The sequence below is a fragment of the Acinetobacter sp. 742879 genome, assembly GCF_000588535.1.
GTDB lineage: Bacteria > Pseudomonadota > Gammaproteobacteria > Pseudomonadales > Moraxellaceae > Acinetobacter > Acinetobacter pittii.
The window spans coordinates 1-115343 of record NZ_JFYC01000011.1 but is presented as its reverse complement, the minus strand read 5'-3'; the positions used below and the strand labels follow the sequence as shown (position 1 = coordinate 115343).

106 protein-coding genes, 1 tRNA gene, 1 other RNA gene and 1 pseudogene (1 of these 109 running past the window's edge) are annotated in these 115343 nt (G+C 38.9%); 50 read left to right on the top strand and 59 right to left on the bottom strand.

Going from position 1 to position 115343, the window contains the following annotated elements:
• On the top strand, positions 1-117 hold the final stretch of the coding sequence (gene argG, locus J690_RS17795) for an argininosuccinate synthase (RefSeq protein ID WP_014206117.1). It extends 1242 nt beyond the left edge of the window; 117 of the gene's 1359 nt are visible here — the last part of the coding sequence; the start codon falls outside the window, past its left edge; it ends in the stop codon at positions 115-117.
• A 61-nt stretch (positions 118-178) separates the two neighbouring features.
• Here the strand turns inward: argG and J690_RS17790 are convergent, their stop codons facing one another.
• Positions 179-1441 (bottom strand): GGDEF domain-containing protein, encoded by a 1263-nt coding sequence (locus J690_RS17790; protein WP_032037293.1) that lies wholly within the window; start codon positions 1439-1441, stop codon positions 179-181.
• A gap of 149 nt (positions 1442-1590) precedes the next feature.
• Between J690_RS17790 and pyrC the strand changes: the two genes are divergently transcribed.
• The 4 genes from pyrC (at position 1591) to J690_RS17770 (ending at position 5655) form a co-directional block, all read left to right on the top strand.
• Entirely contained in the window at positions 1591-2625 is a 1035-nt protein-coding gene (pyrC, locus tag J690_RS17785; protein WP_032037292.1) for a dihydroorotase, read from the top strand.
• Complete coding sequence (rnt, locus tag J690_RS17780; RefSeq protein WP_002117536.1) at positions 2610-3272, top strand: ribonuclease T; 663 nt, start codon at positions 2610-2612, stop codon at positions 3270-3272. Before pyrC ends, rnt begins: the two co-directional genes overlap by 16 nt.
• An 18-nt stretch (positions 3273-3290) precedes the next feature.
• Positions 3291-3366 (top strand) — tRNA-Glu (locus J690_RS17775).
• A 174-nt stretch (positions 3367-3540) separates the two neighbouring features.
• On the top strand, positions 3541-5655 hold the full coding sequence (locus tag J690_RS17770; protein WP_032037291.1) for a TonB-dependent siderophore receptor: 2115 nt from the start codon (positions 3541-3543) through the stop codon (positions 5653-5655).
• Between the two features lie 41 nt (positions 5656-5696).
• Here the strand turns inward: J690_RS17770 and J690_RS17765 are convergent, their stop codons facing one another.
• The 6 genes and pseudogenes from J690_RS17765 to J690_RS17740 all read right to left on the bottom strand — a co-directional run bounded on the left by J690_RS17765 (position 5697) and on the right by J690_RS17740 (position 15862).
• A complete protein-coding gene (locus J690_RS17765) occupies positions 5697-6941 on the bottom strand; it encodes an NADH:flavin oxidoreductase/NADH oxidase family protein (RefSeq protein ID WP_032037290.1) in 1245 nt (414 codons plus the stop codon).
• 190 nt (positions 6942-7131) lie between these two features.
• Entirely contained in the window at positions 7132-8727 is a 1596-nt protein-coding gene (locus J690_RS17760) for an ABC transporter ATP-binding protein (RefSeq protein ID WP_155762599.1), read from the bottom strand.
• Positions 8702-9712 carry an ABC transporter permease gene (locus tag J690_RS17755; protein WP_032037286.1) on the bottom strand — a complete coding sequence of 337 codons (1011 nt, stop codon included), beginning with the start codon at positions 9710-9712 and terminating at the stop codon, positions 8702-8704. Before J690_RS17755 ends, J690_RS17760 begins: the two co-directional genes overlap by 26 nt.
• On the bottom strand, positions 9712-10764 hold the full coding sequence (locus tag J690_RS17750; RefSeq protein ID WP_032037285.1) for a microcin C ABC transporter permease YejB: 1053 nt from the start codon (positions 10762-10764) through the stop codon (positions 9712-9714). The genes J690_RS17755 and J690_RS17750 overlap by 1 nt, the downstream gene beginning before the upstream one ends.
• 34 nt (positions 10765-10798) lie before the next feature.
• A pseudogene (locus J690_RS17745) lies at positions 10799-12631 on the bottom strand (extracellular solute-binding protein); the annotation flags it as partial.
• Positions 12632-12646: 15 nt separating this feature from the next.
• Positions 12647-15862: a lytic transglycosylase gene (locus tag J690_RS17740; RefSeq protein ID WP_032037282.1), complete on the bottom strand. Its 3216-nt coding sequence runs from the start codon at positions 15860-15862 to the stop codon at positions 12647-12649.
• Positions 15863-16095: 233 nt separating this feature from the next.
• Between J690_RS17740 and dnaQ the strand changes: the two genes are divergently transcribed.
• The 3 genes from dnaQ to nudC all read left to right on the top strand — a co-directional run bounded on the left by dnaQ (position 16096) and on the right by nudC (position 19993).
• The gene (dnaQ, locus tag J690_RS17735; protein ID WP_032037279.1) at positions 16096-17475 is read left to right on the top strand and encodes a DNA polymerase III subunit epsilon; all 1380 of its coding nucleotides are present in this window, start codon (positions 16096-16098) and stop codon (positions 17473-17475) included.
• Positions 17476-17606: 131 nt separating this feature from the next.
• The gene (locus J690_RS17730; protein ID WP_032037277.1) at positions 17607-19250 is read left to right on the top strand and encodes a hypothetical protein; all 1644 of its coding nucleotides are present in this window, start codon (positions 17607-17609) and stop codon (positions 19248-19250) included.
• A complete protein-coding gene (gene nudC, locus J690_RS17725; RefSeq protein WP_005070517.1) occupies positions 19250-19993 on the top strand; it encodes an NAD(+) diphosphatase in 744 nt (247 codons plus the stop codon). Before J690_RS17730 ends, nudC begins: the two co-directional genes overlap by 1 nt.
• Before the next feature lie 28 nt (positions 19994-20021).
• Here the strand turns inward: nudC and J690_RS17720 are convergent, their stop codons facing one another.
• From J690_RS17720 to J690_RS17710, 3 genes are all read right to left on the bottom strand, one after another.
• Positions 20022-20885 carry an alpha/beta hydrolase gene (locus J690_RS17720; RefSeq protein ID WP_014206106.1) on the bottom strand — a complete coding sequence of 288 codons (864 nt, stop codon included), beginning with the start codon at positions 20883-20885 and terminating at the stop codon, positions 20022-20024.
• A 3-nt stretch (positions 20886-20888) separates the two neighbouring features.
• Positions 20889-21596, bottom strand: coding sequence for a BON domain-containing protein (locus J690_RS17715; protein ID WP_002117601.1), 708 nt, complete (start codon positions 21594-21596; stop codon positions 20889-20891).
• Positions 21597-21675: 79 nt separating this feature from the next.
• Positions 21676-22077, bottom strand: coding sequence for a YraN family protein (locus J690_RS17710; protein ID WP_032037276.1), 402 nt, complete (start codon positions 22075-22077; stop codon positions 21676-21678).
• Positions 22078-22287: 210 nt separating this feature from the next.
• Here J690_RS17710 and rsmI point away from each other — a divergent pair, with 210 nt between their 5' ends.
• Positions 22288-23124, top strand: a complete 837-nt coding sequence (gene rsmI, locus J690_RS17705) for a 16S rRNA (cytidine(1402)-2'-O)-methyltransferase (RefSeq protein ID WP_005075551.1) — start codon at positions 22288-22290, stop codon at positions 23122-23124.
• Positions 23125-23223: 99 nt separating this feature from the next.
• Entirely contained in the window at positions 23224-23610 is a 387-nt protein-coding gene (locus tag J690_RS17700) for a hemin receptor (RefSeq protein ID WP_032037274.1), read from the top strand.
• A 2-nt stretch (positions 23611-23612) separates the two neighbouring features.
• Here the strand turns inward: J690_RS17700 and J690_RS17695 are convergent, their stop codons facing one another.
• A complete protein-coding gene (locus J690_RS17695) occupies positions 23613-24503 on the bottom strand; it encodes a LysR family transcriptional regulator ArgP (RefSeq protein ID WP_032037271.1) in 891 nt (296 codons plus the stop codon).
• A gap of 105 nt (positions 24504-24608) precedes the next feature.
• Between J690_RS17695 and J690_RS17690 the strand changes: the two genes are divergently transcribed.
• Positions 24609-25211 carry a LysE/ArgO family amino acid transporter gene (locus J690_RS17690; RefSeq protein ID WP_002117603.1) on the top strand — a complete coding sequence of 201 codons (603 nt, stop codon included), beginning with the start codon at positions 24609-24611 and terminating at the stop codon, positions 25209-25211.
• A gap of 55 nt (positions 25212-25266) precedes the next feature.
• On the opposite strand, the gene J690_RS17685 is transcribed toward J690_RS17690, so the two are convergent.
• Positions 25267-25908 carry a cation efflux transmembrane domain-containing protein gene (locus tag J690_RS17685; RefSeq protein ID WP_005075543.1) on the bottom strand — a complete coding sequence of 214 codons (642 nt, stop codon included), beginning with the start codon at positions 25906-25908 and terminating at the stop codon, positions 25267-25269.
• A 65-nt stretch (positions 25909-25973) separates the two neighbouring features.
• Here J690_RS17685 and J690_RS17680 point away from each other — a divergent pair, with 65 nt between their 5' ends.
• The gene (locus tag J690_RS17680; protein WP_032037269.1) at positions 25974-26375 is read left to right on the top strand and encodes a Cd(II)/Pb(II)-responsive transcriptional regulator; all 402 of its coding nucleotides are present in this window, start codon (positions 25974-25976) and stop codon (positions 26373-26375) included.
• A gap of 38 nt (positions 26376-26413) precedes the next feature.
• Here J690_RS17680 and J690_RS17675 read toward each other — a convergent pair whose 3' ends face one another.
• The 5 genes from J690_RS17675 to J690_RS17655 form a co-directional block, all read right to left on the bottom strand.
• Positions 26414-26665 carry a hypothetical protein gene (locus J690_RS17675; protein WP_002117665.1) on the bottom strand — a complete coding sequence of 84 codons (252 nt, stop codon included), beginning with the start codon at positions 26663-26665 and terminating at the stop codon, positions 26414-26416.
• 207 nt (positions 26666-26872) lie between these two features.
• On the bottom strand, positions 26873-28105 hold the full coding sequence (locus J690_RS17670; protein WP_032037267.1) for an FAD-dependent monooxygenase: 1233 nt from the start codon (positions 28103-28105) through the stop codon (positions 26873-26875).
• Positions 28102-29310, bottom strand: a complete 1209-nt coding sequence (ubiH, locus tag J690_RS17665; protein ID WP_032037266.1) for a 2-octaprenyl-6-methoxyphenyl hydroxylase — start codon at positions 29308-29310, stop codon at positions 28102-28104. The genes J690_RS17670 and ubiH overlap by 4 nt, the downstream gene beginning before the upstream one ends.
• Before the next feature lie 31 nt (positions 29311-29341).
• Positions 29342-30664: a Xaa-Pro aminopeptidase gene (gene pepP, locus J690_RS17660; protein WP_032037264.1), complete on the bottom strand. Its 1323-nt coding sequence runs from the start codon at positions 30662-30664 to the stop codon at positions 29342-29344.
• Between the two features lie 67 nt (positions 30665-30731).
• Positions 30732-31361, bottom strand: a complete 630-nt coding sequence (locus J690_RS17655; RefSeq protein ID WP_032037262.1) for a UPF0149 family protein — start codon at positions 31359-31361, stop codon at positions 30732-30734.
• A 64-nt stretch (positions 31362-31425) separates the two neighbouring features.
• Here J690_RS17655 and J690_RS17650 point away from each other — a divergent pair, with 64 nt between their 5' ends.
• The 3 genes from J690_RS17650 (at position 31426) to ssrS (ending at position 32644) form a co-directional block, all read left to right on the top strand.
• Positions 31426-31986 carry a hypothetical protein gene (locus tag J690_RS17650; RefSeq protein ID WP_002117619.1) on the top strand — a complete coding sequence of 187 codons (561 nt, stop codon included), beginning with the start codon at positions 31426-31428 and terminating at the stop codon, positions 31984-31986.
• Positions 31983-32267, top strand: coding sequence for a cell division protein ZapA (locus tag J690_RS17645; RefSeq protein WP_002117766.1), 285 nt, complete (start codon positions 31983-31985; stop codon positions 32265-32267). The genes J690_RS17650 and J690_RS17645 overlap by 4 nt, the downstream gene beginning before the upstream one ends.
• A 193-nt stretch (positions 32268-32460) precedes the next feature.
• A non-coding RNA gene (gene ssrS / locus J690_RS23555) (6S RNA) lies at positions 32461-32644 on the top strand.
• A 140-nt stretch (positions 32645-32784) separates the two neighbouring features.
• Here ssrS and J690_RS17640 read toward each other — a convergent pair.
• The 3 genes from J690_RS17640 to J690_RS17635 all read right to left on the bottom strand — a co-directional run bounded on the left by J690_RS17640 (position 32785) and on the right by J690_RS17635 (position 33769).
• Positions 32785-33105, bottom strand: coding sequence for a hypothetical protein (locus J690_RS17640; protein WP_032037260.1), 321 nt, complete (start codon positions 33103-33105; stop codon positions 32785-32787).
• A gap of 93 nt (positions 33106-33198) precedes the next feature.
• The gene (locus J690_RS23980) at positions 33199-33312 is read right to left on the bottom strand and encodes a hypothetical protein (protein WP_002117788.1); all 114 of its coding nucleotides are present in this window, start codon (positions 33310-33312) and stop codon (positions 33199-33201) included.
• Positions 33313-33424: 112 nt separating this feature from the next.
• Complete coding sequence (locus tag J690_RS17635) at positions 33425-33769, bottom strand: hypothetical protein (RefSeq protein WP_032037259.1); 345 nt, start codon at positions 33767-33769, stop codon at positions 33425-33427.
• Between the two features lie 223 nt (positions 33770-33992).
• On the opposite strand from J690_RS17635, the gene J690_RS17630 reads away from it, so the two are divergent.
• The 5 genes from J690_RS17630 to J690_RS17610 all read left to right on the top strand — a co-directional run bounded on the left by J690_RS17630 (position 33993) and on the right by J690_RS17610 (position 40419).
• Complete coding sequence (locus J690_RS17630; protein WP_032037258.1) at positions 33993-34577, top strand: 5-formyltetrahydrofolate cyclo-ligase; 585 nt, start codon at positions 33993-33995, stop codon at positions 34575-34577.
• 461 nt (positions 34578-35038) lie between these two features.
• A complete protein-coding gene (gene lon / locus J690_RS17625) occupies positions 35039-37468 on the top strand; it encodes an endopeptidase La (RefSeq protein ID WP_032037256.1) in 2430 nt (809 codons plus the stop codon).
• A gap of 304 nt (positions 37469-37772) precedes the next feature.
• Complete coding sequence (gene rlmH / locus J690_RS17620; protein ID WP_002054393.1) at positions 37773-38252, top strand: 23S rRNA (pseudouridine(1915)-N(3))-methyltransferase RlmH; 480 nt, start codon at positions 37773-37775, stop codon at positions 38250-38252.
• Positions 38253-38364: 112 nt separating this feature from the next.
• Positions 38365-39141, top strand: coding sequence for a DODA-type extradiol aromatic ring-opening family dioxygenase (locus J690_RS17615; protein ID WP_032005893.1), 777 nt, complete (start codon positions 38365-38367; stop codon positions 39139-39141).
• A gap of 168 nt (positions 39142-39309) precedes the next feature.
• Complete coding sequence (locus J690_RS17610) at positions 39310-40419, top strand: META and DUF4377 domain-containing protein (protein WP_005802909.1); 1110 nt, start codon at positions 39310-39312, stop codon at positions 40417-40419.
• Positions 40420-40472: 53 nt separating this feature from the next.
• Here the strand turns inward: J690_RS17610 and gdhA are convergent, their stop codons facing one another.
• Positions 40473-41876, bottom strand: coding sequence for an NADP-specific glutamate dehydrogenase (gene gdhA, locus J690_RS17605; protein ID WP_081405223.1), 1404 nt, complete (start codon positions 41874-41876; stop codon positions 40473-40475).
• A gap of 272 nt (positions 41877-42148) precedes the next feature.
• Here gdhA and J690_RS17600 point away from each other — a divergent pair, with 272 nt between their 5' ends.
• The gene (locus tag J690_RS17600) at positions 42149-42940 is read left to right on the top strand and encodes an RnfABCDGE type electron transport complex subunit B (protein WP_032037251.1); all 792 of its coding nucleotides are present in this window, start codon (positions 42149-42151) and stop codon (positions 42938-42940) included.
• A complete protein-coding gene (nth, locus tag J690_RS17595; protein WP_002117539.1) occupies positions 42941-43630 on the top strand; it encodes an endonuclease III in 690 nt (229 codons plus the stop codon).
• A gap of 37 nt (positions 43631-43667) precedes the next feature.
• Here nth and J690_RS23975 read toward each other — a convergent pair whose 3' ends face one another.
• From J690_RS23975 to J690_RS17580, 4 genes are all read right to left on the bottom strand, one after another.
• A complete protein-coding gene (locus tag J690_RS23975; protein ID WP_002117672.1) occupies positions 43668-43805 on the bottom strand; it encodes a hypothetical protein in 138 nt (45 codons plus the stop codon).
• Positions 43806-43876: 71 nt separating this feature from the next.
• A complete protein-coding gene (gene adk, locus J690_RS17590; protein ID WP_002117671.1) occupies positions 43877-44530 on the bottom strand; it encodes an adenylate kinase in 654 nt (217 codons plus the stop codon).
• Between the two features lie 86 nt (positions 44531-44616).
• Positions 44617-45930, bottom strand: a complete 1314-nt coding sequence (locus tag J690_RS17585; protein WP_032037250.1) for a DUF445 domain-containing protein — start codon at positions 45928-45930, stop codon at positions 44617-44619.
• Between the two features lie 61 nt (positions 45931-45991).
• Positions 45992-46510: a hypothetical protein gene (locus J690_RS17580; RefSeq protein WP_032037248.1), complete on the bottom strand. Its 519-nt coding sequence runs from the start codon at positions 46508-46510 to the stop codon at positions 45992-45994.
• A 235-nt stretch (positions 46511-46745) separates the two neighbouring features.
• Here J690_RS17580 and mrdA point away from each other — a divergent pair, with 235 nt between their 5' ends.
• Entirely contained in the window at positions 46746-48764 is a 2019-nt protein-coding gene (gene mrdA / locus J690_RS17575; RefSeq protein ID WP_032037247.1) for a penicillin-binding protein 2, read from the top strand.
• Positions 48764-49315: a 16S rRNA (guanine(966)-N(2))-methyltransferase RsmD gene (gene rsmD / locus J690_RS17570; protein WP_017387153.1), complete on the top strand. Its 552-nt coding sequence runs from the start codon at positions 48764-48766 to the stop codon at positions 49313-49315. Before mrdA ends, rsmD begins: the two co-directional genes overlap by 1 nt.
• 42 nt (positions 49316-49357) lie before the next feature.
• Here rsmD and J690_RS17565 read toward each other — a convergent pair whose 3' ends face one another.
• The 8 genes from J690_RS17565 to J690_RS17530 all read right to left on the bottom strand — a co-directional run bounded on the left by J690_RS17565 (position 49358) and on the right by J690_RS17530 (position 55119).
• Positions 49358-49927: a HupE/UreJ family protein gene (locus J690_RS17565; RefSeq protein ID WP_032037246.1), complete on the bottom strand. Its 570-nt coding sequence runs from the start codon at positions 49925-49927 to the stop codon at positions 49358-49360.
• 9 nt (positions 49928-49936) lie between these two features.
• Positions 49937-50551 carry an urease accessory protein UreG gene (gene ureG, locus J690_RS17560; RefSeq protein WP_032037243.1) on the bottom strand — a complete coding sequence of 205 codons (615 nt, stop codon included), beginning with the start codon at positions 50549-50551 and terminating at the stop codon, positions 49937-49939.
• Between the two features lie 26 nt (positions 50552-50577).
• A complete protein-coding gene (locus J690_RS17555) occupies positions 50578-51243 on the bottom strand; it encodes an urease accessory protein UreF (protein WP_032037241.1) in 666 nt (221 codons plus the stop codon).
• Positions 51230-51712 carry an urease accessory protein UreE gene (ureE, locus tag J690_RS17550; RefSeq protein WP_002117757.1) on the bottom strand — a complete coding sequence of 161 codons (483 nt, stop codon included), beginning with the start codon at positions 51710-51712 and terminating at the stop codon, positions 51230-51232. Before ureE ends, J690_RS17555 begins: the two co-directional genes overlap by 14 nt.
• Before the next feature lie 70 nt (positions 51713-51782).
• Positions 51783-53483, bottom strand: a complete 1701-nt coding sequence (gene ureC / locus J690_RS17545; RefSeq protein WP_002117509.1) for an urease subunit alpha — start codon at positions 53481-53483, stop codon at positions 51783-51785.
• A gap of 37 nt (positions 53484-53520) precedes the next feature.
• A complete protein-coding gene (locus tag J690_RS17540; RefSeq protein WP_032037239.1) occupies positions 53521-53829 on the bottom strand; it encodes an urease subunit beta in 309 nt (102 codons plus the stop codon).
• Between the two features lie 11 nt (positions 53830-53840).
• Positions 53841-54143, bottom strand: coding sequence for an urease subunit gamma (gene ureA, locus J690_RS17535; RefSeq protein ID WP_002117495.1), 303 nt, complete (start codon positions 54141-54143; stop codon positions 53841-53843).
• Between the two features lie 100 nt (positions 54144-54243).
• A complete protein-coding gene (locus J690_RS17530; protein ID WP_212771364.1) occupies positions 54244-55119 on the bottom strand; it encodes an urease accessory protein UreD in 876 nt (291 codons plus the stop codon).
• A gap of 201 nt (positions 55120-55320) precedes the next feature.
• On the opposite strand from J690_RS17530, the gene J690_RS17525 reads away from it, so the two are divergent.
• Together J690_RS17525 and J690_RS17520 are read left to right on the top strand one after the other, a co-directional pair.
• Positions 55321-55644: a hypothetical protein gene (locus J690_RS17525; RefSeq protein WP_032037237.1), complete on the top strand. Its 324-nt coding sequence runs from the start codon at positions 55321-55323 to the stop codon at positions 55642-55644.
• 186 nt (positions 55645-55830) lie between these two features.
• Positions 55831-56301 carry a copper resistance protein NlpE gene (locus J690_RS17520; RefSeq protein WP_032037235.1) on the top strand — a complete coding sequence of 157 codons (471 nt, stop codon included), beginning with the start codon at positions 55831-55833 and terminating at the stop codon, positions 56299-56301.
• 54 nt (positions 56302-56355) lie between these two features.
• On the opposite strand, the gene J690_RS17515 is transcribed toward J690_RS17520, so the two are convergent.
• Entirely contained in the window at positions 56356-57960 is a 1605-nt protein-coding gene (locus tag J690_RS17515) for an isocitrate lyase (RefSeq protein ID WP_002117581.1), read from the bottom strand.
• A 587-nt stretch (positions 57961-58547) separates the two neighbouring features.
• Between J690_RS17515 and J690_RS17510 the strand changes: the two genes are divergently transcribed.
• From J690_RS17510 to J690_RS17500, 3 genes are all read left to right on the top strand, one after another.
• Positions 58548-59537: a LysR family transcriptional regulator gene (locus tag J690_RS17510; protein WP_004703082.1), complete on the top strand. Its 990-nt coding sequence runs from the start codon at positions 58548-58550 to the stop codon at positions 59535-59537.
• A gap of 123 nt (positions 59538-59660) precedes the next feature.
• Positions 59661-60986: a polyamine export protein PaeA gene (gene paeA / locus J690_RS17505; protein ID WP_002117726.1), complete on the top strand. Its 1326-nt coding sequence runs from the start codon at positions 59661-59663 to the stop codon at positions 60984-60986.
• Between the two features lie 570 nt (positions 60987-61556).
• On the top strand, positions 61557-62894 hold the full coding sequence (locus J690_RS17500) for a CitMHS family transporter (RefSeq protein ID WP_002117607.1): 1338 nt from the start codon (positions 61557-61559) through the stop codon (positions 62892-62894).
• A 42-nt stretch (positions 62895-62936) separates the two neighbouring features.
• Here J690_RS17500 and J690_RS17495 read toward each other — a convergent pair whose 3' ends face one another.
• The gene (locus tag J690_RS17495) at positions 62937-63449 is read right to left on the bottom strand and encodes a hypothetical protein (RefSeq protein WP_002117749.1); all 513 of its coding nucleotides are present in this window, start codon (positions 63447-63449) and stop codon (positions 62937-62939) included.
• A gap of 213 nt (positions 63450-63662) precedes the next feature.
• Here J690_RS17495 and J690_RS17490 point away from each other — a divergent pair, with 213 nt between their 5' ends.
• A complete protein-coding gene (locus J690_RS17490) occupies positions 63663-64220 on the top strand; it encodes a DUF2239 family protein (protein ID WP_081405222.1) in 558 nt (185 codons plus the stop codon).
• A 51-nt stretch (positions 64221-64271) separates the two neighbouring features.
• Here the strand turns inward: J690_RS17490 and cysN are convergent, their stop codons facing one another.
• The 5 genes from cysN to lysS all read right to left on the bottom strand — a co-directional run bounded on the left by cysN (position 64272) and on the right by lysS (position 70359).
• Positions 64272-65885, bottom strand: coding sequence for a sulfate adenylyltransferase subunit CysN (gene cysN, locus J690_RS17485; RefSeq protein WP_032037232.1), 1614 nt, complete (start codon positions 65883-65885; stop codon positions 64272-64274).
• Positions 65886-65915: 30 nt separating this feature from the next.
• Positions 65916-66824, bottom strand: coding sequence for a sulfate adenylyltransferase subunit CysD (gene cysD, locus J690_RS17480; RefSeq protein ID WP_000140408.1), 909 nt, complete (start codon positions 66822-66824; stop codon positions 65916-65918).
• Positions 66817-66948 (bottom strand): hypothetical protein, encoded by a 132-nt coding sequence (locus J690_RS23970; RefSeq protein ID WP_002117520.1) that lies wholly within the window; start codon positions 66946-66948, stop codon positions 66817-66819. The genes cysD and J690_RS23970 overlap by 8 nt, the downstream gene beginning before the upstream one ends.
• Positions 66949-67201: 253 nt before the next feature.
• Positions 67202-68644, bottom strand: coding sequence for a capsule assembly Wzi family protein (locus J690_RS17475; RefSeq protein WP_032037230.1), 1443 nt, complete (start codon positions 68642-68644; stop codon positions 67202-67204).
• A 185-nt stretch (positions 68645-68829) separates the two neighbouring features.
• Positions 68830-70359 (bottom strand): lysine--tRNA ligase, encoded by a 1530-nt coding sequence (lysS, locus tag J690_RS17470; protein WP_002117806.1) that lies wholly within the window; start codon positions 70357-70359, stop codon positions 68830-68832.
• 256 nt (positions 70360-70615) lie between these two features.
• On the opposite strand from lysS, the gene J690_RS17465 reads away from it, so the two are divergent.
• Entirely contained in the window at positions 70616-71104 is a 489-nt protein-coding gene (locus J690_RS17465; RefSeq protein ID WP_014206073.1) for a YqiA/YcfP family alpha/beta fold hydrolase, read from the top strand.
• A gap of 15 nt (positions 71105-71119) precedes the next feature.
• On the opposite strand, the gene J690_RS17460 is transcribed toward J690_RS17465, so the two are convergent.
• Positions 71120-71560 (bottom strand): SRPBCC family protein, encoded by a 441-nt coding sequence (locus tag J690_RS17460; protein ID WP_016144634.1) that lies wholly within the window; start codon positions 71558-71560, stop codon positions 71120-71122.
• Between the two features lie 446 nt (positions 71561-72006).
• Between J690_RS17460 and rubA the strand changes: the two genes are divergently transcribed.
• The 4 genes from rubA to oxyR all read left to right on the top strand — a co-directional run bounded on the left by rubA (position 72007) and on the right by oxyR (position 75359).
• A complete protein-coding gene (gene rubA / locus J690_RS17455) occupies positions 72007-72171 on the top strand; it encodes a rubredoxin RubA (protein ID WP_000760495.1) in 165 nt (54 codons plus the stop codon).
• 94 nt (positions 72172-72265) lie between these two features.
• Entirely contained in the window at positions 72266-73447 is a 1182-nt protein-coding gene (gene rubB / locus J690_RS17450) for a rubredoxin reductase RubB (RefSeq protein ID WP_032037227.1), read from the top strand.
• Positions 73448-73499: 52 nt separating this feature from the next.
• A complete protein-coding gene (gene estB, locus J690_RS17445; protein WP_002117541.1) occupies positions 73500-74444 on the top strand; it encodes an esterase EstB in 945 nt (314 codons plus the stop codon).
• Between the two features lie 6 nt (positions 74445-74450).
• A complete protein-coding gene (oxyR, locus tag J690_RS17440; RefSeq protein ID WP_002117503.1) occupies positions 74451-75359 on the top strand; it encodes a LysR family transcriptional regulator OxyR in 909 nt (302 codons plus the stop codon).
• Positions 75360-75388: 29 nt separating this feature from the next.
• Here the strand turns inward: oxyR and J690_RS17435 are convergent, their stop codons facing one another.
• Entirely contained in the window at positions 75389-75979 is a 591-nt protein-coding gene (locus tag J690_RS17435) for an SPOR domain-containing protein (RefSeq protein ID WP_032037225.1), read from the bottom strand.
• 57 nt (positions 75980-76036) lie between these two features.
• On the opposite strand from J690_RS17435, the gene J690_RS23965 reads away from it, so the two are divergent.
• Positions 76037-76165 (top strand): hypothetical protein, encoded by a 129-nt coding sequence (locus J690_RS23965; RefSeq protein ID WP_081405220.1) that lies wholly within the window; start codon positions 76037-76039, stop codon positions 76163-76165.
• Between the two features lie 60 nt (positions 76166-76225).
• Here the strand turns inward: J690_RS23965 and ppk1 are convergent, their stop codons facing one another.
• Positions 76226-78304: a polyphosphate kinase 1 gene (gene ppk1, locus J690_RS17430; protein ID WP_032037223.1), complete on the bottom strand. Its 2079-nt coding sequence runs from the start codon at positions 78302-78304 to the stop codon at positions 76226-76228.
• A 105-nt stretch (positions 78305-78409) separates the two neighbouring features.
• On the bottom strand, positions 78410-79087 hold the full coding sequence (gene mtgA / locus J690_RS17425) for a monofunctional biosynthetic peptidoglycan transglycosylase (RefSeq protein WP_002117784.1): 678 nt from the start codon (positions 79085-79087) through the stop codon (positions 78410-78412).
• A gap of 76 nt (positions 79088-79163) precedes the next feature.
• Between mtgA and J690_RS17420 the strand changes: the two genes are divergently transcribed.
• Positions 79164-79973, top strand: coding sequence for a rhomboid family intramembrane serine protease (locus tag J690_RS17420; protein ID WP_032037221.1), 810 nt, complete (start codon positions 79164-79166; stop codon positions 79971-79973).
• A 1-nt stretch (position 79974) separates the two neighbouring features.
• Here the strand turns inward: J690_RS17420 and J690_RS17415 are convergent, their stop codons facing one another.
• Both J690_RS17415 and J690_RS17410 read right to left on the bottom strand, forming a co-directional pair.
• Positions 79975-82434 carry an ABC transporter permease gene (locus tag J690_RS17415; RefSeq protein WP_032037218.1) on the bottom strand — a complete coding sequence of 820 codons (2460 nt, stop codon included), beginning with the start codon at positions 82432-82434 and terminating at the stop codon, positions 79975-79977.
• A gap of 3 nt (positions 82435-82437) precedes the next feature.
• Positions 82438-83130 (bottom strand): ABC transporter ATP-binding protein, encoded by a 693-nt coding sequence (locus tag J690_RS17410; protein ID WP_005070633.1) that lies wholly within the window; start codon positions 83128-83130, stop codon positions 82438-82440.
• A 44-nt stretch (positions 83131-83174) separates the two neighbouring features.
• Between J690_RS17410 and J690_RS17405 the strand changes: the two genes are divergently transcribed.
• A complete protein-coding gene (locus tag J690_RS17405; protein WP_032037216.1) occupies positions 83175-83798 on the top strand; it encodes an arylesterase in 624 nt (207 codons plus the stop codon).
• Positions 83799-83833: 35 nt separating this feature from the next.
• Here J690_RS17405 and J690_RS17400 read toward each other — a convergent pair whose 3' ends face one another.
• Positions 83834-84448, bottom strand: coding sequence for a carbonic anhydrase (locus J690_RS17400; RefSeq protein ID WP_032032996.1), 615 nt, complete (start codon positions 84446-84448; stop codon positions 83834-83836).
• Between the two features lie 284 nt (positions 84449-84732).
• Between J690_RS17400 and J690_RS17395 the strand changes: the two genes are divergently transcribed.
• The gene (locus J690_RS17395; protein WP_032037214.1) at positions 84733-85758 is read left to right on the top strand and encodes an alpha/beta fold hydrolase; all 1026 of its coding nucleotides are present in this window, start codon (positions 84733-84735) and stop codon (positions 85756-85758) included.
• A gap of 25 nt (positions 85759-85783) precedes the next feature.
• A complete protein-coding gene (locus tag J690_RS17390) occupies positions 85784-86791 on the top strand; it encodes a hypothetical protein (RefSeq protein WP_032037212.1) in 1008 nt (335 codons plus the stop codon).
• A gap of 22 nt (positions 86792-86813) precedes the next feature.
• Here J690_RS17390 and J690_RS17385 read toward each other — a convergent pair whose 3' ends face one another.
• Both J690_RS17385 and nfuA read right to left on the bottom strand, forming a co-directional pair.
• Positions 86814-88853: a ligand-gated channel protein gene (locus J690_RS17385; RefSeq protein WP_032037211.1), complete on the bottom strand. Its 2040-nt coding sequence runs from the start codon at positions 88851-88853 to the stop codon at positions 86814-86816.
• 165 nt (positions 88854-89018) lie between these two features.
• Positions 89019-89657, bottom strand: coding sequence for a Fe-S biogenesis protein NfuA (nfuA, locus tag J690_RS17380; RefSeq protein ID WP_002117617.1), 639 nt, complete (start codon positions 89655-89657; stop codon positions 89019-89021).
• 158 nt (positions 89658-89815) lie between these two features.
• Here nfuA and J690_RS17375 point away from each other — a divergent pair, with 158 nt between their 5' ends.
• The 5 genes from J690_RS17375 to J690_RS17355 all read left to right on the top strand — a co-directional run bounded on the left by J690_RS17375 (position 89816) and on the right by J690_RS17355 (position 95657).
• Complete coding sequence (locus J690_RS17375; RefSeq protein ID WP_002117778.1) at positions 89816-90433, top strand: rhomboid family intramembrane serine protease; 618 nt, start codon at positions 89816-89818, stop codon at positions 90431-90433.
• A 170-nt stretch (positions 90434-90603) separates the two neighbouring features.
• Positions 90604-92280, top strand: coding sequence for an arylsulfatase (locus tag J690_RS17370; RefSeq protein ID WP_032037209.1), 1677 nt, complete (start codon positions 90604-90606; stop codon positions 92278-92280).
• Positions 92277-93281: a formylglycine-generating enzyme family protein gene (locus J690_RS17365; RefSeq protein ID WP_032037208.1), complete on the top strand. Its 1005-nt coding sequence runs from the start codon at positions 92277-92279 to the stop codon at positions 93279-93281. The genes J690_RS17370 and J690_RS17365 overlap by 4 nt, the downstream gene beginning before the upstream one ends.
• Positions 93282-93390: 109 nt before the next feature.
• Positions 93391-93555 carry a hypothetical protein gene (locus J690_RS23960; protein WP_000854552.1) on the top strand — a complete coding sequence of 55 codons (165 nt, stop codon included), beginning with the start codon at positions 93391-93393 and terminating at the stop codon, positions 93553-93555.
• A gap of 554 nt (positions 93556-94109) precedes the next feature.
• A complete protein-coding gene (locus J690_RS17355) occupies positions 94110-95657 on the top strand; it encodes a hypothetical protein (protein WP_032037206.1) in 1548 nt (515 codons plus the stop codon).
• A gap of 47 nt (positions 95658-95704) precedes the next feature.
• Here J690_RS17355 and J690_RS17350 read toward each other — a convergent pair whose 3' ends face one another.
• Both J690_RS17350 and J690_RS17345 read right to left on the bottom strand, forming a co-directional pair.
• On the bottom strand, positions 95705-97039 hold the full coding sequence (locus J690_RS17350; protein ID WP_032037205.1) for a D-serine ammonia-lyase: 1335 nt from the start codon (positions 97037-97039) through the stop codon (positions 95705-95707).
• Positions 97040-97204: 165 nt separating this feature from the next.
• A complete protein-coding gene (locus tag J690_RS17345) occupies positions 97205-98836 on the bottom strand; it encodes an inorganic phosphate transporter (RefSeq protein ID WP_005070664.1) in 1632 nt (543 codons plus the stop codon).
• Between the two features lie 464 nt (positions 98837-99300).
• On the opposite strand from J690_RS17345, the gene metH reads away from it, so the two are divergent.
• Positions 99301-102987, top strand: a complete 3687-nt coding sequence (gene metH, locus J690_RS17340) for a methionine synthase (protein WP_032037204.1) — start codon at positions 99301-99303, stop codon at positions 102985-102987.
• A gap of 79 nt (positions 102988-103066) precedes the next feature.
• Here the strand turns inward: metH and J690_RS17335 are convergent, their stop codons facing one another.
• The 4 genes from J690_RS17335 to J690_RS17320 form a co-directional block, all read right to left on the bottom strand.
• A complete protein-coding gene (locus J690_RS17335; protein ID WP_032037202.1) occupies positions 103067-104071 on the bottom strand; it encodes a transketolase family protein in 1005 nt (334 codons plus the stop codon).
• A gap of 10 nt (positions 104072-104081) precedes the next feature.
• Positions 104082-104927, bottom strand: coding sequence for a transketolase (locus J690_RS17330; RefSeq protein ID WP_081405225.1), 846 nt, complete (start codon positions 104925-104927; stop codon positions 104082-104084).
• Between the two features lie 19 nt (positions 104928-104946).
• Complete coding sequence (locus tag J690_RS17325; protein WP_032037199.1) at positions 104947-106248, bottom strand: MFS transporter; 1302 nt, start codon at positions 106246-106248, stop codon at positions 104947-104949.
• 78 nt (positions 106249-106326) lie between these two features.
• Positions 106327-107076, bottom strand: a complete 750-nt coding sequence (locus J690_RS17320) for an SDR family NAD(P)-dependent oxidoreductase (protein WP_000926501.1) — start codon at positions 107074-107076, stop codon at positions 106327-106329.
• Positions 107077-107260: 184 nt separating this feature from the next.
• Here J690_RS17320 and J690_RS17315 point away from each other — a divergent pair, with 184 nt between their 5' ends.
• Entirely contained in the window at positions 107261-108136 is an 876-nt protein-coding gene (locus J690_RS17315) for a LysR substrate-binding domain-containing protein (RefSeq protein ID WP_081309280.1), read from the top strand.
• 11 nt (positions 108137-108147) lie between these two features.
• Here J690_RS17315 and J690_RS17310 read toward each other — a convergent pair whose 3' ends face one another.
• Positions 108148-108594: a hypothetical protein gene (locus J690_RS17310; RefSeq protein WP_032037197.1), complete on the bottom strand. Its 447-nt coding sequence runs from the start codon at positions 108592-108594 to the stop codon at positions 108148-108150.
• Positions 108595-108787: 193 nt separating this feature from the next.
• Here J690_RS17310 and J690_RS17305 point away from each other — a divergent pair, with 193 nt between their 5' ends.
• On the top strand, positions 108788-109933 hold the full coding sequence (locus tag J690_RS17305; protein WP_032037195.1) for an aldose epimerase family protein: 1146 nt from the start codon (positions 108788-108790) through the stop codon (positions 109931-109933).
• 67 nt (positions 109934-110000) lie between these two features.
• Here J690_RS17305 and J690_RS17300 read toward each other — a convergent pair whose 3' ends face one another.
• Positions 110001-111221: an MFS transporter gene (locus J690_RS17300; RefSeq protein WP_032037194.1), complete on the bottom strand. Its 1221-nt coding sequence runs from the start codon at positions 111219-111221 to the stop codon at positions 110001-110003.
• A gap of 106 nt (positions 111222-111327) precedes the next feature.
• On the opposite strand from J690_RS17300, the gene J690_RS17295 reads away from it, so the two are divergent.
• Positions 111328-112116 carry an AraC family transcriptional regulator gene (locus tag J690_RS17295; protein WP_032037193.1) on the top strand — a complete coding sequence of 263 codons (789 nt, stop codon included), beginning with the start codon at positions 111328-111330 and terminating at the stop codon, positions 112114-112116.
• Here the strand turns inward: J690_RS17295 and J690_RS17290 are convergent.
• The gene (locus J690_RS17290) at positions 112083-113405 is read right to left on the bottom strand and encodes a glutaminase (RefSeq protein WP_032037192.1); all 1323 of its coding nucleotides are present in this window, start codon (positions 113403-113405) and stop codon (positions 112083-112085) included. The genes J690_RS17295 and J690_RS17290 overlap by 34 nt on opposite strands.
• A 178-nt stretch (positions 113406-113583) precedes the next feature.
• Positions 113584-114066, bottom strand: a complete 483-nt coding sequence (def, locus tag J690_RS17285) for a peptide deformylase (protein ID WP_016802807.1) — start codon at positions 114064-114066, stop codon at positions 113584-113586.
• Between the two features lie 234 nt (positions 114067-114300).
• Between def and J690_RS0104580 the strand changes: the two genes are divergently transcribed.
• A partial coding sequence (locus tag J690_RS0104580) for an MFS transporter (protein ID WP_050688059.1) occupies positions 114301-115343 on the top strand: 1043 nt, incomplete at its 3' end.

The window sequence follows — 115343 nt, the reverse complement described above, 5'->3', positions numbered from 1 at the left end:
ATGCGTAACCTCGACATTACCGATACACGTGCAAAACTTGGTATCTATACAGATGCTGGTTTGCTTTCAATCGGCCAAGGTTCTGCTGTACCACAACTTGATAGCAAGAAAAAATAATTTTCTTACTTAATAAAAAAGCCACCGACAAAGGTGGCTTTTTTATTTCAAATATTTGTGCTCAAACAAGTTCTGCCACTTCCAAGGGTTGATAATAAATCTGGTTACGTCCAAGCTGCTTAGCTCGGTACAAAGCTTGATCCGCAGCGTGAATTAATTTTTCCTGATTTACTTTAAAACCTTCTGTATAAACAGTAAAACCTAAACTAATCGTGACATGCTTAGAGACTAAAGATGCTGCATGAGGAATCGCTTGGCGTTCAATCGCTTTATAAATATTTGCAGCAACGGCATAGGCGCCTTGAGCTGGTGTTTTCGGCAACAGTACCACAAACTCTTCTCCACCATAACGGGCAACAAAATCAACATGCCGAATCGAATTTTTAATTGCAGCGGCAATAGATGAGATGACTTTATCCCCCATTTGGTGTCCATAAAAATCGTTATAATTTTTAAAAAAATCGATATCAATAAACAAAACAGCCAATGGGCGCTTTTCTTGCTTTGCACGATAGTAAAAAAAGTCGAACATCTCATTAAAAGTACGTCGATTTGAGATATTCGTCAGTGCATCCTGCTGGCTTAAATGAAGCAATTCAGATGCCTCAATACGTAAAATCTGTTCGTTAAGCTCAGCAAGCTGATTATTTAAAAAAAGGCTTCTTTCTCTTGAGGTAAGCATCGTACTAATTGAAAAACCTAAAATACAACTTCCAAACAGCGCTCTTCCCAAAGCAATAAAATCACAATTCGCTTGCCATAAAATCAGTAGGGAAAAAACACAAAAGGCTGCTGTTAAACCTACATAAAGCATATGTAGAGGCTTTATTCCGCTTAAAATAAAACCCAGCATATATAAGAAGGAAAGTAATAACATCGACTGGTTTTTAAGAGCGACATTTTCTACGCTAAGGAGCAACATTGCATTGATAATGATGGTCAAAAATACAATGCCACATGCAGCGATATAAAAATATTCAGTGAGTTTTTTAAACTTTGCAAAAACCCAAAATAACAGCAGTGCACAAGCAATATTAATTGCGCTAAGTAAACAGTAAATAAAATCCCAAGTAATATAAGGCACGCCTATGACCAAATAATCTGTAGGTAGAGCCAGCAATATGAAAATGAGATAGGTTAAAATGCCACTTGCTAAAAACTTTGAGATATTCTGTTTAGTTCGCTCAAGATTTAGACACCAGAATTTTTTTTCTAATTGATGTGGCAGAGGTATATTGGCATAACGATGGGTATGTAGAGTTACTAAATATTCTATTTCTTCTTTTGCTTTGAGTAATTCATGTACATTTCCCCTATTTGCCACTACTTGATTCCTGCCTCTCACACATTAACAAAATATAACATTATTTTTTAAGGCCTCTGGCGCTTTATTTTGCCATTTGTCCGTAATTCTCGTTACCATTTTCACACTTTATCGATTATCATTTGTTTTATTTCGAAGTTTGAACTGCCTTGGACTCTATTACCCTGCTCCAGCCAGATGACTGGCATGCACATTTACGTGATGGTTTAGCATTAAAACGTACTGTACCTGATTTGGCCAATCAATTTGCTCGTGCGATCTGTATGCCAAACCTTGTTCCACCTGTAAAAACTGTGGAAGAAGCACTGGCTTACCGTGAACGTATTCTTGCTCATGTTCCAGAGGGTCTTAACTTTGACCCACGTATGGTGCTTTATTTTACTGATTTCACCTCACCAGATGAAGTTCGTAAAATTAAAGAATCTGGACATGTAAATGCTATTAAACTTTACCCAGCAGGTGCGACCACCAATTCTGATAACGGTGTAAGTGACATTCGTAAAGTTTATGCAGTCATTGAGCAACTAGAAGAGCATCAAGTTCCGTTATTACTTCATGGTGAAGTGACTCATAATCACGTTGATATTTTTGACCGTGAAAAACGCTTCTTAGATGAAGTTTTATCACCGTTATTAAAACAGTTTCCAAAGCTTAAAGTGGTACTTGAACACATCACAACAAGCGATGCTGCACACTTTGTTTTAGAACAAGATCGCAATGTGGCTGCAACGATTACACCTCAGCATTTATTATTTAACCGTAATGATATGTTGGTTGGTGGTATTAAACCGCATTTCTATTGCTTACCAATTTTAAAACGTCAAACTCACCAGACTACTTTGCTTGAAGTTGCAACGAGCGGTAACCCTAAATTTTTCTTGGGTACAGATAGTGCTCCTCACTCGCAAAATGCAAAAGAAAATGCGTGTGGCTGTGCGGGCTGTTATAGTGCGCCTAATGCAATTGAACTTTATGCTCAAGCATTTGATCAAGTAGGTAAACTAGAACGTTTAGAAGGTTTTGCTAGCCACTTTGGTGCAGACTTCTACGGCCTACCACGTAATACTTCTACCATTACTTTGGTAAAAGAAGATAACCTCGTTCCAGAATCTTTTGATTATTTAGATGATCAAAAAATTATCCCGCTGCATGCCGGGAAAACGCTGCAATGGAGAAAAGTGTGACACAAGAAACCTCTGTCCCGGTCATTGGCCAACGTTTTCGTGGCTTCTTACCTGTTGTTGTTGACGTTGAAACGGCAGGGTTTAATGCCCAGACAGATGCATTGCTAGAAATTGCGTGCATTCCAATTGTGTATGATGCTCAGGGACAATTTGTCCCTGGTCCAGCATTTCATGCACATATTAACCCGTTTGAAGGGGCTAATCTCGATCGTCGTTCGCTAGACTTTATTGGTATTGATCCATTCAATCCAATGCGTATTGCAATGGCTGAAGATGAGCGTACTGCATTACGCCGTATTTTTAAATCGGTGAATGAAGTCCGCAAACAGCAACATTGTACACATGCAGTCTTAGTGGGCCACAATGCGCATTTTGACCTTGGTTTTGTACAAGCAGCAATTGCGCGTACAAGTACAAAAAACCAAAACCCATTTCATAGTTTTTCAGTGATGGATACGGTTACTTTAAGTGCTGTTATGTTTGGACAAACTGTGCTTGCGAAAGCGTGTATTCAAGCTGGAATTGAGTTCGATGGCAAAGAAGCACACTCTGCTTTGTACGATACTCAGAAGACTGCTGAACTGTTTTGCTATATTTTGAACAAACTGTCACCTTACCTCCTTGACAGTTTGGTGGCGGCTTCTTAAGATACCGCCATCCTCAACGTCCCTATCGTCTAGAGGCCTAGGACATCGCCCTTTCACGGCGGTAACCGGGGTTCGAATCCCCGTAGGGACGCCATATTCTCTTCTTATAAAATTCCTTTCTATTTTATTTTTATATTTCTAATTTTCTGTATTTCCAAATAAAATACACTTGTACATATATATCACTGATTCAGTATTTCCTTTACATAGATTTACAATATAATAATTCTTATTTTTATACTGATATTTATTATCAACAAGGTTTTAAATGGATCTTAAGCTTCGCCTCCTCTCCCTGAGCATCGCTCAACTCTACTGTATCTCAAGTGCTTTCGCAGAAACCAATAATTCCTCAACAACGCTCGCTACCATTAAGATTAAAGCCCAACAAGCTGCCGACCAAGCTTATAAAGTCGATAGTTCAAATAGCGCAACACGTAGTGAAGTCGCATTAAAAGATACACCTCAATCCGTCAGTGTAGTAACTCAAAAAGTAATTGAAGATATTGGCGCAACACGTTTGATTGAAGCGCTTGATTTAGCTGGCGGTGTGAGTCGTGCTAATAACTTTGGTGGTCAAGGGTTAACAGGCTTTAACCTTCGTGGTTTCACTAGCGGTGAATTTTATCGTAATGGATTCCCAATTAACCGTGGTTATCCAAATGCTCCAGATAGCAACACTATTGAACGTGTAGACGTTTTACGTGGACCCTCTTCTAGCTTATATGGTCGTGGTGACCCGGGTGGTACGTTTAACTTAATTTCTAAAACACCAAAGTCTGAACAACAAACCACTTTAGGTGCTCAGCTTAACAGTGAAGGTTTATATCGAACCACGGTAGACACAACAGGTACTATCCCGAATGCAGAAAATATCGGTTATCGCCTAAATGTGATTGCAGAAGGTGGTGATAGTTATCGTGATCATGTCGAGTCCAAACGATATGGAATTGCACCAGTCATCCTATGGCAAGCTTCTGATGCAACCAAAGTTACTTTTGAAGCAGATATTTTACGAAATCAGCATCCACTTGATCGTGGCCAAACACGCTATGCAGGCCAGAAGTCTTTTAATAGTTCACCCGAAACCTATTTGTGGGAAACAGGTAAATACAACAACCGACTCTACAATGATAACAATATGACTCAATTACGAGTCGAGCACGACCTTGGTAATGACTGGAAGCTGAATGCTGGTGTGCAATATTTAAACGGCAAATTGTATGGCTATGCGGTAGAAGCAAATGGTATTCAAAATGACGGTGAAACTTTAGGCCGGAATTACAACTATCGTGAATTGAAATGGCAAGATACAGATGCCCAAATTAACTTAACAGGTAATTTCCAGCTTTTAGGATTAGCACATACCTTAGTAACTGGACTTGAATATGAAAATTATGATTATAAGTCATACATTATTCGTTCAAGTGGTGATGTCGGTAGTTACCCTATTAATATTTATAATCCTGTTTTAGGCCAACCACTGCCTGAGCTTAATCGGGTTACGACACATGATCGTGAAAACTTGAAAACAACTGCCCTTTTTGTACAAGACCAAATCGATTTAAATGAACGTTTAAGTGCACTATTGGGCTTACGTTTTGAGCACTACGAACATGATTACAAAAACCTATTACCGAATACTGCAAACTGGAATACCAGTCATGACGCATTTATTCCGCGTTTGGGTTTAGTTTTTAAAGCCCGTAATGACCTTTCAATCTATAGCAATGCTGCAAAATCTTTTAAACCTAACACGGGGGCTAGCCGTAATGGAGAGGCATTTGACCCAGAGGAAGGCATGGCTTACGAGTTAGGCTTTAAATGGCAAGCACTCGACAATATGCTATCGGTTGACTCTGCGATTTTTTATGCAAAAAAAGAAAATGTCTTAACTCTCGATCCTGTAGATTCAGCCTATAAAGTTGCTGCTGGTAAAGTTCGTAGCCAAGGTATTGAGCTAAATGTTGCAGGGCAAATCACTCCAGCTTGGAAAATTATTGGTGGATATGCCTATACAGATGCAGAAGTCAGCAAAGACAATACTTTGAAAAAAGGAACCGCTTTAGCCAATATTCCAAAGAATAGTTTTAATCTTTTAAATATCTATGAATTTCAAGATGGCCCTTTACAAGGCTTAGGTCTAGGCATTAATCAAAAATATATTGATAAGCGTGCAGGTCAAACAGCTAATAGTACTTATACAATGAAAGGTTATGCAGTTACAGATTTGGTTTCTTATTATCAGGCAACACCAAAACTTCGTATTAACTTAGATCTGAAAAATCTTTTTGACAAAGTTTATGATGAAAGCGCTTTCAATCTATATGCATATCCGGGTGAATCACGTACTGTTCAATTAGGTATGAGCTATACGTTCTAAAACAAATACGCCATTTCAGTTATTGAAATGGCGCATCAGATTTATGCAGACTTACGTGAATTAACTTGTCCTTGAATCACCGCTTTAATATTGCCTTTGGCGTAATTTAAAAACACTACCAGTGGTGAAAGTTTTGGATTTGGCTTTTTACCTTTGCCAATCGTTTTAAATTGAGCTGCATACCAAATAATTTCCATAATTGCCATCTTATCAACAAATGGTAAGCCTGTTTTAATTGGTTTTACTGCATAGCGAACATCTTGCCCTGCAATTAAACGCTCAGTTAAATCAGTTTCTACTGCAAATGGACGAGCAATACCAATAAAGTCACATGCACCACTTTCAAGTGCGGCATTCATGCCTTCTACAGTACGGAAACCGCCTGTCACCATGAGTTTACACTTAACATGCTGGCGGATTTTCTCTGCAAAATCTAAAAAGTATGCTTCGCGTGCAATCGTACTTGCTTTACGTTTGTCGGCCTTAGCTCCAGCCATTGCTGGTGCTTCGTAAGTACCGCCTGAAATTTCAATTAAATCGATACCAGCTTCATCCACTGCTTTAAATACTGAAATTACATCTTCTTCGCTAATACCGCCACGCTGGAAGTCAGCCGAGTTAAGCTTCACTGAAATGATAAAATTATCTGAAGTCGCTTCACGTACCGCTTTATAAACCTCTAGTAAAAAACGAGTACGATTCTCAACTGAACCGCCCCACTGATCTGTACGCTTATTGGTTAATGGCGATAAAAACTGGCTAATTAAATAACCATGTGCGCCGTGTAATTGCACCCCTTCAAAACCTGCTTTTTCACAGATTTGAGTTGCTGTCGCAAAACGTTTAATAATATCTAGAATTTCTTCATGAGTAAGTTCACGTGGCGTTCCAAACATGATGGCTAAAGCTGGACTAAAAGGTACCGCTGATGGCGCCACGGTTTCTTTATTTAAACCTTTTGGACACTGACGACCTGGATGCGATAATTGAATCAACTGAACCATGCCATATTTTTTACCTAATTCCGCCCACTCTTTTAAGCGCTCTAGGTCACGTTCATTTTCGATAACAATAACACCTGGTTCATTTTTTGCGCCGGCATTTACCATGACATTACCAGTAATTGCACAGCCAAGCTCACCTTTTGCCCATGCACCATATAAACCCAAATGTAAGTCATTCGGTTGGCCTTCATAATTTGCAAGTGCTTCACTCATTGCACCTTTAATAATTCGGTTTTTAAAGGTGGTATTGCGTATCGTAATGGGTTGAGCAATCTGGTTCATGGTTAACCTCTGTTCTTTGAGTTTTAGAGCAATTACTCTAATTTAAACGAGTTATTGGGCATGTCAAGTGGTAATCGATAACTGACAATAGCACATGTCAATTTTAAAGAATATAAAAATATGCAACTTTTTGCATAAAATAAAAATTTTAATTATTTTATTAAAAAACAATTGATTAAGGATCTTTATTTTAAAAAGATGCTCCAATTAACTGTCTGGTATATTCAGTCTGAGGCTTAGAAAATAGAAGTTCAGTTTCCTGATATTCAACAACTTTTGCATGACGTAATACCATCACTTTGTGGCAAAGTGCTTTTACTATATTGAGATCATGACTAATGAAAATATAACTTAACTGCTCAGTTTGTTGTAATTGTCTCAACAACTTGATCATGGCTTTTTGCGTGGTCCGATCTAAGGCAGAGGTAGGTTCATCCAAAATTAAAAGTTTAGGCTGAACCACTAAAGCTCTAGCTAAGGCGACACGTTGACGTTGGCCACCTGAAAGCTCATGTGGGTAACGATATTGAAAATCTTCAGCCAATTCAACTTTTATCAATACAGATTCAATTTGCTGTTTGATCTCGTCATTATCCACTGCTTTTAACTTTAAACCTTCCGCAATAATCTGCCCTACTGTCATACGCGGGTTTAAACTACCAAAAGGGTCTTGGAATACAAGTTGAAAATCTGATCTCATCAAGCGTAGGGCTTTGGACTGTAGCTGATTTAAATCTTGACCTAAGAAAACAATCTGTCCTTTGCTCTGAATAAGCTGAACCAAAGCGAGGGCTAACGATGACTTACCCGCACCACTTTCACCAACCAGCCCAAGTGATTCACCTTGAGCAAGATCAAAACTCAAATCTTCTATTGCAGTGAAATACCCTTGAATGCGATTTAAAATTCCTTTTCTTATAGGAAACTGCACGCTGAGCTGTCGAACTGATAAAACATTCTGTTGAGAGGGTCTAGACTCTACACTTCCAAAATCATGATCTAATAATTGTGCTGTATAACTAGTTTTAGGATTTGCAAAGATTTGGCTCAGTTCACCTTGCTCTACGACACGCCCACTTTGCAATACAATAAGTTTATCAGCATAGCGATGTACTAAATTGAGGTCATGGCTAATTAAAATAAGTGCCATCCCATATTTGCTTTGCAAAGATTTTAATAGCTCTAAAATCTGTATCTGTAAAACCACATCCAACGCAGTAGTAGGTTCATCAGCAATCAAAATTTTAGGCCGAAGCGCCAATGTCATCGCGATCATGACACGTTGTCTTTGCCCACCAGAAAGCTCATGAGGATAACTTTTTAAAATTTGTTCTGGTTCAACAATTCCCACATCTTTTAACAGTTCAAATATTTGCTGCCGGACTTCAAGTTTTGAAAACCCAGATAAAAGAAGATTTTCCCCTATAATTTTTTCAACCCGATGGAGCGGATTTAAAGCACTAGCAGGTTCTTGAAAAATCATTGCGATTTGTCGACCACGTAAATTTGATTGAGCTCTTTCATCTAGCTCAAGCATATTTTGTGAACCAATCCAGACCTGACCCGTTATTTCTAATTTTTCTTGTAGCAAGCCCATTATTGCTAAGCAGCTCATCGATTTACCTGAACCACTTTCGCCCACAATAGCCAATGTTTCACCTTCACTTAAGTAAAAACTTAGATCTTCTAATAAAACGTTTTTGTCTTTAGTTTGAACCGAAAGTTGCTCTACTTTTAATAATGCTAAAGCGGAATTTAAATTATTTTCTTGGGTCAAAAGCATCACGAGCCGCCTCCCCAATATAGATTAAAAGTGAAAGAACAATCGCCAGACTAAGAAAGCCTGAAATTGCTAGCCATGGCGCATCTAAATTATTTTTACCTTGTAGTAATAATTCACCTAAAGAGGCCGCATCTGGCGGTAGACCATATCCTAAAAAATCAAGAGCAGTTAAAGCGCTAATGTTAGTTGTTAAAATAAAAGGTAACTGAGACAAACTCGAACTGATCGCATTTGGCAAAATATGCCTAAAAATAATCGCGTGTTCAGTCACTCCCAAAACTTGGGCTGCACGAACGTAATCAAGCTGGCGAGCTTTTAAAAACTCTGCCCTAACAACGCCCACCAAAACAGTCCAGCCGAAAAACAACATAATGAAAAATAGCCAATATACATTTGGAACAAACATACTGACTAAAATCATGACCATAAAAAGCATGGGCAAGCCATTCCAGACTTCAACTAAACGTTGCCCCAATAAATCGACCCAGCCACCATAGTAACCTTGAATAGCGCCTACCGTAATTCCAAATAAAGCAGAACAAAATGTTAAGGCCAAGCCAAAAAGCAACGATACTCTTAAGCCATAAAGAATACGCGCAAGAACATCCCTTCCTTGATCATCTGTTCCCAACCAGTTTTGCTTGGAAGGTGGTGATGGCACAGGAACTGCCAAATCTAAATTGGGAGTTTGATATGAAAATTGAATGAGTGGCCAAACTGCCCATCCTTTAGCTTCAATAAGCGCTTGTACGGCGGGGGCTTTATAGTCAGCTTCTGTTTCAAACACCCCACCAAACGCAGTTTCAGGATAAGTTTTTAACACTGGTAAATAGTAAGAATCTTCATAGTTCACTAAAAGCGGTTTATCGTTAGCAATTAACTCCGCGGCTAATGACAAAACTAAAACCAGACTAAATAAAATAAAGCTTGCCCAGCCCAATTTATGCTGTCTAAAACGCTGTAATCGTGTCCGCACAATTAAAGACATTATTTGCCTCCTTGTGCGTCAAAGTGAATTCGTGGATCAATCCATTGGTACAACACATCACAAATGAGACGTAAAATTAGGCTAAATAAAGTAAAGAAAAATAAAACACCAAAAATAACAGGATAATCACGCTGAACAATGGCTTCAAAGCCCAACAAACCCACCCCATCTAGGTGAAAGATAATTTCTACAAATAGGTTACCTACAAAGAAAATACCTGCTAACGCTTCTGGCAATCCTGCGAGCACAACTAAAATGGCATTACGAAAGACATGCTTATATAAGACCTGTTGGCTGTTCAACCCTTTTGCATAGGCTGCTAAAACGTAGGGTTTATTGAGTTCTTCTAAAAATGAGTATTTAGTTAAATAGGTTAAACTGGCAAAACCGCCTAATACCATGGTAATGAGTGGCAGAGTCATATGCCATAAATAATCGGTAACTTTGCCCCAGAGACTGAGTTGATGAAAGTTATCTGAGACTAAGTTTTGTAGTGGAAACCATTGGAAATAAGACCCACCCGCAAAAAAAACAACTAACAAAATGGCAAATACAAAACTTGGTACAGCGTACCCCACCACAAGCACTAAAGAAGTTGATCGATCAAACCAAGAGCCCTGCTGTTTTGCCTTTTTAATTCCCAGCGGAATAGAAATGAGATAAATGAGCAAAGTACTCACCAACCCAAGCGAAATCGAAACAGGCATTTTTTCCCACAACAATTGCACAACAGGTTTATCTTTAAAGAAACTTTGTCCAAAATCTAAAGTTAAATAGCCTTTTAACATTAGAAAAAATCGTTCAGGAGCAGAACGATCAAAGCCGTACTGAGCCTTAATTTGCTCAACCATTTCAGGGCTTAAACCTTGAGCACCTTGATAATAAGTTTCTGCACTCAATGCACGGCCAATTCCCAAATCGCTTTGTGCCTGATGTATTGCTTGCTCAACTGGTCCACCCGGTGCAATTTGCACAACCACAAAATTAATCAATAAAATGACGAATAATGTGGGAATCATTAAAAGAAGTCGCTTGAGAATATATGAACCCATATAACAGGATTTCCTTTATGGCAGGGGCTTTTTTTTGTTGATGTAAATATTTGGCAACTTTTTTGGCTTTGTTTTCATCACTCCACCAATATTCTATCCCAGAAGAAAATGCTGGTTTAATTTTAGGTTGTTGATACATATTCCAATAAGCATACCAGTTTTCACCTTTACCATAAGTCGGGATTTGATAATACCCAGCTCTAAGCAATCGATCGAGAATGCGAGTATAAATAACCTGCTGTTCACGATTTTTACTCGCAACGAGTTTTGAAATCACTTGATCAATTACTGGATTGCGAATTCCAGCATAATTGTAATTTCCATCCTGAGCTGCGGCGATACTCCCCCAAAATTGAGTCTGTTCATTTCCCGGATTGAGAGATTGAGGCAAACTCATTGTGGTCATATCAAAATCGTAACGACGAGTCCGTTCTAAATATTGCGGAGCATCAACCTGACGCAAATTAACTGCAATACCTAACTTTTTTAAGTTACGAATAAAAGGTAAAAGTGTTCGTTGTTTACCATCTTGCTGAATTAAAAACTCAAGCTGAACTTTCTTGCCCTCAGGGGTAAAGAGCTGCCCTTCTTTAACTTTATAGCCAGCTTGTATAAGCAATTGGCGCGCAGTTAATAAATTCTGACGATTGAAACCACTCGCATCAGACACGGGGTATTTCCAATTTGCTAAAACACCTTGCTGCATGATTGGAGATAACTTAGGCAATAACGGCTTTAACAACTCTAATTCAGTTTTTGAAGGTCGGCCTGTTGCTGCTAATTCACTATTTTCAAAATAACTTTGTAGGCGCTGATATTGTCCATAAAACAAAGCTTTATTCTGCCATTCAAAGTCATAAGCATAGGTTAAAGCTTGTCTAAAACGAATATCATTTAAAGGTTTTCGTCGCGTATTAAAAACATAGCTTTCAGTGGCGATAGGATTATGATGACGAAACTTATATTGAGTAACCAACCCTGCTTTTACGGCTGGAAACCGGTAATCAGTTACCCATTTTTTAGGATTAGTTTCTTCATGCAAAGTGTATTGCCCAGATTTAAATCCTTCAAAAGCAATATCCCAATTTCGATAATAAACATATCTCAAGCGGTCAAAGTTATAACGCCCCTTATTAATAGGTAAATCTTTTGCCCAATAATTTGGATTTCTTTTATAACTGATGCTTCTACCCGGATCAACTCGTTCAACTACATATGGCCCCGAACCAATAATCGGTTGTAAGGTAATTCGGCTAAAATCTCTTTTTTGCCAATCTACTTTTGAATAAATGGGTAGGGTTGCCAAAATGAATGGCATTTTAGGGTTATGTGTAGACTTAAAACTAAACTTTACTTGATGAGCATTTATTACTTCTGTTTTTGCTAAATCAGCAAGGTACATTTGCAAACCTAAATTAGATTTAGTCTGATAGGCATCAAAACTAAATTTAACATCTGCCGCAGTGACTGCCTGCCCATTACTAAAACGCGCCTTAGGGTTTAAATAGAAAGTCACTGATTGCGTTTTTTCTGGGTCAAAACTCACTTTCTGTGCCAAAAGCGGATATAAAACCCCGACCTCATCAAGTGATTGAGTCATTAAGGTATCAAAAAGATAATTCACGCCTTCTGTAGCATTCCCTTTCCCATTCATACTATTGAGGTTATCAAAAGTTCCTTGAGCTGCCTGACTTAATAGGCCACCCTTAGGTGCATTAGGATTTGCATATGGCATAGCCATCATTTCTAAATACTTAGGCTTAGAATGAATCGCTATATATGAAGTGGTTTGCTGTGCAGAAAAAACACTATGGGAAATGACACTGAGCCCGACTAGCAGGCTCAGTTGAAAATTTAATTTATGCATAAGTGGCTAATTATTTTACAAATTAGGCACTTTAATCACATCACCAATGCGAAGCTGAGTAGAAGGTGTCAAATTATTCAGCTCAGCCAAGAAATTGGTTTCTAAACCATATTTGCTAGCGAGGCCAATTAATGTATCACCACGCTTCACTTTGTATTCCACAACAGTTTTTGGAATCACAATGTTTTGGCCGCGCTGTAAGTTAGCATTTGCTTTTAATGCATTCATTTCAGCCAGTTCACGCACTGAAATACCAGCACGGCTCGCAATACTATTTAAAGACTCACCAGATTTAACCGTATATCTTTCAGTGTTTTTACCAGCAGCAACTGTTTTAGTTGAAGACTTAGTATCTACTTTAGCTGTTTCAACTGTAGGCACATCACCCGTTAGCTTTAAACGCTGCCCCACACGAACGCTACTGTTGCGTGAAAGACCATTTAATGAAGCAAGGTAGTCCAACTGTAAGTGGTAGCGATTAGCGATATTACCTAAGCTATCACCAGATTTAACTGTATAAGTTTCCGGTGTTTCTTCTTTGGCGTTTTTAGAAGATTTAGTTGGCGCTTCTTCAACCGTACCTGTTAGTTTTAAGCGTTGACCAGCACGCAAACCAGCAGTACGAGACAAACCGTTTAGGTCAGCCAAATAGCTTGTTTGCAAATTATATTTACTCGCAATCGCATTTAAGCTATCGCCAGACTGTACAACGTATTGTTCTGGAACACTTAAGCCTGCCGGTACTTTTAAAGTTTGACCAAGCTGTACATGGCTATTTGCTTTTAAGTTATTTAACTCGGCTAACTCAGCCAAGCTAATTTTTGATTTAGTTGCAATACTCGATAAAGTATCACCACGTTGTACTTTATAGCCTTCTGTTTTATAAGAAACACTTGCTGATGCTTTCTCTGATTTACTAGAAGCCTTAGTTTCAGCAACTTCATCTACAGAAATATCTTGTGTAGGCACATTAATTTTTTGGCCTACCATCAAGTTGCTACCGGCAGTTAACCCTGGAGTTAATTCAGCAAGTTCCTGATTAGAGAGCGCATAACGATCTGCAATCAATTTAAGATATTCACCGCGCTTCACAGTATAGCTTTTAGTTGCTATACGTTTTGCACTTGCCTGAATAGCTTTCGGTTCTACTTTAGCACTTGAGCGACTATTTTTTGGTTCTTTTAACTGTAGTTTTTGCCCAACAAATAAGCCATCAGTCACTGATAAATCGTTATATTCAGCCAATTGTCTTACTGACAAATTAAACTGGTTAGCCACACCGCTTAAGCTATCGTTAGCCTGAACGACATATACATCTGGTTTAGCTGTGCTTTTTGAAGTCGTTTGAGTTTCTTGTGGCTTAGCATCATAAAGGTAAAGCGTTGAACCAACATATAACGTCTTTTCAGGATCAATCTGGTTCCACTTAGCAACATCGCGCCAGTTTACGCCGTTTTTCATCGCAATAACGGCTAAAGTATCACCCGGTAAAACTGTATAGGTACTACGTTTGCCTTTTGGCTGTACAACCACTACATCTGTATCAGTTTTAATGTAAGGCTTGTCTTTATTGCGCTGCCCATCTTCAGAGTTAGCTACAGTCACATCTTCAGCTAAAGTTTTTGGATATGCAAAACCTTTACTTACTTCTTTACCTTGTTGCTCTGCAACTGATTGGCTTGTTTGAATCGCAGTTAACTTAATTTTGCCATCATAAGGATCAACAATTTCTGTTCCTTGTGGTGCAATAGCTTTTAACTCAGCAACTACTTGATCTTTTTCAGCCTGCGTTGGTTGTGGCTCTAAAGCTTGTTGAACTGTTTCTTTCTCACCTTCAGCTCGAACTGCCGCTAAAATCTTTTCACGTTCTGCAGCCGAGATTGGTGGCTCTGTCTTCACTTGCTTAATATTTGCCGCAGGTGTCACAGCAACAGGAATACGTGGAGCACTTGGTACATCAGCCGAAGCTGCAAACGCGGCTAAAGCATCAGACCCACGAGGAGTTGAAGTTTTTACCGTGGTAGAGCTACTCGTTGTTTTAGTAGGTGTAGACGGTTTAACCGGTTGAACCTGATTTGCAGGCGTGGTTTTAATTGTCACAGATGTTGAAGCACTTACATCTGGCTTAGATGGTGAGGTCACATTTGCCCACCAACCTGAACCACCGCCTGACTTCATACCTTTTAATTTATTATCAATTGAAGGACTTAAATCGGCTGGAATCAAGATACGCATTGGACTCGCTGGGTCTACCATTTCACCACGATATCCCGGGTTTAATGCATAGAGTTCCGAACGACTTAATCCAGCTACAGAAGCAATTTCATTTAAAGATAAAGGTGCAGATAAAGTCACTTCACGGAAATGGGGTCTATTTGCAATTGGTGGTAAAGAAATACCGTAAGCTTTTGGATTTTTAATAATTTGGGCAACAGCCAAGAAACGAGGAACATAGTTCATGGTTTCTTGAGGTAATTTTAAAGACCAATAATCAGTTGGTAAACCTGCTGCCTGATTTCGGTTAATTGCTTGTTGAATACGTCCCGGTCCAGCGTTATAGGCTGCTAAAGCAAGCTCCCAAGAACCGAATTGGTTATATAAGCTTCCTAAAAACTCATAGGCAGCACGAGTCGACTCAACAACATCTCGACGGCCATCATACATGCCTGTTTGCTTTAAGCCATAAATACGGCCAGTACTCGGAATAAACTGCCATAAACCTGCTGCTGCAGCACTACTTGTTGCAGCTGGGTCATATGAACTTTCAATTACAGGTAAGAGTGCAAGTTCTGTCGGCAAACCACGGCGTTCAGCTTCTTTAACTGTATGGTACAAATAACGACTTGCGCGGGCACTTAAACGATCAAGATAAGGCTGACGAGAAATAAACCAACTACGCTGAGCTTCAATACGTGAATCCCAATGGTTCAAATCCATTTTGAAACCAACAGACATACGTTTCCAGACATCACCGTGCTTTAAAATAAGCAGGCGGTCACCCTCTACAGCACGCATATCAGTTGCTGAAAGTAAGTCTTCCAATGAATCAAGACTACTCGCATCTAAATAACCTGCACCACTGACCTGTTTCGATTTTGAGGTTTTTGCAGATTGCGGAGTCGATGAACAGCCTGTTGTAATACCCAACGCAGCTAACGCAGAGCTAAGTACGGTAATTTTAAACAATGATGCTGCAGATGGCTGCCACACAAATGTGGTTGGTTTATACATAAAAACTTCCAAACAACTCGCGTAATATTTTTTTGGGGTCTGCCCACAAACCCTAGGTCTTCGATGCCATTGTAGTAAAGCATGCAAGATAGACAAGGCAATAATTTAATGTCATTTGCATGGAAATGTTACAAGAAATTAAAAAAACCTTGCTTTGATACGATGGAACCGAACTTTTTGCGTATACAATACACCATATTCAGTTCTTTTTCTTTTAGTTTAGGTTTCGATTTATGTCTCAAACAATCACACTGTATGTTGATGGTGCATGTCGTGGCAATCCGGGTTTAGGTGGTTGGGGCGCATATGTCATTACTGAGCAGGGTGAACATAAATTATTTGGCGGTGAGCCTGATACGACCAATAACCGTATGGAACTCACTGCTGCCATTGAAGGTGTTTCATTTTGCCCAGCCGATGCACATTTGATTATCTGGACAGATTCAAATTATGTGAAGCAAGGTATTACTGAGTGGATTCATGGTTGGAAAAAGAAAAACTGGAAAGATGTAAAAAATCCTGACCTTTGGCAGAAATTAGATGCTGTCTGTACAGGTAGAAATATTGAGTGGAACTGGATTAAAGGCCACGCAGGACACCCTGGCAATGAAATGGCAGACCAGCTTGCTAATTTAGGTGCAGACAAAACTGCGAAAGAACTCAAGCAACCACAGTCTGCCACTGTATCGCAAGATATAAAAAAGCCTGAACAGGACTGGCTGCTAGATGACCCTTTCGGGTTTGATCTGGCTGACGCAACTGAAGAAGAAAATATTCATCTTGAAGCATCTGAAGAAGTTGAGATGATTGAAGTAACCGAAGAAATTATCGAAGTTGAAACTGTCGAACAAGAAAGTAAGCAGCCAACCAATAACATTCATCCTCAAATCGTTGTGACCGAAGCCAAATTAAAATTACAAGGCCCTCGACAACTGATTCTCGATACGGAAACTACTGGTTTTTATTTCCAAGATGGCGACCGCATTATTGAGGTGGGCGCGATTGAGATGATTAACCGTAAGCTTACGGGTAGCTCGATTCATATTTATATTAACCCACAAAAACCAGTGGGAGACTCAGAAAACATCCACGGTATCAGTGATGATTTCTTAAAAGATAAACCGCTCTATGCGGACATTGCTGACACCTTATTTGACTATCTCAAAGGTGCAGAGATTATTGCCCATAACGCGACCTTCGATATGAACTTCCTTGATATGGAGTTTAAGCGCGTAGGACTTCCTGCACTTTCTGAAGTATGTGAGGTAACGGATACTTTAGCTTTAGCGAAAAACAAACATCCTGGACAAAAAAACTCCCTTGATGCGCTTGTAAGACGTTATGAAATTCCAGCACGTGACCGTACTTTCCACGGCGCATTACTCGATGCTGAAATTCTTGCTGATGTTTACTTGGCAATGACTGGTGGTCAGGTTTCTTTTGATATAGATGCCTTATCTCAGAGTGAAAATAGCCAGCAAACAACCAATAGAAGCAGAGTTCAAATTGACCTCCCTGTAATTTACCCTTCAGATGAAGAGTTAAATACACATGAGACTTGGGTCAAAGAATATGAGGAAAAACACGGAGAACCTTGCCTTTTTGCAAAATAAATTTTTGATTCTTTAGTGTTTTTAGCTTTTCCCCTTTGTAAGTTAAGTTATATTAGTCGCATAGATTTTTAGCTCAAATTATTGAGCACTACGAATATAACAATTGATTTTTTTTGCAAAGGGGAACGTTTATGTCTGAGCATACGTCGATTCATTTCGATCCAACAGCTTTACTCATCATTAAACATGAAATTGATCGTTCAATAAAACTGGTTGAAGGTGCAGTAAGTACCTTAATTGAAGAACAGGCTCTCCCTTTTGGTATTGATGATGCATTAGAACAATTTAAACAATGCACTCAAGTTCTACGCTTAATTGATGTTCCTTATCTTGCAAAAATCACTCAATATTCGACTGAGTTGATGCAAAAAATTATTGCGAATCCAGCCCAAATTAATACTGATGATGTCGTTGCCCTAAGTGAAGGCACAACCATGGTAAAGCGCTATATTGAATTTATCTGTTTGCGTGAAATACAAGTTCCACAATTTCTTCTTACGACCTTAAATAATTTAGAATTGGCTTTAAATAAGCCACTGACTACCTCCGGACAAGCTATTGTTCCTTTACTTGCAAATACTTCGCTTGAACTGCCCTTGCCTGAAATATTAATTAGTGAAAAAACTCAGTTCATCCATCAACTATACAAACTATCTCTACACCAATTTTTAAAAAAGACAGCTTCAGCTCAGAATTTTCAAGCCTTTAAACTTATTGCAACCTATTTGGTCAGCATGGCGAACACTCAGCCAAGCCAAAAGTATTGGCAGCTCGTCAATTATGCTTTTAACCATATTGATAACCTACTTTTAAATGATTCACGTCTACGTGTACTGATTAATATTGAAAGTCATATTGCTCTATTTTTAGCAGCGCCCGAAAGTTTTGAGCCCAATTTAGCTGCCTTCGCAGATATTTTAAGTATTGTTATTGCTCAAGAAGATGAGATTGCTCACCATATTCGTAACCAGCTTCATATTGGTGATGAAACACCAACTGATACTCAATTACTCATTTTAAGTCGCCATCTCTTTGGTCCGGACTTTGACACGATGCACACAGTCAGCCAATTAATCTTAGATGAAATGAATAAGGTGCGGAACGATATTGAATACAACTATCAAAATATGTCGCCTGAAAAAGCACAGCAACTACAAGTGAGCCTTTTACAATTGGCTCATACCTTTAAACTTCTAAACCTTGATGAAGCCGCATCTGCTCTTTCTCAACAAGCCAGCAGTTTAAGTCAACTTAACATTTTAAGTGATGAAAACTATGCTCAGCAGCTGATGAACAGCATTTTATCTGCTATGAACTCAATTGGTATTTTGGTACGCAATTACACGTCAAATCGTCTACAACTTAGCGTAAATAATACGGCGATTTCTTTAGACCGTCTTGATGAAGCTCATCAAGCTTTGCTTACCGAGACAAAAAATTTAATTGATTTTATCTGTCAGAGTCTTACTTTGTATGCCAATGATCAGACACAAAATATTGAAGCCATTGCAGGTTCATTAAAAGAGTTAGCGGGTGCAGCTGAATTTTTAGGAAGTACGACGCAACAACATGCTTTACTCCAAACTGCCCAATTTGTTCAAGAGCAACTTGAACAAAACCAGCCTTTTAATACAGACCAAATTCACTGTATTTTTAACGTATTAGCAGGCATTGACATGTTAGTTGACAATTTAAAAAATAAACAACCTGTTCTACAATCCATGTTTAATGTAGCATTGTCGAGTAGTCAACAACTTCAAAAAAAGGCAGCTTAATGTCTGAATTATCACTTGCTTATATTTTCCATCATCAACAATTACTGGTTGACCAGAATCTCCAACTACCCAAAGTCGAAAAGTTAGCAAGTGATTTACTTTTCACTCATGATGAGCAAGTCATTGCACGTGACTTGCTTGCTGAGGAACCTATCCCCGAAGGCTTACAACTTGTCCCAATTCGCCAGCTTATTACCAGCTGGTCGAAAGAACAGTTTTTGCAAGCGAGCCGTGCTGTTCAATTACTTGAATGGCGACGTAACCATAAGTTTTGTAGCCACTGTGGACATCCGACAGAAGTTCATCCAACCGAATATGCAATGGTATGCCCTTCTTGTCGCTACCACCAATATCCTCGTGTAAACCCTTGCATTATTACCGTCATTACTCGTGGTGATGATGAAATCTTGCTGGCTAAGTCAGTTCATAACAAAACCAATATGTATGGTTTGATTGCAGGTTTTGTTGAGGTAGGCGAAACACTTGAAGAGGCAGTACAACGTGAAGCCTTTGAAGAAGTAGGTTTAAAACTTAAAAATATTCAGTATATGTCCAGCCAGCCTTGGCCATTCCCAAGTAACCTTATGGTGGCATTTCGGGCAGAATATGAGTCGGGGGAAATTAAGCTTCAAGAAGAAGAAATTGCAGATGCCCAATTCTTCAAAATTGATCAATTACCTGAGATTCCGTTTAAAGGAAGTATTGCGCATTCAATGATTATGCAGATTACCCAAGCTGGGTAATCTGCCGTGTTTTAAACGAGAGTCTCGTTTAAAACACTTCTTCGAGAAAATGTAAGATCGTTCTTTTTGTTCTGAAATAGTGGCTAATAAAGCTAGAAAGACTGGCCAAAATTGTAATATGTCCAGTTTTAGGAATCACAGCGATATGGCTGTGATTTCCACTCTGTCTTAAAGCCCGATCCAAATCCAACGTATTTTCTTTGCCGACAAGCTGATCATTTTCAGCCATGAGCAAGTAATGTTTAATACTATTTTGATTGACGAAATAGTATGGCATCACTTCTTGATAAGAAATGCTTTGATCAAAAGCATCTTCAGCTAGTGGATCACCCTTATAATCAAAATGATAAGGTCCAGCTAAACCGAAAATCGCCTTAATATTTCCTAAACATTGAATAGGATTTGGCGTTGGGTGATAAACAGCAGACATTACATTAAATGCCCCTGCCGAATGTCCCATAAGCACAACATTTTCTGTAGAAATTTCTAGTTTGTCTTGGTTTTGATGTAAATAATTCAATGCCTGAGTCAGGTCATCAACAAAACTCGGAAAAATATTTTTAGGCGCTAATTGATAGTTGATAACTGCAACGTCATAACCTTCTTTAGCAAACGTCTCACCAATAAAAAGATAATCTCGCTTATTACCATGTTGCCAAGCACCACCATGTACAAAAACAATAAGAGGCTGATGTGCTAGTTTTTTAACAGATCGGTAAATATCCAAACGGTGACGCGGCTTTAGACCATAACGTACATTTGCGACCTGTTCAAAACCATCTTTTGGCGTAAAACGGTTTAAAGCAAAACTCCCCAAATCATAAAGGCGGAACTCTTTATAAAGAGTTCGCGCCTGTTCAATTTTACTTTGTAGTTGTTCAATCAGATTCATATATTACTGTGCATTCGAAGCTGGATCTGTTTGGTCAGGATCAATTGCAACAGGAGTTTGAACTGTTGGTTGAGCAATGACGTTATTAATAATTGGTGTAGTCGTTGCACTAGCAGTACTCGCCGCTGGCGCAGGTGCTAAATCAACGTTATCAATGAGTGTCACAATTTTGGTCACGTTACCAACATTTTGAAGCACATTATTTAAATCATTAATTTCAGCTGTATTTAAACGGCCCATTACATAAAGTACGCCGTCTTCGGTATGGACAAGTACTTTACTGTCCGATACAACTGGTGCTTTCATTAATAGAGCACGTGTATTTGCAGTTACACCAGCATCTTGCATGATCGTGTTATAGCTGACCTTATTACCCACGGTAATGTAGTTATGTACAGCTTTTACATCACTCATGGCTTTAAGATTGTCTTCTGCCAATTGTTTCAAGTATGGGTCTGGCACTTGTCCTGTTAATAAAACAGTACTGTGGAAACTTTCGATATTAATACGTGATTGTTTAAAACGCTGATCAAGCTTATAGAGGTTAATATTCGCTGTACGTTTAATTGAAGAATCAATGAATACCTGACCTAAGCTACGTACACCACTATCTGTTCCGACTGGAGCTGTACCTGTTCCACCAGAAATAAAACTTGCGCAACCTGACAAACTTGCGACACAAAGCGCTGTTACAGCAATACGTTTCAACACTCCACCAGACTCCTATCAATCTCTTCTTGGCTTGATCATAAAACATCGGTTTTAATTTGCTCAAAAGAGTAATGAACTCTTAATCCAAAGTAAATGCATTTTCGATCCATTGCAGATCATAATGGAAATTTGAAAAGTCTTGCTGTACTGTTTTTGCAATTTTCTGTGGAAAATCAAAACAAATCACATCAAAACGACAATAAAAATCCTGATAAGATGGGTAGCGCTGTAAAAAACGCATCGCGGTTTTAATAATTTTCTTCTGCTTTGTTCTTGTCCCCATTTCGCAAGCCTGTCCATAATTTCCTATAGTACGTGCCTTTACCTCAACAAAAACCAGCTCTTGCCCTCTTTTAACAATCAAATCCACTTCACCACCGCGTGAATGGTAATTACTGGTTACCCATACATAGTTTTGCTTTTGTAACAGGTTTAAAGCCGTTTGCTCTGCCCATTTACCCAACTGCTGCGCTAATAGCATTCTTATCTTCCCCAAATTAAAAGTAGCAATACATATTTTGATGCTTAAATTATTTCGTTAAATCCACCCGTACTTTCTGATCTAAATTGAACAAATGAAGATCAGATCATTTTGGAAAAGCAAAGCTTGGCAGACATTGTTCACGCCCAAATCATAATTTCGGGTAAACTACCCCCATTAAAATTGTTTATCTGTACGGAGTAAAACCAAATGAGTGCTCAGTTATTCGTTGTAGCCACCCCAATCGGGCACTTAGATGATATGACTTTCCGTGCAATTGATATTTTAAAATCAGTTTCTATCGTAGCTGCCGAAGATACACGTCAATCAGCACAATTATTTAAGCACTATAATATATCGACTCAACTTACTGCATGTCATGACCACAATGAAAGTAATAAAATTGAGCAGTTAGTTCAAAAATTACTTGCAGGCGATAACATTGCTTTAATTAGTGATGCCGGTACACCACTTATTAGTGACCCTGGTTTTAAGTTAGTTCGAGCTGCTCAAGAACATGGCATTAAAGTTGTTCCTGTGCCTGGCGCATGTGCTGCAATTGCCGCTCTAAGTGCAGTAGGTCTACCGAGCGATCGTTTTAGTTTTGAAGGATTTTTGCCATCAAAAGCTTCTCAACGTATTTCTCAATTAGAAAAACTCAAAAATGAAACTCAGACCTTAATTTTCTATGAAGCACCACACCGTATTTTAGAATGTGTAAAAAATATGGCTGAGGTATTTGGTGAAAACCGCCCTGTAGGTTTCGCACGTGAAATTACCAAAACCTTTGAAACCATCAAAAAAATGACTTTAAAAGATTTGGTCAGTTTTATAGAAAATGATCACAACCAAGAAAAAGGCGAAATTGTTCTTGTAGTTGGCGGTGCACCAGAAAAAACAGATCTGGAACAAGAAAAACTAGATGAGCTTTTAAAGCGCTTACTTCAAGATTTATCTGTTAAAGCGGCATCTCAACTGGCTGCTGATTTAACAGGAGTTAAGAAAAAAGTCGCTTATCAACGTGCGCTTGAGTTAACACAATCTTAATCTTTTGATTAAGCACAGTGATGAACAATAAATAGCCTTCATCATCACTGTGCATGAATTTTGCATAATAATATTAAAGATAAAAATAAGAGTATTTACATGACTGTACAGCTTGGAAAACTTGGGCCGCATGAAGAGTGTGAACTAGAATTATTACTTTCAGGCGAGAAACCTATCGCTTTGTTTTATGATCTATTACCTACCGAGTTTTTAGAGCATCTCGAGCAAGGTACTTTATCTATGCTGAGTAAAGATATTGAAACCTCTTTACCTTTACCATTTTCAATTATGCTGATCTACAAAGATGCACCTTTAGCAAATTTAAATGAACTTGTGTTATGTATTGAAAAATCACTAAAGGAGACTCAGCTCGAAGATCGCTTAGAGCTTGACCGTAGAATCGGACAACTTTTAGGTTACTCAACACAAGATATAGAGTTTTATATTCAGCATGTTTCAAATTTTTATGCCCGCTCACGGACTTAAATTTATCTCAAGATATTTTTTGCTGACTGAACAATTGTCTCAGTTAATACATCAAGTTGCTGCGACTGTCTTTTCCAGTGGTGCCAATATAAAGGAACATCAAGTTCGGCTTCAGGCATAATATCAACAAGTGTTCCATTTTCGAGTAGTGGCTGAACCTGCAACTCGGGCACCATGCCATAGCCTAAACCTAATTGAATTGCTTTGACGAAAGCATCTGTTGCTGGAATAAAACTATAAGGATAACTTTGCATCGGTAAACCGTATCCTTTTAATAGAACCTCTGAATGCATTAAATCTTTATGATTAAAAATAACTGCTGGTGCTTTTCTTAATGCGTCTCTATTCACTCCAGCACTGAACCATTTATTTACAAATTCAGCAGAGGCCAACATTTTATAACGCATTTTTCCTAGTGGTTGAGCTAAACAACCTGACATGACCTGCTCTTCTGCCGAAATACAGGCATTGACTTGTCCTGTCTCCAATAAAGTGTGCGTGTGAGATTGATCATCAATTTTTAGTTCTAATACTATTTTTTCTTTAAAAAGCGTTTGCTGAATATTTGGTAAAAGCCAAGTAGCTAATGAATCTGCATTTGAAGCTAGAGCAATTTTATAAAATTCAGATTCTGATGATTTTCCCATCAAACCTTGTAATAAATTTTGCTCCATTAATCTCGTATGACGTAAATGTTGCAATAAAGTTTGCCCCGCTTGAGTGAGCACACACGGGCGCCCCCGTATAATTAGAATTTGTCCTAAATACTTTTCTAAAGCCTGTACGCGTAAGGACACTGCTGAGGGTGTAATATATAAATGCTCCCCTGCCGCATCAAAACTTCCCAATTCTGCGACTGCAAGAAAGGCTTCACATTGTTTGCTATCTAACATATCAAACCTAAATTTTTTTTAGCCAAACCTAAATATTCTTAATTTTACTTATTTTTTGATAAAAAGTCAGATAATTCCCATATCTGATTTTTCCACCTTATTGTTATGTTCTCTCTTAGTATATTTTTTAAAGGTTTCGGTATTGGCAGTGGGCTTATCGTAGCAATTGGAGCTCAAAATGCTTTTGTCCTAAAACAAGGACTTAAACAGCAATATGTATTTTGGTTGTGTTTAATCTGCGCTCTGTCCGACTCAATTTTAATTGCCTGTGGTGTATTAGGCTTTGCCGAAATCATGACGGCATCACCTATCTTAATTACCGTAGCTAAATATTTAGGGGCAACGTTTTTATTAGTTTACGGTGCTAAAGCATTTTATGCTGCATTTAAGACCACCCAAAGTATGGACCTTGATAGCAGTCAAAAACAGACTTTAACCCAAGCATTAGTCACCTGTCTTGCCTTTACTTGGCTTAATCCTCACGTGTATTTAGACACTATTGTTCTGATTGGTTCAGTTGCAACTCAGCTTGAAGACAAAGTGAGTTTTGCTTTGGGCAGCATTCTTGCCTCTTGGGTTTTCTTTTTTAGTCTGGGCTATGGTGCAAGATTATTAAAGCCACTATTTACCAATCCCAAAGCTTGGAAAATTTTAGATTTCATTATTGGTTGCGTTATGTGGAGTATCGCTATAACCCTCTTGTTTTAACGGCTTAAAATTAAAAAAGGATCATAAAAAGATCCTTTTTTATTACTCTTTAGTATTACGCTTCACTCGCAACTATAACTCTTGCCTGTTTTCTTTCTTGTTGTGACTGTTTTATAACAGCATAGCCAGAAGATACACCTAAGTATGCAATGACAAAGGCAACAAATAAATCGGGAAAGACACTGCCTGTTCCAAATACCCCAACGGCCGCTAAAATTACAGCAATATTGGCAATTGAGTCATTTCTACTGCACAACCAAACAGAGCGCATGTTGGCATCACCATCACGAAATGCATAAAGCATAAGCGCCACAGAAACGTTAGCAATTAGAGCCATTACACCAATTGCCCCCATCACCATTGGTTCGGGTGAAACACCATAAAAATACGACCAGACCACTTTCGCAATGACAAAAACACCGAAAGCCGCCATCGTTATTCCTTTAACTAATGCCGCTGTCGCACGCCAATATAAACTCATCGAAAGAACGACTAAAGATAGTGCATAGTTTGCTGCATCTCCGGCGAAGTCCAATGCATCTGCCCAAAGTGAAACAGATTGGGCCTTATAACCTCCCAATATTTCCACCACAAACATTAAGGCATTGATCACAAGTGCGATCCATAATGCTTTTCTAAAACGTGGACTCACTTTCTTTGAAGGAGAACATGTTGAAGCACAACCACATCCAGCCATTTTATTTCCTCAAAAACTCTTTTATAGTGATTAAAAACCCTCGAGTAGCTCCAGAGTCAAGTCTTATGAGTTTTTCTATTGGTCAATTATCAAAAAAAGCGGATATTCCAATTGATACGATCCGTTATTACGAAAAAGTAGGTGTACTTGATCGCATCCAACGTTCAGAAAATAATTATCGTATTTACACCGAACAAACACTTGCAGACCTTTTATTTATTAAGCATTGCCGTGAATTAGATATTTCACTAAGTGATATTAAAACATTAAAAGAAATGAAAACTCAGCCTAAACAGGCCTGCACAGAAATTGATAATTTAGTCGATAAATACTTAAAAGAAGTATCAGAAAAAATCGAACGATTATTACTTTTAAAAGAATCTTTGATTGATTTAAAACAGCACTGCTCTACCAACCGAACAGTAGATGAATGCGGGATTTTGAAAGAACTTCAAAACGCACCTTAAAAATAAAAAAAGCATCACTCATGTGATGCTTTTTAGGATTAATGGTCGCTATGTTCATCTGGAGGAACTTCAGTAATTCTCCCCCCGCGAGCTAAAAATGCGGCAACTTCATCTTCCAGCGCTTGGCGCTGTTTTTGCTTAGCAGTCACAGTCAGTGTTTCTGCCTCAGCAATATCAGTATCATTAATACTGCTTGCTTCTTCATCAGCTGCACCGCTTTCAGCTGCTTTCGCTTCATCTTCATCTACAGCAGAATCTTCTGCATCTTCATAATCATTGATATCTGACATTTTTCACTCCCCAGAATGATTTCTATTGCATCATCGCTATGGTCCCAAGACCTCAGAAATTTAGCAATCTCTTTGCATTTAGCAAAGAGCCAAATTGGTCAAATGTGTATCTTTTTCAACCCAATTGGTAATGATATATAAATGATTGCTTAAAAAATATCTACTGATATTTATTTAGACCAGTAGAGCATAAACTTCGTAATTATTTTAACGACTATACTGGGTGTTTTGTAAAGACCCTAAACCGTTTGCTTGTTGCATAAAACGCTCTTTTAAGAAGGAAATTTGTTCAACCTGCTTGAGTCCCACATTCCGAGCCCAGATAAATGGAAATAGCTCACTACTTTCCAACCAACCAATTGCCGACATGCTATGCATCATTGCATCATTTTGGCCTTTACGGCGATGCTCATAACGCAACAATGTCTGTTCATTTGCCCATACGCCACGCGCTAAGTCATGTAGTAATGCATCACAGAGTACAGCTGCATCTAAACAACCAATATTTACGCCTTGTCCAGCAAGTGGATGGATAACATGTGCTGCATCCCCAATTAAAGCTAAACCAGCTTTCACATACTGTTTTGCAGCGCGCGCTTTGAGCGGGAATTGGGCTCTTGAACGTACATCTAACACTTCACCCAACATATGTTGGCTTTCACGAGTTAAAAGCTGCATAAATTCATGATCGGTTAAAGCAGAATATTCATCGGCATAATCATCAGGTAGTGTCCAGACAATTGACTGCCAGTAGCCATTTTCACTTTCTTCAAGACTAGCCATCGGCAAATAAGCTAAAGGCCCTGTAGGTAAGAAAATTTGACGAGCAACATGATTGTGGGGTTTAGATGTTTTAATGGCACAACTAATCGCTGCTTGCTTGTAATCTAAGACATCTAGGTCAATAAAGGCCTGTTCTCGTACAAATGAATTGGCACCATCTGCACCAATCAGCAGTTTTGTTTTAAGTGTCGTACCATCTGCCAATTGAATATGCCAACAACTAACACCCTGCTCAATGCGAGTCACACGAACTTGAGTACGATAGTCTGTTAACTGCTCAAGCATTTTTTGTTGAATAGCAACATTCAACACACTTGGCTCAACCATAGAACCCAAGGTCTGTTCTGGCATTGGTCTTTGTACGGACTCGTGACCAAAATTAATTTCACCATAGCCATTCAGATTCCACACTTGCATACCTGTATATGGCATTTGACGTGCCAAATCATCCCAAACATTGACAGTTTTAAGTAAATGAATGGTCGCTTGGCTCAGTGCTAAAACACGCGGGTTCATCACACTTAGTGTTTTTTCAACACCCAGTATAGGAGCAGCATCAAGCACAGTAGGCTGTACACCACCTTGCGCAAGTAATAAAGCTGTTAAACCACCAACCAGTCCACCACCAAAAATGACAACATCTAACACTTCACTCATGCTTTTAGCCCCATTGCATAGTTCGCTACTAGTGGTTTAACACCTGGAATGACATCAAATGCAATTAATCCCGTATTACGAATTAATTTTAATAATGGATTTTGGTTACTAAAACCACGAACCACGGTGTCACAGAACTTAATCACTCGTTGTTGATCTGACAAACGAGCTTGTTCATAAGCCAGTAAATTATCTGGGTTACCAATATCGTCAGAAGCGCTTAGCTGGTTCACTAAATACCGTACTAAAACATCCGCATCACGTAGACATAGGTTAAAACCTTGTCCTGCAACAGGATGGATTGTATGCGCTGCATTACCCATCAAAATAACACGACCTACAGCTTGTTTATGTGCGAGCACTTGTGAAAGCGGATAACTAAAGCGTTTACCCGTTTTTTCAAATTTACCAGCTCGGTCACCGTAAGTTTGTTGTAACGCACTTAAGAAATGCTGATCATTTTCATCGCCTAACCACTCACTTTCAGTGCCTTTTTTAACAGGCCATACAACCGAACGGCGATATTCACCCGGTAAAGGCAACAACGCTAAAGGACCTAATGCACTAAAACGCTCAAAACCTACTTGCTCATGGGGTTTTGAAGTCTGAACGGTAGTGACAATTGCAACCTGATCATAATCATGAACATCTACACCAACGCCGATTGCCTGACGACAGAAAGAGTCACGCCCATCTGCGGCAATTAATAGTTTTGATTCAAGTTTTAAAACTTCATCGCCACGCTTGGCTTCAATATGTACTTGCTCAGCATCTTGAGTTAAAGCAGTCACTTGAACGCCATCAATCAGCTCAATCAAAGGTTGCTGACGTACTTGAGTCAATAAAACACGACCCAGCCAAGCATTTTCAATCACCTGCCCAAAGCTTTCGACTTTTTCTTGTTCTGCAATTAATCGTGCCTTACCAAAACTGCCTTGTTCAGTAATGTGAACTTGTAAAATTGGAGTCGCGTGCTGCTGTAATGCATCCCATAATCCCAGCTTCTGATAAATCTGGACGCTACGACGCGATAAAGCCGTATTACGCGCATCAAAACTGGAATGATAAGGGGCAACATTTTGATCATCATAGTTTGGGTATTTCACAGCTTCTAACAGCTTTACTGCAATATTAGCCTTCGCCAGCATGAGTGAAAGGCTAAGTCCAACCATTCCCCCACCTACAATAATCACTTGTTGTTGCATCGAGTTGTGCTCCTTTGGCGAATACGTTTAATTATGATTTAGCTTGCGCCATTAAATGTTCAATATCTGCAATATTTTTAACTACATCAGCAGTTAAAACTCGTGGTCCTTTCGACGTTGCGACCACATCATCTTCAATACGAATACCAATACCACGCCATTTTTTATCTACAGTTTCATCGTCTGGTGCAATGTATAGGCCGGGGTCAACGGTAACGACCATACCTTCTTCATATTGACGCCAGTCTTCACCTTTTTTGTAAGACCCGACATCATGTACATCCATTCCTAACCAATGGCCTGTACCATGCATATAAAATTGACGGTATGCTTCGGTTTCGATAAGTTCGTTAACATCACCTTTGAGTAAGCCTAAAGCAACCAAGCCTTCAGTTAAAATTTTAACGGCTACTTCGTGAGGCTCACGGTACGAATTGCCAATGCGTACTGCATCAATCGCTGCATATTGAGAAGCCAATACAACTTCATATAATGCTTTTTGTTCAGCACTAAACTTACCATTGACCGGAAAAGTACGGGTAATATCTGAGGCATAGAACTCATATTCGCATGCCGCATCAATTAAGACTAAATCACCGTCTTTAAGAGGTTGGTTATTTTCAACATAGTGCAAAATACAGGCATTAGCCCCACCACCAACAATACTGTTATAAGATGGGACACAGCCGTTTTGCCCAAATATATAATTGAGCTCGGCTTCAAGCGCATATTCCATCATACCTGGCCGCACCATCTGCATCGCACGAGTATGTGCCTGAGCACTAATTTTTGAAGCAGTTTGCATCAGCTCAAGTTCTTGTGATGACTTGATTAAACGCATTTCATCAACAATACGGTCGAGCTGTACCAGTTGAGCTGGAGCACCTTGATGTCGATGCTCAGCATCTGCTTTTTTAATCCACTGGCTCACTCGTGCATCAAACGCAGCATTTTGCCCAATCCGATAATAAAGGCGTTCTTTATTTAATAACTTTTCAATAATTTCTTCATCAAGCAGATCAATTGCATAGGCCTCATCTGCATCATAGTCTTCGATTGCACCGTCAATTCCAGCACGGTAACCGTTCCAGATTTCCATCTCGCGGTTACGTTCACGGCAAAAAAGACTATAGCTATAGTCAGTTACATCCTCAAAAGTTTCAATAACTGCAACTGCCTCAGGCTCAGCAAAGCCCGTCAAATAGAAAAAACTGCTATCGGCACGGAATTTATAATCCGCATCACGATTACGGTACATCTCCTCACGCGTTGCAATAATTGCAATACTGTTAGGACCCATTTTTTCTGCTAAACGGTCTCTACGATGTTGAAAATCAGCTTGAGGCAATTTCATAATGATCTACTTGATTTAGAATTTTAAAGTCAAAAAATAAAATACAACCAATAACACATCGCCTCAATTAGCTTGGACGATGTGGTGTGAACATTTCTACAATATTCTGATCTGTACCTAGAGCAGCAGTTTTACTTTTTGCATGAAAGTTTTTCAATAAAGAACTTTCAGCTACAGTGATTTTTTTTCTACCAATCGACAAGCTTACAGGGATCAAGCGTACAAATTCATACAATTCTTCGTAGCTGCTTTCGCCTTCCTCATCATTGTCAGAATCTTCAAATTCGACTGCTGCAACATCTTGAAGGTGTTCAATCAATTCGCGCTCATCACCACGAACATGACCCGATGCCAAACCGAAACCTAACACAACACCCGCACACCAATCAGATAGTGCTTGCACACGCTCTTGAAGTAGATGTTCATCATCTGGAAGCATTGGTAAATAATCTAATTCATCTTCAGATAAAGCATGAATCACATCTTCTGCTTCGTCAGTCAAAAGCACTAAAGCATCTTCACTTAACTCTGGCACATTAAGGGTTGTTAAAATTTGTGACCATTCTTCACGCGTAGGCGCTTCTGTCACACAAACAATACCTGTTAACAGACCATGTAACTCACTAGGGCTTGAAATTTCTTCAATTCCTTCAAAATGAGCGTTCCAATCTGTCCAGCCTGAAATATCGTCTTGCATTCGTTTATCCAATCTCTATACTTTGTATATATTACCTTTGATTGCAATTCTGTGCGACCTCGTTATGTTAGAACAATTACAGCGGCTACAAGCGCATATTAGCGTTTTAAAAACACGCTTACATCATTTAGAGAGTGAACATGCGGCACTCTCGGAAGCTAAAGAACTGGCTGAAACAGAGCATCACGCACAAGTTGTGCAAAAAAATAGTATTATCACTAAAAAACAAGAGGAAATTGAGTCGGTAACTGAGCAACTTTCTCAGTTAAAAGGCCAATTTCAACAATTGAATCAAGATGCTAACACACTTGCCGAACGTTATAGCCGATTAGAAAAAAGTACGACTGATTTAAAAAATCGTTTTCAAGAAATTCTTGCAGAACGAAATGAATTACGTGTTGCAAAAGAGAAGTTACAAGCCCACCAGCGTCAAACCCAACAAGAGCTGCATGATTTACAACAAGATCGTGACCGTTTGTTACAAAAAAATGAGCTTGCCAAATCAAAAGTTGAAGCCATTATTCAGCGTTTAGGAATTTTAGGCACTGCTCAAGATCAACACGCTCAAGAAATCCAGCAACTTGCCCATCCTAATGCTGAAACCGGTGAGGAGATCCAATCATGAGTGAACAAGTCATGGTAGAGCTTAGGCTGATTGAGCAAACTTTTAGACTCGCGACTACCTCAGATAAAAAAGATGAACTTGAACGCGCAGCACAACTTCTCAATGAGAAATTTAATGACATGCGCCGTAGTGCCCCACGTGTTGAGCACAACAAACTAGTCATTATGGTCGCTCTACAGTTAACTCAAGAAGTGCTAAGCCTTAATAAATCTTTGCAGGAATACACTCACTGTGAACGCCTACTGCAAGCGATTTTAGAAGATGTGGAACAAGTTATTTAAATAAGCTTTGATTACGACAAAAAGCCTTGCTCTATAAATCATAGATGCAAGGCTTTTTTATTTTTGACTATCAACTACAGTTGAATATCGTTTTATCTACTTTCAATGTACAAAGCTTCATCAAACGCAAACTAAGTTTACAGTTCCCTAGGCTCAAGTGATTGCCAACATAGTCAGATCGGTTATACTTAAGCTATCTCTGGGATGTTCGCCAGCGGGTCTATTCCCCTGCCGATACTTAAACTTATGGATTGCGTTCTGTATATTTAGAGTGTATGCCTACCTTGAGTAGGAAACCCAGCAAGTATACGTCGCGTCCACCTTGAACTCATCGGGTTCAGGGTAACGACACATGCAGCGGCATCTTCGGAGCATTTACTTTTAATTAAATAATAAAATTTCCAATATTTATTTTAATTTGCCTTTCAATACAGACCTGTCGGTACGATCTTTTTCTCAAGCATTCAATAAGCATGACATTATTATTTTAGAGATGAATAAGTCTCTGCATTCAAAATTACTTTTCTTTTCTACTCAGGCATTCTTGATACCAAGCTGTTTGAAAATCTTCTATCGCTTTTCGTTTAAAGAAGCTGGTCTTGAATACTTTGGTTGAGTAAGCAGAAGTAATTAAATCTTGATAAAGTTTTTTTGCCTTTGGATCTTCAAGACTATTCGCTATATGCTGCAAGTCTTCAGATGGGACTTTTTGTTGACGCGCTTCCATGACAGTATAAGAAACTTTCTTCACCACATTACAAATTTCGGGTTCATTTACACTTTCATCGGCATAACAGCCAAAAGCTAAAAAACCAAGAAAAAATAATTTAAATTTCATACATCTACCTTATTTTTATAGCTTTAAATTAATTACAGAATTTTATTATTAATAAAGAAATAGGAAATTGACCCCTATTTCTTTTAAAGGTTTTTATGCTGGATTAATCACATAAAAATAAATAATTAGACCTACTAAAACGGTGGAAGCGATCGTTAAGTATGTACCAACTGTATTAAAACTCTGTAAGAACTTTAAGATTTCCATATCTAAATCCCCTAAACTTTCACTTATATAGATAGAAGAAAATTTATCACAACCCAATAATGCCAATCAATTCACATTTATCGGATTTTTTGAGATTAAATTCAATTCAAAATTATTGAGTGCATCTAATTGCAAAAGCATCCTTATAGTAGTCAGTCGCACTTTTCAAATCCGCTAATAATTTGTCTTCGGTATAAGGTTTAGGCGAAATTTTTATTAAGGCAGGCATATATTGGGTCTTATAAACTTCTGGATAGTCATGACATAAGATTTTGACTCTAACTTCTTGAGGTGTATTCGGGTTATCTAGTTGATCTAGAAACTCTCCTATTTTACGGTCAGATTCTTCAAATTGAGCTTTATAGTCAACTTCAGCAGCTTCAGGTTCTGTTTGTTTTGTACACCCACCAAGTAACAGACCAGCGCTTATTGTAATGGTTAAAATTTTTAACTTCATAGGCTTAACAATTTCACATTCATCCTTTTAAATATTCTTATCTGATTAAATGTAAATAAATACTGGTAATACGTAAAGAAATAGAATTTTTTATCGCTAAAGAAAATACCTTGTATCAAGTAAATTTAAAGTTATTTCTTAATTAGTTCTCTATTTCCATAAATCTTAAGAAAAATAGGTATAATTTTGCTCGACTGATCTCAAATCTTTGTTAGATTTATACATGAATGAACTCAGCTTTATTAGAAAAAATTTAAGATCTAAAAGACGTTCTTTAAGTTCATTTGAGCAAAAACAAGCTCAGCTTGATGTTCTTCATCATTTAAATACCCTGCCTATTTTTCATTCTTCCAAAAAAATTGGTTTATATTTGCATGCCTTTGGAGAAGTTCACACAGAGCTTCTCATAGAATTATGTTTTAAAAAAAATAAGCAGGTTTATTTGCCGATGATTTGTTCTATGAACCAGCGTTTGGTCTGGGTAAAAATATCTAAAAACCAATATATAAACCGACGTTTTTCGCATCACCCATTGGGAATGAAAGAACCGATGGCCACTAGAGCAAAACATGTTTCATCACTTGATTTATTGATCATGCCACTTCTGGCATGCGACCGATATGGTACGCGTATTGGCATGGGAGGTGGTTATTATGATCGTACCTTGGCAAGTGCAAAACACAAACCTTATCGTTTAGGGTTAGCTCATCAATTTCAATTTATCGAACATACTTTAAAACGTCAGAGTTGGGATCAGCCATTAGATGCTTTACTCACACCTCAACGTGTTTATTATTTTAAAAGATAATATTTATATAAAAACTAATAAAATTTAGTCATATAAAACCATTTTTTTACTTTTATGTCTTTCAAAATCATAAAAGTAACCACCCTAAAGATGGTTACTTTTACGTGACAGACCGTTTCACCAATTTATATTACCACCTCTATTAGGCACCAAACATTGAATAAGTTGTGAATTATTGTTAACCATATAATGTCTATAAATCGCCCGTAAAATGATTATTTTCTATTCATAAACATTTTTTGTGATATGAATATTTATAATTATTAAGCTAAATTACTTAGCATTAATACAAAATTTTATTCTTCTTAAGAATTAATCTCTTGATTCATAACATTTTTAAAAAAAAGTTGACTAAATTAGTCCTTTTTTCCACATTTTCTCTAGTGAGGCCCTTGTAATTTTTAAAATACACATCACTATAAAAAACATGGCAACCTCGTTGTCACTCATTAGGAGTGCCCATGTCTGAACTTATTATGAATGAAAAAACTGACTTAGAGCCTCAGGTTCCAAGTGTATTACCACTTTTAGCGTTGCGTGATGTTGTGGTTTACCCACACATGCAAATTGCGTTATTCGTGGGTCGTGAAAAATCGATCAATGCAGTTGATGTGGCTCGTAACAGTGACAATTTAGTATTTGTAGTTGCGCAAAAAGATTCGCTTACAGAAGAAATTGATCACGATAACCTTTATCAGTACGGAACTGTCGCTAAGATTGTTCAAGTCGTAAATCATGAGAATGATGAAAACTGCATTAAAGTACTTATTGAAGGTTTACATCGCTCTAAACTTGAAAAGATTATCGATGAAGATAGCCATTTGACTGCTGAACACAGCTTAAGTCCAATGACAATTAACGTAGATAAAGCTACTCAAGAAACTCGTTTGCAAGAGTTACGTACTTTATTTGCTCAATATGCTGAAGCAAAATTACGTAATGCACGCGAACTTGTTGCTGCGGCTAATAAAATTGAAGATTTGCTACAACTCATGTTCTTCGTAGCAACACGTGTGCCTCTAAATATTGAAATTAAACAGAAGTTTTTAGAGCACGATGAGTTTGAAGCACATTTGCAAGAGCTTATGAGCTACTTGGTAAATCAATCTGCTGAACAGCAAATTGAACAAACTTTGCATGACAGCGTAAAACGTCAAATGGAAAAAAACCAACGTGAATACTTTCTAAATGAAAAAATGAAAGTCATTCAACGTGAACTTTCTGACATGAATGGCGGTGCTGAAGATGACGTTGCTGAGATAGAGAAACGTCTTGCTGAAGCTGATTTACCTGAACACGTACGTAAAAAAGCTGAAGCTGAGTTCCGTAAGCTTAAAGCAATGCAACCAGCGTCTAGTGAAGCAGCTGTTGTACGTAACTATCTAGAAGTAATTTTAGATACGCCGTGGAATAAAGCGAGCAAAGTGAGTATTAACCTTGCGAAAGCACAGGAAATTCTCGATACAGATCACTACGGTTTAGATGACGTAAAAGACCGTATTGTTGAATACTTAGCTGTTCAGTCGCGTGTTAAAAAGCTCAAAGGTCCGATTCTATGTTTAGTAGGCCCTCCTGGTGTAGGTAAAACTTCACTTGGTGAGTCTGTCGCGAAAGCAACAGGTCGTGAATTTGTTCGTATGGCACTCGGTGGTGTACGTGACGAAGCTGAAATTCGTGGTCACCGTCGTACTTATATTGGTGCGATGCCAGGTAAAATTGTGCAGTCTTTAACAAAAGTTGGCGTGAAGAACCCACTGTTCTTACTTGACGAAATTGACAAGATGGCACAAGACTACCGCGGTGATCCTGCTTCTGCATTGCTTGAAGTATTAGATCCATCACAAAACAGTAAGTTCAACGATCACTATTTAGATCTTGATCTTGACCTATCTGAAGTGATGTTCATCTGTACTGCAAACAGTATGAATATTCCAGAAGCTTTGCTTGACCGTATGGAAGTTATTCGTCTACCGGGTTATACCGAAGATGAGAAAGTTAACATTGCTGAACGTTATCTTGTTCCAAAAGCAATTAAGAACAATGGTCTACGTCCAAAAGAGTTAACAATTCATGAAGAAGCGATCCGTGACATTGTTCAACGCTATACACGTGAAGCTGGTGTACGTAGTTTAGAACGTGAAGTGTCTAAAATTGCGCGTAAAGTGGTAAAAGAAGCAGTAAGTAAAAAGTCTAAAAACTTACAACTTGATGTGACTTCTGCCAATCTTCCAGAATACTTAGGTCCACATAAGTTTGACTTTGGTATCGCAGAAGATGAAGCACAAGTAGGACGCGTAAATGGTCTAGCTTGGACATCTGTAGGTGGTGAGTTACTAACTATTGAAGTTGCAGCGGTTAAAGGTAAAGGTAAATTCATTACAACCGGTTCACTCGGTGACGTAATGAAAGAATCTATTACTACAGCAATGACTTTAGTGCGTACACGTGCCGATGAGCTAGGTATTGAAGCTTCTCGTTTTGAAGAAACTGATGTACACGTTCACTTACCTGAAGGTGCAACACCAAAAGATGGCCCATCTGCTGGTTTAGCATTAACAACTGCGCTTGTATCAGCATTTACAGGTATTGCAATTCGTCCTGATATTGCAATGACTGGTGAAACAAGCTTAGGTGGTCGTGCAATGCGTATTGGTGGCTTAAAAGAAAAACTTCTTGCAGCACACCGCGGTGGAATTAAACTTGTATTTATTCCTCAAGACAACGTTCGAGACTTAGCAGAAATTCCTGCGAATGTTAAAGAAGGTTTGGAAATCAAAGCTGTGAAAAGTATTGATGACATCTTACCTTTAGCATTAGTTTCGTTGCCAAAGCCTTTACCTAAAACACCGATTGTAAAACCGGTGGAAGGCTCAAAAGCAGCACGTCACTAATTAAAAATATAGAAAAAGAGAGCTTCGGCTCTCTTTTTTTTGTTACACAATTTGATTGAAAAATATCCAACCATCCTCATAATAGGTAATAAGAGTATTTAAATAAATGAGTACTCTTAACTATCTAATTCTTAGATAGCCTTGTTTTTATTCTCTATGATCATCTGAACTCCAGACAGATGATCATTTGATCGCAGTCCAACACTGTTTTTTGGACTGCGTTTTTTATGCCAGCTTTTTAGATCGTCAGATACTTTCATTCATCAGGTATAATGCGCCAGCTGTATTTGAATGAATAGATAACATGAAAATTCGTATTCTGACCATTGGTCAAAAAATGCCTGCTTGGGTTCTTACTGGTTTTGAAGATTATTTCAAACGCATCCAACCTTTTGTTCAAACTCAAGTTATTGAACTACCTATGGCCAAACGTGGTAAGAATGATTCAGAAGCGGATATTTTAAAGTATTGCCAAATTGAAGGCGAAAGTATTTTAAATGCTTTAAAACCGAATGAAACCTTAATTGCTCTTGAAGTTGGTGGTCGGGAACTAAGTACAGAAAAATTAGCTGATACAATGAAACAATGGATGCTTGAGGGTAATGATGTAGCACTTGCGATTGGCGGTCCAGATGGTTTGTCAGATCAAGTACGTAAAGCAGCTGCTTGGCATTGGTCACTCTCAAAACTTACCATGCCCCATCCTTTAGTACGTGTTTTATTAATCGAGCAGCTTTACCGAGCGATGAGCATTAATCATAATCATCCTTATCACCGTGCATAAAAGGAACAAACGTTTCATTTTAAGAACAATCCGTTGAAATCAGGATACTTTTAACATGTCCTGATTTTGGCATAATGACTATTATTCTGCTTTTCAACTCAGGTGTAATGAAATGGAACTACAAACCCTTCCTGGACTGTTTATTTCCCATGGCTCGCCCATGCTTGCACTTGATCCAGAACAAGTGGGACCTGCTCTACACCGTTTAGGCACAAATCTTCCTATACCTAAGGCAATCATTGTGATGTCTGCGCACTGGGAAAGTAAAGCACTTGAAGTGAGCATTTCGACTCGTCCTGAAACATGGCATGACTTCCGTGGATTTCCTAAAGAGTTATATGAAATTCGCTACAGTGCGCCTGGCGAACCAGCATTAGCAGAAGAAATCTTAAAATTATTGGCCGATGCTCACTTTGTTGCACATGCCAATAGTACCCGTCCTCGTGATCATGGCGTATGGATGCCTTTATTGCATATGTACCCAGATGCAGACATTCCTGTAGTCGAAATTTCTTTGCCATCAAATTTAAGTGCACAAGAAATTTATCGTATAGGACAAACGCTTACCCCTTTACGTGATAAACAAATCTTACTCATTGGTTCAGGAAGTATTACTCATAATCTTGCAGAGTTATCTTGGCAAGGAGACAACTCTAAAGTTCCTGAATGGGCTTCAACTTTTAGAAATACTGTCGTTAATAAGCTTTCCCATCAAGATTATGATGGAGTTTTAGACTGGCAATCACTGCCGTTTGTGAAACGCAACCACCCTACGCTTGAACATTTTGCACCTTTGTTTTTTGCTATGGGTACAGGCAATCGCTTTACGATTGTTCATAGTAGCTTCACAATGGGCTCATTAGGAATGGACATCTATCGTTTTGATTAATTATTAAGAAATACCCCGTTTTGCGGGGTATACCATTATTTTTGTTGAAAATTAGAATAATTTACAAACTTATACATTTTAAAAACCGAAACAATCAAATGTTTACATTTTCTTTTTTTAAGAATGTTTTAAGCTTATTACTGTTGTTTTTTTACTTGAAGTTTTTAAATGAAAATTAAATATTTAATTCTTGCGTTATTACCTTTTTCTTTGATGGCGTGTCAAACAGTTACTAATACTCCTGCTCCAATTGTTTCTGAGCAACAACAAAACCTTGCAACCACTTTAGGTGAATATGCATGGACTTATCAAAATGTAAAAGCTTCTAAACCACTTATTCTTAACTTTAATGCAGATGGTAAATTAGCCATTAATACGGGCTGTAATGGCCAAGGCGGTACTTGGAAAGTTGAAGGCAACCAACTTGTTACTTCTAATCTTGTTTCAACGATGATGGCTTGCCAAGATGATTTAATGAAACAAGAACAACTTTCTACTAGCATCTTTAATGAAGCAAAATTACCAATTGAAATTAGCAACACTAATGGTCAGGTGATTTTAACGGTGACAGATAAAACTGGTCAAAAACACATTTTCCAAGGTCAAAAAGCAGTTAATACTCAAGCTTTAACAGATTACTCTTGGTCATATCAGCCTGAAAATACTAAAAAGCCAATCGTTCTTAACTTTACAAATGATCGTTTATCTATCGCAACAGGTTGTAACCGCCAAGGAACAACTTGGAAAGTTGAAAATAATACGATTGTAACAGCTGACGTAATGTCGACAATGATGGCATGTGAACCTGCTTTAATGAAACAGGAACAGTTCTCTAGCAGCCTCTTCCAAAAACGTGCAGTTCCGTTTGAACTCAATACTACAAATGTTGATCAACCAACATTGACAGTATCTGATGCTCAAGGTCAGAAATATACTTTCACTGGTAAAATGACACCTGAAGCAAAATATCAATCTGAAGGAAAAACAGTTTTCCTAGAAGTTGCTCCAGAAACTAAATCTTGTACTGGTGTTGCGCCACAAACTTGTATGCAAGTTCGTGAAATTAAATATGATGACAAAGGTGTTAAAACTTACGCTGACAAAAACTGGTCATTATATTACGGTCAAATCGAAGGGTTTGAACATAAACCGGACCAACGCGTAATTTTGCGTGTAAAACGTTTTGAAGTGAAAAACCCAGCTGCAGACCAATCTAGTCAAGCAGATGTATTAGATATGGTTGTAGAACAAGAGTTAGTTAAAAAACCTAAAAAATAAGTTTTTAGACTAAAAAAATCCGATGCTTATGCATCGGATTTTTTATTTCTATCTTAGAAAATACCTTGAGCAAGCATTGCATCAGCAACTTTTACAAAACCTGCAATATTGGCACCGTCTACATAGTTCACACTACCGTCTTCTTTAGTACCATATCTTACACAGTTGGCATGAATGTCTTTCATAATTGCATGTAAACGTTCATCGACCTCAGCATGGGTCCAGCCTAAACGAATTGCATTTTGAGACATTTCTAAACCAGAAGTTGCCACACCACCCGCATTAGATGCTTTACCTGGCGCATACAAAATTTTAGCTTCAATAAAATGTTCAACTGCTTCAAGTGTAGATGGCATATTAGCGCCTTCAGCTACACAAATGACACCGTTAGAAATAAGTGTTTTAGCGTCCTCACCTGTTAATTCATTTTGCGTAGCACATGGCAAAGCAATATCGACAGGAATATGCCAAGGCGTTTTTCCTTCAAAATATTCAAAACCATGTTTAGAAGCAAACTCGGAAATACGACCACGTTTAACGTTTTTTAGTTCCATTACTTCAGCAAGTAACTCATCTGTAAAACCATTTTTTAAATAAACTGTGCCGTTTGAGTCCGACAAGGTAACAACTTTTGCTCCTAAGAACATTGCTTTTTCCGCCGCATATTGTGCGACGTTACCAGAGCCTGAAACAGAAACAGTTTTACCAGCAAAAGATTGTCCACGGGCTTTAAGCATTTCTTCTGCAAAATAAACCGTACCATAACCAGTTGCTTCAGGACGCATTAAGCTACCACCAAATGAAATTCCCTTACCGGTAAAGACACAAGCGGTGTCATTACTCAGCTTTTTCATCATCCCTGCCATATAACCAACTTCACGTGCACCCACACCAATATCACCCGCAGGAATATCCGTATTTGGTCCTAAATGGCGATAAAGCTCAATCATTAATGCCTGACAGAATCGCATAATTTCAGCATTAGATTTACCTTTAGGATCAAAATCTGAACCACCTTTCCCGCCACCCATTGGTAAAGTAGTAAGTGAGTTTTTAAAAGTCTGCTCAAAACCTAAAAATTTTAAAATTGATAGATTGACTGATGGATGGAAACGCATTCCACCTTTGAATGGACCAATTGCTGAATTGTATTGAACGCGGAAAGCACGGTTAACTTGAGTCTGGCCTTGATCATCCATCCATGAAACACGGAATTGAATCACACGCTCAGGTTCAACCAAACGTTCTAGCAATCCATGCTCTGCATATTCCGGATTTTTTTCAATGAATGGCCACAAACTCGTCATGACTTCTTCGACAGCTTGTAAAAACTCAGGTTGATGCGGATCACGCGCTTGCACGTAATTCAGGAATTCATTCAGGTTGTTGTATTTCAATGCACGGTCCTCAGCATAGTAATGAATTAAATTGGTGCAATACATTTTTAAATGCATCATTTAGCAGCAAAATATTAAATCCCTTTCCATCAATTTTAACAATACTTATTTTAAATTATTTTATTTATCTTAATTATCAAAAACTTATTTTTAGAAAAACTACTTAAAAATAAGAAATAGTCATTTATCCTTTCATTTTTATTGATCTATTATTGTGCAATATTAGCTACATTTTAGGTCAATCAAAAAGCCAATAAATTCGTTAAAATCCATTGACCTTACTTAGGTTTTTCTTCATTATCGCATCGTTTTAACCAAGCTATTTGCCCACTATGAATTCATCTATTTCTCTCATACGCGAGATTGATGCGTTATTACCACAAACACAATGTGGTTTATGTGGACATCGTGATGGATGTCTACCCTACGCAAAGTCGATTGCTGAAGGTGAAGAAGCAAATAAATGCGTTCCAGGTGGTCAGCCTGTAGCCGATGCACTCGCAAATCTATTAAATCGTCCTGTGTTAACCGCTGAAACTAGCGTATGGCCTGTACAGGCCGATGGGCGCCCTCAGCGAATGAAAGCGATTATTCGAGAAGATGAATGTATTGGTTGCACCAAATGTATTAGTGCTTGCCCTGTAGATGCTATTATTGGAAGTGGTAAGCTCATGCATACCATCTTGACTGACTTATGTACAGGTTGTGAGTTATGTATTCCACCTTGTCCGGTAGATTGCATTGATTTGGTCGAAGACACGCAAGCATTACCAAATGAGCAACAGCGTATTGCTGAACAAAATGATTTAAGACAACGTTATTACGCTCACATTCAGCGCGAAGAAAAACGTCGTACTCACCGTAAAGGGCCTGTAGTACGTGCTGAAATTGATACCCAACTGTTTGCCCAGTTCTCTCAGGCACTTGATGAAGTGCCTTCAATCGAGCTCATCGAGAAACCCAAAGAAGTTGTGTCAACTGATGCAAAAACTACAATTGAGTTAGCGAAAATTCGTACGCAAATTAAGAAACTGGAAAAACAACTCAGTGTACGTGAAGATGCTAAAAAACGTCTTCAACTTGAAGAACTTCAACAGCAACTCATGCAATTACAGGAGGTCTGAATGGCCGTCAAGAATATGACGAAAAAGCAGATTCAAATTTTCTTTGAACGCCTTCGCGAACAACGACCTTCACCTCAAACCGAGTTAAAATATTCATCTCCATTTGAGCTACTTATTGCAGTTATGTTGTCAGCTCAAGCGACCGATGTAAGTGTTAATAAAGCAACTGATAAACTCTACCCTGTGGCGAATACAGCCGAGAAAATCTATAACTTGGGCGTAGATGGGTTAAAGGAATATATCAAGACAATTGGTCTCTATAACGCAAAAGCCGAAAATGTCATTAAGACCTGTAAGATTTTAATGGAACAATTTAACGGCGAAGTTCCAAGCAACAGAAAAGATTTAGAAGCTTTACCGGGTGTCGGGCGTAAAACAGCTAACGTGGTTTTAAATACGGCTTTCGGACAACCCACCATGGCTGTCGATACTCATATTTTCCGAGTAGGAAATCGAACTGGTTTAGCAGTAGGTAAAAATGTACTTGAAGTTGAACACCGCTTAATTAAGGTCATTCCTAAAGAATTTATTTTAGATTCACATCATTGGCTCATATTACACGGTCGTTATTGTTGTATCGCCCGTAAACCGAAATGTGCAGAATGTGTTGTTGCAGATGTCTGTAACTGGCCTGATCGTTTTGAATTTGGCGCACAAAAGCAAATTGCCATTAAAAATATTGAAGCTTAAAAATATGGTTGGGTATAGGGATCATACCCAATCAAACTTACTTTAGACGCTTTTTTTCATTACGCTCTTCTTTTGCTTGTTTTTGAACCTGTCTTAGCATTTTGTAGCTTTGAAAAGCCAAAAATATTACTAGTGCCAGACTCAGCAATACCACCAAAATCAATATGATTTTCATATTGTTCTCCTGCACTTAATGAAAGAAAAGAGCCCTCACAAAGAGGGCTCATTATCACAAGCAATATTAAATTATTTGTCTAAGATGTTGAACAAATCTTTTTGTACATCTTCAATTGTACGCAAGCCATCAAGCTTGTCATAAGTTGGAGCATTTTCACCAGAAGCAGCACGGCCTTGGTAGAAACCAACCAGTTGCTCTGTTTCAGTGTGATAAGACGCTAAACGCTTACGGATTGTTTCTTCTTGGTCATCTGGACGTTGAACAAGATCTTCACCAGTTTCATCATCTTTCCCTTCCACTTTAGGTGGATTGTATACAGTGTGATAAACACGACCAGAAGCTGGATGCTGACGACGACCAGAAAGACGTTTTACGATTTCTTCATCAGGAACATCAATTTCAATCACGTGATCAATGCTAATCCCTTCTTTTTCCAAAGCTTCAGCTTGTGGGATAGTACGTGGGAAACCATCGAAAATGCAGCCATTTGCACAGTCAGGTTGAGCAATACGTTCTTTTACTAAACCGATAATAAGTTCATCTGAAACCAAACCACCAGATTCCATTACACTTTTAGCTTTTAGACCTAATTCAGTACCTTCACGAATCGCAGCACGGAGCATATCACCGGTTGAAATTTGTGGGACATTGTAGCGCTTACAGATCAACTGAGCCTGAGTCCCTTTGCCTGCTCCAGGTGGTCCGAGTAAAATAATGCGCATAAAAAACATCCTCATTTAAAACAATGAATATGAAGTCCGGCAGAAAAAGTCTCGTTAATCTTCAATAGATCCTGCCTGACATCGAATTATAAGAAAGCCACAAACAAATGTATTGTACCAGCAATAAATCCGGTTACCCCACCTAGTACAATAAGAATCCACTCATCCTCCTGAAATGCAGGACGTAATAAATTCTGAAATTCTTTTGGTGTTAGTTCACGAATACGCTCTTTAAACATTTGAAAAATCTTCTGTGCCCGGCTTGCATTCAGTGCAGGGTCACATACGGGTCCCATCGTAATTTCAATTGAACGATCAATCAAGTCCGTCTTTAATCTTGCGTACTCTCTTGGCCCTAAAGAAAGCTGTAAAGATGTGCGAACTAACGGGGTTTCCATGATTTCGTTAATATGACGCTTAACAATGCGGCGCGTTTTATCTTTACGCGGCCCGTACATCATTTCGGTCATAATCGATTTTAACGTGATCAGATCTTCTGTGACTACGCTCGAAAACACATCAGAGACTTCCTCTTGACGCTTCATAAAAGCGCCTTGGACATTATAGGTCCCAATTCGAAGAACTGGTACAACCCATGGAAACTTACGATCTTTTGTTAATCTAAAAATCTGTGGATAACGAATATAATGCGGCTCAATTGGGTTAAATACCATCCAGATTGCGATCCAGTTAGTTAAAAAGCCCCAAATTGCAGCCCAAAATGGTACTGTCCAGTGCCATGGTACTACAAACCAAACCACCATTTGGAAAATACCAAAGAACATGCCAATCAGTGCACTAATATGCCAAATAAAGTTAATTTCTTTTTGACCCACCTTTAAGAACATACGTACCATTAAACGGCGATCACCTTCCATCTGGCTCACGACCATTTCACGCATGTTAACCAGTGACTCTACATTCATGGTCAGCTCAGTCACTAATTCTTTTAGCACACCCGGCAATTGCTTATGTGCTTGAGCATAAATACGGCGTTTAATTGAATAAGGTAGATTTTCCCAAAGCACAGCATTACGATCAATCATGACTTCATCAATAAGATGTTCAAGTTCAAAACCGACTTGTTCACCAATAATACGCGCCATATCTTCAGGATCCATTGCTTCTAAAAATTCACGCAATGAACCTAATTTAGATAAAGTGTTATCGGTAATAATCCCAGAGATACGTCCTGCTTTACGTGGCACAATACCTTGCCAACCTACTGGCAAGGGTCCTAAATGGAATCCCCAAAATTTAATTGGGTAAAATACCATTTTTAAAGCCATCCACACATGTGCCCATGTGACAAAAGCCGTTACGGGAATAATACTCAAAACGGCCCAAAAATCAGGTCTGTGTAAAAAGGTCTGCCACAATCCACTGACGTACTCTAACATGTAAGACTCTCGTATTTATTTGTGCTCTGCTTATGGCGAGTTAACGATAAACTGCTTTGTTTTATAAACCAAAACTTAGAGAATAAGAAAATTGAATTTGTGGTTTCGTATCTGCAGCAACATTTCCGTTCTGGTCGGTTAATTTTTCAGCTGCACCGATACCCACACTAAAAGTGCTAATTCTTTCTGAATTTAACCACACATAGGCTAAGTCAACACCCGCACCTAAACGGGATTTAAAATCACCATCGACCTCTTTACTATCAAGATGACCAGCATAGAAACCGATATAGTAACCATTTTTGTCTGTGCCAGTAAGATAATAAGGATATCTAAAACCAACTTGACCACCAGTGGTTTTGTCACCATTCAAAAATGCACCGGCTTTGGCATAGGCAATACCATACGGGTTTACCCATTCACCGTTAAGATGTAATAATTTTTGAGTAACTCCGGCACCCACATTCCAAGTAGATGCATTATGTCCTGCTAATTTTGCTTCTGGAAGAAACGAGTAGTCTTGAGCATGGGCCCAACTACTTACTGTCAAAACTGCAAGTAAGGGATAAATTTTTCTCATTATTTTCTCCATTTTCCCTAATCGTATGGTGAGAACAACCCTATTCTATTGAATGAGAGACTTTAACAGAATTATTTTGCTTCTTATATACAAGTATCTACAATTTTGTTGTCTGCAAAGTCAAAAAGTATCTTATTAAAATGCAATGAAACTTTGAAAATTATGCAATATTTTAAGTGCTCTTGCGTTAGAATAAGCAGCTATTTTTCTACCCTATGTCATTAAGTCGATCCTTATGAAACAGCACTTTCCTTTAAAAGATATCCAGCAAGAAAAGCGCATTTATCGAGGTCGTATCTTTTTTGCCATAGGGATCGTGACCATCTGCTTATTAGTCTTAATTAGCCGATACGCTTATCTACAAATTTTTCACTACGACGAATTCTCGACTGCATCTGATAAAAACCGAATTCGCTTGCAACCACTTCCGCCTGCTCGTGGTTATATCTATGACAGAAACGGTGTATTACTAGCAGATAACTATCCTGTTTTTACAGCAACTTTAAGTAAAACAGATGTAGAAGATGTTGATAGTGTCATTGAGCAATTACAGCCTATTTTAGATTTAACGCAAGAAGATATTGACCGTTTTAAAAGCCGTATAAAAACTGCCCGTAAAACTGAACGCGTCGCGATTAAGCTCAATCTAACTGAAGCCAATATTGCTAAATTTAGTGAAGCCAAATATAAGTTTCCGGGTGTTAGAATCGAGACACAAATGACTCGCTATTATCCACACGGTGAGTTATTTGCTCATGTAATTGGCTATGTCGGGCGTATCAACGATAAAGAATTAAAAAGTATTGATAAAGACTTATATGCTGGGACCAACCTAATTGGAAAAATTGGCGTTGAGAAAAGCTATGAAGACCTATTGCATGGAACACCGGGTTACGAATCTGTTGAAGCAGATGCACATAGTAATGTATTGCGTCATTTAGGTCGTAAAGACCCTACTCGCGGTAATGACCTCTATTTATCTTTAGATTACGGTTTACAGGTAGTTGCATCTCAGCAGCTCGCAGGTCGTCGTGGAGCTATTGTCGCTATTGATCCTCGTACAGGTGAAATTCTAGCTTTAGTGTCTAGTCCAAGTTTTAACCCTAATTTGTTTGTGACAGGCATTAGTCATACTGACTACAGTTCACTACGTGACAATTTAGACCAACCTCTTTATAACCGTGCTGTGCAGGGTGTATATCCCCCTGGTTCTACCATTAAACCAATGGAAGCAATGGGTGGCCTACACTACGGTATTGTAGACTGGTCAACGGCAATTTCTGACCCTGGTTATTTCCATCTACCAGGTGATTCACATAAGTTCCGTGACTGGAAAAAATCTGGTCATGGCATCGTGAACATGCATAAAGCCATCATTATGTCATGTGATACCTATTTTTATATTCTTGCCCATCAAATGGGTATTGATCAAATGAACCAATGGATGCGCCAATTTGGATTTGGTCAAAAAACAGGTGTCGATTTACCAAGTGAAAGTGAAGGCCTTTATCCAAGTCCTGAATGGAAAATGCGTACGCGTAAAGCGAAATGGATGAAGGGTGAAACTATTTCTGTCAGTATTGGTCAAGGCGCGTTTACAGCCACTCCATTACAGCTTGCGATGGCAACAGCAATTACGGCAAATCATGGTTCTCATGTAACGCCTCATGTTTTACGCGCAACGCATGGTGCAAAACCATTTACAGTACGTAATGCACCTGATGGCAAAATCAAATTCAACGGCACTGATGAAGACTGGATTCAAATGCGTGATGCCATGATTGATGTAATTCAATCAGGTACTGGCCGCGGTATTCGTACTCCCCTCTACCAAATTGCAGGGAAAACAGGTACAGCACAGGTTAAGAGTATTGCACAGGGTAAACGCTATAACGAAGCAGCCTTGAGTGAACGTCAACTTGACCATGGTTTATTCGTTGGATTTGCCCCTGCTGAAAAACCTGAAATTGCGATTGCAGTCATTTGGGAAAATGGTCGTCATGGTGGTTCAGCTGCTCAACTTGCAAGACCTGTCTTTGATTACTGGCTATTAACTCGTAAGAAAAACCCGATTCGTCCAGCAAATCACCAAGTCAATGGCGGGGTAATGACAGCAGGTATTAAACCGGGTGAACTTCCAAGCGGCGGTGAAAGTTCTGGTCCAGCATCGGCTACAGCTACCACCAACAAACCAGCAGCATCAACACCGCAAGCTGCTCCTGCTCGTCCTGCTACCAATGAGGCCGATGAATAATGAAAAATCAATTACGTATAATTGGCGGCGAATGGAAAAGACGAGTACTGCCTTTCGCTAGCATTGATGGCTTACGCCCAACCCCAGATAGAGTACGCGAAACTCTATTTAACTGGCTCATGTGGGATATTCAAAATGCTCAAGTTCTCGACATCTGTACAGGCTCTGGTGCATTAGGTTTTGAGGCTCTGTCACGTGGTGCTGCATCTGTTTATATGATTGAGCCTGACAAAGCTCAGGCACGATTTTTAAAAGATAATATTGAACTATTAAAAGCCCAAAACTGTCATCTAATTAATACAACGGCTCAACAAGCCCTACCCCGCTTAAAAGAACAGTTCGATGTGGTTTTTTTAGATCCACCTTATAGTCTTGATTTATGGCAAGAACTCTCGAACTTGGCAGAGCCTCATATTAAAAAAAATGGATATATTTATGTTGAAGCTGACCGAGATTTATCCCAGCTTCATCTTCCAGCAACATGGCAACAAGTTAAAACCACTAAAGCGGGTACAGTTCACGCGGGGCTTTACCAGAAAGTAAACGAATAAAAAAGGTAGCTTAAAGCTACCTTTTTCTTTGCAAAGTTTTAGTTAGCTTAAGCCAATCACTGCAACAACTGCTGCACAGGCGCCAACAATTTTTTTGCCATATGGCACATATCGGGTAAGCACAGCACCCAACACCAATCCACCCAAATAGATGAGCGCCATACCAGCAACCATACCAGTTACTAATGCAACAATATGCCCTGCGTGTGCTAACTCAACACCATGAGCCATGCCATGGAAGCTTGCAAGTAATGCCGCGGCAATTGGTAAAACTTTATTGGATTTTGTCCATAGAGCAATTGCTGTAATAACTAAAGAAGCAACAATACCGTATTCAGCTATATTAACTGGTACCAAACCTTGAGCACCTATTAAAAAGCCTACAATTAAGGTAGTACTTAAGGCAATGACTCCAGCAATTTTCCACTGTTTAGCAGCTGACCACAACAAGACACCAAAACCTAAAGCCATGACTAAATGATCTAGACCGGTAAACGGATGAATAAAGCCCGCCATAAAACCAGAATGTGCATGGTCATGTCCCGGATGAGCCATTGCAAGTGCTGGCAATAATGAAAGGAGCACTACACTCCATTTTTTCATGAAGTCCATAATCTCTCCTTAAGCTTTAAACAGCCCTTGTTTCTCAATAAACTGAATAATTTCTTCAAGACCATCTTGTGTTTTCATGTTTGAAAATAAGAATGGCTTTTCTCCGCGCATGCGTTTCGCATCTTGGTCCATTACATCAAGGTTTGCACCTACCATTGGCGCAAGGTCAGTTTTATTAATAATGAGTAAATCTGACTTGGTAATACCCGGGCCACCTTTACGAGGAATTTTTTCACCACCAGCCACATCAATGACATATAAAGTTAAATCAGAGAGTTCAGGACTAAATGTCGCTGCCAAATTATCCCCACCGCTTTCAATGATAATAAGTTCTAAGCCTTCGAATTTTTCACACAAATCATCAATTGCAGCCAAGTTAATTGAAGCATCTTCACGAATGGCTGTATGAGGGCAACCACCTGTTTCCACACCCACAATCCGATCTGGCGACATCGCTTCATTACGGGTTAAAAAGTTTGAGTCTTCTTTGGTATAAATATCATTTGTCACTACAGCCATATTGTATTTATTACGCAAGGCACGGCATAAGTTAAGCGTAAGTGCTGTTTTACCTGAACCCACTGGCCCACCAATTCCGACTCGTAATGGACTACGTTCTGTCATGATTTTTATCCTTTTATTTCCTAAACTTAAGATCTGAATAACCGTGAATATTGTGTTTCGTGTTTCATGCTCAGCATGGCATAACGAGGTAAAGCGCTGCTCAATTGCTCATCATTAAGCTTCAAAGCTTTCTCTACCGCTTGTGGTACCAAACCATGCAAGTACCATAAAATTCTTTGTCCTGCCATTTGTCCTAAAGGAACAGTTTTTACTGCAGCTAAAACCTGATTTTCTAAAACAGTAAAGGTATAAGCAGTAAGTACATCCATGTCGTTGAGTTCGAGTCGACCACAAAGCTGTGCATAGACCGGCACAAAACCAAACTGCTTTTTAACCTCAACTGCTTTTTTTAAAACATCTTTAATCCACGCATTTAAAGAAAATGCCAGCTGTTGAGATTCTGCCAAAAGTTCTTTACTTTCTCTGCTGGCCTTATACAAATTTGCCCAAACCAGAAACTGTTCTGAGTCATCATGATGCTGCATGAGACGCTTTAATACGGGCAACTCAAACCTCACCAACAACATCTCAAGCACTTCTTCAAAGTAAGCAATTGCCGAGGTTTCGTCATGTATTAGGCCAATATCAATCGCCGTTTCCACACCTTGTGAATAACAATACGCCCCAACTGGCAATGCCGTAGAAGACAGTGTCAGCAGTTGCAGTAATTGCGCGGCACTATGAATGGACATGATGTAAAGCTTTGATTGGGCTTAAACGATGATCATGACTATGCTGCGCATAAGCACCACTTTCAGGTTCAAACGGATGATCAGTTTCTGAAACTGTAAGTCCTAAACCTTCTACCATTTCTGCAAGCACATGATCAGGCTCAAAATACAAAGCTGTAGGGGTCAACATTAACGGTACATGTCTATTACCTAAGTGATAGGCAGCTTTAAGTAAATCAAAATCGGTTTGAGCAGTGACTTGCATTAATCGCTCAGGTTTCGCGTCAACACGTAATACATCACCCTCTTGAGTTGCAATATATGAACCACTACGCAAAATACCAGTACGCGGTAAATCAGCACCAATATCGATGCCACTCGCTAAAGCTGCTCGAAAGCGGGATTTTTGGCGGGTATCAAAAGTCAGTTCAACCGTTTCAAATGCCTGATCAGGAGAAATATCTTCAAGTCGTTGGGTATAGATTTTCATTTAGCTTTTCTCTCCTTATTTATTTCTTTCATATCTAGAGTAATGAGGCAAATCATCTCTATAAAACTTATCAAAATAAGAAATAACGCTGTGCCATCGGTAACACGTCAGCAGGTTCACACGTTAATAATTCACCATCAGCCCGCACCTCATAAGTTTCAGGATGAACATGCATGACTGGACAATATGTGTTGTGCTTCATATCGGCTTTAGTAATTGCACGCGTGTTTTTACATGGACTAATTAACTTTTTAAGATTTAGTTTCTCAGCAACTTTTTCATCAATTGCGATTTGAGATAAAAAGGTTATACAGGTGTTATGCACACCACGCGGATAGGCACCAAACATTGGGCGATAATGCACGGGTTGAGGTGTCGGAATGGAAGCATTAATGTCACCCATCGGTGCCGCTGCAATCATGCCACCTTTAATAATCATGGAAGGTTTTACACCAAAAAACGCAGGCTTCCATAACACTAAATCAGCAAGTTTTCCGACCTCCACCGAACCAATTTCATGGCTTAAACCATGGGTAATTGCTGGGTTAATTGTATATTTGGCAATGTAGCGTTTAACGCGATTGTTATCATGAAACTCATTATCACCCTCTAAAGGACCACGTTGAATTTTCATTTTATGAGCAGTTTGCCAAGTACGTAAAATCACTTCACCCACACGACCCATCGCCTGAGAGTCAGAGGACATCATGGCAATTGCACCTAAGTCTTGCAAAATATCTTCAGCGGCAATAGTTTCACGGCGAATACGGCTTTCTGCAAAAGCAATATCTTCAGCAATTGCTGGGTCTAAATGGTGGCAAACCATGAGCATGTCTAAATGCTCATCAATGGTATTAATGGTGTACGGTCGGGTTGGATTAGTTGAAGACGGCAAGACATTACTTTGTCCAATTGCCTTTAAAATGTCAGGTGCATGCCCACCACCCGCACCTTCGGTATGGTACGTATGAATCGTGCGATCTTTAAATGCAGCTAGAGTTTCTTCTAAAAACCCACCTTCATTTAAAGTATCTGTATGAATCGCGACCTGAACATCGAACTCATCTGCCACACTCAAACAGTTATCAATGGCTGCTGGTGTTGAGCCCCAGTCTTCATGTAGTTTTAACCCAATTACCCCAGCTTTAATTTGCTCACGAATTGGGTCTGGCAAACTCAAATTACCTTTACCTAGCAGGCCAATATTCATAGGTAAATCATCAATCGCCTGCAACATAGTCGCAATATGCCAAGGACCTGGAGTCACTGTCGTTGCTGAAGTTCCAGCCGCTGGCCCCGTACCACCACCCACCATTGTTGTTGTACCCGACATTAGCGCGGTTTCAACTTGCTGAGGGCAAATCCAGTGAATGTGAGTATCAATACCCCCTGCCGTTAAAATTTGACCTTCACCCGCAATCACTTCTGTTGCAGCACCTAAAGGAATGGTAATGTCAGGTTGAATATCAGGATTTCCTGCTTTCCCTATTTTCCAAATTCGACCATTTTTTAAGCCAACATCAGCTTTTACAATCCCCCACCAATCTACAATCAAAGCATTGGTAATCACAGTGTCGGCAACTTCATCAGCTAAAAGTTGAGATTGCCCCATTCCATCCCGAATGACTTTGCCACCGCCAAATTTAACTTCTTCACCATAAGTCGTTAAATCTTGCTCAACCTCAATAAAAAGCTCTGTATCAGCCAAGCGAATACGATCACCAACCGTTGGACCAAACATTTCAGCATATGCACGACGTGACATTTTCATAACTTATTACTCATCTCTTTCATTATCGTTGTTATGTTTAATCCAACTTGCCCATGACTCGGCCTGCAAAACCATATACTTCTCGCTTACCCGCTAAAGCAACAAGCTCTACTTCCCGACTTTGTCCCGGTTCAAAACGTATCGCTGTGCCCGCCGCGATATTTAATCTAAAGCCTTTAGCTATTTCGCGATCAAACTGTAATGCATCATTTGCTTCATAAAAATGAAAATGAGAACCCACCTGAATAGGTCGATCGCCAATATTAGCAACTACAACTTTTAAAGTTTGCCGTCCAACATTCAGTTCAATATCAGTATCTGGAGTAATGATTTGACCAGGGATCATAAACGCTCCTTTTATACGATTGGCTGATGAACAGTGACTAATTTCGAGCCATCAGGAAAAGTTGCTTCGACCTGAACCTCAGCAATCATTTCTGGCACACCATCCATCACATCTTCACGCTTTAATAAAGTTGTTCCGTAATGCATCAAGTCGCTCACCGTCATACCGTCCCGTGCCCCTTCAAGCAAAGCAGCAGAAATAAAAGCGATAGCTTCCGGATAATTTAGCTTTAAGCCGCGAGCTTTACGGCGCTCAGCGACTAACCCTGCGGTAAAAATAAGTAATTTATCTTTTTCTGTTGGATTGAGTTCCATATCTCTTTCCTAAATAGCATCTAATTTCTTTAAGCAAAATACGTGCTCAAAAGCAGCATACTTGTTTTAATCGTTTTTTAAATACGCAATTTAACGTAACTTAGGTTCTCCAGATTCTTGGGAATTCTTCATCTAAATCAAACCAATAACGTCTTAATCTTGCTCTTATTGCCGCAAATGCATCATGGCAATGTCGGACATCATTTCCCAAGAAACGCGCACAAACTACATCATCTAATAATGTTAAAGTTACAGGTGCTTGCATACGCATCATCAATTCACGAATGAGTTCGAGCTGTTGTTCTAAATAAAATGAAGATCGATATTTCTCAGGTGCAACCGCCCAAAAGTTTCCCATTACTGCTTGATTATTCATACCTAAACACGAACTAAGCCAACGATCTTCTCCCTCAAAATACAATGTATCTGCAACCAATAACTTATGTTCTCGCCACAATTTAAACTGGTTGTAATAACTCCCTTGAATAAAGCGCTCCGCACGTGCCTGTCGCCCAAGTACCAACATATCCCAGCCAATAAAACTCGCAGCATGATCAAGATGAATATGAGTTTCGGAGTGTGCTAGAGCTCCGTCAAACAGCATCGTTTCTTGTGGAACCCACTCCAAAATAGACTGATCTCGCACATGAAGATGAATATGCTGAAAGGCTTGCTTTCCATTGGTTTTATACCATTTTCCCGCACCAGGAGTCGTTACAACCGCATGAGCTTGATCTTTGGTTTCGATTTGAAAAGTAAGATGGTCTCCTCCTGCAATTCCTGCTGGAGGATGTACAATAATGGCGTGACATACACCTGTTTTTTCAGGCCAGAGCATTTTTTGCACCCTTACAGGGCCATGATGCTTTCTATGACTCATTATGGTGCGCGAATTTTCAAAACAGAATCCGAGTTCTAATTGCGCATACCAAAATGGTGCTAAAGAGTTTTTTGAAAACGTTTGTACCTGATTCATTCTGGTTCATATGTTCAAAATAAGTGCTTAAAGTTATAAGCAAAATACGCACCAAATATAAAAATAAGCAAAATGATAAAATTAGATACAATTTTTTGATTTTAATGAGTTAAAAAACAATCAATGTCTAACATAAAACCACAGTAACTCATGGAATTATTTATACAATAGCGCCCACCGTTGCTTCCATACTTGCTCTCCATGAAACTTTTTTTCGTGTTAACGCCACTTGTCTTTTTAACTGGGTGTATTTTTGGCCAATCTAGTGAGGTCAAACGTGCAGAGAAAATTCTCCATAATTTTGAATGTAAAAATGTTGAGACAAGTCAGATTGCAACAAGCTCAATTAATTCTTACTACCAACAGTCTTTAGCGGTAAGCAAAGAAAAGGCGACTTCATATGTAGAGAGTTATAAAAATGGTGAAGAGTTATTTGACATGCCGCTCGATGAAGTTTTAAAGCAACAATATCAACTTTATAAATCGGCTTGTGATTCTTTAGGTGGGGGTTCTTCTCAACCTTAATATATAAAGGTATTCACTTAATTTTTTAGTGGATACCTTTTTTAATTTTATATCTTTCTTTTTGATTAAATTTCACTCACTTTACCTTTTGTTAAAATTAAATTACATACTTAAACTTTTATTAGGCTCTTATATTTCATAGCCTGTTTACTTGTTTTTTATTTATTTTCCGAGGTTTAGATCATCATGAAAAAAACATTATTATCAGTAGCACTCTTAAGTATCCTTCTTGCCGCTTGTAGCAAAAATGAAAATAAAGCCGACACGACAACTCAAGCATCTGCTCCAGCACAAACGACTGAAGCGGATAATAATGCTGTAGATACCGCACACACAGCTGAAAACTCACTCGATTGGGACGGCACATATAAAGGCACTCTCCCATGCGCAGACTGTGAAGGTATTAAAACTGAATTAGAACTTAAAGATGATAAAACCTACGAGCTAACCGAAACTTATCTTGGTAAAGGTGACACGAACCCATTTGAAACCCACGGTACCTTTACTTTCGACAAAGATAATACTTCAATTATTACGTTAGATGATAAAGGTCAAAACCGTAAATTCTTTATCGGTGAAAACACTGCAACCGCTTTAGATATGGAAGGTAAAAAAGTTGAAGGCTCTTTAGCTGAACACTATGTTTTGAAAAAATAATTTTTAATAATAAAAAACCCGCTCATTTGAGCGGGTTTTTTGATGAATCAATTCTTAGTGAGCTGCGAATTGGTTCATTGTGTTTTTAGCATCGTCATGTGCTTTAAGAGCGTTGTCACCAGAGAAGATTTCTTTGTGATCATCACCGATGTCAGAACCCGCCATTGCTTGGTGTTTAACACAAGCGATACCACCGCGGATTTCTTTACGTTGTACGCCAGCAACATAAGCCAACATACCTTCAGAACCGAAGTAACCTTGTGCAAGCTCATGAGTAGAAAGAGCAGCAGTGTGGTAAGTCGGAAGTGTGATCAAGTGATGGAACACACCCGCTTCACGAGAAGCATCTGCTTGGAAAGTACGGATCTTGTCATCAGCATCAGCAGCTAATTCAGTGTTGTCATATTCAGCACTCATTAATTTAGCGCGGTCATATGCAGAAACGTCTTTACCTTCAGCAACCCAACGGTCGTAAGCTTGTTGACGGAAGTTTAAAGTCCAGTTGAATGATGGGCTGTTGTTATAAACAAGCTTAGCATTTGGAACAACTTCTTTAACACGGTTAACCATGTGTGCAATTTCTTCTACGTTTGGAGTCGCAGTTTCGATCCAAAGAAGGTCAGCACCATTTTGTAAGCTAGACACACAGTCAAGTACAACACGGTCAATTTGAGTGTCAGCACGGAACTGATATAAGCCAGAAGGTAAACGCTTAGGACGGTGTAATTTACCATCACGCTTGATTAAGATTTCATCTTCTTGAGCATCAGCAATATCAATTTCTTGAGTATCTAAGTAGCTGATGTATTGAGAAGCGATGTCACCTGGCTCTTTAACCACTGGGATTTTTTGAGTCAAGTCAGCGCCTTCAGAGTCAGTACGCGCAACAATGATACCTTCTTCAAGACCCATTTCTAAGAATGCATAACGTAATGCATGGATCTTAGCGATGAAGTCTTCGTGTGGAACAGTTACTTTACCAGCTTGGTGACCACATTGTTTAGCATCAGATACTTGGTTTTCAATTTGAAGCGCACAAGCACCAGCTTCGATCATTTTCTTAGCAAGTAAGTAAGTTGCTTCTTCGTTACCGAAACCAGCATCGATGTCCGCAATAATTGGCACAACGTGAGTTTCAAAGTTGTCGATTTGAGCTGTGATTTCAGCTGCTTTAGCAGTATCACCAGCTTCTTGTGCTTTTTTAAGCGCACGGAATAAATCGTTTAATTCTTTTGCGTCAGCTTGACGTAAGAAAGTATAGATTTCTTCGATCAATGCAGGAACAGAAGTTTTTTCGTGCATAGATTGGTCAGGAAGTGGGCCAAATTCAGAACGAAGAGCAGCAACCATCCAACCAGAAAGGTAGATATAACGTTTGCTTGTAGTACCGAAATATTTTTTGTTCGCAATCATTTTTTGTTGTGCGATGAAACCATGCCAGCAACCTAATGATTGAGTGTATTTGCTTGAGTCAGCATCGTATTCAGCCATATCACGACGCATAATCGCAGCTGTATACTTAGCAATATCTAAACCAGTTTTGAAACGGTTTTGAAGTTGCATACGAGCAGCATCTTCTGGGCTAATGTCTGCCCAAGTATTGCCGAATTTTGCTTTTAATTGACGTACTGCATCAATCGCTGTTTGATATGTAGTCATGATATTGTCCTGTATTCATTTTAGGATTTCATCGATTGAAGCCTAGAGTCACGTTACTTAAATTTCTTATGACACCAGCTGCTTCCTCATGAACACAGCTTAGACTTAGCCAATCAATTAATCCAATATCCTTTGTTAATCTTCAGTATTTATTTAAAAAATATACCAATAAATCGATATTATAGATAAAACCAAAAACTTTAACACTTTGTTTATAAAAATAAAATTATCCTAAAGGAGTATAGAGTTTTATTCTAAAAACTCAATAAGTCTTATTTTTATACAATTTTTGAAGATTTTCCACTCATTTTTAAATCTAAAAGTCAATTGTAAATTAGGCTATTTTTGCCAATGTAAAAAGTCAATTGATATGCTAGAAATTGAGAAGTCACTCATAAATATATTCTATTTAAAGTTGAGACATTCAAAACTGAGCAAAGATAGTAAAAACGTGCCTTTGAAACGTCTTTCCACCCTACTTAATTCCTACAAAAAATGTCGCTTTTCTCATCATTTTTTCACACAATGATCATTAAATATGGCATAATTTGAAACAATTTCAGGGTTTTATTTTCGGTATTTTTTTTATGAATCTGGAGCGAGTAGATCTTAATCTATTAATATATCTTGATGTACTTCTTCGTGAAAAAAATGTTACGCGCGCAGCCGAACAGCTTGGGGTAACTCAGCCTGCAATGAGTAATATTTTACGTCGCTTACGTAATTTATTTAATGATCCACTTCTTATCCGTTCTTCCGAAGGGATGACCCCAACAGAACGTGCACTTGAATTACAACCTCGTATTCGAGATGCCCTTTCTGATCTCTCCATGATTTTGGAACCCCGTACCGAATTCCGCCCTTATACAAGTAATCGCGTTTTCCGCATTATGACATCTGACTATGCCGAGGCAACTTTAGTCCCTCGTCTTGTCAAAGCTCTACGCTCTGAAGCTCCAAATGTTGTACTCGACTTTCTTACACCAAGTGATGTGTCATATAGAGACATGGAACAAGGTAAAGTTGATCTTGCGATTAATAGATTTAATGAAATACCGCAAAGTTTCCACCAAGTGTTAGTTTGGCGTGATAGTTTCAGCTGTATTCTTAATGACAAACACCCTGCTGTAACCCATTTGAATCTCAAAAGTTATCTAGATGCGCAACATATCTGGGTTTCTAAAACAGGTATGGGTGTAGGCTTTGGTGTAAATCCAGATAAACAAGGCGGTTTAGGCTGGATCGATCAGGCATTAGAACGTATTGGTCAACGTCGTAAAATTTCTGTATTTACTCGTCACTACCAAATGCCAGCATTACTTGCTCAAAATGTTGACTTGATTGCCACCCTTCCAACTCGAATGGCGCGCCTACAAACTCAAAATCCAAAACTGGTTATAAAGGATCCTCCTTTTTATATTCCAGAATTTGAACTTAAAATGGCTTGGTGCCCGTTATTACATCATCACCCAGCTCATCGCTGGTTACGCCAACTTATTTTATTTGTTGCTCGTCAAATGATTGAAGAAGAAAATCGTGAATTTCTAACTAATAATTCGCAATTTTCTCATTATTAAGTAAATTTTGATTTAATTGTCGATTTTAGACATTATCTTCAAGCGCTGAGCAATCAATCTGATTACCTCAGCGCTTTTTTGTGTTAAAACATAGTCATAATAATGATGAACCTCGGGTGATTTGTGAGTCTCTTTCAAAATATCATTATCATCGTACTGCTCATCATCGCAGCAGGCTTTTTATCTTTAACTGAAATTGCATTGGCTGGTGCCAGAAAAGTAAAGTTAAAAATTTTAGCCGAAGCTGGCGAAGAACGTGCCCAACAAGTACTTGATCTACAAGAACAATCTGCCGATTTTTTTGCAGCTTCTCAAATTGGCCTAAATGCAGTTGCAATTTTAGGCGGTATTTTGGGGGAAGCTGCTTTTCGTCCCTTTTTTGTCACTTTAGTTGACCGCTTTTATGAAGGGCCTTGGACACAAACTATCGGTTTTGCCCTCTCCTTCACTTTAGTAACTTCTCTATTTATTTTATTTGCCGATCTCATGCCAAAACGCTTGGCAATGATTGCACCTGAAAAAATTGCAATTAGCGTTATTAACCCGATTCAAGTTTTTATTAAGGTGTGTAAACCCTTAGCTTGGGGAATTAATGCTATTGCGAATCTGTTATTTCGCTTATTTAAAGTCAATACAACACGCGAAGATAACATTACTTTTGATGATATCTCAGCAGTCATGGATGCAGGTGCTCAAGCCGGCGTACTTCAAAAACAAGAACACCACTTTATTGAGAACGTTTTTGAGCTAGAAGAACGCACTGTACCTTCAAGCATGACGACACGCGAAAACGTCGTTTATTTCACCTTAAACGAACATGAAGATAGTATTCGTCAAAAATTAGCAGAATATCCTTACTCAAAATTTTTAGTGTGTAATGAAAATATTGATCAGGTTATTGGTTATGTTGATGCTAAAGATTTCTTAGTACGCATTTTAAATAATCAATCACCAACTCAATTAAATGAGTCTACCATTCGTACTGTACTCATGATTCCCGACACTCTCACACTCTCTGAACTACTTGACCGTTTTCGTTCTACAAAAGAGAAATTTGCTGTCGTTATCAATGAATATGCACTTGTTGTAGGAGTGATTACGTTAAGCGATATCATGATTACAGTTATGGGTGATTGGGTTACTCCTATTGAAGAAGAACAGCAAATCATTAAACGTGATAATAACTCCTGGTTAATTGATGGCAGCACACCAATTGATGACCTAAGACATGCTCTTGAAATTGATGAAATGCCTGATGAAGAAAACTATGAGACGCTCGCAGGTTTCATGATGTACCGTTTACGCAAAATTCCACGTCCAGCAGATTTTGTGGAATTTGGTGGATATAAATTTGAAGTTGTCGATGTCGACCATTTTAAAATTGACCAACTTCTTGTAACTCGAATTTTAGAACAAACCGAAACACACTCATCAATTGATGAAAACTAATCGTTATTAATTTAAATGCCCCACAATTTAGCTGGGGTATTTTTTTAAATACTAAATAACTTTTTTAAATATATGTAATAATTATTTTAGATTCATTTATTCAATTTGCTCTTTTAATCTAAAAGTATTATTATTTTATTTAGTAAATCTATTAAAGCTTAAATACTGAAAATTAATAAAATAATCTATATCTCTTAACTGCCTATAAAGTAATTAAGTCCCATTTACATTGCAAACAAACTTAGATAACTTAGCTCAAAGTAAGCCCCTAAATGCTTCTTCTTCTCATTTCAATCATCAAAATATATATAATTAAAAAAAATGCTATATAATTTTTATTTTTATAATACCTTTATATTATTTTATAATAGCATTCATTTATTATAAAACCATTATAACCTTAATATATATGTTCAGTATTTCATCTAAATATACCCATCCAAATGAATATATATTAACCAAATAAACTAAATATATTATTTGTCTTTTTAATAAAAATTAATAAGAATAACCAAGGTCAGAGTTTTGAATAAACTTGTTCAGTAAAACTATAGGCAAAGGATTGATTGTATGCTGACATTACTTGGTGTTGGCATGATTTTGTGCTTCATGTACTTAATCATGTCCAAACGTTTAAGCCCTATTATTGCTTTAATTCTCATCCCGTTTATTTTTTCTCTCATTGCTTGGGGCCTAGGTCATTACTTTGAAAGTTTAAGTCACATTGAACTTAAAGGTCTCAGTGAGATGATGCTGGATGGCATCAAAAAATTAGCGCCAACTGGCGTAATGCTTTTATTCGCAATTTTGTATTTTGCCTTAATGATCGATGCAGGTCTTTTCGACCCACCGGTTAAATGGATTTTGAAAAAAGTTAAAGGCGATCCTTTAAAAATTACTCTAGGAACTGTCTTTTTAACCACTCTCGTTTCTTTAGATGGTGATGGCTCAACCACCTATATGATCTGTGTGGCTGCCATGTTGCCACTTTATCAACGTCTAGGAATGAACACACTCATCATGACTGCACTTATGCTGTTATGTAGTGGTGTAATGAACCTAACACCATGGGGTGGTCCTACTGCTCGTGCTGCAAGTGCGTTACAAGTTGATCCAAGCCATATTTTCGTACCGATGATCCTTCCAATGATCATTAGTATTGGTTGGTTATTCTTCTTGGCATATTTATATGGCCGTTATGAGCAAAAACGTTTAGGCGTGATTGAGCTTGAAAGTCATCATGGTGACAATATTACCGTGTCGAAAGACCCTGAAGCGACGCGTCCACATTTACGCAAAGTAAATATGGTACTTACTATTATTCTCATGATTGCATTAATCAAAGGCATTTTGCCAATGTCAGTGCTATTCATGCTAGCGTTCTGTATTGCAATGCTGATTAACTATCCTGATGTTGATATGCAGAAAAAGCGTATCGCAATGCATGCAGATAGTATTTTAGCTGTTGTAGGTTTAATTTTCGCAGCAGGTATTTTCACAGGTATTCTATCTGGTACAGGTATGGTTGAGGCGATGTCTAAAGAATTCGTCGCAATGATTCCTCCAAGCATGGGTCCATATCTTGCACCGATTACCGCTTTAGTCAGTATGCCTTTGACATTCTTTATGTCAAATGATGCATTCTTCTATGGCGTTTTACCAATTCTTGCTGAAGCGGCTTCACATTACGGTATTAGCCCAGAAGCTATTGCTCGTGCATCAATTGTAGGCCAGCCAGTACACTTGCTATCACCTCTTGTTCCTTCAACTTACTTGTTATGCGGTCTTGCTAAAGTTGACTTTGCAGATCATCAAAAGTTCACATTTAAGTGGGCATTTATAACATGTATGGTTTTGATGGGCACTGCATTAGTGATTGGCGTTTTCCCGCTCTTTAGTACACTTTAATTATTCCCCTAAAAATAAAAGCCCCAAACGGGGCTTTTATTTTTATTTATTTATATACTCAATCATGGCGTCTAAGAACGCATGAAAGTGCAAGCTAATATCTTCTTCTAAAATTTTATAGGCATTATCAAATTGCACCATTGGCCAACCTTCTTTCCAAAATGGGAAGATGTCATGTAAGTCATGAGTAACTATTGCATCTTCTCGAACAATCGCTTGTGAAATTTGTGCCAAAACTTGCGCTGTTTCTGCACCATCAATAGCTAAATAATCAATACCACGCGCTTTTAAAATACGAATTCGATCTTTTTTATAGCGAATTTTTTTAGCTTGAGCTGCATTTAAACCTAGTGCAAGAGTAACTGCCTCTACAAACTTTTCTTCAAAATTTGTATTCAGTGCCACTAAAGCCTGTTTATGTGCTTCCTGACGTCCTGCTTTTCCCCCGTTACGGATGATCTCATTTGCTTCCGTATCTAGCTTATCTTTTTTCATCGACTGTAAAATGTCTAAAATTTCGATATCGCTTAAAGATTCAGGAGATTGCTCAAACATAGGAGTCTCTATACATACAACTAAAGGCGTATTCTCTCATAAAAGCGATACTAAAGCAGAGTAAAATTTTAAATAGCCCATTATCTTGACTATTTTTATAGTCCTAACTTCATAGACTACACTCATAAAATCAAATAATTCTTTGGTTATAATTTTAATTATTTGCCAAATTAATTTTACCCTGATAATATTATTTTACCCAGATAAAAATATATGGCTAAAATGAATACTAAAATCACCTATACTGCCTTCACTGGAAGCACGCTTATTGCGAGTGACTCCCTCATTGAACTTGCAAAAAAACTAAAAACCCTTCCTAAAACAACAGAAAATATTCTGATTTTTAATGATCAAACAGGTCAACAAATTGATCTTGATCTTTCTGGTTCGGAACAAGAATTTCATCAACGTTATGGTGAACCGGAAGAAATTAAAAAAGTTGGACGACCTAAACTCGGAGTAATTTCTCGTGAAATCACTTTACAGAAAAAACATTGGGATTGGTTAGATCAACAAAGTGCGAGTGCATCAGCAGTAATTCGTAAGTTAATTGATAAAGAGTTAAATAACCCAAATTCTGAAGGTAATATTATGCTCGCTAAACAAGCCATCGACCGTTTTATGTCTGCCATGTTGGGCAATATGCCAAATTACGAAGAAGCAACACGTGCCTTATATCAAGGTGATCGAGATATATTTTTAAAGATGATTCAGAGCTATCCCAAAGATTTAAGAGAATATTTAACTTTAAAAACTCAAAGTATTTTCTAAACCCAATAAAAAACCCGCTTACGCGGGTTTTTTCAAAATCAATTCAGTCTATTAAAGACGAACTAATTCCACAACTTTTTCAGCTGCCTCTTCAACGGTTTCAGCAGTAACTTCTGTATCCGTACCTTCCACAGAAGTTGTGATAACCACAACACCTGTCTCACGCAATAAAGTAATTTGTTCAGCAGTTAAGTTGGCTTTTGCAATCGCAACTACACCTTGTTGGATCAATAAACTTTCTAAAACTTGAGCTTTCTCGATTAACTGTGCAGAAATCCCAATCACCGCTGGCTTTTGGCCCAAACGTGCAGCACGATCTTCAGCTGTTACAGGATTGCTATGTGCAGTCCATTCAACAGCAGCCTCAACCATACCTGCACCAACAGTTACGTTGCTTAAGCGGTCAATGAAGATGAATGAACCTGTATAACGAGAATCTTGATATTGATCAAACACAACTGGCGCATCGAACTCAACTACAACATCTGCAATTGCATTTAACTCAAGCTCTTCCACATGAGTATGTTCAAGTGTATTCACATTCACTCGATAGTGAATATTAGTGACTTTAGCAGGAACAGTCTGGGTACCAATCTTAACGTTGTATAACTTACCTTTCACGAGCGGATGTTCATTCATCCACACCACTGAAGCACGAACACTACGTGAAATTAACGGTTGCTCGCCAGCACGTACCAAAACGTTACCACGGCTAATATCAATTTCATCATTCAGAGTCAATGTAACCGCTTGACCCGCTACAGCCTGCTCAAGGTTTCCATCAAAAGTAACGATTTCTTTAACTGTTGAACGCTTACCTGATGGCAGTGCAACAATCTCATCACCAACATTGATTTCACCTAAAGCAACAGTACCCGCAAAACCACGGAAATCAAGGTTTGGACGATTTACATACTGAACAGGGAAACGGAATTCGTGTTTGTTTGATTCACGACTAATTTCCACCGACTCAAGAATGCTCATCAAGGTTTGACCCTTGTACCAAGGCGTATGAGCTGATGGATTTACAACGTTATCGCCATTTAAAGCAGAAATTGGTACAAACTGAATATTGGCAGGACGGCGCTCACCTAATTGGCTTACGAAAGCATCATATTCAATCTGAATTTCGGTAAAACGTTCAGATGAATATTCAACCAAGTCCATCTTATTGATTGCAACAACGATATTTTTAATACCAAGCAAACTTGCAATAAACGTATGGCGACGAGTTTGAGTTTGCACACCATAACGCGCATCAATCAAGATGATTGCCAAGTCCGCAGTTGACGCACCTGTTGCCATGTTACGGGTATATTGTTCATGCCCTGGGGTATCAGCAATAATAAACTTACGCTTTTCCGTCGAGAAATAGCGGTAAGCTACGTCAATGGTAATCCCTTGTTCACGTTCTGCTTGTAGTCCATCTACTAGTAATGCCAAATCTGGTGCATCACCCGTAGTTCCTACTTTTTTACTGTCACGTGTTACTGCTTGCAATTGATCTTCATAAATCAATTTTGAATCGTAAAGTAAACGCCCAATAAGCGTACTTTTACCATCATCTACGTTACCGCAAGTCAAAAAGCGTAGAAGGTCTTTTTGTTCATGTTGCTTTAAATAGGCCAAGATATCTTGGCTGATTAATTCTGATTGATGAGACATTGCTCAAACTCCACAAATTTAGAAATTGTCTTAGAAATAGCCTTCTTGCTTTTTCTTTTCCATTGAGCCCGCTTCATCATGGTCAATCATACGACCTTGACGCTCAGAACTCGTGGCTAAAAGCATCTCTTGGATAATTTCAGGTAACGTATCTGCTTCAGACTCAACTGCACCAGTTAACGGGTAACAGCCAAGCGTACGGAAACGTACAGACTTCATCTGTGGAACTTCACCCTCTTTTAAGCGCATACGTTCGTCATCAACCATGATTAACGTACCACTACGCTCTACCACTGGACGAACAGCAGAGAAATAAAGAGGAACAATTTGAATATTTTCTAAATAGATATATTGCCAGATATCCAACTCTGTCCAGTTCGATAATGGGAATACACGAATACTTTCGCCTTTGTTCACTTTACCATTGTAAAGGTTCCAAAGTTCAGGACGTTGGTTTTTAGGGTCCCAACGGTGTTTACTATCACGGAATGAATATACACGCTCTTTCGCACGTGATTTTTCTTCATCACGACGTGCACCACCAAAAGCAGCATCAAATTGATATTTATCCAAAGCCTGTTTTAAAGCTTGGGTTTTCATAATATCTGTATATTTTGAACTACCATGATCAAATGGGTTGATCCCAGCTTCACGGCCTTCTTTGTTTTGATGAACAATTAAGTCAAAACCATGAGTTTTTGCCATGTTATCGCGAAACGCGATCATGTCTTTAAACTTCCAACCCGTATCTACATGTAATAATGGGAATGGAAGTTTAGCTGGATAAAATGCTTTTAACGCAAGATGAAGCATAACAGCCGAGTCTTTACCAATTGAGTAAAGCATGACTGGGTTTTCGAATTCTGCAGCAACTTCACGGATGATATGAATGCTTTCCGCTTCAAGCTGTTTGAGATGTGTGAGTCTTGATTCAGTCATGAACACGTCCTTCTCTATCCATTTTGCCCATAAAATCTAGAAGTAGTATTAAACCACCACCTAGAAGACCATGTGGAGGAACGAGTGCCATAACAACTCCAATTTTTCGTGATAGATAATCCAACCACAAGCCTTTATATGGCTTATAGCATTAGTTATGCATTATAGTGATTTAAAACCGATTCCTTTTGCTTGTTTTTTCATATTGATATTCGATTTAATCATATACATGTAATATGCTGATTCACTTGCATAACTTCACAATCCTAGCTTGTGTAGTCAACTTAAGCAAATCATGTTCTAGTCTTTAGTTTTCTTTAAAAACCATAAAAAAGAGAAGCTTTGATGGCTTCTCTTTTCTAAAACATGATCTATTCTTAGAAACCAAACATTTTACGTTCTAATGGAATTTCAATACCAATAGACGCACCAGCATCATTACCCTCAAGATCCGAGTCACTTACCCACCCATTAATTTTTAATGGAAGATCAGGTTTGATGAAATGCGTCCAAGTTAAATCAAGGGCTTTGATTTCATCATCTTTAGGGAATGCTTTATTGATTGCTAAGTTAGATTGGTTAACTTTAACCACCATAGCGCGACCACTTAAACGGTTCATGACATCAAAGCGGATATCGCCACCCACCGAATACATTTGCCCATCACCACCCATCGCGTGACCTAATGGGAAACCATGTTGGTAATAACCATCTTTATAAATATAATGGTTATAAGAAATACCTTTTACATCACCATTGGTGCGAGTATCAGCCCATTCTGCATAAAGTTGATATGGTATATCATTGTAGCTTGACGAATAATCAACCCCAGCTAAATACATCTTTTTAGATGGGAGTAACCCAGCCTCATCTTCACCTACATATTGTCCATAAATACCAACAGGAGCATTTAAAAGAGATTGCAGATTCAAACGAGCATCAAATCCAGCAATTTGGTTAGACCTGTCTTCAGACGCATCATAAACATTATCATTACCTTTAATCGCATTCCATAAAGAATCCCAACTTTCAGAACGTCCCTCACCACCCCATTGTAAAGTTCGGGAAGCACCTAGTTCTAAATAAGGTAACGGTCTTGCAGTTACACGTAAGCCTAATAATTTAGCATCTGGTATTGCTTTATAATCATCTAATTGACCAGCAAATGCTTGGTATTGCCAAGGCCCAATCCAAGACAACCATTTTGTCTCAAAAGCATTTTGCACAGCACGTTGTGCAGTTACCCCATAAACTGGTCGACTAGCATCACCACGAATTAAGCTACCATCGTGTCCAGGTCCCCACCATGTTGGAATTTGACCTGCAACTACCCATTGATTCCAAAGTTTACCAGCGACATATGAACCTTCACCATTAACGTCTTGTCCATTATCAATTTGAGGATCTTTTTCTGCATTTACTCGGATTTTAGCATCCCAGTTTTCACCGCCAGCATTAAACTCTAATGAACCTTGATATTGAGCTTTTTGGTTATCACCGAATGCTTGAGGAATATTTTTGATATCAGTTTCAGCAAAAGCACCCACTTTAACTGTATTGTTATCTGCTTTTAATGCATTAAGTACTGAATTAATAACTTTTTGTTGAGCTGGATGCGTCACTTTTGCTTGAGAAAGTGCTCTTTGAATTTCATCACCACTTAACGGCCAAGTTGAGGTGCTAATACTGATAACACCTTGTTGATTTAACCAGTTTAAGTCAGTACGTAAGTCTTCATTATTTAGCACTAAACCTTGTGCAAAAATAGCGGATGAAGCAGTTGCCAATATTGCAATCGAAAGTGTTTTTCTTAGAAACATGCCAGCCAATTCTCAAAGTTATTTATGAGCAACACCTTAAATTTTTTATCACAACTTTGCAATTGTTAAACTGTGCAATTACATTTTTTAACGCTATCTTAAGATTAGTATAAATAGGTAAGTTTTTAGATATAAAAGGTAATAAAAAAGACAGTATAAATACTGCCTTTTTGCATTTTAGAAGATTAACCTTCTTTACGGCGCATATGCGGGAATAAAATTACATCACGAATACTTGGTGCGTCAGCAAATAACATGACTAAACGGTCAATACCAATACCTTCACCTGCTGTTGGAGGTAAACCATATTCAAGTGCTTCAACAAACTCTGCATCGTAATGCATTGCTTCATCATCACCAGCGTCTTTTTCAGCAACTTGCGCTTGGAAACGTTCAGCCTGATCAATCGGGTCATTTAACTCGCTGAAGCCATTTGCTAACTCACGACCACCGATGAAGAATTCAAAACGATCTGTAACGTGTGGATTGTCATCATTACGACGCGCCAATGGAGAAGTTTCCGCTGGGTAATCAGTAATAAATGTTGGCTGACGAAGTTTAGTCTCAACAGTTTCTTCAAATACGATCGTTTGAAGCTTACCTAAACCAAACCCAGGCTTAACCTCTTCTTTCAATTCTTCACGAATAAATTTTGCAAGAAACTCGCGATCACCTACATTTTCAGGTGTGAACTGCGGATTATTCTCTAAAATTGCATCGAACATAGAGATTTTCTTGAATGGTCCTTTGAAGCTAAATACTTCACCTTGGTAAGGAACATCAGTTGTACCTAGAATATCCAAAGCCAACTTTTCAAGCATATTTTCAGTCAATGCCATTAAGTCTTTATAATCAGCATATGCCTGATAAAACTCGATCATCGTGAATTCAGGGTTGTGACGTGTTGACACCCCTTCATTACGGAAGTTACGGTTAATTTCGAACACACGCTCAAAACCACCCACAACTAAACGCTTCAAATAAAGTTCAGGTGCAATACGTAAGAATAAAGGCATATCCAAAGCATTGTGATGTGTTTCGAATGGACGTGCAGAAGCACCACCCGGAATCACATGCATCATTGGCGTTTCAACTTCCATGAAACGTTCGTTGTTTAAGAATGCTCGGATACCTGCAACAACTTTGGCACGGATTTCAAAAGTTTTACGTGTTTCTTCATTCACAATTAAGTCAAGGTAACGTTTACGGTACTTAACTTCTGTGTCATTTAAGCCATGAAATTTATCTGGTAACGGACGAAGAGATTTTGTAAGAAGTTCAAAACCTTCTAGATGAACATATAAGTCACCTTTGCCTGAACGTCCGATATAACCTTCGGCAGCAATAATGTCACCAAGATCTAAACCTTTAATGGTTTCAAGAATATCTTTTGGTAAACCTTTACGGTCAACATATAACTGAATACGACCTGTCATGTCTTGAATCACCATGAAAGAACCACGGTTTAACATGACACGGCCAGCCACTTTTACATAGACATGCTCAGCGCTTTCAATTTGTTCTTTCGACTGATCTTTAAATTGTTCTTGTAGATCAGCTGCGTAATGTTCACGCTTAAAAGTATTTGGCCAAGGACTCTTTCCAGTTTCCTTTGCAACATCTTGGATTTGCTTTAATTTGGCATGACGCTGTGCAATTAAATCGTTTTCGGAAATAGTTGGTTCAGAAGTCGATTGAGCGTTTTGTTGCGTCATCTCTGCCTCGATTAAGTAAAAATGAAGTGGCATAGCTTAACAGATTGCAGGAGTTTTTCGAATGATTTCAATCAAAAAAAAAAAAAAAAAGACAATTTAGGGAAACGAGCCGTACTTTTTAAAGGCAAAATGACTTAGACCAATCGCTAAGATCATTTTTTAAAGCTTTTAGTAAAATATAAAAAAATCCAAATAACCTCGATATTCAAAGGCCCTTTTTGCCTTTTATTTTATCAATGAGATTGTGTCGTAAATAATGAAAATTCTATTTTTACATGGCTTGGATTCTTCTCGTGAATCGACAAAGTTCCACGCCATTTTACATCCTGAAAAATTTTGTATTGACGTTGATTATCGTAACCTAAGTTATGCGTCTGTTGAGTACTTCTATCATCAGGCTATTCAGACGATTAAACCAGATTTACTGGTTGGTCACAGCCTTGGAGGATATTGGGCCTTAAAAACTGCCGCTCAACATAAATTAGCTGTGATTGTGGCAAATCCAAGTCTTACGCCTAGTTTTCGACCTGATTATCCTCAGCTTTCCGAAGAGGAACTTACCCTCTCTAATCCTAAAATGGCTTATTTAGAATTAGGAGATGAGCAACTTGATATGTATCAGGTTCAAGAAACACTTGCCCCCTACATGAATATTGAAACCTTTGAAGGCGGACATCATCGTTTGGCCTACCCTTCTCGTATCAATGATTTGATTATGAAAATTTATAAAAAATATTTGGCTTAAATTGATGGCGATTGCCTATTTTCCTTCTGCCAATTTCTTGATTACATCAAATCCTTGAACGAAGCCACTTTTCAACATACCCATGTATTCAGGTAAGGTGGCTAATTCAACTTTTAAAGTAGTTACATTATCGTATTGGCTCAAAAAATATTTTTCTTGGGAACCACTCCAGCCTTTAACTTCTTCACTTTCTAAATCTTCCTTACCGTCCTTAATCATTCCTAAATGTTTAAAAATCAATATTTCCGGCTTTTTCAATTCTTCAATGGTGGAGACCATGCCATTGCCTTCACCATCTAGAAAATAAGTTTTACCACCGATTTGCCAATCGGTACGCATTGAAGAGTCTGGGGCAAAGAATTTTGTCCAAGCATTATATGTCTCGTTATTCCAAAGTAATTCCCATACTTTTTCTATAGGTGCCTCAATTTCTACTTCGTATACTAAATTTTCCATACTTAAGTTCCCTGATTTATTCCGTTCTTATACTGTCGAATTTTAATTTTCGCGTTTAATAATGACATCTGTTGAATCTTTATTTGTTGTTATTTAGCTTTCTTATTATATAAATCTTTTAAATGAGCAGACACTTTTTATTTCTCAATAATTTCACAAACAACATTAAGTTTAAAATTAACGTTAAGAATGTATTAGTTATTATTAGTTTATGCTCAAGTTTTGCCTAAAAAACCACTTATTTGTCCTAACCTGCCATTCATCTTTGCTTACGAATGATTAAACTCCGTTATTTACTTTACATTAAATGTAGAACTGCGTAAAAATTTGATATCCGATCAAAGGCACATTGGTTATTATTGACCGGATCGTGGTTACATTATTAATAGATGGAATAGTTTTACTGAAAGGCAGCTTTGAGCAAACTTATCAGTGCGGAGAGTCTCATGAAAAAATATCAATGTATCGTTTGTGGATGGATTTACGATGAAGCAGAAGGTTGGCCACAAGACGGCATTGCAGCTGGAACAAAATGGGAAGATATCCCTGATGACTGGACTTGCCCTGATTGCGGCGTTTCAAAAGCTGACTTCGAAATGATCGAAATCTAATGATTTAAAGCAAAAGGCCATGATTGACATGGTCTTTTTTACGAATATTACCCATTACCGTATTAATTAAACAATTCTAACTCTGGAGAGAAAAATGCATCCTATCGTCATTATCGGATCAGGCATGGCGGGGTATACCTTAGCACGTGAGTTTCGTAAACTTAGCCCAGAGCAAGAACTTGTGATGATTTGTGCGGATGATGCAGTGAATTATGCAAAACCAACATTATCAAATGCATTTGCAGGTAAAAAAGCACCTGAACAGATTGCTTTAGGTGATGCTGCTAAAATGGGTACCCAACTCAATATGCGTATTGAGCCTTTCACTTTTGTAAAAGAAATTTTAGCTGAACGTCATGAGCTTGTTCTTGAAAAAGACGGGGTAATTTCGAATCAACCCTATTCAAAACTGATTTTAGCGGTTGGTGCTAACCCAATTCGTCTTGCAATTGCAGGCGATGGTAGCGATGACATTCATGTAGTGAACTCGCTAATTGATTACCGTGCTTTCCGTGAAAATCTAGCTCAACGTAAAGACAAACGTGTTGTTATTTTAGGTGCTGGCTTAATTGGTTGTGAATTCGCCAATGACTTACTTCACAGTGAATATGACATTACTGTCATTGATTTGGCACCTCAACCATTAGGTCGCTTATTACCAGGTCATATTGCTTCTGCATTCCAGCAAAATCTCGAAGAGGCTGGTGTTAAATTTGCGTTAGGTACAACCGTTGAAAAAGTCAGCAAAATTAATAATGGCGAAGATTATGCGATTACACTCGCAAACGGCCAAACTTTGGTAGCCGACATCGTTCTTTCAGCCATTGGTTTACAGCCAAATATTTCACTTGCTAAAAGTGCAGATATTCAAACAAGCCGTGGAATTATTACTAATAGTTTACTTGAAACAAATCAAGCCGATATTTATGCAATTGGCGATTGCGCTGAAGTAAATGGCACGCTACTTCCGTATGTAATGCCAATTATGCAGCAAGCTCGTGCTCTTGCAAAAACCCTCAGCGGACAACAAACTGCCGTGCACTACCCTGCTATGCCAGTTGCAGTAAAAACTCCTGCAGCTCCACTTACAGTGTTACCAGCTCCAGTGGATGTAGAAGTGAACTGGGAAACAGAAGAGTTCGACGATGGTATGCTTGCTAAAGCAATTGACAATGATGGAACATTGCGTGGTTTCGTATTGTTAGGTGCAACAGCAGGTAAACAACGCTTAACTTTAACAAAGCTTGTTCCAGATCTTATTCCAGCCCAAGCATAAGGTTTGAATCAGGAATACTCTTTTGTGAGTATTCCTTTAAGGAATGAATAACATGAATAGTGCCTTACAGTTTAACATTTCGCCGTACACATCTTTCATGCAAGAAACCAAGGTCAACTTAGGCAATGGTATTGAGCTACATGTAGAAGTAGGTGGAAAACCGGAACATCCAACCATTTTGCTGATTATGGGTCTTGGCGCTCAAATGCTTTTCTGGCCGGATTTCTTCTGTAAATCACTCATTGATCAAGGTTTTCGTGTTATTCGTTTTGATAACCGTGATATTGGCCTTTCTTCAAAAGTACGTCATGAAGGTAAACGGTTAAATACGGTTAAATTGATGGGTCGCTTTGCGCTCGGACTAAGTAATCAAGGTGCCCCTTATACTCTGCATGATATGGCAGATGATGTATCAATGCTTATTGACCGCTTAGGCGTGACTAAAACACATGTCATTGGTGCATCAATGGGCGGGATGATCGCTCAAATTCTTGCAGCAAAATATCCTGAAAAGGTTGAGAAATTGGGGCTCATGTTTACAAGTAATAATCAGCCTTTTTTACCCCCTCCTTTTCCGAAACAGCTTTTGAGTTTAATTGGCAAACCTGAGTCACGTGACGAAGATGGTATTGTTAATCACAGTTTAAAATTATTTCAATTGATTGGTTCACCTGGTTACGTCAACCAGATTGAAGCAATGCAAACTGCACGCAAACTTTATCAACGTAGCTATTATCCTGCTGGTGTACTTCAACAGTTTTTAGCAATATTATGTACAGGCTCCTTACTTCAACTGGACCGTGAAATTAAGCAACCTGCGTTAGTCCTGCATGGCTCTCGTGATCGCTTACTTCCACCTAGTCATGGTAAGGCTGTAGCAAAAGCAATTTCCGGTGCTAAGTTTGAATTAATTGATGGAATGGGGCATGATATCCCTGCACATTTTATTCCTCAGCTTAGCGGTTTATTTGCGCATCATTTTAAATCATCATACTAGGACACTATGGCTGCATTACCCTCACTAAGACAGCTATCATATTTAGTTACGTTGTCGGAAACTTTGCATTTTACTGAAGCAGCACGCCGCTCTTTTGTCACGCAATCGACGTTATCAGGCGGCATCATGGAGCTTGAACGATTATTAGGTGGCGTTCTGGTAGAGCGTGACCGTCAGAATGTGCGTTTAACACCATTGGGTGAACAAGTTGTTGCTCGTGCCCGTGTATTACTAGCAGATGCTCAAGATTTAATGCGATTGAGCCGTGAAATGAGTGAACCGTTAACAGGTGATTTGCATTTGGGAGTTATCCCAACCATTGCACCTTTTATCCTGACACGGTTACTTGATGAAGTGCATCAGCAGTTACCTAAAATTCAGTTGCATCTGCATGAAGCTCAAAGTGAAAAAATTGTAGAGCGTCTAGAACACGGTAATCTAGACATGATTGTTCTTGCTCTACCGTTTGATACTAGAGGCCTAAAAGTCGCTGAAATCTCGAAAGAAAATTTGTACCTTGTATGTAGTAAGCAAGATACAAATGCTTTGCAAGCAAACTCACTAGATGATCTTGATTTATCGAGATTAATTTTGCTTGAAGAAGGCCACTGTTTACGTGACCACGTTTTAAGTGCATGCCCTATCGGTGAACGTAAAAACGACAACCGTTTAAAAGCAAGCTCTTTACCAACTTTAGTTGAAATGGTTTCTTCTGATTTAGGTTTTACGCTTTTACCAGAAATTGCAATTGAAAATAGTATGATTAAGTTTAATGATCAAATTACTGCAAAACCAATTGAAGATGCCCCGAGTCGCACTTTAGCGCTAGTCACTCGTAAAAGTACGCCGCTACAAAGTGAATTCGACGTGTTACTGCAAATTATGCAGAAAATCACGACAAACCTACATGAATAAAAAAAGGAGTCTTCGGACTCCTTTTTATTTTATTGAGGTGTAAGAGATGCCCACTTAAACACCCAAGCAGATTGCATATTCAAACTATTATCAGAAATAATTTTTTCTCTAATAATCTGTGCTATAGCATAGTCGTTGGCTGGATCTATCATAACTCGTACCCCTTTAGTGGTTGAGCTGGTTACGACCTTATAGCCCTTTGCTTCAAGCTGTGACTGAATCTTATTTGCTTTATTTTGATTAGAAGCTAGCGCAACTTGTACCATCCATTTTTTTTCACCATTTTCTAAAATTTCTTTAGCGATCGCAGCATCAAGTTGTTTTTTATTTTCAGAATTTTTCTTTTCTTCTACTTTTTTTGTGTGAACTTCCTCATTTTTCTTTTGCGTTAAAAACTCATCTTGCTTTTGTTTTCTTTTTTGGATGATTATTGTTTTATTCCTTACCTCACTCTTTTTAGTTTTATCACTGGAAACGGGTGCAAAATAAGGATATATCGCTTGATCATCAAACCTTTGAAATACGATGATATCCCCATAACACTTCTGATCTGCGTAGGCCGCCACTGGCATTATCCCCAAAAGTATTCTAATAAGTAAATTTCTAATAAAGCATTGCATCTTATTCATTTACCGAAGTTAAGTATATTTAATGCGGCGTATTAAAGTAGATTTCACATGATTTGTATATTTTTAAAATTCAATGTTTTATGGGGAAAATCACATATTTTAAAAACATCTTGCTGTGCTTCAAATTATTATCGTTTACCCAACAACCATTTAGAAAAACTAATTAAAATATTTTGAATTTCAGGGAATTAAAAAAGCCGACATTTTGTCGGCTTTTTTAATTCAATTTAAAACTTATTACTTAATCATTTCTAATAGCGTTCTTTGAGCATTATGCAATTTTTCACCCTCTGCTGGCTCAGCACGCACCCAAGTACCATCTGACTGTAACAACCAAGCTTGCTGGTTATCTTGCAAATAGTTCACTAGGCCTTGTTGATAAATACGTTTTTTCAATGCAGGATCTTCCACAGGGAAACATGCTTCAACACGGTTAAATAAATTACGATCCATCCAGTCTGCGCTTGAGCAGTAAATACGTGCATCACCATTATTGCTGAAGTAATAAACACGGGTATGTTCAAGGAAGCGCCCTACAATTGAACGTACACGAATATTTTCTGATAAGTTAGGCAAACCTGGACGTAAACAGCAAATAGAACGAATAATCAAATCAATCTGAACACCCGCTTGAGATGCTTCATATAATTTATTGATCAATTGAACTTCCGTTAAGGCATTCACTTTCACAATAATTTGAGCTTTACGTCCTGCCTTAGCATTGGCAATTTCTTCATCAATAAAGTTGATGAGCTGAGCATGTAAGGTAAATGGTGCATGTAATAGCTTTTTCAATTTCGCCATTTTGCCCATACCAGTCAACTCTTGGAAGATACGATGCACGTCTTCACAGAGATCTTTATCGGTCGTCATGAGACCATAATCGGTATAAATTCGAGCATTCATTGCATGGTAGTTACCAGTGCCTAAATGAACGTAACGCACAAGTTTGTTATTTTCACGGCGCACCACCATAATCATTTTGGCGTGAGTTTTATAACCAACAATACCGTAAACAACGACAGCCCCCGCTTCTTGTAAAACGTTAGCTACTTCAATATTTGATTCTTCATCAAAGCGGGCACGCAATTCAATAACTGCGGTCACTTCTTTTCCATTACGCGCTGCTTCCGCCAAAATCTGTACAATTTCAGAGTCAGCACCACTACGGTAAAGCGTCTGCTTAATTGCCAATACTTGTGGATCGCGAGCAGCTTCACGAAGTAGCTGAATCACGGGAGCGAAAGATTCAAACGGATGATGAAGCAGAATGTCTTGCTTCTGCATTGCAGAGAAAATACTCTCGGTTTTTTTAAACACTTTAGGCACAACCGGCGTATGTGAGTCATAACGCAAATGAGGGCGTTTAAAATTTGAAACCAGACGAGCTAAGTTTACAGGTCCATCAACTTTATATAATTGCTCATCGGTTAAATCAAATTCTTCTAATAAGTACTCATAAATATGCTGTGGACAATTATGAGTCACTTCTAAGCGAACCGCACGACCAAAACGTCGAGAACTTAATTCACCTTTTAAAGCTTTTGCTAAATCTTCAACATCTTCATTTAATGCCAAGTCAGCATTACGTGTAACACGGAATTGATAACATCCAGTTGCGGTCATTCCAGGGAATAAATCGGACACATGCTCGTGGATAATTGCAGATAGCATGACATGATGTTCTTTACCACCTGTTAACTCATCTGGCAGGCGGACAACGCGAGGTAATGAACGTGGGGCTGGAACCACGGCTAAATCAATTTGACGGCCAAAAGCATCTTTACCTTCTAAGGTAATAATAAAGTTTAAGCTCTTATTAACGAGACGTGGGAACGGATGCGCTGGATCTAAGCTAATTGGGGTTAATACAGGTGCAACTTGTTCTTGAAAATACTTCTTAATCCAAGCTGACTGTGCTGGCGTTAGTTCACCACGACGGAGGAAGCAAATATCTTCTTCACGTAACTTAGGTAAGATTTCTTCATTTAAAATACGATATTGACGTTCAATCGCAGCATGAGCAGTTTCAGAGATTTTTTGTAAGACTTGTCTTGGCGTCAAACCATCAGGGCTACGACTCTCATTGCCCAGAGAAAATTGCTCCATCACCCCCGCAACACGAATTTCGAAAAACTCGTCTAGATTACGAGAAAAAATGAGCAAGAAATTCATTCGCTCAAGTAATGGATGTAAAGGGTCTACCGCTTGCTCCAATACACGCAAATGGAAGTCAAGAATAGACAATTCACGATTTATATAACGGTCATTATAACTATATTCTGTTGGGGTCGTTGGTGTAATCGCTGTATTCATGTCTAACTCAATTCTCTATCCAGCCAAAATCTCTATAAAACAGTATGCTGCAAAAATATGACAATTTGGTAAAAACTAAAAAATTTACACATCTTTAAAACATCATTATTCAGGAATCTGGGTGCTATTCATATAACGTAGAATAACGCGTTTTCTATATTGTAGTTTACGATCGTTGCGGTGATCTTGATAATATTTCGGATCAGGCAATAATGCGGCCAAAAAAGCAGCTTGTTCGCGCGTTAAGCTTCTCGCACTTTTACCATAATAATATTGCGCGGCTGCTTCTACACCATATCGATTCTTGCCAAATTCAACAGAGTTCATATATACCTCAAGAATTCGGCGTTTTGACCACATCCGCTCCATCATCCAAGTTGCGATAGTTTCTTGGCCTTTTCGAATAAACGAACGCTTATTGTATAAAAACAAGTTCTTTGCCAGTTGTTGAGACACAGTAGAACCACCCGCAACAACCTCTCCTTCTTCATTATTCCGCTCTAGAGCAAAACGAATGCCATCCCAGTCAAAACCATGGTGATGAATAAATTTTGCATCTTCCCCAGCTAAAATCGCATGCTTGAAATTGTCGCTAATATCATCATAGTCAAGCCATTCATGAATGATCGGCTCTGAAGTATCTGACCAATAATCAATTCGCATAAACATGGTGGTATCAACTTCATGTGTACGCCACCAAACCAAACTTGAGAAAATCCAAAGTTGAATAAGGAGAATTGCCCCAATAAAAATTAACAACACGCGAACAATAAAAGCTTTCATGTTCGTCCTGATCTCCTGTATTCAACTTTTTTCATGTTAAGCTGTTAAGCATGTTCATATATAACAAAAGCATAGCATGACTCAATATCAGCCTCCGCACATTAATCGTAAACTCAATGTACAAACTTGGTGGCTGACCACCTTATTGATCTTGATTAATGTAGGTTTGTTTGTCTGGCAAATTGCAACTGGTGTCGATATTAGCGGCCCAGCCATGAAAGATGCTATTCATTGGGGTGCTGATTTTACACCACTTACTTTTTCTGGGCAGCCTGAACGCTTATTTACCAGCATGTTTTTTCATTTTGGTCTTGTGCACCTCATGCTTAACATGTGGGCCCTCTATATTTTCGGTAATGTTGCAGAGTCTCTATTTGGTCGCTTCTATTTTATAGGCATGTATTTACTCGCAGGTTTATTCGGTAGCCTTCTCAGTAGCTATATGACTATTCAAAATGGGCATGAATTACTGCAAAATTTTGATCAGAGCTTACTTCCACATGTCAGTGCAGGTGCTTCGGGTGCCGTGATGGGATTAGGTGCTGCGTTAACAGTACTTTCTCTATTTCCCCCGCTGCCGCATCAAGCCTACATACTCGATAAAAAAGCTTTATTAATGGTTATGGCCATCAACCTTATTTTTGGTTTTGTCGCAACTGGTATTAATAATGCCGCGCATATTGGCGGCATGATTATTGGAGCATTTCTTGCACTGATGTGGTACTTAAGCTATGTCAGCAAGTTAAAAACTATACTTAAAATTTTAGGTTTATTAGGTGCAGTAATCATTACTGGTGGTTTTTATATGTACTGTGTACAAATCAACTCACCGTTACTTCCGCTATGGCATGAAATCATCATCCAGAACCCTGACATTATTCCTTAAACTACAATTGGTTTAATTCTCTTAAACTTTGTAAAGGTGGTAAATTACAGAGATAGCCTAGTCGATAACGACCAATCAAAGCACAAACCAGCATCATGCCAAAAGGTAAAATCAGCCAGATTTCAATATGCCATTGTATTGCCATATTCATTTTATAACTTGCGATCGCACTAATCACTTCTGCAAAACAGCAGGCAACTATGCCTGCTAACAGACCTAAAAACCCAATCTCAAAACTGAGCATTTGCTTCATTTTATTTTTAGATAAACCAAATGAACGTAACAAAGCAACTTCACGGCGTCGCTCATCCATTAATAAATTTAGACAAGCAATTAAAACGAGTATTCCAGAAAAACCAACTAATGCCGCTAGAACAGTTACTATTTTGACCAAAACATTCATTAAGCGCTTTACTTCATCTAATATTCGATCAACATCAATAAATACTGTATTTGAGAACTGCTGAATAATAGTGATCATTTTTGGTTGATCTTGCTTAGGTACATAGAAACTACCTAAATAGCTTCCAGCATTTTCGTCTAACGTTTTAGGTGAAAAAATAAAGAAAAAGTTAGGGCTAAAGCTTTCCCACTCGACACTCCGAAAATTCACAACTTTGGCCTGTAAGTTGCCTTCGGGCAAACTAAAAGTAAGCTTATCTCCAATTTGGATTCCCAAACTTTCGGCAGTTTTACTTTCGACTGAAACTTGCCCTACGCCATTAAACTGGGCTTGACCATTTGTAATGACATTGTCATTTGGTAGTAGATTTGATTGAGTCAAATTCAGTTCACGGCGCAAAGAATTATTTTGCTTTATAGCCTCTTCTGAAAAAGGCATATCATTCTTAGCTAACAATCGGCCACGAATATTTGGATAGAGCGGCGTGCTTTGCCAGCCATTCTGCTTTAATTGTTGCTCAAATGCTTTTAAATCAAATGGAGGTAATCCATAAACAAATTGATTCGGTGTCCCTTCTGGAAGTTGTTGCTGCCAACGCTCTAATAAATCTGTTCTTAATACACTGAGTACCGTAATGAGGCTTAAGCCTAAAGCCAATGCGGTAATTTGTAAGGCGCTTTGTGATGGCGAACGAATATAAAAAGACAATCGATTTTTCAGCTTTTTTAAGCTACGAAGCAATAGCCAAACAACGGTATACAGCAAAATACAAAGAACAATAATTGCCGCTAAAACCAGAATACTGAGCATTAAGTTTTCACTCAACACCAAACTAAAAACAACTAGGCTAGTGATTCCTGCAAAAAACATAAAAAATAAAGATTTGCGAGATTTGGCTTGCTCCCGAATAACACGAATTGGAGGTGTATTTAAAAGCTCCCAAATGCTTGGCAAAATAAAACCAAGCAGCACAATCACGCTGGTAAAAATCGCAATTGGTAAAGGCCCGATTAAAAGAGGTACAACCGAAAAACTTAACTCTAATTGAGGGATCAATTGCAGCATAAGTTGCAGCAGACCAAACCCCATGATTAAACCCAATAGGCTTCCCAGCACAATTGAAATCGCACTGACAATACAAAGCAATCCAATATATGCCCACAAGATTTGGAACTTACCGGCGCCTAAGCATCTAATAAGTGCAATATGATCTTGGTTTTGTTGAACATATCTTTGACTCGTTAAAGCGATGGCAATACCACACAATAAAATCGTTAAAATATTGGCCAATTGCAAAAAGGTATCTAAATTTTCAAGCGGACGTAATAATCTACTGTTCGATTCACTTGCATCACGTAAACGCAAGCCAGCCGCTTCATCTACATCTTTAGAAGGTTGATGCTGTTGCTTAAATTGCTTTGAAAATGACTGAACCTGTTCAGGGCTCCCTGCCATTAATAAACGATAGTCAATTCTGCTCCCTGTCTGAATCGCATGAGTCTTAGCAATATCGGCTTGATGAATAATAACGGTTGGCGAAAAGCCCGAAAAACCGAGCTCCTGATTTGAATCACGCACAATCACGCCACTAAAACGGAAGGTACCATCAGCAATAGAAACAGTATCTCCTAGCTTTACTTTAAGTAAATCGGCTGCTCTTTGACTTAGCCAAACTTCACCAGATTGAATCGCTTTAGCACTTGGTTCAATTTCCAACTGTCCTCTGAGTGGAAATAAAGGCTCAATTGCCTTTACATTCACCATCACAAACTGATCTTGGGTATGTGCCATCGAGCTAAATATAGTGACATTAGTTTGCTTTAAACCAAGCTGCTCAGCTTTCTTTTTCCACTGCTGTTCGATAGGCTCGTTATTCGACAGAACTAAATCAGCACCCAGCATTTGTGAAGCTTGCAGACTGACTGCATTTTTAACTTGGTCATTACTAAATTTCAGGGCTGTCGTTGCACTGATCGCAAGCGATAGAGCAATAATGAGTAGATATAATCCACCCGTACGAAAACTCTGTAGCAAAATTGGTTTGAGAAGATTACGCATAGTTTAACCACCCTGTACTGTCTTTAGTCGGCCATCATCTAACTCAACATGACGCTGACATAGGGATGCTAAATTACGATCATGGGTGACTAAAATCAGAGTCGTACCTAACTCTCGATTTAAATCAAAGAGTAAGCTTTCAATTTCTTGTGCTGTCTGACCATCTAGGTTTCCAGTCGGTTCATCCGCAAAAATAATTTGTGGTTCTGCAATAAGAGCTCGTGCAATGGCTACACGCTGCTGCTCGCCACCAGATAAGACTTTAGGCGTTTGTTCAACTTGACGACTCAGCCCTACTCGATGCAACCAATCTAAAGCTTTTTTCTCAGCTGTTTTATAATCAAAGTCTTTACGTAATCGTAAAGGTAACATCACATTTTCAAGCGCACTCAACTGAGGTAGAAGTTGAAAAGACTGAAATACAAAACCAATATGCTGCATTCTTATTTGGGCACGTTGTTCCTCTGTTAACTGATGAACAGCTTGACCACACAACCAGACTTCTCCTTCAGACGGTTGATCTAAAGTCGCCAAAATTCCTAGTAAGGTTGATTTACCTGAGCCGGAACGTCCCGTAATTGCTACCTGTTCCCCTTCAAAAATCTCTAAATCAATATCTTTTAAAATCGTAAACTGATTTTGGTTAATCTGAATAGTTTGTGTAACTTGATGGGCAGCAATGATGGGTTGTGGCATGATGTGAAAAGTCCTATGTATTCAGAATCAGGGTCGAAGTACAAATGTCTAAATCTTTTTTGATTGGTTCTAAAAGCATCATGCTCATCTCATTAAGTATGCTGCCTATGCTTGTATCGGCGAAAACTATTTTAATTTTAGGAGATAGTATTAGTGCCGGTTACGGAATTGATCCCAAACAAGGTTGGGTACAATTACTGCAAAAACGCTTAGACCAACAGTATCCCAAACAACACAAAGTGGTCAATGCAAGTGTTAGTGGAGAAACAACAAGCGGCGCTTTAGCCCGATTACCTAAGTTATTACAGACCTATAAGCCGAATGTGGTCGTGATTGAATTAGGTGGAAATGACGGCTTGCGTGGGCAACCACCTCAAATGATTCAAAAAAATCTGGATCAGCTCATTCAATTAAGCCAGAAACAAAAAGCCAAAGTTATTCTTTTTGGCATGAAGATTCCGCCAAATTATGGGGCTGCGTATAGCAAAGCTTTTGAAAATAATTATAAAGTTGTAAGTCAAAAATATCAGGTGAAACTACTACCGTTTTTTCTAGATGGTGTTGCTGGTCAAAAACAGCTTATGCAAAATGATTTAATTCATCCCAATACTCAAGCGCAGTCAAAATTACTTAATTTAGCTTACCCATATATAAAAGGTGCCCTATAGGCACCTTTTATCTTTAAGTATTCTTTTTAATATGATCAGAAATCAAAAAAAGTAACTTCACCAGTTTCTAGTGAATATTCTGCACCGACAACAATTAATTCACCTTTTGCAATCAGGCTCTCTAACACCGCTGAACCATGGCGTAATTGATTTACAGAAGCAAAAACGTTTGAACGTACCGCATGACATGAAAGTTTTTTCAAATCATTTTTTAAGTCAGTCTGCATTAAAATTTCAACTGATGGACGAACGCGGTTCACAATCGACATTAGGTTAGATGATGGCGGGGGATCAGGATTCATTAACGTATCAATTGTTGCTTGAATCGCACCACAATGGCTGTGTCCTAATACGACTACAACCGGACAGTCATAACGCTCTGCTGCGAACTCAACACTACCGACTTGTGAAGGTGCAACCACATTACCAGCAACACGGATTACGAATAAGTCACCAAGACCTTGGTCAAATACCATCTCTGCTGGAACACGAGAATCTGAGCAGCCAAGTACAATTGCAAACGGATTTTGATCCTTTGCCATTTCAGCGCGTTCTTGATGAGATAAGGTTTTTGCAAGGGAAGTATTTCCATTTACAAATCGTTGATTACCGGCTTTCAGACGATCTAAAACTTCTTGCGCAGTAGGCATTTTATATTTCCATTGTTTTTTCAAGGTTGGAAATCATTTTAATGTGTCAAAATTTGAATGTCACTGACAAAAAATAAATCCTTTTCTATGAAAAAATTTAAAAATACTTAACCTGCTTTAATGTAGAGTTCACTGCATATCCGCTACTGTTTAGTGAAAAAATAGACATACTTTGGTTCTCGGATTGACTATAATTTTCTTCATTCCAAACATTTGGCAAATGACTCATTGGCAAAGTTTTTCAATAATTTTTCAAACTCGCTCAAGCTTCAAGGATGAAATCTATGACAAGGCTGTCCACATCAATTAAGGCCTCTATGAAAAAAACTGCTACCGCACTGACTTTGGCTTGTAGCGTATTGTCAGTGATGAGTATTTCTCAAACACAGGCAGCCGATAATATTGATGTGACATTCCAGAATGTGTTACAGCAAGAACGTAGCTGGGCAGGTCTACAAAGTAAAAGCTTAAAAGTCGGTGATGTGACTTGGTCATATAGCGAAGGCGGCTCTACAACAAAACCGACTTTACTCCTTATTCATGGCCTAGCGGGTAGCCGTGATAACTGGAACCGAGTGGCTCGTTATCTCACCACAAATTACCATGTCATTATTCCTGATTTACCGGGTAGTGGTGAAACTATCGTTTCCCAAGACTTCGATTATTCAGTACCAAATCTTGCTGAAAAATTACGTCGCTTTGTTGAGGCTGCAAATTTAAAAGGTCCAATTCATATTGCTGGGCACTCACTTGGTGGCTCTATTGCCCTGCTCTATGCTGGACAATATCCATTTGAAACGAAAAGTCTATTCTTGGTGGATAGCGGTGGTATTTTTCGCTCAGCCAATACAATTTATTTAAAAGATCCTGCTTACCTCAAACAACTTTTAGTGTCTAAAAAAGGTGACTTTAATTATTTATTAAAACAAACCATGTTTAATCCTCCGTTTATTCCTAAAGAGTTTCTTCAAGCTCAAGAAAAGTTGATGATTGATCAGGCACTTCAAACACAAAAACTGGTTGATCAATTGATTGCACTTAATAAAGTCTATACACCAGACTCCTTTGCGGTACTTACCAAAACGATCGATGCACCGACACTCATTCTATGGGGCAAACAAGATAAGATTATTAATGTCGAAGTAGCAAGTGAACTAAAACGACTTTTAAAGAATGCTCAGCCTCCAGTTATTTTAGAAAATGTAGGTCATATGCCAATATTGGAAGCTGAACAGTTGGTTATGCAACAATATCTACCGTTTTTACTTAAAGTAGAAACAAATCAGTCGTCAAAAACGACCACACCTTAATAAAACTTCGGACTTGTGAGACCTTATGTCTACCCAACCACTTATTGAAAAACTTATTGAAGCTCATCTAGATTTTTTAGATGAGCAATTTGCTCAGACTCAGGTGATCCAGCAAGAGTTTGAGCAATTTTATCATTGGTTGGGGGGTCGGCAATTACAACATCTGTGGACTTTTGAACAAATTCAACAGCTCATTCAAAAGCAGATTTTAGATACGCCTGCTTCTGATTTCCTGATTGAACAAATTGCTGAGCATATTCGCTTTGCATTGATTCATCCTGCAAATGAAACCGCAACTGTTGAAGATGTTATTCCTGTTTTAACGATTGACCGAATTGCACAATACGTTGCAAGTAAAGAAGAGCACCGTAAAAAACTGATTAAAACGATTGTGAATAATCCTGCTTTTTCGGCCCTGCTCACGCAACTGATTCAGCAAACAATGCATGATTATTTAGATGAATCAATGTCAAAGCGTGTACCAGGTGTAGGTCGTTTTATGAAAATGGGGAAATCTGTTTTAGAAACAGTAACCGATTCAAATCTGGACGATACGATTAATCATTATTTGCAAAAGAATATTTTAAAACTCAGCCAAATGAGTGAGCGTGTTTTAAACCAACATTTTGACAATGATAAGCTCTACCATTTTCAGGCAAATGTTTGGCATAAAGTTAAAACTATGCCACTTTCTGTTTTTAAAAATTATGTAGAAACTCAAGACTTATCAAAAACGGTTGGTTTAGGGCATGAAATCTGGGACCACATTCGCCAAACTGATTATTTAAAACAACAAGTACATGATGGTATCTATACTTGGTATGTACGTAATCAAGAGCGTAGTTTTGATTTATTGCTCCGTGACCTCAATATTGATGAAAGCTTAGTGCAACATGAGCTGACCACGTTACTTGTGCCTGTATTACAGCAGTTAATTACAACAGGACATTTAAAACGCCGTGCCCGTGTTTACCTAGAAAAATTTTATTATTCTGAAAAAACATTAGATATTTTAAATAACAAAGGCGCTTAGAGCGCCTTTGTTATTTAACCACTTAGAATTTATAAATGATTCCTAAATTATAACGACGCCCATCTAAAACATAACTATAAGTTGCTACGTCAATATCTTTATCAAATAAGTTGTAAATACCAGCCGCAACTTGGATTTTGTCAGTTGGTTTATAGTTCATACCAACATCAACTAGTCCATAAGCAGGCTTCCCTTCAGCCATTGAGGTACGACTTAAATATTCAGAAGTTTTGCTACGAAAATTCAAACGGCTCCACATATTGACTAAGTCATTAACTTGCCAATCTAAAGTGGTATTAAACATATGTTCCGGCATTTCGTTTAAAGGTTGCCCTTTAAATTGACCACTTTTTTGCTCTGTATCTGTATAGGTATAATTAGCATTCAACTTTAAGTCAGGTGAAATGAGCCAACCAAACGTCGCTTCAATCCCTCTCATAGTCGCCTTATCTACATTTGTTCGTTGACTGACAAAATCAAATTTTGTACCTAACCAATCACAATTATAAGTACCTGCATCTCCTGAACAGGTTCTAACTTCTGTAATTTTATCTTTAAATTCACTATTAAAGATCGTTAAACCAGCATTCAAGTTATCTAAATTATCCCAAGAGAATGAGAGCTCATAGTTTGTACTTTTTTCAGGTTTTAAATCCGGATTACCAACAATTACACCTGCCGAACGTCCTCCACCCGTAGCTTGCCCCCATTCTGCTACAGTCGCTCTTAATGCAGGTGTTTTATAGCCTGTTGATACACCGCCTTTAATAATCCAGTTATCATTCAAGGTCCATACCCCGTATAGTTTAGGACTGAAATGATCTCCAAATTTTTCGTCCTGATCCATCCGTAATGACATTGTTAAAGTAAAGGGATCAATAATATTCCATGCATCTTCTGCAAATAATGCCCAGCTATAACGATCTAAATTAGAAACAGGTTGTGAGCCACCCACTTTTAATTGGTTACCTAAATCATCTAATTCTTCTTTTAGATAACTTCCGCCCACGCTAAGCGCATGATTTGCGAGTGTGATCTGGTTAAGCGTGTTAAATGTAGTATTTACAGCTTCCATATTTCTAGACGGGTTCTTATTTTCTTCGCGTTGAATATAAGAATGAGTCTTTACAGGACCAATGTCACCACGGTGCGTTAAACTATATTCTGTACGGTAATAGTCTGTTAATGAATCTACTGGTGGATTGCGACCAGTTTGAATAGGTGAAACTGTTTTACCTATTGTGGCATTACGATTTTGGATAGAACGCTGGTATTCAAGCTCGATGGTATGTTGGTCATTAGGAGTTAAGCTTAAAGTAGCCCCTCCCGCCCGAATTTTTTGTTTGTTATAACCACCAATAATTTCATCTTCATCTCTTTGTGAAAATGTGCCATTGGCTTTTAAACCAAGTAAATTCTTAATTAAAGGTCCCGACACATAAGTATTGGCTTGGTAAAGATTTCCAGATTTATTATTTTCTTGAATTGTTGTATCTAACTTAACAGAACTGTTCCAAACATCTGCAACTTTTTTAGTAATGATATTAATCACACCACCCATCGCATCCGAACCATATAGACCCGACATTGGACCACGAATAACTTCAATACGTTCGATACTTTCGATTCCCGGTAACCAACCTTGCTCAATACCTGAATTATCACTATTTGGTCGCACAGAACGTGTATTCACTTTCTTACCATCAACCATAATAACGGTATATGCACTTCCCATCCCACGAATACTGATATCAGATGAGCTTCCACCACCTGTAACAACTACACCAGGAACATCTTTAAGTGCATCAGTTACATCACGATATACTTTTTTATTAATTTCTTCTTGAGTTAAAACCGAAATCGAAGCTGCTGCTTTTTTTATATTTTGTTCAAAACCACTTGCTGTCACGACAATTTTTTCAAGTTGAGCAACCTCGCTTTCTTTTTCATTTTTTATGGAAGAATCAACTAAAATATTTTCACTTTCAGCGGCATAAGCCGCAGGAAACATTACTGTAAGTACCGAAATTGATAATACAGATTGGAAAATACTCTTCGTCATACCCTACTCCAACATATTAAATTATGAATAAATATTAAGTTTTATTTAAACAAATGTAACAAATTTAAATAAAAAAATAAATAATATTGATAATTATTTTCAATTGTAAGGCTATAAAAAAGCCTCATTGCGAGGCTTTTTTATTTCACTTTTCAAATAATTTAATTATTTGAAGTAAGCACCTTCAGCTTGTGTGTGGTCTGTTTGGTCAACCACTCGTTGAAGCTCAGGAATGTTCTCTCTTAAAGTAGTTTCTACACCTTGTTTCAAGGTAACATCAATTGCAGAACAACCTTGGCAACCACCACCAAATTTCAATACAGCAGTTAAACCGTGTTCTGGATCATCTTGTACTTCTACCAAGCTACAATTTCCGCCATGCCCTGCAAGACCTGGGTTAATTTCTGCCTGAAGAATGTAAGTAATACGTTCTTCAATCGAAGCATCTGGACCAACACGTGGAACTTTAGAATTTGGAGCACGGAAAGTGAGCTGACCACCAAAACGGTCTTTGTTGTAATCGATTACGGCATCTAAAAGATAAGGAATAGATGGCGCATCAATATACGCAGGAAAATCAGGATAGTCCTGTTTATAATCTGTTGGGATCACTTCTTCTGGCGCACTATATGCCATACAGCATTCCGCACGTGGCGTACCCGGATGCTCAACAAAAATTCGAACGCCAATTCCCGGAGTATTTTGCTTCGTTAGTAAATCGTGCAAATACTCTTGTGCAGATGGTGTAATCAAAAGGTTTGGAATTTCTTCTGCAACAGCAGTGTTGGTGTTCTCAGTCGACATAACAATATTCCTCAAGCTGATGCCTTTATATTAACCGAAGATGAGGTGGATTTAAAAAAAATCAACTAAATTTGTCGGATTTATACACAACAGGGTTTCAACTTAAGTTTTTAATGGCATTATTGAGCTCAGTATTGATCATTTTTTAAATATTTCTTATGTTGCATTTGCCGTTTAACCATACAGTCACTCTTATTATTATTACGGTCATTATCTCTTTACTTGCTTTTAGCAACCAAAACGTAATGAACCGATTGATTTTTTGGCCACCTGCAATGCAACGTGGACAAATTGATCGATTCATTACTCATGGCTTTATCCATGCCGACGGAACACATTTACTGTTCAACATGATTACCCTGTTTTTCTTTGGCAGTATTATTGAAAGTTTTTACCGTCAATATTTCTATGACATGGGTTTTGTGTTGTTCTACTTAGGTGGCTTAATCTTTGCGATTTTACCAAGCTATTTACAACATAAAAATGATGCGAATTGGGCCAGCCTAGGTGCTTCAGGTGCTGTTTCAGCGGTTTTATTTGCTTATATTCTGTTTCAGCCATGGAAGCTGATTTTTGTATTCTTCATTCCTGTACCCGCTATTATTTTTGCTATTTTATATGTGGCGTACAGTATTTGGGCTGGTAAACGTGGTAATAGTCATATTAACCATAGTGCTCATTTATGGGGTGCAGCTTACGGAATCATCGTAACCATTTTACTTGAACCAAAAGTTATTCCGCATTTCTTAGACCAACTAACTCGCCTTCCTTTCTAAACAAAATAAATCAAAGAAAGGTCCCTTGTGGGCTTTTCTTTTTTTCTCATTAATTTATCACTATAAATTCTCAGTCTTTTTTCTGATTATCTTTGATCTTTTCTTTGTTTTGATTGCAAAAACCATCTGATTAAACTCGTGCCAATTCTTTTAATAATTCAGATGATACAATGACGTACAAAGCAATTTTATCTAGCCTTTCCATTGCTTTATTTAGCTTATCTTTAGCTGGATGTAATGACAACGATAATCAAGAAAATGTAGCAACCACACCTAAACAACCGAATATGTTATTTATTATGGCTGATGACTTAGGCTATTCAGATTTAGGGGCTTTCGGTGGTGAAATTCATACACCTAATATTGATAGTTTGGCTCAAGAAGGCCGCCTTTTAACGGATTATCATACTGCCCCGACTTGTTCTCCAACACGCTCTCAACTCATTTCTGGTACTGATCACCATTTAGCAGGTATTGGGGCAATGGCTGAACTCACACCAGAACATTTGAAAGGACAACCAGGCTACGAGGGATATTTAAATGAACGCTCTCTATCTATCGCACAAGTACTTAAAGATAATGGTTACCGCACGTACATCAGCGGTAAATGGCATTTAGGGCTAACTCCAGAAACAAATGCACATGCAAAAGGTTTTGATCATTCATTTACTTTATTACAAGGTTTAGATCACCACTTTAAGCAAGCGCCAAGTGCGTTTAAACGAAATTCAACTTATACAGAAGATGGTCAGGTTATTCCTGTTTCGGCTTTGCCTGATGACTTTTTCTCGACAAATTATTTTACCGATAAATTACTGAGCTACTTAGACTCAGGCAAAAATAGTGGCAAACCGTTCTTTGCTTATGCTGCCTATACGGCGCCTCACTGGCCAATTCAAGCACCTGCTGAATACCGTGAAAAATATCGCGGAGTTTATGATGTCGGTTACGATGCTATTCGTAACGCACGTATTGCTAAGCAAAAACAGCTTGGAATTATCCCTGCAAACTTTGAGGCAGCAGAACCAATTGCAACTCAAAATGCCCCACAAAAATATGGAAAATGGGATGAGTTAACAACCGAACAAAAGGCATTAGAAGCCCGTAAAATGGAAATCTATGCAGGCATGGTAGAAAACCTCGATGCTAACGTTGGCCGCATTATTCAATACCTTAAACAAAATAATCTTTATGACAATACTTTAATTTTCTTTGTTTCAGACAATGGTGCAGAAGGTTTTGTACGTGGCGGATATGGCAGTGAATCTGGTTTTGATAACTCTGTAGCAAACGTAGGTACACCTAGTTCGTACCACTATATCGGGCCACGTTGGGCCGAAGTCAGTGCCGCACCTTTCCACTTATGGAAAGATACAGCGGGCGAAGGCGCAACGACTGCCCCTGCTATTGTGAAATTACCAAATCAGAAAAAAGCGGAAGAGACAAATCATAGCTTTGCATCTGTACTCGATGTTTTCCCTACCTTACTAGAATATGCTCATATTCCAGTACCACAAGGTCAATATAATGGCCGGGCCATTAATACGCCATCTGGAATTTCATGGAAACCTTTGCTTGAAAACAAAACCGATACTATTCGCCCTGCAAATTTTAGCTTTGCCGATGAGTTACATGGCAGCAAATATGCAAAACAAGGTGAATGGAAAATCGCACTTCAAGGGCGGCCTGAATTAGGCACAGGGACTTGGGAGCTATACAACATTAAATTAGATCGCGGTGAAAGACAAAACGTTGCTCAGCTTTATCCTGCAAAAGTTCAAGAACTCTTATCGGTCTATCAAAAATATACTGAAAAAAATGGTGTGCAGGGATATAACGCCAAATGAAATTGAAGCCATTTTTAGTTACCACAATCAGCCTGTCTATTATGACGGGCTGTAGCGAATCTTCAAAATTTTCTGAATCTAGGCCTTCGACGCAACAGCAAACATCTTTAGCTGATTTAGGGTCTATTGAAAAGTGTCAAAACTATAGTGGTCTGCCTCAGGGTTGGCTCAAACAGCCTACAGCAGGAATGGTTTTAATTGCCGATGGAGATTTTAACTTTGGTTCTGAAAAGGCCTATCCCGATGAACTTAATTTTGGAAAAAAGCAGCGCGAAGTCAAAGGATTTTGGATTGACCAAACTGAAGTTACGGTCGCTCAGTTTGCAAGTTTTGTAAAAGCAACTGGCTATATTACCGATGCCGAAAAACAAAAACAGGCTGCTGTTTTCTCACCAGACCCTCATCACTCACAGCAATGGTGGCAGCTAAAATCAGGGTATACATGGAAAACGCCAAACGGCGGTACTGGAGCTATAGCAAATCCTAAGGAGCCTGTAAGGTATGTAAGTAAAAATGATGCTGAACATTATGCAGTGTGGCTAGGACATGATTTACCAACAGAACTAGAATGGGAATATGCAGCTAAAGCTAATTCAAAAACTGATACCCCTTTACATCAGGCCCCTACTGATGAACATCAACATCCGCAAGCCAATTACTGGCAAGGCGAATTCCCTTTTCAAAACCTAAATCAAGATCACTTTAAAGGTGTTGCACCCGTTGGATGTTTTGCGGCAAATAAATTCAAACTATTTGATATGATTGGAAATGTATGGGAATGGACATCTTCTCCTTATCAAGGTGCTCATGACCAGCATATGGGAAATTATTCTGATTTACGTCAACAAGAAATCACCAGCACTCAATATGTAATTAAAGGTGGATCTTTTCTTTGTGCACAAAATTATTGTTCACGTTATCGTAGCAGTAGCCGTTATCCACAAGATTTTGATTTAGCTGCAACACATGTTGGATTTCGGACTATTTTACGGTCTCCTTAATTTCTTCTTAATTCGACTGATTAAAGATATTTTTTAACCAAAATTAGGTCGAAAAATAATCAAAATATTTTTATAGTACAAATGAGAATGATAAAAAAGTGAGAACAAGATGAAAACTTTACTTCTTTGTGCCGCAGCAATTTTCACAATGTCACTATCAGCCTGTGCGGTCCATACACCTGAAGGTAGTATTGTGATTGACCCTGATTCACCATATTACGGACATCCAGGAGGCTTTTGCCCACCAGGACAAGCTAAAAAAGGACGTTGTTAGAAATACCCTCTTTTAAAGTAATTTTGAAGTTACTCTAAAGAAATAGACTTCAAGCAAGTGATGAATTGAATACTAAATGGAGGGTTCCAGCCCAAAAATAGATGGGATGAAACTAGAAAATTATGGTGTAAAAAAATCACCATATCCCCAAGATTTTTAAAAGACAATCTTACGTTGTCTTCTATCTAGTTTCACCCCAATTCTTTCTTATTCCGTTTGACTTTTCTTACCGCTTAAGAAAAAAGTCTAGTTTTTAATCATTTCTGTATCTCTATTATTGATACATTTTGAACATTTTACCTTCAGGTTAATACTGATGTATTTGCTTAATACAAAATAAACATTTATGTAACGTAAGTCTATAAAAATGTTCTAAAAATGTGAAAAAAATTAAGGTCAAAATGAGATGAATTTATCATAATAACTTTCTCTTTCACGTTTCATCACATAAATAATCAATATTATTTTGTCAGTTATTGCCACTCGTTTCCTTTCATTGGCATAGATAATGTATACACATGTATATTAACCCAGTCGTATAAACGAGATATTTTATGTCCAGCACAAGTCAAGTCGAAGGTCTACAATTTCCGGTACACGCCTCAACAAAAAAACAAAGTACATCTCTTACAGGCCAAGAGATTTTGTCAGAGGCCTTATCTATTGTAGATAATAAAACCGCACAACAAGTGTTGAATGAAAAAAACTGGCGAAAAAACTATCCTTTATATTTTAAAGCTCTTGTTAAACAAGGGATTTCTAATATCAGCAACCCAATTACTATTGCGAAGCAAGGGTTGCATAAAGCTCACCATATTTTTGATTATTATCGTGATGGTAAACACTACCTTTTAAAAGATGCCGTTCATATTGCTTCATCTACTCCTCTTTATACAGTAAAACTTAAAGGTGAAAGTGAGGCAGCACCAGAGTGGTATGTTCCTTATAAAGGACAAAAGCTGAGTGGACAAAGCTTACTGGACCAAATTCAACGCTGGGAAGAAGCTGGTATTATTGAGCCAAGTCATGCAAAAGCACTTCGTGAAGCTATTACTCATCCTGAATGGTTCGATTTGTCTGACCGTACGATGGTGCTGTTTGGTGCAGCCTCAGAAGCAGGACCACTGCCTTGGTTAGCCAAATGGAAAGCAAATATTGTTGCTGTAGATTTACCAAACTCACGAGTCTGGGGCAAAATCTTAAATACGATTCAACAAGGGAATGCAACACTCATTGCACCATGTGTTGAAGCCGTTGATTCCTCAGCAAAAGCTTCTGAGTTAAAAGATAAGCTGGGTGCAAATTTACTGACTCAATTACCAGAAATAGCGCAGTGGCTGGTGCAGTTTCCACAAAAGTTAGATTTGGCAGCAATCGCCTATTTAGATGGTGAAAAGCATGTCCGCGTTTCCATGGCAATGGATAGCATCATGCAATTTGTGAGCGAGCATAAGCCTGATACAAGCCTTATGTTTATGTGTACTCCAACCGATGTTTATGCAGTACCAAAAGAAGTTGCAGAGGCTGCTCAAGAGAAATTTAAATCCCGCAGAAAAATGCAAAAGTTGGCAGTAAAAGGTGTTTCTGCTCTTTCGCTCAATCGTTTTTTTCAAGCGCCATATCAAGACTTGGTTACATGTGAAAATGGAAAAACTTATGGTATTGCCGACTGCTTAGTGGTTGAACAAGGTCCAAACTATGCTTTGGCAAAGCGTATTCAACAATGGCGTGCTATTTTGGCCCGCCATCAAGGACAACGTGTCAGCATTAATATTGCACCATCGACAACCACTCATTCAGTGACTAAAAATCCATTATTGAAAGCAGCTTTTAATGGCGCAGAACTTTTCGATGTAGAAGCATTTAGCCCTGAAACCACCAATGCCATTATGGCGGCACTCTGGATTCATGACTTAAGAAATGAGTCTTCTGTCGCGAATCCTGAAACTGTCTTAGACCATCCGCTTGAACTTATGATGGAAGGTGCCAATCATGGTGGTCTATGGCGTGTCGCTTATTTAGCACGAACTGCCCTGCCTTTCGCTGCAATTTATGGTTTTGCTACCGAAAAACTCCCTTTTAGAAAATCATCTAAAAAATAATTTGATTAAAGCCCAATCCTAGAATTGGGCTTTTTTCTAATGTGTCTTTATTTATATTGAAAGTGTGATAGATATTTTTGCATTTCATCAGGAGGCACCATGCCGCCCCCAGTAGCCCATATTACATGATTTGCCTGTTGCAACTGCTCAGCTGTAAACTGGTGTAAAGCCAAGTAATCAGGACTCGTCTGAACATAATACGGCCCCATCATGCCTGCTACTGCAGAAGGCTCAAGCTGAATATTCTCAGTTTGATTTAAAAGCGCTATGAGCTCGTATAAACGTTCATCATGAATGGTGTAATAGCCATCAATTAACTGTTGCATAGCACGCCCGACAAAACCTGAAGCACGCCCTACCGCAAGCCCGTCTGCCGCAGTAACGTTATCAATGCCAATGTCATTAACTGAAATCTGATCATGCAAACCTGTGTGGACACCAAGTAACATGCACGGCGAATGTGTGGGTTCTGCAAAGATACAATGTACATGCTCACCAAAAGCCAGTTTTAGTCCAAAACTCACCCCACCAGGCCCACCACCGACGCCACAAGGCAAATAAACAAATAATGGGTGTTCAGCATCGACTTTAATGCGTTTTTGCTCAAATTGCTGTTTTAGGCGTATTCCTGCAACGGCATAACCTAAAAATAATGTTGTTGAGTTTTCATCATCAATGAAAAAGCAGTGTGGATCTTGCTCTGCGGCTTTTCGTCCTTCTTCAACAGCTACGCCGTAATCACTGGCATATTCTACAACGTTAACGCCGAGTGAACGTAGTTTGTCTTTTTTCCACTGTCTAGCATCAGCCGACATATGAACAGTAACTCTAAAGCCGAGTTTGGCGCTCATAATACCAATAGAAAGCCCAAGATTGCCCGTAGAACCTACTGCAATTTGATACTTAGAAAAGAATGCTCTAAATGAATCTTGCTCTAATTTACTATAATCATCTTCTGGTTTGAGTAACCCTGCCTGCATGGCAAGTTTTTCAGCATGTGTGAGCACTTCATAAATGCCACCACGTGCTTTGATTGAGCCTGAAATAGGTAGATGGCTATCCTTTTTCAGCCAGAATGTTCCATTAAGCTGTACTTGTTTTGCTGAAGAAAGTGCTTGTTGCATATGAGCAATTTCAACAATATCTGATTCAATTTTTCCATGTTGTGCTTGAGTTTCAGGAAATACTTTTGCCAAATAAGGTGCGAAACGCGCTAGTCTTGCTTCTGCTTCACTTACGTCCTTAGCGGTTAGTCCAACTTTTTCTAAAGCTTCTTTTAAAGGATATCTATGAGGTGTAAACCAAAATGTTTCTTGATAGGCTTGAAGTGTTTCAATAAGTGGAAATTTTTGTTTTAGCTGATGTATTTGAACCGCATTCATAATATATCCTGATATAAAATTTTAAGCCCAACCTATAAAGCTGTTTGATGACCTATAACAACTTATTAATTTATAGATGAATGTACATGAAAAATAGTCTCAACTTAAAAAACTAAACAAATAAAAAAGCCACTGTGAACAGTGGCTTTAATTTTTTAAATGCTTTTATACAAACTGTAAGAATAACCAGTACAAACCACCTGACAAGCAGATTGTTGCAGGAAGAGTAAATACCCATGCAGAGAGTATTGTCTTCACGGTATTAAAGTTTAAACCTGATTTATTCGCGACCATCGTACCCGCAACAGCACTGTTTAAAACGTGTGTTGTTGAAACTGGCATACCTAAACCATCAGCAGCTGCAATTGTACTCATTGCAACAAGCTCAGCAGACATCCCTTGACCATAAGTCATGTGGTGCTTACCAATACGCTCACCTACAGTCACAACAATACGTTTCCAACCCACCATTGTGCCTAGACCAAGTGCTAAAGCAACAGCCACTTTTACCCAAGTCGGAATGTATTGTAAGAATGAATCTAAGCTACTACGGTATTCTTTCACAAGCTTTTTCTGTGAGTCATCCATTTTTGGTAAAGCATCTGCTTTATCCAAACGCTTAAACGTCGTGGTGCTTAAATACATGTCATTACGAATTTCGCTAATTGCAGCTTCAGGAATATCTTTTAAGTTGCTATAGCTAGAAACTCGCTCACCCAAGTGATCAGTCATACTTGCCAATGCAGGCACAACTTCCGGAGTTTGCTGTTTAGTTTGAATATATTTAGTCAGAATAACACGTGCTTTTTCATCGGTTAATTCTGGCTGATTTTGATTCAAAAATACGGCAGTTTGAGAAGAAAGCTGATGGAATGATTGAACTTGCTGAGTATCAAGATTTTTATTTAATGAATAAGCCAACGGCACCAGACCAACCAAAATCAGCATGATGAGTCCCATACCCTTTTGACCGTCATTAGAACCATGTGCAAAACTCACACCTGTACAGGTAAAGATCAAGATTGCACGAATGATTGCTGGTGGTGGTTTATTCCCTTCAGGTGGCTGGAATAATTCTAATTGGCGTTTAAAAATAGTTTTAACCAATAAGAATACAATCGCTGCAAAAGCGAAACCAATTAAAGGTGAAAATAATAATGCCTTACCGACTTTAATCACCTGATCCATATCAACACCACTGGTCGTCACGCCAGTCGATGCACTCAATAGATGGTTCATAATGCCCACGCCCAAGATTGAACCAATCAAGGTATGTGAGCTAGATGCAGGAATACCTAAGAACCAAGTACCCAAGTTCCAGAGAATCGCAGCAATAAGAAGCGCAAAAACCATTGCGAAACCTGCACCGCTACCCATATTCATGATCAATTCAACAGGTAACAATGCAATAATGCCGTAAGCGACTGCGCCGCTTGCAACCATTACCCCAAGGAAATTACAAAAACCAGCCCACATGACTGCAACCGGTGCTGGTAAAGCATTGGTGTAAATCACTGTTGCCACTGCATTTGCAGTATCGTGGAAGCCATTTACAAACTCAAAGCCTAAAGCAATCAAGAGTGCAGTTGATAAAAGAATAACTGAATAAAGACTCAAAGGTGGTACATGTGCTAAATCAGCACTCACCTGAAATCCAATATAAATAAGTGTTGCAACAATAATCGTCAGAAACACCGGCATAAAAAATTTAGGTGTCGGGACATGTACATTCGTCGATTTGACTTGCAGGTTTGCCGCAAGTTTTGAATCCGAAACAGGGGGTAGATTAGAATTCATGCAGACGGTAAGAGGATAAAAAAATCCTCTGTATTCTTAAATTAAATTATGACAATTATATGACAAAGCGGCGCCTGATGAAGTCAATTTTTCACATTTTGACCTCATTTGATGCACCTTTCCCCTATGATTTTTATTTTTTTATTTAAATACAATAATTTACATAAATTCCCACCCATCTATTTTATGACTATTTTTGAAGCAAAAATATCTAAAAAATTACCTAAATGTCTACTTTTTAAACACTACAACTGTCATAAAACCGAATATTGGAGATGAAATATTTCAATATCATGATCATTTTATGAATATTTGATGAAAAAACAGCCTTCATTTGTCATAAAAGCCGTTTTTTAATGAATCTATTACAGTGAATGATGGGTCGTTATAGGTCATCAATTGCGCAACTATTCTGTTACAATAGCGCCGCATTTTTAAATTCATATAAAAGATCGGGGTTTTCTATGTCTACGCTTGCCACCCTAAAAGCGCTTCTTGCTAAACGCATTCTGATTATTGATGGTGCAATGGGAACTATGATCCAGCGCCATAAATTGGAAGAAGCCGACTACCGTGGTGAGCGTTTTGCCGATTGGGCACATGACTTAAAAGGTAACAATGACCTTTTGGTTCTGACCCAGCCTCAAATCATTCAAGGTATTCATGAAGCTTATCTTGATGCTGGTGCAGATATTATTGAAACCAACAGCTTCAACGGCACGCGTGTTTCTATGTCTGATTACCACATGGAAGATCTTGTTCCAGAGATTAACCGTGAAGCAGCACGTTTAGCCAAAGCAGCTTGTGAAAAGTATTCGACTCCAGATAAACCGCGTTTTGTAGCAGGTGTGCTTGGACCAACATCGCGTACTTGTTCCATTTCACCGAATGTAAATGACCCTGCCTTTCGTAACATCACCTTTGATGAGCTAAAAGAAAACTATATTGAAGCGACTCATGCGCTGATCGAAGGCGGTGCAGATATCATTTTGATTGAAACCGTATTTGACACATTAAACTGTAAAGCTGCGATTTTTGCGGTTAAAGAAGTCTTTAAAGAAATTGGTCGTGAATTACCAATCATGATTTCAGGGACCATTACCGATGCATCGGGTCGTACCTTAACAGGTCAAACTGCCGAAGCGTTCTGGAATTCTGTACGTCATGGCGACTTGCTATCGATTGGCTTTAACTGTGCGCTTGGTGCAGATGCCATGCGTCCTCATGTAAAAACCATTTCCGATGTAGCAGATACGTTTGTTTCAGCGCACCCAAATGCGGGCTTACCAAATGCTTTTGGTGAATATGATGAAACGCCAGAACAAACGGCAGCATTCTTAAAAGAGTTTGCAGAAAGCGGCTTAATTAATATTACTGGTGGTTGCTGTGGTACAACACCTGACCATATCCGCGCGATTGCCAATGCGGTAAAAGATATTGCGCCTCGTCAAGTTCCTGAAACTGTACCTGCATGTCGTTTGAGTGGTTTAGAACCATTTAATATTTATGATGACTCACTTTTCGTGAACGTGGGTGAACGTACTAACGTTACAGGTTCGAAAAAATTCTTACGCTTAATTCGTGAAGAAAACTTTGCCGAAGCTTTAGAAGTGGCACAGCAGCAAGTTGAAGCTGGCGCTCAGATTATCGACATTAACATGGATGAAGGGATGCTCGATTCGCAAAATGCGATGGTGCATTTCTTAAATCTTGTGGCTTCTGAACCAGATATTTCACGTGTGCCAATCATGATTGACTCATCAAAATGGGAAATCATTGAAGCTGGCTTAAAATGCGTACAAGGTAAACCCGTCGTTAACTCGATTTCTTTAAAAGAAGGTTATGACGAGTTTGTAGAAAAAGCTCGCCTGTGCCGTCAATATGGTGCTGCGATTATTGTCATGGCATTTGATGAAAAAGGTCAGGCCGACACTGCTGAACGTAAACGTGAAATCTGTAAACGTTCTTATGATGTTTTGGTTAATGATGTCGGCTTCCCTGCTGAAGATATTATTTTTGACCCAAACGTATTTGCAGTAGCAACAGGTATTGAAGAACACAACAATTATGGCGTCGATTTCATTGAGGCCACAGGTTGGATTAAACAAAACTTACCGCACGCCATGATTTCTGGTGGTGTATCAAACGTTTCATTCTCGTTCCGCGGTAACGAGCCTGTTCGTGAAGCCATTCACTCTGTGTTCTTGTACCATGCCATCAAGCAAGGCATGACCATGGGGATTGTTAATGCTGGTCAAATGGCAATTTATGATGATATTCCAGCCGAGCTAAAAGAAGCTGTGGAAGACGTTATCTTAAACCAAAACCAAGGTGAGTCTGGTCAAGCTGCGACTGAGAAACTGCTTGAAGTAGCTGAAAAATCCCGCGGACAAGGCGGTGCTGCCAAAGAAGCCGAGAACCTTGAATGGCGTAATGAATCTGTAGAAAAACGTCTTGAATATGCTTTAGTTAAAGGTATTACCACTTACATTGATGAAGATACCGAAGAAGCTCGCCTCAAAGCTAAACGTCCTTTAGATGTAATCGAAGGCGCTTTGATGGACGGTATGAACGTGGTTGGTGACTTGTTCGGTTCGGGCAAAATGTTCTTACCGCAAGTTGTAAAATCTGCACGTGTTATGAAGCAAGCTGTGGCTTGGCTCAACCCGGACATTGAAGCTGAAAAAACAGGTAGCCAATCTAAAGGTAAAGTCTTGATGGCAACTGTTAAAGGCGACGTACACGATATTGGTAAGAATATTGTAGGTGTTGTACTCGGCTGTAATGGTTATGACATTGTTGACCTTGGCGTGATGGTACCTTGCGAGAAAATCTTGCAAACTGCAATTGATGAAAAATGTGACATCATCGGTTTGTCAGGTCTGATTACTCCATCTTTAGATGAGATGGTATTTGTTGCGAAAGAAATGCAACGCAAAGGCTTTAACATTCCTTTATTAATTGGTGGTGCGACTACTTCTAAAGCCCATACAGCAGTAAAAATTGATCCTCAGTACCAAAACGATGCCGTGATTTATGTGGCTGATGCTTCACGTGCTGTGGGTGTTGCAACCACCCTGCTTTCGAAAGAAATGCGTGGAAACTTTATTGCAGAGCACCGTGCTGAATATGCCAAGATTCGCGAGCGCTTAGCCAACAAACAGCCAAAAGCTGCAAAATTGACTTATGCTGAGTCAGTTGAAAACGGTTTTAAAATTGACGAAAGCTATGTACCACCGAAACCAAATCTTTTGGGAACACAAGTCCTCACCAACTACCCGCTTGCAACCCTTGTAGAGTATTTTGACTGGACACCATTCTTCATTTCTTGGAGCTTGGCAGGTAAATTCCCGAAAATTTTAGAAGATGAAGTGGTTGGTGAAGCTGCAACAGATTTGTACAACCAAGCTCAAGCGATGTTGAAAGATATTATCGATAACAACCGTTTTGATGCTCGTGCCGTATTCGGTATGTTCCCTGCACAGCGCACTGACGCAGACACAGTGAGCGTATTTGATGAAGCGGGTCAAAATGTTACGCATACTTTTGAGCACTTACGCCAGCAATCTGACAAAGTGACAGGTAAACCAAACTTGTCTTTGGCAGATTACATTCGTAATGACCGTGAACAACAGGACTACTTAGGCGGATTCACTGTATCGATTTTTGGTGCAGAAGAACTGGCCAATGAGTACAAAGCCAAAGGTGATGACTACTCTGCAATTTTAGTACAGTCATTGGCTGACCGTTTTGCTGAAGCCTTTGCAGAACACTTGCATGAACGCATTCGTAAAGAGTTCTGGGGCTATAAAGCGGATGAGCAGCTTAGCAATGAAGAACTGATTAAAGAGAAATATGTCGGTATTCGCCCTGCACCGGGTTACCCTGCTTGCCCAGAGCACTCTGAAAAAGCGGTGTTGTTCGACTGGTTAGGTTCTACCGACAAAATCGGTACTAAACTGACTGAACACTTTGCAATGATGCCACCATCTTCAGTAAGTGGTTTCTACTATTCGCATCCTCAAAGCGAATACTTTAACGTGGGCAAGATCTCTCAAGACCAACTTGAAGATTATGCAAAACGTAAAGGCTGGACACTGGATGAAGCTAAACGTTGGTTAGCTCCGAATTTAGATGATTCGATTGCTTAAGTTTTTAAATCATCTTGATTAAAAATAGGGCGTGAAGGAAATTCCATCACGCCCTTTTCAATTTGAAAGTTTAATCTTTCTACTTCAAATGTGCCTTGATCTTCTCTTTCACTGCTTCAGTTGAAATACCATAGCGATCATGCAAAGTGGGCAATGCCCCTGCATCTAAAAATGCATCTGGCAAACCAATCATGTCAAAACGAGGATGTTGCCCATTTTTTAAAAGTAGTGAGCCAACAGCCTCCCCTAAACCACCAACCACTGAATGATTTTCAGCAGTTAAAACAGGACGGCCACCTTTTGTGACTTCATCCAAAATAGTTTGTTCATCTAAAGGCTTAATGGTCGGTACATGCAACACTGAAACATCAATGCCCTCTTTTTCAAGTTCTTCGGCTGCCTCAAGCGCACGCATGGTCAATAAACCAGTCGAGATAATGAGCAAGTCTTTACCGGGTTTAATCACCTGTGCCTTACCCAATTTAAACTGGTAGTTGTATTTATCGAGCACTAACGGAACCTGACCGCGTAATAAACGCATATATACCGGGCCATTATGCGCGGCAATCTGAGGAATCGCCTGTTCAATTTCCAAGGCATCACATGGATCGATAACCATCAAGTTCGGCATAGCACGGAAAATTGCAATATCATCCGTTGCCTGATGACTTGGGCCGTAGCCTGTGGTTAATCCCGGAAGAGCTGCTACAATTTTGACATTCAGGTTATCTTCCGCAATTGCCATACAAATAAAATCGTAGGCACGGCGTGATGCAAATACGGCATAAGTTGTTGCAAAAGGAACAAACCCTTCACGAGCAAGTCCTGCTGCTGCACTCATCAAAAGTTGTTCTGCCATACCCATTTGGAAAAACTTGTCTGGGTTTTCTTTAGCAAAAATATGTAGATCAGTGTATTTAGATAAATCTGCTGATAAACCTACGATATCGTCACGCTCTTTTGCCAAGGCATTCAGTGCATGTCCAAATGGTGCTGGTTTGGTCGGTTGGCCCTCGGCAGCAATAGAAGCAATCATTGCCGAAGTGGTTAGTTTTTTCTTAGGAGGATTAGCTAACTGGCTCATGGTGTAGTCCTTACTGTCCGTAGTGGGTCAAAATATTTAAAGCGTCGTCCCATTCATGTTCATCAACACGAATGAAGTGCGTTTTTTCACGGCTTTCCAAGAACGACACGCCTTTACCCATTTTGGTGTCACAAATAATGACGCGTGGGCATTTTCCCTCATGGTTTCGCGCTTGTTCGAATGCTTCAAGCAAAGCTTCCATGTTGTTGCCATCCACACGTTGGGTGTACCAACCAAATGACTGCCAACGATCAACAATTGGCTCAAATGCTAAAATTTCACTGGAGTGCCCATCTGCCTGCTGATTATTCACATCAATAATGGCAATTAAGTTATCTAGTTTCCAATGCGAAGCAGACATCACGGCTTCCCATGTTGAGCCCTCATTTAGCTCTCCATCAGAAAGTAAGTTATATACAAAAGCATCTGACTTTTTCTGTTTTAGCCCTAAACATGCGCCGACTGCAATTCCAAGGCCATGCCCCAATGAACCACCTGTAATTTCCATCCCTGGTGTGTAAGAAGCCATGCCCGACATTGGTAACCGACTGTCATCGGCTCCGTAGGTTTCAAGTTCTTCAAGCGGAATAATTTTTGCTTCGATTAAGGCTGCATAGAGTGCAATTGCATAGTGTCCAATAGAAAGATAAAAACGGTCACGGCCTTCCCATTCGGGGTTTTCTGGCTGATATTTCATCGCATGAAAATAAGATACTGCCAGTAGATCTGCAGCCCCCAAAGCTTGTCCAACATAACCTTGACCTTGTACTTGCCCCATGCGTAAAGCATGTTGGCGAATGTGGTAGGCACGTTGTTGCAACTCGGCAAATTGGCCTGCTTTATCAACATTTAACATTGTCATTTACTATTCCTTATTAACGATTGACCAGTTTTGCCGGAACACGCAGAACCAAACTGGCACCGAAAATTAATACTGCTGTGATTAAGAACATGCCGATTGCATTTGAACCTGTGTTGGTAGTGACCCAACCGATTAAATAAGGTGAGCAAAATCCTGCAAGATTGGCGAAGCTATTCACTGCTGCAATACCTGCCGCTGCGGAAACACCACCCAAAAAGTTGGTCGGTAACATCCAGAATAAAGAGGATGCCGTCAGCACACCTGAGGCTGCGATGCAAAGGCAAATTAAAGAGAGCGTTAGATTTGAAGCGAATAAAGTTGCAAATGTAAGTGCTAAAGCGCCTGCACACATCGGGATAATTAAGTGCCAGCGGCGCTCTTGAAAATGGTCCCCGCTACGTCCTGCCAAAATCATGACCACAATGGCACACATATAAGGCAGACTGGTGAGCAAACCGATATGCCAGTTATCACTAATGCCCGAGTTACGAATGAGAGTTGGTAGCCAAAATGTAATGGCGTATTGCCCCATCACGACACAAAAGTAAATACCTGCCAGTAGCCACAAGCGTTTATCTGCGATGAACTCTTTGACGCTAGCATGACCTTCTTTGTGCTGATTATCTTGAGCAAGCTCTTGCTTCACCAAGTTTTTTTCGTCTTGGGTTAACCAGTTGGCGTCTTGAACAGAGTCTTTTAAAACAGCAAGTACAAGTAAGCCGACAATCACTGTGGGAATAGCTTCGATAACAAACATCCACTGCCAGCCAAACCAACCATGTACACCGCTCATTCGGTCCATGATTAAGCCTGAAAGTGGTCCACCAATCATTCCTGAAATTGGAATCGCGATAAACCAAAGTACGGTCATGCGCGCACGGCGGTAAGATGGGAACCAGTAAGTGAGATAGAGCAACAAACCCGGAGCTAGCCCAGCTTCAGCAACACCAAGCAAAAAACGTAAAGTGTAAAATTGCCATTCGGTTTGAACAAAAGCAAAACAACCTGACAAAATGCCCCATGTAATCATGATTCGGGCAATCCAACGTCTTGCGCCTACCTTGTGAAGTACAATGTTACTTGGTACTTCACAGAGGAAATAACCAATAAAGAAAATCCCTGCGCCTAGACCATATACAGCTTCACTAAACTGTAAATCGCTCATCATTTGGAGCTTGGCAAAACCCACGTTTACTCGATCTAAATAGGCACAAAAATAACAAAGCATTAAAAATGGCATGAGCCGAAATGCAATTTTTCGATAGGCAGATTTACGAACCGCCGTATCTACTTCAGATGAAAATACTGTATCCATCATGCGAATCCCTTTACATTTGGCCACAGTATCCTCTTGTGACCATCATTCTATTTTTAGTTTTGAAATAGTGAGCGATTAATGAATCAGCATGCCACCATTTACATCGAGTGTGACACCAGTTAAGTAAGCTGACAGATCACTTGCCAAAAATAATGCTGCATTTGCAACATCTTGCGCTTTACCTAAGCGGCCGAGAGGAATACCTGCCAAAATGTCATGACGACGGTCATCATTCATTAAACCGCCAGTAATATCAGTCTGGATTAGACCTGGAGTAAGAGAATTTACACGAATCTGGTCACCACCAAACTCACGAGCCATCGCTTTTGCCAGACCTAACACGCCTGCTTTAGCAGCACTATAGTGTGGCCCGCCAAAAATACCACCGCCGCGTTGTGCTGAAACTGAAGATAGGCACACAATGCTTCCACCACCATTTGCTTTCATAGATGGAATAACAGCTTGCGACATAATCAGTGTTCCACGCAGGCTGACATCTAAAATACGGTCATAGTCATTGCGTTGAATATCAAGTGTTTTAACTGGCTGAGTAATACCCGCATTATTAATTAAAATATCAATCTTGCCATAGTGCTGTAGCGCTTGTTCAACAGCTACTTTGACCTGTTCTTCGTTCGCAACGTTTGCAGCAAGGCCTAAATGTCCTTCACCAAGTGCCTTTGCAGCGTTTTGGCTTTGAGCAAGATCTAAATCAACAATAATGACTTTAGCACCCTGTTGTGCAAAGATTTCTGCGGTTGCTCGCCCAATTCCACGTTCTGATGCTGCACCCGTAATTAATGCCACTTTTCCTTGTAGTAACATGTTCAATCCTCTTTTACGCTTTATTTCCTGAGTTCTGACTTAGAATCTCTTTTTTCACAAAGCCCAGCAATCAGCTCAAATTCAACAAGACATGAAAAAAATTCATGCCTGTGCTATTTTCAAATAAGTTTTAGGGATAAAAATGGATCATTTCATGGATAGTAGTGAAAACAATTTCAACCACATGCCCTCAATTAAAACCTTACAGGCTTTTGAACAAACCGCCCGTTTCGGCAATGTTGCGAAGGCAGCCGAGCATTTGAATCTCACGCCTTCAGCAGTGAGTCACCAAATTGCTAAGCTTGAAGAAATGATTGGGCAGAGTTTATTTATTCGTGGTGCGCGTGGTGTGACACTTACCCCTTCTGGTGAACGCTATTTTCAAGATGTCACCACCATTTTGCATAACCTGATGTTAGCGACTGAAAAAGCTGCCGATAAAAGCCCTAAAGACAGTTTATATATTCATTCATCCCCAAGTTTTGGTTTGCTTTGGTTGCTCCCTCGCCTCGAGTCATTTAAAGAAAAGTTCCCAATGATTCAGGTTAACTTGTCATGTTCCTATGAAAATTTGCACTTTACTCGCGACAAGATCGACATTGATATTCGTCATGGTTTGCCCAACTGGACAGGGGTAGAAATCAGAACGATTCGTAATGAAAAGCTTGAAGTGCTTGCGTCCCCTAAGCTGCTGGAACGTAGTCCGGTTTATAAACCTCAAGATTTATTAAAGAAAGAACTGATTTTATCGCGCTCGACCTTAGTCACTTGGCCACAATGGTTTGCCCATCAGGGTCTAACTATTCCTGAGTTTCCCTACACTTTGAGTTTTGACCGCTCTTATATGTCACTTGAGGCGGCCACACACGGGCTAGGTTTTGTTTTAGAAAGTAATTTGCTTACCCAAAATTATTTAGAATCTGGGAAATTAGTTAGAGTTTTTGCAGATGAACTATCGATTCCTATCTCGGCTCATCATTTGGTGTATCCACGAACCCACCAATTTATTCCTAAAATTGAGCTGTTTTTAAACTGGATTCATGATGAGTTGGCGGATTGAGAAAGTAATTGTTAAATGATTTGAATTTGCTCAACTCTTAAGTGATGCATCATCTCTCGAACAAATACAAAATAGGTAAAAATATAAAGCTGATCTGGAGACACTTGGTTTGTGTAATAGCCCAAACGCTCAATAAAACTATTAAAACCATGCTCAAGCTCAATACGGCTGATTTGCTTTTTAGCACTAAAAAATAACTGACTGAGGTGGGTCATAGCAGCATCAGATGTAACAGCTACACCACTTATATTCAGATTTCTGAGGGGCCTTGACTCGATGATTTCTTCAATAAAATAAATCATCTTTTCGATAGCGAGTTCATTAACAACCCCATGGCCGATACTTTTTGAACCAACAAAACCTAAGCCCTGCTCAAGGTGAAGGTGTTGGCTATCTAAATCAAACGAGAGACTATTTAGACTAAACGAAAATTTTAAAACCGAGTCGGGATGAATCATAAAAATAGCTTACCGTTGAGTTTTACTCATAAGATTAATTTCTTTATAACCTTAAATTGTGCAAGTTTGTTCAATATTTAGAGTTAATGGCACTAAGCATCATTAACACTATCTATAATAAAAACCTCTTTAAAAAGATGAAATATCAATCTTATATTCATCCAATCCTACGATTAAAAAATAGAGTATAAACATGAAAAAATTAGTAATTTTAGGTATTACGATTTATAGCTTTGCACAACTTACCAATGCAGCCACATTAAATGTAAAACCATATGGTACGACTCAAGACGGTCAAAAAGTTGATTTATACACCATGAGCAATAACAAAGGAGTCTCGGTATCTTTTATTAGCTTCGGTGGCGTAATTACACAGATTTTGACTCCCGATGCCCAAGGTAAACAAAATAATATTGTTTTGGGCTTTGATGATCTAAAAGGTTATGAAGTCACTGATACCAAGGAAGGCATTCATTTTGGCGGATTAATTGGTCGTTATGCGAACCGTATTGGCAATGCTAAATTTAACTTAGATGGAAAAACGTATAACCTTGAAAAAAATAATGGGCCGAATTCATTACATAGCGGTAATCCCGGTTTTGATAAACGTGTTTGGCAAGTTAAGCCCCTCGTTTCTAAAGGTGAAACCGTTAAAGCTTCTCTTAAGTTAACCAGTCCAAATGGTGATCAAGGTTTTCCCGGAAAATTAGATGTAGAAGTGATCTACAGTCTTTCAGATCAAAATGAATTCCAGATCGAATATAAAGCCAAAACTGATCAACCGACAGTCGTCAATCTCACCAACCACAGTTATTTCAACTTATCAGGCGCTGGCAATAACCCTTATGGCATACTAGATCATGTGGTACAACTCAATGCAGACCGTATATTGGTAACCGATCAAAACTCTTTACCCACAGGTGAAATAGCTTCGGTTGCAGGTACACCTTTTGATTTTCGAACGCCTAAAGCAATCGTAAAAGATATCCGAGCAAATAATCAGCAATTGGCTTATGGATATGGCTATGACCAAACTTGGGTAATTAATCAAAAGTCTCAAGGTAAACTCAATCTTGCAGCTAGTGTGGTTGATCCAAAATCTAAACGGACCATGCAAGTCTTAACGACTGAACCAAGCGTTCAAATGTATACAGCCAATCATTTATTGGGAAATGTGGCTGGTGCAAATGGTGTGCTCTATCGACAAGCAGACGCACTAGCATTAGAAACACAGCATTTTCCAGATAGCCCAAATCAACCGGCTTTCCCATCCACTCGTTTGAACCCAAATCAAACTTATAACAGTGTCACCGTATTTAAGTTTGGTGTTCAAAAATAGTCTTTTCAATGAGGCTATGTTCATATTAAAAAGACTCTCAGCTAAGTATGGCTGAGAGTCTTTTCATTTATTTTACTTTTGTGTTGGGTAAAAATGCGGTTGCAAAACCAAGTAATGGCAACAATGAACATAAACCAAATACCCATTCAATGCCGTTAATATCCGCTAAATGCCCTAACCCAGCTGCGGCAATACCACTGACCCCAAACATAAGACCAAACATTAAACCTGCAATCATACCCACACGGCCCGGAACAGCTTCTTGTGCGTAAACCACCATTGCTGCAAAAGCCGATGACAACACTAAACCTGCAATAATTGAGAAAACCGTTGTCCAAAATAGGTTTGCAAACGGCATCATTAATGCAAACGGCGCCATACCAACAAATGAAACCCAGATAACCGCTTTACGGCCAATTTTGTCACCAATTGGGCCACCTGCAAATGTACCTAAAGCAACGGCTGCCAAGAAGGCAAACAAATGCAATTGAGCTGTTTGAATACTGATATGGAACTTTTGAATTAAGTAAAAGGTAAAGTAGTTACTAATGCTAGCAATGTAGGTAAATTTGGCAAACATCAACACACTAATTGTGCTCAAAGCAATAATTAGCTTACGGCCATGCAATTTAGTATGTGCTTGGGTAGCACGTGCAGCTACCTGACTTTTAGCATGACTCACAGTCCAACGGCTTACACCAAATAAAACCCAAATCGCCAAAAGTGCAAATATCACCAAACCCGCAACTGCATGCTGTCCAAATGGGACAATGAGTAAAGCTGCTAACAATGGGCCAATGGCTGTACCTGTGTTTCCGCCTACTTGGAAAGTCGACTGAGCCGTACCAAAGCGCCCGCCCGATGCCATTCGCGCCACCCGTGAAGCCTCTGGATGAAAGGTTGCAGACCCAACCCCAATAAGCGCAGATGCACACAACAACACAGCAAAACTTGGTGAAAATGCTAACAAGATAATGCCGCAGAATGTGACGACCATTCCGAGTGGGAGAAGATACGGTTTTGGATGTTTATCGGTATAAAGTCCAATCCAAGGCTGTAGCAGTGAACCTGTAATTTGATATACAAACGAGATTAGGCCAACCTCCGCAAAACTCAGCGAAAAGTTTGCTTTTAGCATTGGATAGATGGCTGGTAGCACCGCCTGAATTAAATCATTCAGTAAATGTGCGACTGCCACGGCGCCTACAATTTTAATAATCATTCCTTGAGGCTGATCATTTGCAACGGTATTGGCAATACCATCTTTCAATTGTATTGAAGACGTCATACCTGAAAAACTCCAATATTTTTAAATGAGATGCTTATTGTAAATTGTCGCTTATAAAGTTATCTTCCAATAATCATCGTATAAGTGACAATTTTTAGGATAGTTTATGTCCGATTCTCTTATTCAGTCTGATTTGTCTGAACTTGTGATTGGGCTATCTTCTGAGCATTCTTACCGAGAAATCACGCCTACCCATACGCATACACGTGCGCAGTTTTTATATGCCTCTACTGGAACTATTCAGGTTTTTACGCCTAATCATGTGTGGATTGTGCCGCCCATGTGCGCGTTATGGATTCCAGCACATGTAGAGCACAGCGTGATTTCACTGAGTCACGTGAAGTTAAATACGGCATTGGTTGAAGTAAATGCAGCAACTCTAATGGGACAACATTGCTTTATTATTCGGGTAAGCAATCTGTTGCATGAACTCTTAATTCGTTTAAATGAAATTGAACGAGAAGACACTCCAAATACAGCAACCTCTCAAGAGCTTTCCCGTTCTTTACAAATTTTGATTTTTGAAGAAATACATCGGGCCAATTTGTTGCCCATCCAGATTCCGTGGCCGAAAGACAAAAGACTCTTAAAAATTTGCCAAGAGTTATTACATACGCCTGACCATTCAAAAGATTTAACAGATTGGGCTGATGATATTGGTACGAGTTCTAGAACCCTAATGCGTATGTTCCAAAAAGAAACTGGACTGTCATATCGGGCATGGTTACAACAAATGCATATTGCACTTGCCTTGAGTAAAATCGCGAATGGTGAATCTATTGCTCAAATTTCAGAGTCACTGGGGTATACAAACCCCAGCGCGTTCAGTGCAATGTTTAAGCGACATCTAGGAAAAACACCTCAGCAGTTTAGAAGTGCCGCGATGTCGCTATAAGTCTTTTTTTTTGCAGGTAGGTCATGCTTTTCGAGCAAATCATCGAAATCATGATAAACATGCAGTTCTCGATCTTTACCAGTTCTGGCATGGTCTAAGCGCTGTTCAGGATCAACTAAAACAAGGGTATGACCATCATCAATCAGACGATCTACGCCTTCTAAAAACATACGTTTACCCACATCGTGGATAAGTGAAATCTGGGTTAAATCAATAACGATTGTGCTTTGATCAGTTGTCTCGTCTTGTAAAATACGCAACAACATTTCAGCTTCGGTAAATTTCAATACACCCCGAAGCACATATACACTTAATGATGCATCTTTTCCTGTACGGTAATGACTTTGTACAATGGTCTGTGCAGAAGGTGTACCTTCCATGAGATGTAATCCCATGTCACGAGATAATCGTTCTAAAATATCGATACCTCGAACACTATGACCATGCTCATCTAGTCGAGGTGAAAAAGCAGCAATACTGACCTGCCCCGGTAGCACACCCAAGATACCGCCTGCTACACCACTTTTAGCAGGAATACCTACAGTTGAAAGCCAGTCACCCGCTGCATCGTACATACCACAGCTCATCATGACACTGAGGACTTGTCTAACTACAGATCGATTTAATAGGCGCTTTCCAGTTCTAGGATCCCCCCCGCCATTAGCAAGTACACTGCCCATACGTACCAAGTCTTTAACTGTAACCATGATCGCACATTGACGAATGTAACCATTCACAATATCGACAGGGTCAGTTTCCAAAATCCCCACCGTGCGCAACATATAACCGATCGAAAGATTACGGTAGGCTGTTTTGACTTCCGAATCATAAACAGACTCATCAAAACTTAATTCACGACCAGCAAGCTCGCTCATAAAACGGCGTAGAATTTCTGCGCTATGTAAACCATGCTTGACCTGAATCAAGGAATGTACAGTAATTGCGCCAGAGTTGATCATCGGGTTTTTCGGACGACCATCTTTACCCAATGAAATTTCATTGAAGGCTTCACCAGAAGGCTCTACCCCTACTTTCGCAAGTACTGCATCAATACCAAGCTGTTGTAAAACATAGGCATATACAAAAGGTTTAGAAATTGATTGTATGGTGAATTCAACATCATCATCGCCGACCGAATAAATTTCACCATCTACCGTAGACATTGCTAAAGCTAATCGATTTGGGTTTGCATTTGCCAACTCAGGAATATAATCGGCGAGATGACCGCTGTTATCGATGTCACAGGCTTCTATAACATTTGCCAAATAATCTGGGAGAGGGGGTTGCATGGTCAGTAACCTTAAATGAGGAGATTTACAACATCGCGCAAAATTTCAGCACAACCTGCTGATAATATTAAAATTATATCTTTTGTAATGATTTAAATATCACGCTATAAGTATTGTAATTCCGATGACTTATCCTTTTCAAGCTCATTATAGGTTTTTCAAAACTTTAAACTGAAGATTAGCTTATTCTTTCTACAAACAAGATCCCATTTAAATGATCGACCTCGTGTTGAACAATACGAGCAGGAAAACCATGAAAAACTGTCTCAACCATTTCACCCTGTAGTGTTAAATATTTAACCTTCACCATTTCTGCACGTTCAACTTGTCCACGCTCATCCGGCACACTTAAACAGCCTTCTTCACCTAAACAAACTTCTTTTGAGAACTCTAAAATCTCAGGATTCACCATGACCACTGCTTCCATTTCGGGTGCGTCTGGATAACGCAGGTTTGGTCGAGACGCCACAATAATGACACGTTTAGAGATATAAACTTGCGGTGCAGCAATCCCTACTCCATTACGTTCGAGCATTGTCGCATGCATAGCGTCAGCAAGCTGATAAAGCCAATTACTGTTTAACTCATTTGCCGAGACGGGAGCCGCAATTAGTTTTAAAATATCTTCGCCACGCTTCGCGACAGGTAGAACTACACTCATCCTTTGAATCTCTCATTAAACTGGCTATGACAAGTTTTATTGTGTCGCTGAACGACTCAAAAGAAAAGTCATTCCTACATCTGTTTTTGTTTTATCTAAAGCGTTTTTTGTTTGAAAGCTTTTTGTTCTGAGTAAGTCCAATCGGCATTGCCCTATAGAACAAATTTCCTCCATTTACTTTTACTTCACTTTTCCATTAATATCCAAACTTCAATTACAACAATTAAGTAAAAAATGGATCAGGAATTAACTTTGCAGGATGCGAACTATCTTAATAAAGAAGATAAACGAACCCTCGCCCTTTCTTCATTGGGTGGAGCTTTAGAGTTTTATGATTTTGTGATTTATGTATTTTACGCCAAAATCATTTCCGACCTCTTTTTCCCCAGCACACTTAGTCCGTTTTGGGCCATGCTTAATACTTACGGTATTTTTGCGGCAGGGTACTTTTTTAGGCCCTTAGGCGGGGGCGTCATGGCCCATTTTGGTGACTTGGTCGGGCGTAAAAAACTATTTTCGCTTTCTATTTTACTGATGGCACTGCCTACCTTGTTTATCGGGATTTTGCCAACTTTTGAAAATATTGGGTATTTGGCACCGCTACTTTTATTACTCATGCGTGTAGTACAAGGTATTGCAATTGGGGGGGAAATTCCAGCCGCATGGACCTTTGTGTCTGAACATGTACCTGAAAGAAAAATCGGACTGGCAAATGGGTTACTCACCGCTGGGCTGTCTTTAGGAATTTTACTAGGCGCGCTCATGTCTTTATGGATTTCACTGAATTTTAGTGAAGGACAAATCCATGACTGGGCATGGCGTATTCCTTTCATTGCAGGTGGTATTTTTGGTTTGGTTGCACTTTATTTACGAACTTATTTAAAAGAAACGCCTGTGTTTAAAGCCATGCAGGCTCGTAAAGAAATCTCAAAAGAAATGCCCGTAAAACAAGTCTTAAAAACGCATAAAACAGCCGTTGCGATTGGTATGTTATTTACGTGGTTTTTAACGGGCTGCGTGGTGGTGGTGATTTTAGCCATGCCAAATTTATTAACTGGTACGTTTGGCTTTGAGCGCGCACAGACTTTTGAAATGCAAAGTGCAGCTATTGTCATGCAAATGGTCGGCTGTATTTTAGCAGGCTATTTTGCTGACCGTTTTGGCTGTGGCAAAGTCATGATGGTCGGTGCTCTTGCTGTGGCACTTACAGCGGCAGTTTTTTATAACAGTTTGGGGCACGCGGCACATTCAACCATTTTTGGTTTATATATGTTGTT

Bases quoted from the DNA above. Each gene is read 5' to 3' on its own strand.
- gdhA (WP_081405223.1), bottom strand. From the start codon at position 41,876: ATGATGCATTTAAAAATGTATTGCACCAATTTAATTCATTACTATGCT.
- J690_RS17500 (WP_002117607.1), top strand. From the start codon at position 61,557: ATGCTGACATTACTTGGTGTTGGCATGATTTTGTGCTTCATGTACTTA.
- J690_RS17635 (WP_032037259.1), bottom strand. From the start codon at position 33,769: ATGAAGTTAAAAATTTTAACCATTACAATAAGCGCTGGTCTGTTACTT.
- ureA (WP_002117495.1), bottom strand. From the start codon at position 54,143: ATGGAACTCAATCCAACAGAAAAAGATAAATTACTTATTTTTACCGCA.
- rubB (WP_032037227.1), top strand. From the start codon at position 72,266: ATGCATCCTATCGTCATTATCGGATCAGGCATGGCGGGGTATACCTTA.
- J690_RS17690 (WP_002117603.1), top strand. From the start codon at position 24,609: ATGTTCTCTCTTAGTATATTTTTTAAAGGTTTCGGTATTGGCAGTGGG.
- nudC (WP_005070517.1), top strand. From the start codon at position 19,250: ATGTCTGAATTATCACTTGCTTATATTTTCCATCATCAACAATTACTG.
- ureC (WP_002117509.1), bottom strand. From the start codon at position 53,483: ATGAAAATGTCACGTCGTGCATATGCTGAAATGTTTGGTCCAACGGTT.
- rnt (WP_002117536.1), top strand. From the start codon at position 2,610: ATGGAGAAAAGTGTGACACAAGAAACCTCTGTCCCGGTCATTGGCCAA.
- rlmH (WP_002054393.1), top strand. From the start codon at position 37,773: ATGAAAATTCGTATTCTGACCATTGGTCAAAAAATGCCTGCTTGGGTT.
- J690_RS17420 (WP_032037221.1), top strand. From the start codon at position 79,164: ATGACTCAATATCAGCCTCCGCACATTAATCGTAAACTCAATGTACAA.
- ureE (WP_002117757.1), bottom strand. From the start codon at position 51,712: ATGAAAATCTATACCCAACGACTTGAAGATATTTCTCCTGATCAGGCA.
- J690_RS17390 (WP_032037212.1), top strand. From the start codon at position 85,784: ATGTCTACCCAACCACTTATTGAAAAACTTATTGAAGCTCATCTAGAT.
- J690_RS17600 (WP_032037251.1), top strand. From the start codon at position 42,149: ATGAATTCATCTATTTCTCTCATACGCGAGATTGATGCGTTATTACCA.
- adk (WP_002117671.1), bottom strand. From the start codon at position 44,530: ATGCGCATTATTTTACTCGGACCACCTGGAGCAGGCAAAGGGACTCAG.
- J690_RS17645 (WP_002117766.1), top strand. From the start codon at position 31,983: ATGAGTGAACAAGTCATGGTAGAGCTTAGGCTGATTGAGCAAACTTTT.
- J690_RS17520 (WP_032037235.1), top strand. From the start codon at position 55,831: ATGAAAAAAACATTATTATCAGTAGCACTCTTAAGTATCCTTCTTGCC.
- J690_RS17580 (WP_032037248.1), bottom strand. From the start codon at position 46,510: ATGAGAAAAATTTATCCCTTACTTGCAGTTTTGACAGTAAGTAGTTGG.
- J690_RS23975 (WP_002117672.1), bottom strand. From the start codon at position 43,805: ATGAAAATCATATTGATTTTGGTGGTATTGCTGAGTCTGGCACTAGTA.
- J690_RS17405 (WP_032037216.1), top strand. From the start codon at position 83,175: ATGTCTAAATCTTTTTTGATTGGTTCTAAAAGCATCATGCTCATCTCA.
- J690_RS17310 (WP_032037197.1), bottom strand. From the start codon at position 108,594: ATGATTCATCCCGACTCGGTTTTAAAATTTTCGTTTAGTCTAAATAGT.
- J690_RS17585 (WP_032037250.1), bottom strand. From the start codon at position 45,930: ATGTTAGAGTACGTCAGTGGATTGTGGCAGACCTTTTTACACAGACCT.
- J690_RS17530 (WP_212771364.1), bottom strand. From the start codon at position 55,119: ATGAATCAGGTACAAACGTTTTCAAAAAACTCTTTAGCACCATTTTGG.
- J690_RS17630 (WP_032037258.1), top strand. From the start codon at position 33,993: ATGAATGAACTCAGCTTTATTAGAAAAAATTTAAGATCTAAAAGACGT.
- J690_RS17435 (WP_032037225.1), bottom strand. From the start codon at position 75,979: ATGCAATGCTTTATTAGAAATTTACTTATTAGAATACTTTTGGGGATA.
- oxyR (WP_002117503.1), top strand. From the start codon at position 74,451: ATGGCTGCATTACCCTCACTAAGACAGCTATCATATTTAGTTACGTTG.
- J690_RS17510 (WP_004703082.1), top strand. From the start codon at position 58,548: ATGAATCTGGAGCGAGTAGATCTTAATCTATTAATATATCTTGATGTA.
- nth (WP_002117539.1), top strand. From the start codon at position 42,941: ATGGCCGTCAAGAATATGACGAAAAAGCAGATTCAAATTTTCTTTGAA.
- J690_RS17335 (WP_032037202.1), bottom strand. From the start codon at position 104,071: ATGAGCCAGTTAGCTAATCCTCCTAAGAAAAAACTAACCACTTCGGCA.
- lysS (WP_002117806.1), bottom strand. From the start codon at position 70,359: ATGACGCAACAAAACGCTCAATCGACTTCTGAACCAACTATTTCCGAA.
- J690_RS17720 (WP_014206106.1), bottom strand. From the start codon at position 20,885: ATGAATCTGATTGAACAACTACAAAGTAAAATTGAACAGGCGCGAACT.
- J690_RS17490 (WP_081405222.1), top strand. From the start codon at position 63,663: ATGGCTAAAATGAATACTAAAATCACCTATACTGCCTTCACTGGAAGC.
- J690_RS17615 (WP_032005893.1), top strand. From the start codon at position 38,365: ATGGAACTACAAACCCTTCCTGGACTGTTTATTTCCCATGGCTCGCCC.
- J690_RS17650 (WP_002117619.1), top strand. From the start codon at position 31,426: ATGTTAGAACAATTACAGCGGCTACAAGCGCATATTAGCGTTTTAAAA.
- dnaQ (WP_032037279.1), top strand. From the start codon at position 16,096: ATGTCTCAAACAATCACACTGTATGTTGATGGTGCATGTCGTGGCAAT.
- J690_RS17410 (WP_005070633.1), bottom strand. From the start codon at position 83,130: ATGCCACAACCCATCATTGCTGCCCATCAAGTTACACAAACTATTCAG.
- J690_RS17325 (WP_032037199.1), bottom strand. From the start codon at position 106,248: ATGGATACAGTATTTTCATCTGAAGTAGATACGGCGGTTCGTAAATCT.
- J690_RS17515 (WP_002117581.1), bottom strand. From the start codon at position 57,960: ATGACTACATATCAAACAGCGATTGATGCAGTACGTCAATTAAAAGCA.
- nfuA (WP_002117617.1), bottom strand. From the start codon at position 89,657: ATGTCGACTGAGAACACCAACACTGCTGTTGCAGAAGAAATTCCAAAC.
- rsmI (WP_005075551.1), top strand. From the start codon at position 22,288: ATGAGTGCTCAGTTATTCGTTGTAGCCACCCCAATCGGGCACTTAGAT.
- J690_RS17680 (WP_032037269.1), top strand. From the start codon at position 25,974: ATGAGTTTTTCTATTGGTCAATTATCAAAAAAAGCGGATATTCCAATT.
- J690_RS17460 (WP_016144634.1), bottom strand. From the start codon at position 71,560: ATGGAAAATTTAGTATACGAAGTAGAAATTGAGGCACCTATAGAAAAA.
- J690_RS17400 (WP_032032996.1), bottom strand. From the start codon at position 84,448: ATGCCTACTGCGCAAGAAGTTTTAGATCGTCTGAAAGCCGGTAATCAA.
- J690_RS17655 (WP_032037262.1), bottom strand. From the start codon at position 31,361: ATGCAAGACGATATTTCAGGCTGGACAGATTGGAACGCTCATTTTGAA.
- J690_RS17330 (WP_081405225.1), bottom strand. From the start codon at position 104,927: ATGTTAAATGTTGATAAAGCAGGCCAATTTGCCGAGTTGCAACAACGT.
- cysN (WP_032037232.1), bottom strand. From the start codon at position 65,885: ATGTCTCATCAATCAGAATTAATCAGCCAAGATATCTTGGCCTATTTA.
- J690_RS17365 (WP_032037208.1), top strand. From the start codon at position 92,277: ATGAAATTGAAGCCATTTTTAGTTACCACAATCAGCCTGTCTATTATG.
- J690_RS17350 (WP_032037205.1), bottom strand. From the start codon at position 97,039: ATGAATGCGGTTCAAATACATCAGCTAAAACAAAAATTTCCACTTATT.
- J690_RS17670 (WP_032037267.1), bottom strand. From the start codon at position 28,105: ATGAGTGAAGTGTTAGATGTTGTCATTTTTGGTGGTGGACTGGTTGGT.
- ppk1 (WP_032037223.1), bottom strand. From the start codon at position 78,304: ATGAATACAGCGATTACACCAACGACCCCAACAGAATATAGTTATAAT.
- J690_RS17345 (WP_005070664.1), bottom strand. From the start codon at position 98,836: ATGAATTCTAATCTACCCCCTGTTTCGGATTCAAAACTTGCGGCAAAC.
- J690_RS17685 (WP_005075543.1), bottom strand. From the start codon at position 25,908: ATGGCTGGATGTGGTTGTGCTTCAACATGTTCTCCTTCAAAGAAAGTG.
- J690_RS17700 (WP_032037274.1), top strand. From the start codon at position 23,224: ATGACTGTACAGCTTGGAAAACTTGGGCCGCATGAAGAGTGTGAACTA.
- J690_RS17395 (WP_032037214.1), top strand. From the start codon at position 84,733: ATGACAAGGCTGTCCACATCAATTAAGGCCTCTATGAAAAAAACTGCT.
- J690_RS17290 (WP_032037192.1), bottom strand. From the start codon at position 113,405: ATGCAACCCCCTCTCCCAGATTATTTGGCAAATGTTATAGAAGCCTGT.
- J690_RS17770 (WP_032037291.1), top strand. From the start codon at position 3,541: ATGGATCTTAAGCTTCGCCTCCTCTCCCTGAGCATCGCTCAACTCTAC.
- mtgA (WP_002117784.1), bottom strand. From the start codon at position 79,087: ATGAAAGCTTTTATTGTTCGCGTGTTGTTAATTTTTATTGGGGCAATT.
- J690_RS17295 (WP_032037193.1), top strand. From the start codon at position 111,328: ATGTCCGATTCTCTTATTCAGTCTGATTTGTCTGAACTTGTGATTGGG.
- J690_RS17525 (WP_032037237.1), top strand. From the start codon at position 55,321: ATGAAACTTTTTTTCGTGTTAACGCCACTTGTCTTTTTAACTGGGTGT.
- rsmD (WP_017387153.1), top strand. From the start codon at position 48,764: ATGAAAAATCAATTACGTATAATTGGCGGCGAATGGAAAAGACGAGTA.
- J690_RS17305 (WP_032037195.1), top strand. From the start codon at position 108,788: ATGAAAAAATTAGTAATTTTAGGTATTACGATTTATAGCTTTGCACAA.
- J690_RS17610 (WP_005802909.1), top strand. From the start codon at position 39,310: ATGAAAATTAAATATTTAATTCTTGCGTTATTACCTTTTTCTTTGATG.
- J690_RS17375 (WP_002117778.1), top strand. From the start codon at position 89,816: ATGTTGCATTTGCCGTTTAACCATACAGTCACTCTTATTATTATTACG.
- J690_RS17355 (WP_032037206.1), top strand. From the start codon at position 94,110: ATGTCCAGCACAAGTCAAGTCGAAGGTCTACAATTTCCGGTACACGCC.
- J690_RS17710 (WP_032037276.1), bottom strand. From the start codon at position 22,077: ATGCTATTAGCGCAGCAGTTGGGTAAATGGGCAGAGCAAACGGCTTTA.
- J690_RS17755 (WP_032037286.1), bottom strand. From the start codon at position 9,712: ATGTCTTTAATTGTGCGGACACGATTACAGCGTTTTAGACAGCATAAA.
- J690_RS17640 (WP_032037260.1), bottom strand. From the start codon at position 33,105: ATGAAATTTAAATTATTTTTTCTTGGTTTTTTAGCTTTTGGCTGTTAT.
- J690_RS17695 (WP_032037271.1), bottom strand. From the start codon at position 24,503: ATGTTAGATAGCAAACAATGTGAAGCCTTTCTTGCAGTCGCAGAATTG.
- ureG (WP_032037243.1), bottom strand. From the start codon at position 50,551: ATGACAGAACGTAGTCCATTACGAGTCGGAATTGGTGGGCCAGTGGGT.
- J690_RS17370 (WP_032037209.1), top strand. From the start codon at position 90,604: ATGACGTACAAAGCAATTTTATCTAGCCTTTCCATTGCTTTATTTAGC.
- J690_RS17320 (WP_000926501.1), bottom strand. From the start codon at position 107,076: ATGTTACTACAAGGAAAAGTGGCATTAATTACGGGTGCAGCATCAGAA.
- J690_RS17315 (WP_081309280.1), top strand. From the start codon at position 107,261: ATGCCCTCAATTAAAACCTTACAGGCTTTTGAACAAACCGCCCGTTTC.
- J690_RS17740 (WP_032037282.1), bottom strand. From the start codon at position 15,862: ATGTATAAACCAACCACATTTGTGTGGCAGCCATCTGCAGCATCATTG.
- J690_RS17765 (WP_032037290.1), bottom strand. From the start codon at position 6,941: ATGAACCAGATTGCTCAACCCATTACGATACGCAATACCACCTTTAAA.
- J690_RS17540 (WP_032037239.1), bottom strand. From the start codon at position 53,829: ATGATCCCTGGTCAAATCATTACTCCAGATACTGATATTGAACTGAAT.
- rubA (WP_000760495.1), top strand. From the start codon at position 72,007: ATGAAAAAATATCAATGTATCGTTTGTGGATGGATTTACGATGAAGCA.
- J690_RS23960 (WP_000854552.1), top strand. From the start codon at position 93,391: ATGAAAACTTTACTTCTTTGTGCCGCAGCAATTTTCACAATGTCACTA.
- J690_RS17555 (WP_032037241.1), bottom strand. From the start codon at position 51,243: ATGTCCATTCATAGTGCCGCGCAATTACTGCAACTGCTGACACTGTCT.
- J690_RS17730 (WP_032037277.1), top strand. From the start codon at position 17,607: ATGTCTGAGCATACGTCGATTCATTTCGATCCAACAGCTTTACTCATC.
- J690_RS17475 (WP_032037230.1), bottom strand. From the start codon at position 68,644: ATGTTTCTAAGAAAAACACTTTCGATTGCAATATTGGCAACTGCTTCA.
- cysD (WP_000140408.1), bottom strand. From the start codon at position 66,824: ATGACTGAATCAAGACTCACACATCTCAAACAGCTTGAAGCGGAAAGC.
- J690_RS23965 (WP_081405220.1), top strand. From the start codon at position 76,037: ATGATTTGTATATTTTTAAAATTCAATGTTTTATGGGGAAAATCACAT.
- ubiH (WP_032037266.1), bottom strand. From the start codon at position 29,310: ATGCAACAACAAGTGATTATTGTAGGTGGGGGAATGGTTGGACTTAGC.
- J690_RS17565 (WP_032037246.1), bottom strand. From the start codon at position 49,927: ATGGACTTCATGAAAAAATGGAGTGTAGTGCTCCTTTCATTATTGCCA.
- J690_RS17385 (WP_032037211.1), bottom strand. From the start codon at position 88,853: ATGACGAAGAGTATTTTCCAATCTGTATTATCAATTTCGGTACTTACA.
- pepP (WP_032037264.1), bottom strand. From the start codon at position 30,664: ATGAAATTGCCTCAAGCTGATTTTCAACATCGTAGAGACCGTTTAGCA.
- def (WP_016802807.1), bottom strand. From the start codon at position 114,066: ATGAGTGTAGTTCTACCTGTCGCGAAGCGTGGCGAAGATATTTTAAAA.
- estB (WP_002117541.1), top strand. From the start codon at position 73,500: ATGAATAGTGCCTTACAGTTTAACATTTCGCCGTACACATCTTTCATG.
- lon (WP_032037256.1), top strand. From the start codon at position 35,039: ATGTCTGAACTTATTATGAATGAAAAAACTGACTTAGAGCCTCAGGTT.
- J690_RS17675 (WP_002117665.1), bottom strand. From the start codon at position 26,665: ATGTCAGATATCAATGATTATGAAGATGCAGAAGATTCTGCTGTAGAT.
- metH (WP_032037204.1), top strand. From the start codon at position 99,301: ATGTCTACGCTTGCCACCCTAAAAGCGCTTCTTGCTAAACGCATTCTG.
- J690_RS17750 (WP_032037285.1), bottom strand. From the start codon at position 10,764: ATGGGTTCATATATTCTCAAGCGACTTCTTTTAATGATTCCCACATTA.
- J690_RS17495 (WP_002117749.1), bottom strand. From the start codon at position 63,449: ATGTTTGAGCAATCTCCTGAATCTTTAAGCGATATCGAAATTTTAGAC.
- mrdA (WP_032037247.1), top strand. From the start codon at position 46,746: ATGAAACAGCACTTTCCTTTAAAAGATATCCAGCAAGAAAAGCGCATT.
- J690_RS23980 (WP_002117788.1), bottom strand. From the start codon at position 33,312: ATGGAAATCTTAAAGTTCTTACAGAGTTTTAATACAGTTGGTACATAC.
- J690_RS17415 (WP_032037218.1), bottom strand. From the start codon at position 82,434: ATGCGTAATCTTCTCAAACCAATTTTGCTACAGAGTTTTCGTACGGGT.
- J690_RS17300 (WP_032037194.1), bottom strand. From the start codon at position 111,221: ATGACGTCTTCAATACAATTGAAAGATGGTATTGCCAATACCGTTGCA.
- J690_RS17465 (WP_014206073.1), top strand. From the start codon at position 70,616: ATGAAAATTCTATTTTTACATGGCTTGGATTCTTCTCGTGAATCGACA.